This window comes from Paraburkholderia sp. J12, from assembly GCF_905220215.1.
Taxonomy (GTDB): Bacteria; Pseudomonadota; Gammaproteobacteria; order Burkholderiales; family Burkholderiaceae; genus Paraburkholderia.
In genome coordinates this window covers 1-81,030 of sequence record NZ_CAJMZC010000021.1, presented here as the reverse complement: position 1 = coordinate 81,030, position 81,030 = coordinate 1, and the positions used below count along the sequence as shown (strand labels likewise).

The window sequence follows — 81,030 nt, the reverse complement described above, 5'->3', positions numbered from 1 at the left end:
ACGACCATGGCGCCGACCATCAGCACGTCGCCGTGCGCGAAGTTGATGATGCCCAGAATCCCGTACACCATGGTGTAGCCCAGTGCGATGATGGCGTAGATGCTGCCCAGCACCAGCCCGTTGATCAACTGCTGAAGAAAGATGTCCATATCCGGTTCAGAACGTCCGGCCGTTGTGCGTTCACGGGGATTACGCTCTGGGCGACGGCATCGCGTCGGCAGTTAGCGCGTTTTCGCTACCAATGCGGCGGGAGTGAGAGAAAAGGGGAGGCGTACGGCCGGCACAACCGCATCGCTGCAGGTGTGCCGGTTCGATCAGCAGACGCTGGCGGGTTAATTCTTCACGTAGTCGAGGAGGGTTTGTTTTCCACCGACGTACTTGTAGAGAGAAATCGTTCCGTGGACCAGGTCGCCCTTCGAGTCGAACTGAGTCTGGCCCAGCACGCCCTCATAGTTCGTGGCCGGCATCGCGGCAAGAATCTTGTCGGGGTCAGTCGATCCGGCGCGCTTCATCGCTTCCGCGATGACGTACACCGCGTCGTAAGCGAAGGGTGAGTTCAGGACAGGGTGAGTACCGAAGCGCTTTTCATAGCGCTGTGTGAAGGCTGGGCCCTTCGGCATTTTTTCGAGCGGCGAGCCGGCGATAGAGCAGATCACGTCGTCGGCCGCGTCGCCGGCCAGTTTAGACAGGTCGTCGGCGCACAGACCGTCGCCTGCCAGAATCTTCTGTGCCATGCCGAGTTGTTTCGCCTGTTTTGCGAACGGGCCACCCGTTCCGTCCAGACCACCATACATAATCACGTCTGGATGCTCACCTTTTATCTTGGTAAGAATGGCGCGGAAATCGGTAGCCTTATCGTTGGTCGCGTCGTGCGATAGCACCGAAAGACCGTCTGCCTTCGCACGTTTCTCGAATTCATTGGCCAGACCTTGCCCGTATGCAGTGGCGTCGTCAACGATGGCGACCGTCCTGATTTTCAGCGTCCGCATCGCGTAGTCGGCGAGGGCGGGCCCTTGCTGGGCATCGGTTGCAACCACACGGTATGCGGTTTTGAACCCCTGTTGCGTGTATGCCGGATTCGTAGCCGATGGCGAGACCTGCACGATACCGGCGTCATTGTAGATTTTGGACGCCGGAATCGTCGTTCCCGAATTCATGTGACCGACTATCGCCGCCACTCTGTCATCGACAAGCTTTTGTGCGACCTGCGTGGCCTGTCGCGGATCGCCGGCATCGTCCTCGGCGTCGAGAATGAGGGTGACCTTCTTGCCGCCAACGACAAGCCCCTTTTCGTTGATTTCCTCGACTGCGAGCCTTGCACCGTTCTCAGTGTCCTTGCCCAGATACGAAGCGGGACCAGTCAACGGCGCGACTTCACCAATCTTCACGGTTTCGTCGGCACGCGCTACCCCGGCAGATACGACGGCCAGCGCCCCCAGGATGCCTAAGGTCATCACACGGCGACCCAATATCTTGCTCTTGGTCATTGCATTACCTCATCGATAGTTATCTTCATCAAGGGCGATCCGCTGGATTGTCCCCGTCGCCTCCGTACTTGTACTGCGCGGTGCTGCGGTCCGTGCAGGCGAGACAAATTTATGCGAACACAAACCAGCGGCATTGCACCGATTTGCCAGAAAATAGAAGAAATGCGACAGCAGAAACGTACGCTGTGCAGTCCTATAATGTTGTCACACCGATTATTTGCGCCGCCTATGCTTCCGTCCGACCATCCCCAGGCCCGTACGAGTTCTGCCCACGAACTGGTGGATCGGCTCGACTCGCTTTCCACTGCACCCGAGTCGCCCCCGGGACGCTCCGGCGTGGAGCTCAATGTCGGAATCCTGCTATGGCCGCGTTTTCCGCTCCTCTCGCTCGGCGGCCTCTGCGACGCGTTGCGCCACGCTGCCGATCGCGGCGATCAGAGTCGCCAGTTGCGCTGTCTCTGGACGACGATCGGTGCGCGCGACACCACCGTCGAATCGAGCTGCGGTATCGCCGTACCGGTTCAGGCGGCGTTCCCAGACGTGGGGCAGTTTGATTACGTCGTCGTCGTCGGTGGTCTGCTCTCGCATCTGGAGAAGGTGGACCGGCGCTACTGGGATTATCTGCGAGCAGCTGCGCAAGCCAGCGTTCCGCTGGTCGGCATCTGCACCGGTAGCTTCGTCCTTGCTCATGCCGGGTTGATGCAGGATCACGTCGCGTGTATACACAGCTTTCACTTCGACGACTATCGCAAGATGTTTCCCGAGCTGCGCGCCGTCACACACGCTGACTACCTGATCGATGGCGATCGCATCACGTGTGCTGGCGGCATTTCGGTCATCGAGCTCGCCGCGCGGCTCGTCAATCTGCATTGCGGACCTGACCGCGCATCGAAGGTAATTCACCAGATGACCGTCAGCCGGCAGGCCGGCGCATCGTTCATTGAGCGCCGCCGCGCACTGGGTTACCTGTCGGTGGACGATGCAAACGTACGCCATGCCGCCCTGCTCATGGAGGAAAACCTCGAAGCGCCGCTCAATATCTCGGTGATCGCGAAGATGATTGGCACGAGCGTGCGTCAGCTCGAGCGTGCGTTTATGGCCGAGATGAAGGTGTCGCCGAATGAGTTCTATCGCGGTATGCGGCTACGCTACGGGCGCTGGATGCTGCTGAATACCGGACGCAAGGTCACGGACATCGCATACGAGTGCGGTTTCGCGGATTCCGCGCATTTCATCAGGGTTTTCCGCGAAACCTACGGCGTGACGCCGGGCAAGCTGCGCGGCTCGCGCACAGGTCCAACAGAGGACTGAAGCTGTGCGAGGGGCGCAGCGCCATCTTGGCACGCCCTGCCTGGGCGGCGATTCGTTGTCGCGTTTCTTCTATATTTTTGCTCACTAGTGCAATCCTGCTGGTTTCGCGTGGCTCAACATCCTGTTTCGTGTAAGTGCACCGTGAAACAGGGGAAACAAGCGACATGCAGATTGCCGTATTGGGTGCGGGCGTCATCGGTCTGACTAGCGCCTACTATTTGAACCGGGCCGGACATCAGGTCATCGTCGTCGACCGACATGGTGAGGTGGCCGCCGAGACCAGCTTCGGCAACGGCGGGCAGTTGTCCTATAGCTACGTCGCGCCGCTTGCTGGACCGGGCGTGCTGTCCAAGTTGCCAGCGTGGCTCGCCCGTCGGGACTCACCGGTGCGCTTCCGGCCATCTGTGAGCGCGGAGCAGTGGCTCTGGTGCCTAAAATTCGCGCTCGCCTGCACGCGCCGGCGCAGCAATCTCACCACGCGTGACTTGCTCGCTCTCTCGTTCGTGAGCCGCACGCTCATGCACCAATTCCTGCGCGACGAACCCACGCTCGATTTCGACTTCCGGCACTCCGGCAAGCTTGTCCTGCACCGCGATCCGGTCGCCATGCAAGGCGCCATCGATCTACTCGATTTTCAGCGCTCGCTCGGCTGCGAGCAGGAGGCGCTGTCTGCCGACGAGTGTGTTGCGCTCGAACCCGCCCTGGCGAATGTACGTTCCCGTATTGCCGGCGGCATCTATACGCGCAGCGAAGATACGGCCGATTGCTATCGCTTCGGCAAGGGGCTTGAAGCTATTTTGAGGGCGCGGGGCGTGCAGTTCGCGATGAGTACGCACGTCGACGCGCTGGATGTCGCCCCAGGCGGACACATCGTGGCGCGTAGCGGCACGAGGGTGCTCGAAGCGGATCATGTCGTCGTTGCCGCCGGGGCTAGCGCACCACGTCTGCTTCGGCCTTTGGGTATTCGTGTGCCCGTTTATCCGCTCAAGGGCTACAGTCTGACCTACCCGCTGGGACCGCAGTCGCTTGCGCCGACGCTGAGTGTCACCGATTTCGCCCGCAAGGTCGTCTATGCGCGTCTTGGCGACCGGCTGCGCGTGGCGGGCATAGCCGATCTCGACGGCTACTCCCTGAAAACAGACCCCTCCCGCATTGCCGCGTTGCGTGCGGAGGCGGCCTGGCTCTTCCCGCAGGTCGCAGCCGGTCATGCTGAAACCGCTGAATGGGCCGGGCTGCGTCCCGCCACACCGCGCGGTACGCCGATCATCGGGCCCACGTGTTACAGAAATCTCTGGCTTAACGTAGGGCATGGTGCGCTCGGCTTCACGTTGGCTTCGGGATCGGCCGAGCTGCTTGCCGGCTGGATCGACGGACGACCCAATCCATCGCTGTCGGACCTCTTCCTGCTCGCGCAATGAGCGGTGCACCACATGGCGTACGGCTGTGCTCCATCCCAAATGCCTCGAATTGATATCGAATGAAAGACAAACCCAATATCGCGGTCATCGGCACGGGCGGCACCATTGCCGGCCGTGGCGCAAGCGCCGCAGACACTTCAGCCTACGCCTGCTCGGTGTTGGCTATCGACGAAATCCTGTCGGCTATTCCGGAAGCATCATCGCTCGCGAACCTGAGTGCCGAACAGCTGCTGCAAGCAGGCTCGGAGAACTTCAACGAGCAGCACCTGCTCATGATCGGCAAGCGGGTGTCCGAGGTGCTCAAGGACGACACCGTAGACGGCGTCGTCCTCACGCACGGCACCGACACCATCGAGGAAACTGCATACTTTCTGCATCTGACATTGAAGAGCGTGAAGCCCGTCGTCGTGGTCGGTTCCATGCGGCCACCGTCGGCTATGAGTTCCGACGCATCGTTGAATCTCTACGATGCGATTGCGGTAGCCATTCATCCGTCCTCGCGCGGAAAAGGCACGCTTGTCGTCGCCAACGAGGAAATCCACACCGCTCGAGACGTTACGAAGACAAACAGCTTCAAGCTCGAGGCATTTCGCTCGCCCTACGGTGCGCTCGGCTATGTGATCCAGGGAAAGCCTCGGTACTACCGTACGCCGTTGAGGGATCACACTGTTTTCACCCCGTGGTCCATCGACGACATCGAGTTGCTGCCGAAAGTCGATGTCGTTTATGCCTATGGAGCGCTCGAGAGCGAATTGATCCGCGCCATTGCGGCAGATGCGAACGGCCTTGTCTTCGCCGGCACCGGCAACGGCAACATCGCGGATCATCTGGTCGAGCCGCTACGGCAGGCGACGCAGCGGGGGCTGCATGTGGTGAGGGCTTCACGCACGGGCAGCGGTGTGGTCGTCCGCAACGGCGCGCAGCCCGATGACGACTATGACTGGATCGACGTCGACGATCAGTCGCCTCAAAAAGCCCGCATTCTTTTGATGCTGGCGATGCTGAGCAATCCGGATGAGCGCCGCGCGTTGCAGGCGGCCTTCTATCGCTTTTGAAAACTGCCAGGAAACACAATGTACATCATCACCGACGATCAGGTTCATAGACTCATCACGATGAGCGACGCCATCGAAGTGCTGCGCTCCGCGCTTGCTGAACAAGGCAGCGGACAAGCCAGGATGCAGCCACGTGTCAGGACGCTCGGCGAAAATGTGTCGTTGAGTACGATGGGGGCAATCCTGCCCGGTGCCGGTGTGTGCGGCGCGAAGGTCTATTCGACGTACAAGGGGGTCTTCGATTTCGTGATTCCTCTGTTCTCTACGCATAATGGAAGATTGCTGTCCATCATCCACGGTGGAGCATTGACGGAATACCGCACGGCGGCGGTGACCCGCATCGCGTTTGATGCATTCGGCTGCGCCGATGCGAAGGTGCTCGCAGTGTTTGGAACCGGCGTGCAGGCCAGGGCGCACATCCGGGCTTTCGTTGAGAAGTCGAACATCGAGCGCGTTCTGATAGTCGGCATCGAGGGCGTGCAGGAAACGGTTGCGCAAATGCAGGCACGTTACGCTGGCGTATGCTTCGAGGCGTCCGCGGCGGAAACGGCGGTGCAGGCAGCCGACATCGTCGTCACCGCTACGCGCAGCACCGTTCCGCTCTTTGATGGTGCCGGCCTCAAGCCTGGAACCTTCGTCGCAGCGATCGGCTCCAGCAAGCCGGACGCACGCGAAATCGACGATACGACACTTGCGCGCGCTGGCACGATCGTTGTCGAATCGCTGGAACAGGCGGCGAAGGAGGCGGGGGACCTGTTGATGGCGGCGCCGGAAGCGATTGACTGGCACGACGTTGTGGAGCTTGGCGACGTCATCGCCAGCGGCTATGTCCAGGAGCGCCGACGAGGCGATATAACCGTCTTCAAATCCCTTGGGATCGCGCTTGCCGATGTTGCGCTCGGTGAGCTAGTCATGCGTAGGGCTATGGCAGCGGTGGAATCTGGGGGTTAGTCAATGGCCGTTAGTGGAGTCGTGCGGTCTTCCAATGACAGTTCCGTCCGCTCGCTGAACGACAGGTTGTGGCCGGCTAGCGCCTGACTTACCGTCCGCGACCAGTGATTCACGCCAGCCTGTGGAAGGCGAGTCTGCCTCGAAGCGCAACGCCGCCGCTAACGGCGGTTACCAGAAATGCCGATTTCTCAAACGCACGGTCGCCGGCCACCCGCGTTGCTCTTCAGGGCCGCCCGCGCCGGTCCGGGGCGACTGCCAGACGAACTCCCGGCCCTGGCTGATACTCCGTGCGGTGATTGGGCCTGTTGCGCGGCCCCGTCGCAATCGTCGTGTCGGCGACCAGTCCCGGGTACCGTGGTACGTTCCCATGTTTGCTGCGAGTGCGTTCATACCGGAGCGCCGTCGTCGTCTTGATTCTCATCAAACTGACTGACCGTCGCAGCGAACGTCCGAAACTGGTCCCATATGCCTTCTGCGCCTTGCGTCGACAAGCCGGAGAGTGGCCGACTAACCGGCACGACCCGGCCCGACGCGCCGTCAAGCGGCCAATGTCGATTCAGAATTTCGTGCGAATGCCCGCGCCGAAGGTGTCGCCGCCCGATAGCTTGTCGAAGTGGTCGTACATATACGCCGCATATACATCGGTGCGTTTGGACAGAGCATAGTCGTAGCCCAGCGCCGCGGTTTGCCGTGTCTGGTCAAGGCCGCCGCTGTCGCGGGAATACGCATACGACGCCATCACAGTGCCTGCGCCCAGAGCGACCGATACGCCGGTCTGGTACGTGTTCACATGCCAGCTGCTCGCGAGCTCGTCGTTCTTCGTGTACATATACTGGCCGAAGAATTTCACCGCCTTCAGATCGTAGGACAGTCCGACTTGCGCGACGTTCTGGCTGCGCATGCCTTCGACGAGCATGGTCAGATCGCCGGGCGTGCTGTTGAAATTCGCGTATTGATAAACGCCGGTAGCCGCGAACGGTCCGTGGAAATAGAGAAATTGCGCACTCCATTTCTTCGCGCCATTTTCTCCGGCCTGATTGCCGAGGCCGTACATCAGGGAGCCGGAGAGGCCGTTAAAGCTCGGCGTCGAATACTGCACGGTATTGCTCCAGCCCGAGTCGCCGATTACGCCCATGTCCGTCGTATAGGTCGGGCCGCTGCCGAGACCCAGATACGTGTGCCAGATCATCGGCGAGAATTCGTATGAATCCACGAACGGGTTGAAGAGGATGGTCGAGACGAAGAGCGGTGTGGTCTGTCGGCCGAGTGTCAGCGTCCCGTAGACCGATTCGATGCCTGCATAGGCGTTGCGGGAGAAGAATGTGTCGCCGGTGAAGCGGCCTGCCTGGCCGTTTTGGGGCAGGAAAAAGTCTTCCAGTGCGAAGACAGCCTTGTAACCGCCGCCCAGGTCTTCCGAGCCTTTCAGGCCCCAGTATGAGGTGGACATGCCCCCGCCCGATACTTCCCATGCGCGTTGGCCGCCCGGCATTTTTTGTGCGCCGATCCACGTATCGACCTGGCCGTAGAGCTGGATGCTCGATTGCGCCGATGCCGATGAGGTCGTGAGTGCCAGTGCTCCCATTGCAAGGAGTGCCCATGCCGCTGATGCGATTGTCGGGTTTTTCATTTTGATTAGCATAACTAATTTTAAAAGTGAAAAAATTTATTGGGTGCGAAGGGTGTCCGCCGACGCTTTTTTAAGGTGTGGTCTTTCGTTTCTTTTGAGTGCTCGCTTTCTTTGCTGGCCTTTCCTTGATTGACTGTCGGAATGCCTGCTTTTCTCCGCTGCTGCAAAGAAAAGTTTGCAAAAAAGCTCACACGCTAGTGCGACGCTGTCCACCACGCGTATTCCTCCGTAGTGGTCCCGCACCGTCTGGGTTCCCGGTCATCGGGTGAATGGGCGCGTCAGTGACGGCGGGGCCGTTTGTCTGCCGATCAAACCTGCTACCGCTATCAGCGCCAGCAAATAAGGAAGCATGACCAGCAACGCCGTCGGGACGTGCAGGCCGAACATCTGCAACTGGAATTGCATCGCCGTCGCCGCGCCGAACAGCAGGCACGCCAGCGCGGTTCGGCCAATCTTCCAGTTGCCGAAGATGATCGCCGCGATCACCAGATAGCCGGTGCCGTTCGTCATGCCTTCCGTGAAGGTGTGGATGTCGCCTATTGAAATGAAGCAGCCAGCCGCCGCCGACATCACGCCCGAAAACAGTACCGCTCCGTAGCGCAGTTTTGTCACCGAGACGCCCGACTGATCAACCGCTCGGGGCGAGACGCCCACCGCGTGCAGCGCAATACCCAGTGCCGTGTGGCGCATCGTCCATGCCGTTGCGGCGAGGATTGCCAGGCCTGCGTAGAGCAGCCAGACCTGGTGGAATACGGCGTCGCCAATCAGCGGCAATTGTCCGAGACCTGGCGGTGACCAGCGGGCGAGGCCCGGAATCGCGGCCTCCGAGCGCGAACCGAATATCTCGCGATACGCGAGCGTCGTGCCGCCCAGCGCGAGGATATTGATGCCGATACCCGTCACCACCTGGTTCGCACGCAGCGTGACGCTCAGGAACGCCTGCAGCAGCGCGACCGGCAGCACGCCCAGCACACCGCAGAGCAGGCCGATGGCCGGATTGCCGGTCCACCACGAGGCCGTCGCGCCCACGAATGCGCCGGTCAGCATCATGCCTTCGACGCTCATGTTGAGCACGCCCGCGCGCTCGCTCACGAGTTCGCCGGTGGAGGCGAGCAGCATCGGGGCCGCGAGACGGATCGATGAGCCCGCGAATACCGCGAACAGTTCGGTGTTCATTGACGTTCCCCCTTGCGTTCGAGCCAGATTGCTCCGCCTGCAAGCGCGATCGTGACGATGCCCTGCACGATCAGCACGAGCGCGGACGGCACGGCCGCGACCATTTCCATGTTGATGCCGCCCGAGCGCAGGAAGCCGAACAGCAACGCACAGGCGAACACGCCCGTGATCGAGCCGCGCGAGAGCAGTCCGACCACGAGGCCGTCGAAGCCGTAGCCCGACGAAAACCCCGCCTTGAGCGAGCCCTGATCGCCTTGCAGCATCAGCGCGCCCGCGAGGCCGCCGAATGCGCCCGCGATCGCCAGCGCGGCGACGATCGTCGAGGTGATCGGCAAGCCCGCGCGCCGCGCCGCCACCGCGTTCAATCCGGTCGCGCGCAAGGCGAAGCCGAAGCGCGTGTAGCGCAGCATCAGTGTCGCGGAGACGGCGAGTACGAGTGTCACGGGCAGGCCGATATGCAGGCCGAGGCCGCTGTCGGCGAACAGGGCGGGCAGGTGGGTGGGGTCGGGAATCTCCAGCGACTCGGGCAGCGTGGCGCCGCTGGTCATCGGCTGGCGCAGTAGCGCTTCGCTTTGCACGCACCAGTAAAGCAGCCACACGGCCACGAACGACAGCAACAGCGTGCTGATGACTTCGCTCGTGCCGGCCTTCGCTTTCAGCACGCCGGACACGCCGCCCCAGAGCGCGCCGGCAGCGGCGGCGCAGAGCATTGGCACGATGAAGGCGAGCCCGAAGGGCAGGCCCGCGCAATGGCCATACAGGCTCATCGCCGTCGAGACGATGCCGCCCATGGCGATTTGTCCTTCCGCGCCGACGTTGGTCAGTTGCGCGCGATGTGCGATCACGAAGCCGATGCCGACGAGCGCGAACACGAGCGCACGATTTACCGACGCGCCGATGGCATACGGCGAGCCCCATGCGCCGTCGGCGAACGCGGCGAGCGCGTCGCGCACGTTCACGCCCATTAGCGCGATCAGGCCTAGCGCGATGCAGAACGCGAACACGATCGCGCCGCCGATCACGGCTGCGGCGCGCAACGGCGATGCGCCGTCGCGCGTGGCGGGCGCCGCCAACGGCCAGGCGCGCGCGGCCAGCGATTTACGAAGCGAATTCATTGCAATTCTCCTGCGCCGGCCATCCATGCGCCGATACGTGAGCGATTGGCCGCCTCGGGCGTGCAACTGCCCATGATGCGGCCGCGATACAGCACGACGATGCGGTCGGCAACGCTCATCAGTTCGTCGAGCTCGGATGAGATCAGCAGCACGCCTACGCCGCGCTCGCGCGCCGCGCGGATGTGCCGGTAGACGGCGGCCACAGCGCCGACGTCGAGCCCGCGTGTCGGTTGCGCGGCCAGCAGGAAATGCAGCGGATCGAGCGTGAGTTCGCGCGCGAGCACGGCCTTTTGCTGATTGCCGCCCGAGAGTCCGCCGAAGATCGCGTCGGGTCCGCTCGCGCGCACATCGAAACGTTCCATCAGTTCGACCGCGCGTTCGCGCATCGCGCGGCGTTGCAGCCAGCCCGCGCGCGAGTAGCGATCGAGGTGATTGAGCATGAGGTTGTCGACGAGGCTCATGCCGGTCACGCAGCCGACCGCGTGCCGGTCCTCGGGCACGATGCCCACGCCCACGCGCGTGAGTTCGCGCGGCGTCGCGTGCGTCATGTTCTGGCCCGCGACGAAAAAGCGTCCCGCCGCCGCCGGCATCATGCCCGCGAGCACGGCGCCCAGTTCGCTCTGGCCGTTGCCTTCCACGCCCGCGATGCCGACGATCTCGCCGCGATTCACGACGAGCGTGCAATCGGCGAGACGCAGCACGCCTTCGGCGTCGCGCGCGGCGAGGCCGTCGATCTGCAACACCTCGTCGCTCAGCGCGCGCGACCACGGCGAGCCTTCATGCGGCTGCGCGAGCGACAGTTGCGCGTGCAGATCGGCGGCTTGCGCGGTCGACGCGCGGCGGATCATCGCGTCGACGAGACGGTCGATGTCGTTCGCGGGCGCCTCGGAGCGCGCTACCACGCGGCCCGATTGCAGCACCGTCGCGTGCGTGGCGATGCTGCAGATCTCCTTGAGCTTGTGCGTGACGAGCACGACGGCGCAGCCGTTGGCGGCCACGCGCGCGCAGGTGTCGAGCAGCGCGTCGATTTCGGCGGGCAGCAGCACGGCGGTCGGTTCGTCGAGCAGCAGCAGACGCGGCTCGCGCATCAGACACTTCACGATTTCCACGCGCTGACGCTCGCCCACCGAAAGATCGGCGATTCGCGCGTCGAGCGGCAGCGTCAGGCCCACGCGCATGAGTGTTGCTTCGACGCGTCGGGCTTCGCGCGCGCGATCGATGCGCCCGCGCGCCTGGCCGAGCAGCAGGTTGTCGAGCACGCTCGCGTCGTCGACGAGACTGAAGTGCTGATGCACCATCGCGATGCCGTGCCCGATAGCTTCGCGGGGATTGCGCGGGCGGTACGCGACGCCGTTCATGCGCATCGCGCCCGCATCGGGCTGATGCACGCCGAAGATCACGTTGCAGAGCGTGGATTTGCCCGCGCCGTTTTCGCCAAGCAGGCAATGCACGTCGCCGGCCATGAGATCGAGCGACACATCGTCGAGAGCCTGAAACGCACCGAAGTGCTTGCCAATCCCTTCGAGCGACAGCACCGGCGCGGGCGTGGGAGACACGACGGCGTTCATGGTCAGCCTTCCAGTACCTTGATCTTGCCGCTCAGGATGTCGTCTTCGATCTGCTTGAGCTTCGTATCGATGGCGGGCGTGGAATGACACACGACCATGCCCGACGACTTCGGCCCCATCGCAAGACCGAAGGCCTTGTAGCCGGGCTGCCACGTGCCTTTCTCCAACTGCTCGATGGCGTATTGCGCCTGATAGCCGACGCCGGTGATGCTGTACGCGACATAGAGCGGATCGCTGCCGCATCGATCTGTGTAGCTGCCGATGATGTGCGTGTTCTTTTCCTTCGCTGCCTGCTCGATGCCGCGCAAGCCGAGATTGAGAATGTGATAGTGAATGTCGGCGCCCTGGGCGATGGCGGCGGCGGTGGCTTCGCGTGCCTTGGCGACGTCGTCGAAATCGCCGGTGTAGCTCTCGAAGTATTTGATCTTCGGATTGATATAGCGTGCGCCTTCTCCGAACTCCTTGCCCGCGTTCACGATCGACGGAATTTCCATGCCGCCGACGTAACTCACCGCGTTGGTCTTCGTGAGCATCGCGGCGGCCGCGCCCGCGACGAACGCAATTTCTGCCTGCTTCACGTCGTAGCCCGCAACGTTGGGCGGCATCGCTTGCCCCTTGCTACCGCCGACGATCGAGAACTTCACTTTCGGAAACCGCTTCGCGATCTTAATGACGGCTGCCTGCGTCTGGCCGCCCACGCCGATCACGAGTTCGTTTTTCGCGGCGAGATTCGTGAGCGCCTGCTCCATGTCCGCGTAATTGATGTTCTCGATGATCTGCGTCTTCAGCTTCGGGCCGAATTCCTTTTGCGCGGCCATCACGCCGTCATAACCGGATTCCATCCAGCCCTTGTCGGTCTTCGAGCCAGGAATCAGGACGCCGACATGCATGGCGTCGTCAGCGGCGTAGATGGCGGGCGGCATCACCGCGCCCAGTCCCAGCGCGAGGCCGACCGTGGCGAGCACGCGCGCGCGCAGGCGATCCGTTGCCGAACGTTGCGGGAATCGATTCAAAAGCAGCTTCGCGGAAGACATCATGACACTCCTTGTTTGCCGTAGCGTTTGAGTTTCGTTTTGCAGTTTCAGTAAGTGAACTATTCATGAACGAAATGGTTAAAAGCAAGTTGGGTGCCATGTATGTCGAACGCATGTTCGTGCCTTGCCGAAAGCGGCGAAATGCCCATTCGCATCGGGGTTTGCACGTGGGGTGAGGTAGCGCATGCGGCGGCGTATTCGCGCGTGCGAGCGCGCCGCGCGTGCACCAAAGCCGGTTTCGATGCCTGTGCGCGGGGCGTGAGCGCAAGCGATTGCGCGCACGCGCACCATGGCGGCGCGTGGTGCGGCTTCGCGTCATTCGGCGCGACGGCCCGCGAGTTCGCACAGTGCGCGCCGTGCTGCTATATTCGCGGCAGGCGGCGCATGCGCCGATGGGTTTTCTTCCGCACGAACGAACTTACTCTTGCCATGACGCGTGTCGCCGCTCGCTCCGCCAGTTCTTTGACGCCGAAAAAGAACGCCGCAAAAAATCCGGCGCGTGCCGCAGGGGAGGAGGCGCAAGAGTCCGCGCAGGAACCCGTGCGCGAAACCATGCGCCAGCGTCTGGCAGCAGCGACGCGCGGGCGCATCTTTCGCGTCGCGCTCGCGGAATTCGCGGAGAAGGGCTTGAGCGGCGCCCGCGTGGAAACCATCGCGAGCCGCGCGAAGGTCAATATCCGCATGATTTATCACTACTTCGGCGGCAAGGAAGCGCTCTATCTGGAAGTGCTTGAATTCGTGCTCGGCCGTTTGCGTGCCGAAGAACTCAAGCTTGAACTCGACGTTGATCGCGTCAAGCCCGTCGAAGGCATCGTGCTGCTTTACGAGTTCATCGAAGGGCATTTCGCGGCCCATCAGGAACTCGGCAAACTGCTCTCGTTCGAGAACCTGAATCGCGCGCGCGTGATGAAGCGTTCGAAGGCAATTCCCGAAATGGCTTCACCGGTGCTGGTGCTGTTGCGCACGCTGATCGAGCGCGGCGAGAAGGACAAGACGCTGCGCGCCGGGCTCGAACCGCTGCATCTCTACGTCGCGCTCGTTAGCTTGTGCTCGTTCCACAAGTCGAACGCGTATACGCTGTCGTGCATCTTTAACGCCGATCTGCTCGCGCCGAGCTGGCAGGACGAGCAGAAGCGGCAGGCGCAGGAGATGGTGCGCGCGTTCGTGCGCGCCTGAGGTTTCAGCCCACGGTTAGCGAATGGGCTTGCTGGCTCGCATCGGCGGCCATCGCGAGGCCGTCGCTGCGCGGATCGTGTGCGCCGAGTGCCCAGCCATCGGCGTCGATGCGGATCACGCCGGGATGCCCCGCGAGCGGACTTTGCGCAGCAATCGCGGATACTTCGTGGCCGCGCGCCGAGAGTTCCGCGAGCACGGCCGTGCCCGCATCGGCTTCCAGCTTGAGTGCGTCGCGTGTGTCGGAGAAGGTCCGGCCGAGCAGAAAACGCGGCTGCGCGAGGGCCGTTAGCGGGTCCATACGGTAATCGATCAAGCGAGTGAGAATGGCCGCGAGCGTTTGCGGCTGGCCGTCCGCGCCTTGTGTGCCGAACAAAAGGTGTGGGCGCCCGTCGCGCAGATACATGCCCGGCGTGAGCGTGTGGAACGGCCGCTTGCCTGGCGCGAGTGCATTGGGATGCCTTGCGTCGGTGGAGAATGCCGCGCCGCGGTTGTGCCAGAGAATGCCGGTGTCGCCGGCCACTACGCCGCTGCCCCAATCGAAATACACCGTTTGCAGCAGGCTCACCGCGCGTCCTTCGCGGTCGGTCGCGCCGATGAACACCGTGTCGCCGTGACGAAAACGATGCGGCCACGCACGCGCGCGGCGCATGTCGATGGAGCGTGCGTGCGCCGCGAGCGTCTCGGGCGCAAGCAGCATGTCGATGGGCACGTCGGCGAAATCGGTGTCTGCCACGTAGCGGTCGCGATCGACGAACGCACATTTTATGGCTTCCACGAGCAGGTGATAGTAGTCGGCGCTGCCTTCCTCGACATTGGTGAAATCAAAATGTGCGAGCGTGCCCATGATTTCCAGCATCGTCACGCCTTGCGTGGGCGGCTGCAAACCGACGAGTTCGCCGCCGCGATACGGCACGCGCAGGGGCGCTTGCTCGCGTGCCCGTGTGCTGGCGAGATCGTGCGCGTCGAGTGGCGAGCCCGCATCGCGCAGACCACGCTCGATACGCCCGGCGAGATCGCCTTCGTAGAATTCGCGCGCGCCAAATCGAGCGATGCGTTCCAGACTGCGCGCGAGTGCCGGTTGCGCAAAGCGCGAACCGGGCGCGGGCGCTGCGCCCGATGCGTCGTCGGGCGCGAAGGTCGCGGCGAAACCGGGTTGCGCGTTCAGTTCGTCGGCGCGAAGCGTTTGCCAGAAGTGCTGCGATTGCGTCACGGCAAAGCCGTCTCGCGCGTATTCGATTGCGCGTTCGAACAGCGTCGACCACGCGAGTGTGCCGCCCCACGCTTCGCGTGAGTGTGCGAAAGCGCGCGCCCACGTGTCGAGCGTGCCCGCGCTCGTGAGCGCAGCAGCGCCGCCACGCACAGGAATCGCTTCGCCGTGATGCGGCAGATGCATCGCAGCCTGGCCCGCGCCCGAAATCGTGCGCACGTCGCCGCTTCGATCCGCGACGACCCAGAAAGCGTCGCCGCCCAAGCCCGTGAAATGTGGATACGTCACGCACAACACTGCGCCGATGGCAATGGCGGCTTCGATGGCGTTGCCGCCCGCGCACAGAACATCGCGCCCAGCGGCGCTCGCGAGTGCATGCGGGCTCGTCACCATGCCCTCGCGCGAGCGGGCGTTTGAAGCATTCAAAATTTTGGTCTCCGTTATATTTTCGCGGTCTCGCCACGGTGTGTGGGCAGCGTTTGCGCGAGCCGCAGCAGCGCTCGGTCGGTGCCGCGCGCGCCGATCAGCGAGAGCGCGAGCGGGCGGTCGCATTCGTCAGTGAACGGCAGTGTGATTTGGGGCAGGCCGCCAAGCGAGGCGATGGCGTTGAGTGTGAGCGCGTCTTCGTAGAAGTGCGCGAGCGTATCGCCGTCGGCATCCTTCGCGAGCAGCGCGCACGGCGTGGTCGGCATGACGAGAACGCTGTCTCGCAGCCGCACGTCGAGTTGTGCAGCGAGCGTCTCACGCAGCGCGCGCCAATGCGGCGTGCGTGTGCGGTCGTATGAGTCGATGCGCGCGAAGCGCGGCGCGATTGCCGGCCCGAAGCGCGGTTCCGCCGCGCGTATCCACGTGCCGAGTGCGTAGTCGATATCGGCGTCCTGCACCGCTTGATAGCACGCGAGCCAATCGGCGGCCGGCGTGAGATCGAAGAGTGGCACCGAATCCTGCGCGCCGAGCGAACGCGCGAGGGCGTCGAGGCGCGCCGCGTCGTCGGGTTCGTGGCGGGCGCGGCGTGCGAACGCTTCGTCCACACGCCGCGGCGTGTGCGATGACGTTGCGCTGTCGGCGGGTAACAGCACGTCGCCGACGCTCGTCAACAGAGCGGCGGAGCGCGCGAACCAGCCGATGGTGTCGAGGCTCGGCGCGAACGGCGCCACGCCGTCGAGCGCGATGACGCCGTGCGTCGGGCGCATGCCGTAGAGCCCGCAGAACGCGGCGGGCACGCGCACCGAGCCGCCCGTATCGGTGCCGAGCGCGAAGTCCACCGTGCCCGCTGCGACCGCCGAAGCCGATCCGCTCGACGAACCGCCCGGCAGCGCATGCGGCCAGCGCGGATTTAGCGGCGTGCCGTAGTGATGATTCGCGCCTTCGAGGCTGTAGGCAAGTTCGTCTGTGATCGTTTTGCCTTCGAGCACCGCGCCCGCGCGCAACAGTGCCGAGACGCAGGACGCGTGCTCGCGCGCGGGCGGTTGCGCGGCGAGCCAGTCGGGATTGCCGCCGCCCGTGCGCACGGCCGCCACGTCGATCAGGTCCTTGACCGCGAAGCGCAGACCGTCGAGCGGGCCTTGAGAGAGCGGCGCGACGCGTGTGACGTTGCCGGGCACGAAGGCGCTCACGCGGGCTGCTCCACCGCTTCGACCGCATCGACGATGCGCTTCGAGTCGGTGACGAAGCCGAAGCACTTCTTCACGTTCCAGATCGTCGCTTCGGTGCAGAACGCGGGCGAGGACGTCGCGCAGCAATCCTCGACGAGCACGCAGCCGTAGCCGAGAAAGTTGGCGTCGGTGAGCGAGTGCAGCACGCATTGATCGGTGTTGACGCCCGCGAACAGCAGCGTGCGCACGCCGAGGTTGCGCAGGATGCTGTCGAGCGGCGTGTCCCAGAAGCCGCTGATGCGATATTTATCCACGCAGATGTCGTGTGGCAACGGCTTCAGTTCGTCCACCACGGCAGCGGCCCACGAGTCTTTTTCGAGCACGTGTGCGCCGTTGCTCGCGAGCGGTTCGCCGAGACCGGTGCCGTGTCCGGTCGGCTTGTAGAGGTGCAGTTGATTCGGCGGCATGTTGGCGAGGTCGGGGCGGTTGCCCCAGTTCACCCAGATCACCGGCACGCCTCGCGAGCGCAGCGCGGGCAGCAGCGTTTGCAGTGGCGCGATGGGCGCGCGGTCGGCGGTGTAGTCGCCGCCGATCTGCGAAACCCAGCCGCCTTCGGTGCAGAAGTCGTTCTGCATGTCGATCACCACGATGGCTGTGCGACTCAGGTCGAGACGCACGTGTTGCGGTTCGCAGGCGAGCGTCGCGAGACGCGGTTCGGGACCGCGAGCCGCCATGTCGACGAGCGCCGGGCTCGCGAGCCAGTGATAGGCGTCGGCGCGGCCGAGACGGTTTGTGGCGGGCGCGTCGTTAGGGAGGTTGGCTTCGGACATCGGCTGGGGCTCTCCGCGAGTAGCGTTCGTTCATGAATAAGATACTTACTGAAATATGCAAGATCGATGCCAGCGCGGAACGTAGGCGCAAGCGCTTGCCATAGCGGGGCGACAGGAAAATCAGGCGATAGAAGCTGGGCGCACCGCGATCCGGCGCGGCGCGCGCGTGCCCCGAAGCGGGGCACGCTGCACGGAGTTGCAGCGGCGGGATGCGTGCACAAGCAACGTGAATCGTTGCACCGGCACGCGACGCCAAATGGCCCAAGGCGGCGCACGCACCGCGCCGCACGCCGCCTGCGCGACATGTGAGCGATCACCGGACAGGCACGCCAGGCAAGCTTGCGCGGCGCGCGCAGGGTCATCTGGCATGGATGCTGCGTGTTGCGTGCCATCTTGTATTCAAGTTTGAACTCATGCGCCGCTCCCGCCCGTTGAAAGTTCGCGGACTGCTCGACGCCTATCGCCGTGGCGAGACCTCGCCGCGTGAGACGATCGGCACCGTGCTGCACCGCCTTGTGACCACGCATCGTCCCGAAGCGTGGATACTGCGTGTCGCCGACGCCGATCTCATCGCGCGCGCAGCGCAACTCGAACGACAGCTCGCCGACGAAGGTCCCGCGCTGTTCGAGCGCATGCCGCTGTTCGGCGTGCCGTTCGCGGTCAAGGACAACGTCGATGTCGCGGGCTTGCCGACCACGGCCGGCTGCGCGGCGTTCGCCTACACGCCCGGCGAAACGGCATTCGCGGTCGCGCGTCTACTCGACGCGGGCGCGATCCTGATCGGCAAGACGAATCTCGATCAGTTCGCGACCGGCCTCGTCGGTACGCGGTCGCCGTATGGCGCGGTGCGTCAGGTCGATCAGGACGACTACATTTCGGGCGGCTCAAGTTCCGGCTCGGCGGTCGCGGTGGCAGCGGGCATCGTCGCGTTCTCGCTGGGCACCGATACGGCGGGCTCGGGGCGCGTGCCCGCGGGCTGCAACGGCATCGTCGGCCTCAAACCATCGCTCGGGCTCGTCAGCAAACGCGGCGTCGTGCCGGCGTGCCGCACGCTCGATACGCTCTCGGTGTTTGCGCACGATGTCGCCGATGCGTGGACGGTACTTGACCGCCTCGCGGCCTTCGATACGCGCGACAGTTATTCGAAGCCGCTCGTCTCGCGCGGACTGACGCATGGTCCGCTGCGCCTCGGCGTGCCCGACACGCTCACGTTTTTCGGCGACGAGCGCGCGCAGCAGGCGTTCGCCGCGACGCTCGACAGCATCGCCACTCATCTGGCCCTCACGCCCGCGCGCTTCGCGTTCGCGCCGCTGCAGCAGGTTGCTGCGCTGCTCTACGACGGACCGTGGGTGGCGGAGCGGCGCGCTGCGCTTGGCGAGTTCTTCGACACGCATCGAGCGGAGATTGACTCGACCGTGGCGAAGGTGATCGGTCAGGCGCAGCGCTTCGATGCCGCCACGGTGTTCGACGGCCAGTACACGCTCGCGCGTCTGAAGCGCGAGGCGGATTCGCTGTTCGAACAGTTCGATATCCTGATCGTTCCGACAGCGCCGACACATCCGACTATCGCCGAGGTGCAGGCGAATCCGATCGAGGTGAACAGCCGTCTCGGCGTATATACGAACTTCGTCAATCTGCTGGATTGGTGCGCGCTCGCCGTGCCGGGCGTACCGCGCACCGATGGCTTGCCCGCGGGCGTCACGCTGATCGGACCGTCGGGCGCGGACCAGCAACTCGCGGTGCTCGGTGCGCGCATTCAGGCGCTGTTTTGCGAAGCGGCTGAAGCAACCGAAACCACGGCAGCACGCAATGCCGAGGCGATCGCCGCAAGTCCGATGCCGATTCAGGAACCGAGCGTCACGCTCGCCGTGGTTGGCGCGCATCTGCGCGGTGAGCCGCTGAACTGGCAACTGTTGCAGGCGGGCGCGCGCTTTATCGAAGCGACCACGACGGCGCCGCATTACCGCCTCTACGCGCTCGCGGGCACCTCGCCGCCCAAGCCGGGTCTTGTGCGGCAGAGCGCCGGCGCGGAAGGCGATGCGATCGCCATTGAACTGTGGGACGTGCCATTGCGCAGCTTCGGCGCATTCGTGGCCGCCGTGCCCGCGCCGCTCGCGATCGGCTCGCTCGATCTCGCCAATGGCCGCACCGTGAAAGGCTTCGTCTGCGAGCCGTCCGCATTGGCCACCGACGCTGGTGCGGCCGATATTACCGCTTACGGCGGCTGGCGCGCGTATCTGGCGCACAGCGCGCCGAAGCGCTGAAGTGAAGCGCCCAACAAATGCAAAAGCGAACGCAGCAGCGAACACCGAAACCAGTGACCGACAACCATCAGGAATCCCAATCATGACGCAACGTCGCGACTTCATCAAACAGGCCGGCGCGCTAGCGCTCGGCAGCCTGCTGCCTTTTAAAAGCGTGTTCGCTGCCGAGACGCTCACGGTCGGCGTGATCTACGTGGGCTCGAAAGGCGATTACGGCTACAACCAGGCGCAGGCACAAGCGGCGGCGGTCATCAAGAAGCTGCCGAACGTGAAGGTGGTCGAGGAAGAGAATGTGCCGGAAACCGTCGCGGTTCAGAAGTCGATGGAAGCCATGATCGAGCAGGACGGCGCGACGCTGATCTTCGCGACTTCGTTCGGTTACTTCGATCCGCATGTGCTGAAGATGGCGGCCAAATATCCGAAGATCCGTTTCGCGCATTGTGGCGGCCTGTGGAAACAGGGCAATCCGCCTAATATCGCAAGTTACTTCGGCTATATCGACGAATGCCAGTATTTGAACGGCGTGGTCGCGGGCCATATGAGCAAGACGAAGAAGCTTGGTTTCGTCGCCGCCAAGCCGATTCCGCAGGTGCTGCGTAACATCAACGCGTTCACGCTCGGCGCGCAGTCGGTCGATCCGTCGATCACGACGCATGTGATTTTCACGGGAGACTGGTCGATGCCGGTGAAGGAAGCCGAGGCGACCAATAGTCTTGTCGATCAGGGTTGCGATGTGCTGACCTGTCACGTCGACGGTCCGAAGGTCGTGATCGAGACGGCCGAAAAGCGCGGCGCGATGAGTTGCGGTTATCACGCGAGCCAGGCCGCACTGGCGCCGAAGGGCTATCTCACGGGCGCCGAGTGGGATTGGGCGACGCCGTACCAGACACTCGTCGCCGATGCGCGGGTGGGCAAGCCGCAGCCGAACATTCTGCGCGGCGGTCTCAAGGAAGGTTTCGTGAAGATGTCGCCGTATGGCGCGAAGGTCACGCCCGACGCGAAGAAGAACGCCGACGCGATCAAGACGCAAATGATGGCGGGCCAGTTCGTGATCTTCAAGGGTCCGCTCAAGGACAACAAGGGCGGCACGGCCATCGCAGCGGGCACGAACTACGCGCAAACCGACATCACGCTCGAAAGCATGAATTACCTCGTCGCGGGCGTGGTCGGGCAGATCTGAACGATGACCCAGTTCCACGCGATTCCGCCATGACGTTCGAAATCGCGCAACCCCGCAAGGAGAGATGATGCGCGCTCCCGCTCCCTCGGTGATGTCCGCCGGCGCCCGCGCGCTGATCGGATTGTTGCCCGCCCTGCCGACGCTCGCGGCGATCGTCGGCACACTGCTGCTGTTTTCGCTCTTTCTGCTGATCGAGGGCCAACCGGCGGGCGACGCGATCGCGCTGATCGCGCAAGGTGCGTTCGGTTCGTCGTTCGCGTGGCAGAGCACGCTGCTGCGCGCCGCGCCGCTGATGCTCACCGCACTGTGCGTGGCGCTGCCCGCGCAGGTTGGCCTGATCGTGATCGGCGGCGAGGGCGCGCTCGCGCTCGGTGGACTCGCGGCGGCGGTCGTGCCGTCACTGCTGCCGCACGCTACGCCGTGGTTCGTCGCGACGCCTGTTATGGCGCTGGCCGGCATGATCGTTGGCGGCGCGTGGATCGGCGCGGTCGGGGCGTTGCGTCAGTGGCGCGGCGTCAACGAGACGATCAGTTCGTTGCTGATGTCATATATCGCGATCGCGGTGTTCAAGTTTCTCGTCGAAGGGCCGCTACGCGATCCGGCGAGCCTGAACAAGCCGTCGACGCCGCCGCTGCCCGATGCGTTTTCGATCGGCTCGCTGCCGGGACTCGAAGTGCATTGGGGCCTGTTCTGGGGCGCGCTGGCGTGCGTGGCGGCGTGGGTGTTCGTGCGTCACAGCACGAAGGGCTTCGCGATGCGCGTGACCGGCGGCAATGCGCGCGCTGCGCGTCTCGTCGGCCTGCCGGTAAATTCGCTCGCGCTGACTGCGTGCGTGCTGGGCGGTGCGGCGTCGGGTCTCGCGGGTATGTTCGAAGTCGCGGCGGTGCAGGGCAGCGCGAACGCGTCGCTGCTCGCGGGCTACGGTTACGCCGGCATTCTCGTGGCGTTCGCCGCGCGCCAGAATCCGCTCGCGATCATCGTGTGCGCGCTGATGATCGGCGGTATCGAGGCGAGCGGCAGTCTGCTGCAACGCCGTCTCGATCTGCCCGACGCGACCACGCTCGTGCTTCAAGGCCTGCTGTTCGCCAACCTGCTCGCGTGGGAGGCGCTCGGCGGGCGGCTTGCCGCGTGGCGCTTGACATTGCAGAACGCCGCGCCATCCGAAGCGGTGTCTTCGCTGGAGCAAAGCCATGTCTGATCTGCATTCGCCGGTTGCCGTGCTGCTGCTTTCCCTGATCGCGGGCGCCTTGCGCGTGAGCACACCGTATCTGTTTGTGAGTCTCGGTGAATGCCTGACCGAGAAGGGCGGTCGCGTGAATCTCGGACTCGAAGGCATTCTGGTCACGGGCGCGATGAGCGGCTATGCGGGCGCGTATCTGAGCGGCTCGCCGTGGATCGGCGTGCTGGTTGCCGGTTGCGCGGGCCTGCTGCTCGGCTGCCTGCATGGCTTGATCTGCTCGCTGCCGCGCGTCTCAGATATCGCTTTCGGCATTGCGCTGATGCTGTTCGGCACCGGCCTCGCGTTCTATCTCGGCAAGCCCTTCATCGAACCGCAAGCGCCGATGCTGAGCTCGTTTGATTTCGGCGCGTGGAGCGCGTCGCCGCAATTGCATAACGCGCTGCACGTGAATCCGTTGTTTCTGATCGGCGTGGCGATGGCGTTCGCCCTGCAGTGGGGGCTGCGCTCGACGCGCTGGGGCATGACGCTGCGGCTCGTCGGCGACAACGCGGAGAGCGCGCGCGCCATGGGCTATCCGGTCACGCGCGTGCGCATTGCCGCGACGGCGGTCGGCGGGTTTTTCGCCGGCGTCGGCGGCGCGTATCTGTCGCTCGTCTATCCGGGCAGCTGGAACGAAGGCCTCTCCAGCGGTCAAGGGTTGATGGCCGTCGCGCTGGTGATCTTCGCGCGTTGGCAGCCGCTGCGTTGTTTGTGGGCCGCGCTGCTGTTCGGGGCCGCGGGCGCGCTCGGCCCCGCGCTGCAGGCAATCGGCGTGACGAGTGGCTATTACCTCTTCAACGCCGCGCCTTACGTGCTGACGCTCGCGATCATGATCGTCAACTGCCGTCCGGACCGCACGCTTGCGGGCGCACCCGGGGAATTGAGCCTCACGCGCTGATGCCTGATTGACGCCTGATTTCGCCATCGATTTATCTCGTCTCACCGGAGACCGACATGACCCGTTTCATCGAAGCCCGTCCGTATCCGTGGCCTTACGACGGCGCGTTGCGCGCCGATAATACCGCGCTCGTCATCATCGACATGCAGACCGACTTTTGCGGATTCGGCGGCTATGTCGACAAGATGGGCTACGACCTGTCGCTCACGCGCGCGCCGATCGAGCCAATCAAGCGTGTGCTTGCGGCGATGCGCGTGCAAGGCTTTACGATCATCCACACGCGCGAGGGCCATCGCCCCGATCTCTCGGATCTGCCAGCGAACAAGCGCTGGCGCAGCCGCCAGGCGGGCACGAACGGCATAGGTATCGGCGACGAGGGGCCGTGCGGCAAGATCCTCGTGCGCGGCGAACCGGGTTGGGAAATCATCGACGAACTCGCGCCGCTGCCGGGCGAGATCGTAATCGACAAGCCGGGCAAGGGCTCGTTCTGTGCGACCGATCTCGAATTCTTGCTGCGCACGCGCGGCATCGCCAACCTCGTGCTGACCGGCATCACCACCGATGTGTGCGTGCACACGACGATGCGCGAGGCGAACGATCGCGGCTTCGAATGCACGATCCTCGCCGACTGCTGCGGCGCGACCGATCGAGGCAATCACGACGCGGCGCTGAACATGGTGTTGATGCAAGGCGGCGTGTTCGGTACCGTTTCCGATTCGCGCGCGCTGCTCGCGACGCTCGGACGCTGATCATGTCGACGCTCGCCAGCATGAAATCGTTGCCGCCGAAAAGCGGCGCGCTCGGCGTCGAAGTGCTCGGCGCGAGCAAGCGCTTCGGCGCGTTTTGCGCGCTCGACGACGTCACGCTCAAGGTGCGCGCGGGCACGGTGCACGCGTTGCTCGGCGAAAATGGCGCGGGCAAGAGCACGCTCGTGAAAGGGCTCGTCGGTTATGGTCTGCTCGACAGCGGCCAGATCGTTGCCGACGGGCGCGAGGCGCGCATCGCTTCGCCGCGCGATGCGCAGGCGCTCGGCATCGGCATGGTCTATCAGCATTTCACGCTGGCGGCGGGCTTGTCGGTTGAAGAGAATCTGGTGCTCGCACGCGGCCGCATGCCATGGAAAATTAATTGGGATGCCGAACGAAAATCGCTCGACGAATTCATGCGCGCGATGCCGTTCCGGCTTGCGCTCGACGCCCCGGTGTCCGGCCTTGCGGCGGGCGAAAAGCAGAAGCTCGAAATTCTCAAGCAGTTGTATCTGCGTCAGCGCCTGCTGATTCTCGATGAGCCAACGTCCGTGCTTACGCCGCAGGAGGCCGACGAAGTGCTCGGTTTGATGCGCGATCTCGCGACGCGCAACGAGTTGACGGTGCTGATGATCACGCACAAGTTCCGTGAGGTGATGGCGTATGCGGACGATGTCACGGTGTTGCGCAAGGGGCGGCTCGTCGGCAGCTGTGCGGTGCGCGATACCGACCGCGACCGGCTGGCGGCGTGGATGATGGGCACCGACGCCGATGCGGCCGCCAACGCCGAAGCGCGCGCGACGACGGGCATCGATACCGTGCGGCCCGCGCGCAAGCCGTTAGCCGCCAACGCGCCTGTATCGCTCGAACTCTCGAAGCTGACCGTGCTCGATGACCGCGGCCACGCAGCAGTGCGCGAGGCGTCGCTAGCCGTCCGCGCGGGAGAAATCCTCGGGCTCGCGGGGGTCTCGGGCAATGGCCAGAAAGAGCTGGTGGAGGCGCTGGTCGGCCAGCGCCGCGCGCAGTCGGGCGCGATGCGCGTGAAAGGCGAGCCCTATCGCGCGACGCGCGAAGCGATGACGCGTTTGTCTGTGTTCGCGCTTCCGGAGGAACCGTTGCGCAATGCGTGCGTGGCGAACCTGAGCGTTGCCGAAAACCTCGCACTGCGCGATTTCGACCAGGCGCCGCTATGCGCGGGCGGCTGGCGTCTGAACCGGCGCGGGCTGCGCGAGCGCGCGAAGCAGCGCATTGCCGAATTCAATGTGCGGCCGCCGGTGCCGGAACGCGCCATCGGCACGCTCTCGGGCGGTAACGTGCAGCGCGCGGTGCTCGCGCGCGAACTGGGCCAGCTGGTCGAGGTGCTGATCGTCGCGAATCCGGTGTTCGGGCTCGACTTCGCGTCGGTGGCCGATATCCATGCGCGCATTCTCGCTGTGCGCGACGCGGGCGGAGCCGTGCTGCTGGTGAGCGAGGATCTTGACGAACTGCTGGAGCTGGCCGACCGCATCGCGGTGATCGCGCAAGGGCGGCTCGTGTTCGAAACCGCTGTGGAGAGCGCGGACCGCGTGGTGCTCGGCCGCCACATGGCCGGCCACGGCGACGATCTTCAAACCGGATCGGCGGCCCCGGCCGTCGCCTTTCATGGAGCTTGAGCAATGAGTTCGAGTGGACTCGGCGGATTGAACCGTTCGCCTGTGGGCGTGGTGATCGGCCTCGTGCAACTGCGCAATCCCGATGTCGAAACACCCGGGCAACTCACGGCGCAAACGCAGCGTATCGTCGATATGGTCGGCAAAGCGCGGCGCAACAATGCGGCGATGGATCTCGTGGTGTTTCCGGAATACGCGCTGCACGGTCTGTCGATGCGCACCGACGACGCGATCATGTGCACGCTCGACGGCCCGGAAGTGGCGGCGTTTAAGGCCGCGTGCGTCGAGCATCGGATCTGGGGCTGCTTTTCGATCATGGAGCGCAATCCGGGCGGTAATCCTTATAACAGCGGCCTGATCATCGACGATCGCGGCGAGATTCGGCTTTATTATCGCAAGCTGCATCCGTGGGTGCCGGTCGAGCCGTGGGAGCCGGGCAATCTCGGCGTGCCGGTGTGCGAAGGGCCGCGCGGCGTCAAGCTCGGGCTGATCATCTGTCACGATGGTATGTTCCCGGAGATGGCGCGCGAAGCCGCGTACAAGGGCGCAGAAGTGATCGTGCGCACGGCGGGTTACACGGCGCCGATCCGTCACGCGTGGCGCATTACCAATCAGTCGAATGCGTTTCAGAATCTCGCACAGACCGCGAGCGTCTGTCTATGCGGCAGTGATGGCACGTTCGATTCGATGGGCGAAGGCATGTTCTGCGATTTCGATGGCACCGTCATGGTGGACGGCAGTCATCGCCCCGATGAAATTATCACCTGCGAAATGCGGCCCGATCTAGTGCGCGAAGCGCGCGCGCATTGGGGTGTCGAGAACAACATCTATCAGCTCGGTCATCGCGGCTATGTGGCCGTCAAGGGCGGCGCACAGGATTGCCCGTACACTTTTATGCAGGACATGGTGCGCGGCGAATATCGTCTGCCGTGGGAAAGGGAGGTGCGCGTGACCGACGGCACGCCTTGCGGTTTCGAACCGCCCGAACGCACTTACGAGAGGTGATCAGCGATGCCGATACTCGTTTCCGCGCTGCCTTCGCCGTTTGCTTTCGAGGCCTCGAAGACGGCGCTCGTGGTGATCGATATGCAGCGCGATTTCGTCGAGCCGGGCGGCTTCGGCGCGGCGCTCGGCAATGACGTGTCACTACTCGGCGGCATCGTGCCGGACGTCGCGCGTCTGCTGGATCACGCGCGCGAGCACGGCTGGTTCGTCGTGCATACGCGCGAATCGCACGCGGCAGATCTCTCGGACTGTCCGCCCGCCAAGCGGCTGCGCGGGCAGCCGAGCGCACGGATCGGCGACGCGGGGCCGATGGGGCGCATTCTCGTGCGTGGCGAGCCGGGCAACGCGATTGTCGACGCGCTCGCGCCGCTCGGCGGCGAACTCGTGATCGACAAGCCGGGAAAAGGCGCGTTTTACGCGACCCGGCTCGGCGAGGAGCTGGCCCAGCGCGGCATCACGCATCTGGTATTCGCGGGCGTGACGACGGAGGTTTGCGTGCAGACGTCGATGCGCGAGGCGAACGATCGCGGTTACGAGTGTCTGCTGATCGAGGACGCAACCGCGAGCTACATTCCCGCGTTCAAGGAGGCGACGCTGGCCATGGTCCGCTCGCAAGGCGGTATCGTCGGGTGGACTGCGCGCCTCGCGCAATTGCTGGAGGCCGAAGCGTGATCGTGCCAATGAGTGAGAAAAAATGAACGGGAAAGCGGGCGAAAAAGCGATGATGAACGACCCGGCTATCGTGGCCGAAGTGACGGCCGCGTTCGAAGCCTACGAACGCGCGTTGATCGACAATGATGTCGCGGCCATGAACGTCCTTTTCTGGGACGCGCCCGAGACGGTGCGCTACGGCATCGCGGAAATCCAGCACGGCGGCGAAGCCATTCGCGCGTGGCGCGAAACGTGCTCGCCGGTGCCGAAGTCGCGCAGGCGGCATCGCACGGTGGTGACGGCGTTCGGCCGCGACTACGCGACGGTGAGCACCGAATTTACCAGTGATGCGACGCCGCTTCTCGGCCGCCAGATGCAGACCTGGGTGCGCCTCGGTTCGGCCGAGGCGCCGTTCGGAGGCTGGATCATCGTGGCCGCGCATGTGAGTCTGATCGAGGCGCCGGATGCACCGGCGGACGGCGAAGCGCGCGCGTAAGCCCCAAAACGACGAGGAACGGGCAGGAGAGTGGTCATCGAACCGAAACGGCAAACCGAAGCGAAGCCTGGGGATGCGACGGATGCGCCCGACGACACGAGCGCCGGCGAGGCGAAGGTGGTCTATGGCGCGAATCCGTTGGCTGAGCAGGTCTATCAGCGGCTCAAGCACGATATATTCGATTTCCGGCTGTTTCCGGGCGATCGCTTTTCGGAAACCGATATCGCGCAGCATTATGGCGTTTCGCGCACGCCGATGCGCGATGCGCTGTTTCGTTTGCTGCGCGAGGGCTATCTGGAGGTGGGTTTCCGGCGCGGCTGGAAAGTCTGCGATATCGACTTCGAGCGGCTCGATCAACTCTACGATCTGCGCATCGTGCTGGAACTCGCCGCGATCGAGCGCGTGGCCAGCGCACGGCCGCCGCATCCCGCCATCGACACGCTCAAGGCGGTCTGGTGCGTCGCGCCCGAGGCCCGCGAAAGCGACGCCGCGCGGATGTTCCGGCTCGACGAGGATTTCCATCGCGGCCTAGTGGAAGCCGCCGGCAACGCAGAGATGCTGCGTGTTCATAACGAAGTGACCGAGCGCATCCGCATCGTGCGTCGGCTCGATTTTCTGAAACCGCATCGCACCGATGCGACCTATGACGAGCACGCGACCATGCTCACGCTGATTGAGCGCGGCAAGGCGGCGGAGGCGGGGATTCTGCTGCGTGCGCATGTCACACAGAGTAAGCTGGAGGTGCGCAAGATTACCGTCTCGATGCTGGCGCAGGCCCGACACATAAAGTTGCCTTTCGTGAGTTGAGCCGCGTCTGGATAGGCAGTTGGCACTCCTGGCGGTGCTTTCTCTGTCTGACTTTTTTTCGCGCAGTGCAAGCATCAGCAACGGGGGATTTATTTTGCAGAACTAAAATCAACCGCGCGATGCCAGAGCGCGGACGCGCGGATGCCTTTAATTTTTGTGCCGTTTCCGGTTAGGCCGTGCTATGTCTATTGAGGCTCTATTTTTCGGCTGGCTAGATATTTTCTTTATGATCAGAGGCATTCTGACTCGCCTTGGACGGCGAGGAGTCAGAGCGGGGGAGTGCGCCGACGCTACACACTCATAGCGTGAGCGGGGAGGGGAAGCGTATTTTTCGTTTGCGGTTGTGCGATCGCGTTATCAGGCGCTCGATAGATATTTCATGAGCAGTAGCGGTGAAAGGCTCATATCGACCCGTTTGAGTCACTCAGTTAGCCTGGGCACCGGTCAGTTGACTCTCTGATATGAGACATGCGCATGCAGCGCTGCAGTCACTAGCATAAGTAGCTGTCGAGAAAACGACATCCATTAGTTCAGCCGCGCCACTGCAACGCAGCCTGACAATGGACCTTCGTGCCGACGACCTTGCTGATAAGTTCATTTGCAGTGTTGATCGCGCGAGCCGCGTCTTCCCACTTCACCGGACGGAGGCTGTGCGCAAAATTGTTACGCGTCCGTCTTGCATCGTCCAAGCGCGCGAGCATGTCGTCATCAATTTTCTTATGAAAGGAGAGCATCTGCGTCACGATCGAAGCAGTGTAATCGTGCCCCTCAAGCAGCATCCTTCGGCGATCGCGGTTCATCTCTGTGTGCCCACCATTTCTTGCATCCAGTTCATGTACGAGGCTGGCCCACACTTTATTGAGTGATTTTTCGATCACGGACCAAGCGATAAGATGGGCGGATTCGTATTGATGAAGCGTCAACTGATTGCCCGCAGTCAGGCAGAGTGCCAAGATTTTCAGGCCGTCGTCCTCAAACACTTCGCCGCAGCGTGCCATCACATGCAACGCATGATCTAGGGCGGCTAGCTTTATATCCTGCGCCAAAAAGTTTGATCCTTCCACTTGGCGGATCGAGGTGTCCGTGATAAGCCAGTGTCCTTGTTGCTCAAAAGCCTTGTAGTAGCTAGTTGGATTCAGCGGCGACTGTACGGGTGTTCCGGTTTGCATCGTCTCGGCGAGACCCGAATGTAGCGCCATCAAGAATGCGTTCATGTATTGAAAATGCTGATGGGCTAGTTCCTGCCGCTCTCGCATAATCTTCTCGTCAAACGTCGTACTTGGCACTTGTGCGAGATTTGGAGACTTGTCGAAATCAAAGATCAGGAAACCATCGCGGCGAGCCGATATGGGTACATTTGAGGGACCTGTTTCCTGCCATACGATTTGCGCCAGCTTGCGGTTGACTTCATCCATAGACGGCATATCCTTAGGCGCGCTTTCGAAGCAATACTGGATTCCGCCGTAGAAGTAGACCGCCAAGGCATAGGGTGAGACTGCGAGCGAGTTTTCCATGCGCTTGAATGAGCATTCGTTGTCGAAAGTGTTCGAGATAATCTCATAGGCGACATGAAATGGGCCGAATGACCGAAACGGGTTGAGTTTCAGCCATACGTCACCATCGAGCGAGCGTCGCTTCATGGCCGCACTCCGACCGACGCCGCAATCTGAAGTCTCGTCCGGATTGCCCAGATTTTCCCCAGCTTTAATGGCGGCTTTTGCCCGGTGAGTTTGCCCTTGTTCCACGGCACACGGCGGCTTACGACGGCATTCCCGGATTCCATGACAATCTCATCTCAAGCAAGGGGGGATTGAGTGTGCGCCGCGTCGGGCGGCCGCTGCCCGGCCTGAGGGCGACAACTGGCGTAACGCAACCAGTATCTGCTTTGGCTCACCTGGCTGACCGCGCTGGTATTACCTCAATCATTTGCAGACTGGAGCGCATAACGCTCGTGGAGCGTCGCTCAACATAAATCGTCAGCGCTTTTTCACGTTCCTTTCTTGCCGACGCGCTGCGCTCCGCCCGCGCAACGTACGCTGCGAAGCGAGCCGATGCCGGGTGCGCGTGATCGTATCGCGCAGTTCAGTCCGCATGTACCAAGGCCACCACGCGAGGTGATAAAAGAGCAGGCAGGCGCGCCAGCGTCCTCGCCGCCACATCGGGGAGACGCCATCCGTCGGAAAGTCGTTCAGGTTGCGGTAGCCCAGCGAACAGACGCCGATTGTCATCCAGACGACGGCCACGATACAGGTCGGGAGCGAAATCGCGCAGGCAGCCACGAAGATTCCGAGTGGTAGCAGGATTTCGAACGACGAGCGGGTTTTCATCTCATTTTCTCCCCGTCAGAATGTATTGCCTCGGCCGTGGGCGCTGGAGAACGCCCCACCAGCCTGAATGTCCGTTTCGAGCCCTGCTGAAAGCATAGTTTGAGCCAAAATATGAAAGAAAGAGCAACCGTCGTGTGCTGGCGAGACGACAGAATCCTTCTCGTCGAACGGGGGCGGTCCCGGTGGTCGTTGCCCGGCGGCACGATTCGGCGTGACGAGTCGCCGGAGGACGCCGCGAGGCGCGAACTCAGCGAAGAAACCACGCTCGCGGGGCACGAGCTAGGCTACCTGTTCCTGTTTGGCGGGCTAAACAAGCGCCATCACGTCTTCTATGCGGTCCTGTCTGACGATGCGAGGCCGGAGCCGAACAACGAAATTCTCCGATGCAGATGGTTTCAGCCCAGGAAAGTGGCCAGACTCGTCACCAGTGTGCCGACGCGCGAAATTGTTAGTCTCATTTTTAGTCACGAAAATGTCACAATCTAGCCCACATGCAGAGCCCGGCGCATACGCATTGGTTGCGACGCGCCTCGGGACTTTGCACCCCTTTGGCTATTGGGACCGATATTTTGATAGGTAACATTGAGATTCTGTCGCGGCTGCTTTTGGCGGCGCTGCTGGGCAGCGTGATTGGCTTTGAGCGTGAACGCCTGAACTGGGCCGCGGGCTTGCGCACGCATATGCTCGTGAGCACTGGCGCTTGCCTGATGATGCTCGTGTCGGCATTCGGCTTTGCCGACGTGCTGGGAGAGAAGAATGTTGTGCTCGATCCGTCGCGGGTTGCCGCACAGGTGGTATCGGGGATTGGTTTCCTCGGTGCCGGGTCGATTCTGCTCCGGGGCGAAGTTGTAAAGGGGTTGACCACGGCTGCCAGCTTGTGGTCCGTTGCGGGTGTCGGCCTCGCAGTCGGTGGGGGCATGTATACCGCCGCCATCGGCGCGACTGCCATCATCCTGCTCATCCTTGCCGGGGTGAAACCACTTGAGCGGCGGTTCATTGCGGTACGTCAGCAACGAAGCATTCAAGTGCTGGCCGAGCGTGGAAGCGTTACTCTGGATACCCTTCATCGCACCCTCGGTACGGGGAGCAGTCGGGTCAAGCAGCTCATTGTTCAACAGTCGGAAGACGATCCGGATCTGGACGACATACAGATCGCCCTGTCTCGGGTGACTGCAAACGACTTTGCAGCGATCTGCTCGCGGCTTGAGAAAATGTCCGGTGTGCGCGCGTGTCGGCGCGATGGATGAGCGGGACGAGACACGATGAGGAGTTACGAATACAACGGTTTCATGTTTGAGATTTCCGTTGAGACCGACACTAAAATCCAGGCGGACAGGCGCACGCCATTGCGGCATGGTTTTGTCGCCATTGTCCGGATATTCAAGGAAGGTAACGCCATCGCGATCTTTTCGCCTCTGCGATTCGGCGAAGCGGGTGGTCGGCCATTCGCGACGGAGGCGGATGCACTCATGGGTGGGCATAGCGCGGCCCGCAAGATCGTAGACGATCTCTTTTCTCGCGATCGACCCTAGCTTTGCGAGCAATCGTCGCCTGCGATTTGCGCGACTTCTCGCGTGGATAATCCAAACGCCCTGTACAGCAATGCGTCGATTTCGCGCGCGGCTGCCGCGGCTTCGGCCGCACACCCGGCGCGGCTATGCGTCAGCAGGTCATCCACCAGACCGACCACCGCACTTCTCACTTCAGGCGCTTGCGGCACCGGCACCGAATCGATCATCGCTTTGGTGAACGCAATGCCGCCGTTATAGCTGGCCGATGGATAACGCGCCCGCAGATAAAACGCCGACAGCGGGCAATTCAGCACCGCCGCTGCGAACTTCAGCAGGCTATCGTCGGCAGCGCGCAGGATCAGCGTCGTTTTGCCCGGGATCGTGTCGCCGGCGAGATCGAGTGCAGCGTCGAGCCGCGTCAGTCCCTTCACGATCACCTTCCTTGCCTGGGCCTTGCCGCCGTACGCATTCGCGAACTCCGCGGCGAAACGCACGCGATCTACGACGGGCGCCTGATACCGCTTGCCGAGATAGGTCATCGGCCTCTCGTTCCAGCGGGATATGAATCGCCCCAAGGTGCCCGTATTGACCACGCGGAACTGGCGCCGGGGATCGAAGCGCCCATTCGCTTCCTCGACGAGCGGCCCGAGCCGGTACGCGTCCGAGGTCGCGCACGCGTTTTCGCAGCACAGCAACGAACCGAGCGTCGCGTGCGAGCGCTCCATCTTTTGCACGAACGCATAGTGGGGAGAGAGCAGCGCGTCGAGCCTCCACGGCGCGGCCAGACCGGACTTGCGCGCCTGGGCGAGCGGGACCAGCATGTCTCCCTCGCAACGCGCCGTCGAAACGAACCCGATGCCTTCGTTCGCATAGAGCGTCACGATCGAGTCGACCCGCGCACGGTCGAACACACCACGGCCCAGCGCGGCGATGTGCTCGATCTTGTCGAGATAGCGCGCCCGGAATGCATCGCCGAAGGGCTTGGAGAGCCACTTGTCCGGCGTGAGGCACGCCATCGCGCCCGTGGGAGTGAGAAGCGCCAGGCCGAGCTCCATGAAGACGACGTACAGGTCCCAGTTGCCCTTCGCGGCCGGCCAGCGCCGCGCAAGATGCTCGCGCACGGGCAGCATGCCTTCGTTCGCCATGCGTTCGGAGTCGATGTAGGGCGGGTTCGCGACTATCGCGTCGAAACCGCGGAACGCGCCTGCGTCGTCGAGAACATCGGGAAAGGCGATGCGCCATTCGAAGGCGTTGGCGTCGGCGTAGACAGATGACGTGGCGCTCGATTCGTGCGGCGCGTCCGTTGGCAGGTTCGCTGCCAGCGCCGCGCGAGCGTGTGTCAGCCGGTCGGCGGCAGCAGCGCGTTGCGCGCGGTTCGTGCCCGCCGAGGCCCGATATTGCGAGACCGCCGCACGATAACGGGCGGTTAGCGCTACGCGTCCTCGCTCCGTGCCGTGCAAGGGTGACTGGAAGCCGAACCGCTGAATGGCAGCGTTGCCTTGCTGGATATTGATGTCGAGATTGGGCAGGATGGCGAACTGTCCGTTCGCGTCGTACCCGGCATGTTCGAGCAGTTCGATCCAGAGTTGCAGTCGCGTCATCCGCACCGCATCGGGATTGATGTCTACGCCGAACAAGCCGTTTTCGACGATGGCGCGCTTTTCCCTGAACAGCACTGCATCGAGGCTTTGCCGTTCCTCCTCTGCCAACGCGCTGTCGAGCGATGTGCCGTTTTCCCGTTTCACCACGAGCCGGTCCGACTCGATCTCGAAGTCATAGCCGGCAAGCGGGTTGCCTGCGGCGTCGGTCAGCAGGCCGAGCCGGGACTTGAGCGCCACGCGGGCGTTGAGCGCCGAAACGAGCAGATGCCCGGAGCCTGCCGCCGGGTCGCAGACGCGTAGTGTGTCCACGATCTCGCGGGCTTCGTCGCGATCCCTGATTGCCTGGCATAACTGATCGATGGATTTGCAGTGCCAGCCCTTGAGTCCATTGAACCGGCGGATCGCAGCCGACTCGATCGCAGTGCCGGCCAGGTACGTTGCGACGCCGTCTGGCGTGAACCATGCGCCCTCTCTATAGCCATTGAACTTCTCGAAGATCAAGCCGAGCGTTGCAGTATCGACCTTCGGTTTTCCCGCATGGCCGGGCCGTTTCACGTGCGGGGAAAAGTCATAGGCCTCGAGAAAATCGAGCAGATAACGCACGGGATTCAGCGCTTCCCTTGCTTCAATTAGCGCGGTTTGCGCGAATACCGGCAATGGCGGCGAATTCGCCAGCGCGCCGAGCGGGACGCCTGCGTTTTCCAGATCCTTCGCGATAAAAACCGAGCCGTCGAAGCGCGGAATCAGCGGGAACGACGCGCGCGATGCCGGGGCCTCATTCATGAGCACTTCGCGGCACAACGCATCGAGTTCGCCAAAGGAGCGAATGTGGCTGGAGCGCAGGAATGCGTAAGCCGGATCGTCATCGTGCAGCGCGAGCAGCCGCGTTTCGAGCAGCTTGAGAAACACGAGGCGGCTGAGCCACGCGATACACAGGCGCAGCACTGTCTCGAATCGTTCCCGCTGCTGATTTTCCTGGGCGGTTTTCCCGTCGCGCGCCTCGATGCAGGCCAGTGCGTTTTCGACCAGCGATCCGGGCGCCCTGGCGTGGGCAGCGCGCCGGGCGATGGCCGGCTTGCCGCCCGTCGCGGTTTCGCACAAACCCGCGATATGCAGCAGTTCCGCGTAGAAGCGTTGGTCGAGCGTTGCGTGGCGAGCGCGCATCCGTCTCGTCTTGTTGGTCTCGGGCATGATTTTGTTGGGGCGGCGTCTGCCTCGCGTTGCCTGCCGGTGCGCGTGGGGCGTCGATCGCCGCTCATTTTAAGCGTGTCGCGAGCGCTGCGCGCCCTATGACGTTCGGACGAGTCGACGGACGCCCGCGGGTGGGCGATCATCGTGACAAGCTTCGAGTCCCGCAACATGCCGCAGTGCTCTGCTATATGATGGCGCCGCCGCGGCCGAGCCGTTTTGCCTGTGAATCCTATGACCGACATTCCCACCCTCAGCTGGCCCGATACGGATGGCCCGCGCACCGTCCGCTGGCGTTCGGAAGCGGGCGTCGCGCCGCCGAAGCGCGTAGTGCTCGCCGACGACCGCACGACGGCCGACGCGGCTTACCGGCTCGCCTGCGAAGGCACCGCGCTGCTGTGGCGCGGCGACTACCAGAACGCCCGCCAGTTGCTGCAGGCGATGGCGCGCCGCGTCGACCGCAAGCCGCCCAAAGCCGCTGCTTCGCCGCTGGAGGCCTTCAACCTGCACCGCCAGGCGCAGTCGCAGCGCGCGCGAACGCTCGGCATGGTGCTGATCCCGCTCGAAGGCGACTACACGATTGCCCTGCGACGCGCACCCGACGCGCAGCTTGCCTGCGAAGAGGCGTGGGGGCCGGCCACGGGGGAGGCCTCGGCGGTTTCGCTGCGCGAGTTGCTTGGTCTGATCGGCGCGCACGAGTGGCGCAAGAAGGGCGTCGAGATACCGGCGCTCGGCGGCGAGCGCATTCATCCGTACTACGGCGTCTTTTCTCCGGTGCGCGGGGAGTATGTCGACCTCGTCGCGCGCACGCCGCTGCCTTCCGTGGACAAGGCGTTCGACATCGGCACGGGTACCGGTGTGCTGTCCGCCGTGCTGGCGGCGCGTGGCGTGGGGCGGATCGTGGCCACCGATCAGGATCCACGCGCACTCGCTTGCGCGCGCGAGAACCTCGCGCGGCTGGGTTATGCCGATCAAGTCGAAGTGATCGAAGCCGATCTCTTTCCGCCGGGGCGTGCGCCGCTCGTCGTCTGCAATCCCCCCTGGGTGCCGGCGCGGCCTGCTTCGCCCATCGAATATGCCGTATTCGATCCGGATAGCCGCATGCTGCGCGGTTTCCTCGACGGCTTGAAGGACCATCTGGAGCCGGGCGGCGAGGGCTGGCTGATTCTCTCCGACTTTGCGGAGCATCTCGGTCTGCGCACACGGGCCGCATTCATGGAGAGGGTTGCGAATGCGGGACTGGAGGTGGCGGGGCGCGAGGATATTCGCGCACGTCACCCGAAGGCGGCGGACCGCAGCGATCCGCTTCACGAGGCGCGCGCAAAGGAAGTCACGTCGCTCTGGCGACTGAAGGCGAAGGTTCAGGAGAAGTGAGATCGCCGAAGCGCGGGCACAGGGCCGGCGCTTCGGTGGGGTGGTGCGGTAGGGCCGGTCGACGCTCAGCCAGGGTAGGCTTCGTCGACTTTCAGTCCCGCGAGCTTGAAAATCACGCGTAATGTCTGCGGTTTGATGTCCCGGCGGGCGGCGAGGGACGACATCACGAAGTCGAGAACCTTTGCGTATTTCAGCAGGATCAGGCAGGTTTCGAGGTCGCTTGCGCCATCGCGCATTTCCTCGGCAATACGCAACATCTCAACCGATATGTCGCGCGCCATTTCGAGTTCCAGCTGCTGCTTCTCCGTCCACGAAGGAACATCGAGCAGCTTCGTGAGCAATTCCTGAAATTTCTGCTCAGCATTTCCGTCTGGTTTCGTATTCATTGCAAGCCTCGTGCAAGGACGTGCAGCATCGTGCGCTTCCTGGGCAACGATGGACTGCCACGTGCCTGTTCTGTCGCCGCCGGCCATGCCGGAGCGACCTCCCATACGTGCCCGCCGGTGCATTGCCGGTGGGTCACGCTCCCAGTGGTCCTTTGTGGACATCGGGGACGGATGTCCGCCGTGTCTCTTTTAATCAACCCCTCCCTGCCGTCCGGACGTGGGGTCAGCGTTCCGGACGCTGCGGGCCGCCTGCGACTTCTGTTTGCCGACGGCCACGTCATGCTTTTTCCGTAAAATGGCAGGTAAATCTTGTTCCTTCCGTCGCCTGTCGCACGTTTCGCGACAAAAGACGTCTCTCTTTCGCCCGCACGATGTCCAGCAAGACTTACGAAATCCGTCCGAACCAGTCCGTCGAGCTCCTCAAGGAGCTCCACATTCTGACGCGGGACGGCAAGATGAATCAGGATAGCCGCCGCAAGCTCAAGCAGGTCTATCACCTGTTCCAGTTCATCGAGCCCCTTCTCAAGGACCTCAAGCAGGATGGCCGCGACATCACGCTCGTCGATCATGGCGCCGGCAAGTCCTACCTTGGTTTTATCCTTTACGACCTGTTTTTCAAGGAGCTTCACGATCACTCGCGCATTTTCGGCATCGAGACGCGCGACGAACTCGTGCAGCGCTCGCGCGATCTGGCGAAACGGCTGGGTTTCGAAGGAATGTCGTTTCTGAATCTGTCCGTGGCGGACTCGATCGCCTCCGACGCGCTGCCGCCCACTGTCGATATGGTGACGGCGCTGCACGCCTGCGATACGGCCACCGACGACGCGCTACGGTTCGCGCTCAAGAAGCGCGCGCGCCATATCGTGGTGGTACCGTGCTGTCAGGCCGAGGTGGCGGGCGTACTGCGGCGCAACAAGGGCAAGTCGCTTGGCCAGGCGCTCACGGAGATCTGGCGCCATCCGCTGCACACGCGCGAGTTCGGCAGCCAGATCACGAACGTGCTGCGCTGCCTGCAACTGGAGGCGCACGGCTACCAGGTGAGCGTGACGGAGCTGGTGGGGTGGGAGCACTCGATGAAGAACGAACTCATCGTCGCCCAATACAAGGATCTGCCGCGGCGCCGACCCGCGGAGCGGCTCACGGAAATTCTCGAGACCCTCGGCCTCGCCGAGCTCAACGAGCGGTTCTTCATCGACGACGCCGGCAACGGCCCGGCGCCCGCACCGGTTGTCGAAGAGCCGGCGGCCTAATTGCCGCTGCGGTCGGTGGCGCTGCCGTCGCCGCCGGCCATCCAGTCCTGCCAGCCCTGCAGGCCGAGCCGGCGCAGCGTCGCCTGATTGCGTTCGTAGATATCGGCAGCGTCCGGGAATGCCTCGACGGCGCGCTCGATGCTCGCCTCGCGCAGCAAATGCAGGATCGGATAAGGGGCGTGGTTCGTGTAATTCTCGATGTCGTCGGGCTCGGTGCCTTCGAACTGGTACTGCGGATGAAAGCTCGCGATCTGCAGCGTGCCTTCTAGCCTTAGCTGCTGGAGGAGCCGGTCGGCGAAGTAGAGCGCGTCGTTGAAATCCAGGAAGTCGACGAGTGCGCGGGGCAGGATCAGCAGGGTCGTGTCGAGTTGCTCGGGATCGGCGGCGTCCAGCGCCTTCAGTTCCGTTTCGAGATCGACGAGAACGCCTTCCAGACCGGTCGCCTCGCTCACCACGTAGCGGATCTGCTGCTTCACGTGCACGCTCTTCGCGAACGGGCACAGGTTCAGGCCGATCACCGCACGGGTGAGCCAGTGGCGCGTGGCGGCGAGAATGTCGGCGTGGGCTGCGGCGGTATCGGTCATCGCGCTATTTTACCGGCGCGGGGCAGGCCGCCTGGATCAACGCTTTCGCTACGCGCGGACCGGCGAGGATCGGGCCGCAGCCCGGGCCGTAGGTCTGGCTCGCCGCATAGATGCCTTCGATCAGCAGGGCGAGTTCATCGGCGAGGGCCGCAGGATCGGCGGCCTGCGCTTCCTCGGCGAGCGAGGTGAGCCGCGCAATCAGCTTCGCCTTGTTCCCGGCAACCGAATGACGTGCCGGATGCGAGGCGTCCGGAAATTCCGCCGCTACGTTCACGAACGGGCAGCCCCGGTAATCGGGCGCCGAGGCACGCTGCGCGAGGTCTTCGAAATACTGGAGCAACTGCCTGACCGGCTGGCCCGGGTGTTTCGCGACGCTCGCTTCCAGGCGCTCGAAGAAACGCTCGTCGCAGCGCTTCAGATACGCGACGACCAGATCGTCCTTCGACGAAAATTGCCGATACAGGCTCATCTTGTTGACGCCCGCGCGCTCGACGACGGCCTCGACGCCCACGGCGCGCACGCCTTCCCGATAGAACAGTTCGTCTGCTGCGAGCAGCAGGTGCTCCTGTGCGCGCGGCTTGCTCGTGCGGCGGGCGCGCGGAGTGGGGGAATGATCGCTCATGGAATTCTCACCGGTGGATGCTGCTTGACATGTTACCGAGCGGTCACTATTATCGCAACACACTTGTGACCGATCGGTAACAATCTGTTGCCGCGGCGTACATGACGCGCGATCGACGATCGTACGATCGGGGCTGGGCACGGCACGACAGGAGCGAGGATGAACTGGGCAGCGAGGATGGTTGGCGGGCGTTTCCACTATGGATGGCTCGTCGTGGCGGTGGTGTTTCTGGTGCTGCTGGCGGCAGCGGGCACGCGCGCGACGCCGAGCGTGATGATGGTGCCGCTCGAACACCAGTTCGGCTGGAGCCGCGCGACGATTTCGCTCGCGATTTCGGTGAACATCGCGCTGTACGGCCTGATGGGGCCGTTCGCGGCGGCGGCGATGCAGCGTTTCGGCGTGCGCCCGACACTGCTCGCTGCGCTCGCCACCATGGGCGCCGGCGTGGCGCTTTCGTCGCTGATGACGCATCCGTGGCAGATGGTGCTGATCTGGGGCGTGATGGTGGGCGGCGCCACGGGCGTGGCCGCGCTCTCGCTCTCGGCCACCGTGGTGACGCGCTGGTTCACCTCGCACCGCGGCCTTGCGATGGGTATCCTCACCGCGAGCTCGGCCACGGGACAACTGGTGTTCCTGCCCTTTCTCGCCGCGATTGCGCAGAAGCACGGCTGGCAGTCCGTGGTGCTCGTGGTGGCAGCCGCCGCGGCGGTGGTGATTCCGCTCGTCGCCCTCCTGCTGCCCGAGCGCCCCGCCGACATGGCGCTGCGCCCCTTCGGCGAAAGCCACGATACGCCGGTTGCACCGCCGCAGCCGCAGAGCAATCCGCTCAAGATCGCATTCGGCGCGCTCACCTCGGCAAGCCGCACCCGCGACTTCTGGCTGCTCTTCTTCAGCTTCTTTATCTGTGGCGCTAGCACGAACGGCTACGTCGGCACGCACCTGATCGCCATGTGCGGCGACTACGGCATGACGGAAGTGCAGGGCGCCTCGCTGCTCGCCACGATGGGCATCTTCGACCTGTTCGGCACGACCCTTTCGGGCTGGCTGTCCGACCGCTTCAACAGCCGCCTGCTGTTGTTCTGGTACTACGGGTTGCGCGGGCTCTCGCTGATCTACCTGCCACATGCGTTCGGCATCGACTTTTTCGGCCTGCCGATCTTCGCCGTGTTCTATGGCCTCGACTGGATCGCGACCGTGCCGCCCACGGTGCGCCTCGCCACCGACGTCTACGGCAAGGAACGCGCACCCGTGGTGTTCGGCTGGGTGGTGGCGGGACATCAACTGGGGGCGGCGTTCGCGGCCTACGGCGCGGGTCTGCTGCGTTCGAGCCTCGGCACCTACACCGTGGCGTCGATGATTTCGGGCGGCTTGTGCCTCGTCGCGTCGGTGCTCGTGCTGCGGATCAATCGCGGCTCGCGCGCCGTGGGCGTGCAGGCGGCCTGAGCAGTGCCTCGACCGTTCGCGGTGCCGCGCCCTGGCCGAGGAGGTATCTGCACGATTCACATCGCGCGGTTATCCTAGTGTCCCCCGGGCGAGCGCCCGAACACACCAAGGACAGACAAGGCATGACGAAGCACAAACCCGCACCGACAGCCGTGCCCATCCACGAACTGATTGCCGGCCGCTGGAGCCCGCGCGCGTACTCGAACGAGCCGGTGAGCCGCGAGGCGCTGCATACGGTGATCGAGGCGGCGCGCTGGGCGCCCTCGGGCTACAACCTGCAACCGTGGCGTTTCATCGTGTTCGATCGCACCACGAACGAAGGTGCCTTCAAGCGCGCGTTCGCCACGCTCGTGCCGTTCAACCAGCAATGGAATGCACCGGCTCCGGTGCTGATCGCGGTCGCGGCGCAAACGCTCACCGCGAAGGGCGAGGTCAACCGCACGGCGCAATACGATGCAGGCGCGGCGGCCATGTCGCTGGTGCTGCAGGCTCATGCGCTGGGTCTTGCCGCGCACCAGATGAGCGGCTTCGACGTCAATGCGTTCCGCACCGAATTCGCGCTGCCGAACGACGTGGAACCGCTCGCAATCATCTCGATCGGCCATTACGGCGACAGCGAGAAGCTCGAGCCCGTGCTGCGCGACCGCGAGAAGGCGGAGCGCACGCGTTCGGCAGTCGGTGACATTGCCTACGAGGGTGCCTGGAAGCAGCCGTTCAAGGGCTGAATCCCGGAATCCTGGCGCGAGCGCCGCTGGCGGGCAGCGCCAAAAATCAGACAAAACGCGCGGCTTGCCGCGCGTTTTTCATCGCGGCAGCGCCCTGGCCAGGGCTGCGGTTGCCGGGCGCCGGAGTTTCGTGATACAAAGCCCGTCCTCCCAGCCCATCCCTCGTGCTGCGCAGATCCTGCGCGGTGCTTCCTGCCATGAACACGTTCTGCGCGATTGATTTCGGGACCTCCAATTCTGCGGTAGCGCTGCCCGCCGCCGCGTCCGGCGGCGCCATGCGGCTCGCGCCCGTGGAGGATGCGCACGCCACGTTGCCCACCGCCGTGTTCTTCAATACCGACGAGCACACCCGCGAATTCGGCCGGGCTGCGCTCGCGTCCTATATCGACGGCTTCGACGGGCGCCTGATGCGCTCGATGAAGAGCATCCTCGGCTCGCCGCTCGCGGAGAGCACGACGGACCTCGGCGACGGCAGCGCGATCCGCTACACGGACATCATCGCGATCTTCGTGGATCACCTCAAACGCAGCGCCGAAGCCTGCGCCGGCGTGCCGATCGCGCGTGCGGTGCTGGGCCGCCCGGTGTTCTTCGTCGACGAGGATCCGCGCGCCGACCAGCTCGCGCAGGACCAGCTCGAGGCGGCCGCGCGTTCGGTGGGGTTCCAGGAAATCCAGTTCCAGTACGAACCCATCGCCGCCGCGTTCGACTACGAGTCGCGCCTTACGGAAGAGGGGCTCGTTCTGGTGGCCGATATCGGCGGCGGTACTTCGGACTTCTCGCTCGTGCGCGTGGGGCCGCAGCGTATGCCGCGGCTCGAACGCAAGGACGACGTGCTTGCGCACCATGGCGTTCACGTCGCGGGTACCGATTTCGACCGCCGCGTCGAACTCGCGACGATCCTGCGCGAAATCGGCTATCAGTCGCTCGACCCCGAAGGGCGCGAAGTGCCCAATCGCGTGTACTTCGATCTCGCGACCTGGCACCTGATCAATACGGTCTATACGCCGCGGCGCGCGGCTGAACTCAAGCTCATGCGCCACCTGTATCGCGACGCGCGGCATCACGACCGCTTGATGCGCGTGGTGGAGCAGCGTCTGGGGCACGCGCTGGCGGCGCGCGGCGAGGAGGCGAAAATCGGCGTTTCGGCGGGTGGCCAGACCCTGATCGATCTGGATGCGGTGGAGGCGGATCTGCGCCTCGCCTTCGACGACGCCCAACTGGTCGAAGCGGGCCGCGAAGAAACGCGCCGTATCGTCGAGGCGGCGCGTGAGACGGTGCAGGCGGCCGGCGTCAAATCGGCCGACGTGAACGCGCTCTATTTCACCGGCGGCTCGACGGGCCTTCTGTTCCTCACCGAGGCGCTTGCCGGGGCGTTTCCGCTGGCACGGCCCGTGTTCGGCGACCGCCTCGCCAGCGTGGCGACGGGCCTCGGCATTCACGCGCAGCGCCTCTTCGGCTGAAGCGGCCAAGAAAAAACCCCACCTTCCAGAGGAAGCGTGGGGTTTTTCGGTAAGCTTGCCAGGCAGAATCCCAGGTCAGGGACTCTGGTGGGCAATGTACGCTTAGACCGGCTTGATGTTCGCGGCTTGCTTGCCCTTCGGGCCCGTACGAACTTCGAACTGCACCTTCTGGTTTTCTTGCAGCGTCTTGAAGCCGTCGACCTTGATTTCCGAGAAGTGCGCGAACAGGTCTTCGCCGCCGCCGTCCGGAGTGATGAAGCCAAAGCCCTTTGCGTCATTGAACCACTTGACGGTACCGGTTTCCATATTACTTTCCTAAAGATGAATTGAGGCCGAAGCCAAACTGAGGTGCATGAAAATCAAGGAAGGGGTATGGGACCAGCCGGAGTACCGTTGATGGGCGAACTACGAGAGACCTAATCACACTCGCCGCTTGAAATCCTGCCCGAACTTTATACGGCGAATTGATCAGAAGGTCAACTAGAAGACTCCCCTTCTCAATGTTTTTTTACGTTAGGGTCGCAACAAGAGCTTACAAACCTTGCGCCGGTGGCGATTTTTTTGTAGATAGCCGCAGATTTTTGGCGCCTTTTGGTAGTGCAACCGTTAAACTACGCGCCGCGCTAAGGTTGCGCCCACGGGTGCAATCGAAGGAGTGAGCGCAGGTGCGACTGCTGTGAAAACCCGCCCTCAAAACAGACGGGGCTCCCGGTGTCGAACTGCTCTTGAAACAGGAGAAGACGTGAAAAGTTCTATTCAACGGAACATCGGCCCGTTTGCGCTGATGTTTACGGGCCTCGGCTCGATCATCGGTTCGGGCTGGCTGTTCGGCGCATGGAAAGCGGCGAAGATTGCAGGTCCGGCCGCCATCTGCGCGTGGATCATCGGCGCCGTGGTCATTCTGGCCATCGCCCTGACTTACGCCGAACTCGGCGCGATGTTCCCGGAGTCGGGCGGCATGGTTCGCTACGCTCGCTACTCGCACGGCGCCCTGGTGGGTTTCATCAGCGCCTGGGCCAACTGGATCGCCATCGTTTCGGTGATTCCTATCGAGGCCGAAGCTTCCATCCAGTACATGAGCACCTGGCCCTACCAGTGGGCGCATGCGCTCTTTGTCGACGGGTCGCTAACGCATTCAGGGCTAGGGCTCTCGGCACTGCTCGTGATCGTGTACTTCCTGCTCAACTACTGGGGCGTGAAGCTTTTCGCGCGCGCCAATAGCGCCATCACGATCTTCAAGTTCATCATCCCGGGCCTGACCATCATCGGCCTGATGTCCACGGGCTTTCACCACGAGAACTTCGGCCAGTCGACCGACTTCGCGCCCTATGGCTGGTCGGCGGTGTTCACGGCGGTCGCGACGAGCGGCATCGTGTTCGCGTTCAACGGCTTCCAGAGCCCGATCAACCTCGCCGGTGAAGCGCGCAATCCGTCGAAGAGCATTCCGTTCGCGGTGATCGGCTCGATCGTCTGCGCGCTCGTGATCTACGTGCTGCTGCAGATCGCCTACATCGGCGCGGTCAATCCCGCCGACGTGCTCAAGGGCTGGAACACGTTCAACTTCAAGTCGCCGTTCGCGGAACTCGCGATCGCGCTGAACCTGAACTGGCTCGCGATCCTGCTCTACGTGGACGCGTTCGTGAGCCCGAGCGGCACCGGCACGACCTACATGGCGACGACCTCGCGCATGATCTACGCGATGGAGCGCAACAACACGATGCCGAAGATGTTCGGCAACGTGCACCCGTTCTACGGCGTGCCGCGCAACGCGATGTGGTTCAACCTGCTCGTGTCGTTCATCTTCATGTTCTTCTTCCGCGGCTGGAGCTCGCTTGCGGCAGTGATCTCGGTGGCGACGGTCATCTCGTACCTCACCGGCCCGATCAGCCTGATGGCGCTCAAGCGTGCGGCCACGGACCTCGAGCGTCCGCTCTCCGTGCCGTTCATGAAAGTGATCGCACCGTTCGCGTTCGTCTGTGCTTCGCTGATCCTCTACTGGGCGAAGTGGCCGCTGACGGGCGAGATCATCCTGCTGATGGTCGTCGCGCTCCCGGTGTACTTCTACTTCCAGGGCAAGGAAGGCTGGGCAGGCTGGGGCCAGGACCTGAAGGCGGCCTGGTGGCTGTGCGCCTACCTGCCGACGATGGCGGTTCTCTCGCTGATCGGCAGCAAGCAGTTCGGCGGTAGTAACGTGATCCCCTACGGCTGGGACATGCTGGTGGTCGCGCTGTTCTCGCTCGTGTTCTATTACTGGGGCGTCCACTCGGGCTACCGCACGCCGTACCTCAAGGAGCGTGAGGAGCACGACGAGGTGCTCGAAGGGATCGGCGCGCACTGATCGCCGTCACCTCTGTGCGGCGTTCGCGCCGCACCGGGACGTGAAAAAACCCGCCTGAATCGCTTCAGGCGGGTTTTTTTGTGCCTGCTTTACGTTGCTGGGCGCCGTTAATGCGCCGAACCGAACACGTAGTTCGTCATCGCGAGCGCGCGCTGGTAGGTGCCCAACGATTGCACGCCCAGCGTGTAGTCGTCGTCGGCTGCGCCGAGCGCCGCGAAAACGGGCAGCAGGTGCTCGTCGGTCGGGTGCATCAGCTGTGCGTGCGGGGCACGGCGCCGGTAGTCGAGCAGCGCGTCGATGTCGCGGGCGGCGAGATGCGTCTCGAACCAGTCGGTGAATTCCGCCACGCGCGGGTCGGCGTCTTCCGGGCGTGCCGAGAAGTCCGCCGCGCGCAGGTTGTGCGTGATCTGGCCCGAGCCGATCACCATCACGCCGTCGTCGCGCAGGGCGCGCAGCGCGCGACCGAGGGCGAAGTGGTGCGCGGCGTCGGCGCGCGGCTGGATCGAAAGCTGGGCGACGGGCACGTCGGCTTCAGGGAACATCAGCAGCATCGGTACCCAGGCGCCGTGGTCGAGACCATGCGGCTCTTCGCCGGCCGTCACGCCGTGCTCGCGCAGCAGCGCAGCGGCGCGCTGCGCCGTGTCGGGCGCGCCGGGCGCCGGGTACTGGATTTCGTAGAGCGCGCGCGGGAAGCCGTAGAAGTCGTGGATCGTCTCGGGCTGCGCCGCGGTGCTGACGACGGGCTGGAGCGTGCCCCAATGCGCCGAGAGCATCAGCACGGCTTCGGGCCGCGGCAGCTGCGAGGACAGCGCGGCGAAGCCGCCGGAGGGCAGCGACGGGTCGATGGGCAGCGTCGGCGCGCCATGCGACAGGAACAGGGTGGGCAATCGGGTTGCGGTAGTCATGATCGCGGGCCGCGGCAAGGCAGCCTGACAGGTTCGGTTGCGATCAATATAAGTGCCTACCGCAGAGAATTAAACGTGGCGAATGGGAATTGATTGTGTCGCCAGTGTTGGTAATCGAGCCGGGTTGCCGCGCAGCAATGTGCGGCCCGCGGGGCAGGCGAGGGGTACTTCAGTCGGCGCTGCCGCTACGCAGCCCTTGCCACGAGGGCGAGAGCGCGGGCCCGAGTGCGAACAGGTCGAGCACGCGCGCGACCGTCTGATCCACCATGTCCTCGATCGAGGCAGGCTGGTTGTAGAACGCGGGCAGCGGCGGGAAGATCACGCCGCCCATCTCCGTGACCGCCGTCATGTTGCGCAGGTGGGCAAGATTGAACGGCGTTTCGCGCACGAGCAGCACGAGGCGGCGGCGCTCCTTGAGCGTGACGTCGGCCGCGCGCGCGATCAGGTTGTCCGAGAGGCCGTGCGCGACGCTCGCGAGCGTCCTCATCGAGCAGGGCGCGACGATCATGCCGTCGGTGGCGAACGAGCCCGAGGCGATGCTTGCGCCCACGTCGCGTACCGAATGCACGACGTCGGCGCGCGCGTGGAGGTCGTCCTTGGCGAGTTGCAGTTCGTGCTGGATATTGAGCCAGCCCGCCGACGAGATCAGCAGATGGGTTTCGACGCCGCCGAGCTTGCGCAGCATGTCGAGAATGCGCACGCCGTAGATGGCGCCGGTCGCGCCGGTAATGGCGACGATCAGCCTGCGTGGGGAAGTGCCGGAAAGATTCACGGATGGGCGGCTTGCCAGGACGGCGGGCGCATGCCTGCCGTCCCGCGCGCTTCAGGTCCGCTTCAGGCTTGTGCGAACAGCTGCTGCAGTTCGCCGTTCTGGTACATCTCCATCATGATGTCCGAGCCGCCGACGAATTCGCCCTTCACATAAAGCTGGGGAATGGTCGGCCAGTTCGAGAATTCCTTGATGCCCTGGCGGATCGCTTCGTCTTCGAGCACGTTCACGGTCTTGAACTGATCGACGCCGCAAGCCTTGAGGATCTGCACCGCGCGGCCCGAGAAGCCGCACATCGGAAACTGCGCATTGCCCTTCATAAAGAGGACGACGGCGTTTTCATCGACGATCTGCTTGATGCGTTGTTGGGTATCCATGACTGACCTTGCAATGTATTGATGCGGAACAGGGTGAAATGATAGCGGATTTCGCCCGCGCGGGCCGGGCGTAGAAAGGGCGTTGCGGCTGCTGCGGGCGGCGCCGGGCGGCTGTGCTCCGGCGGCTCCGGCAGTTCAGGCCGCTCAGGCCGCTCCGGTCACGATCCGGCCGCCGCTGATCCGCTCGATGCCGGCGAGATCCTTTTCCGAGCGTACGTCGGCGAAACCTTGCGCCGCGAGCAGCGCGCGCACGGCTTCGGCCTGGTCGTAACCGTGCTCCATCCAGAGCACGCCGCCCGGTGCGAGATAGGCGCTCGCGCCGGCCGCGATCGCGCGCAGGGCCGTGAGGCCGTCGGCTTCGTCGGTGAGCGCGCCGCGGGGCTCGAAGCGCAGGTCGCCCTGATCGAGGTGCGGGTCGCCGTTCGCGATGTACGGCGGGTTGCTCACGATCGCTTCGAAGCGCAGTGACGGATCGAGCGCTTCGTACCAGCTTCCGGCGGCGAAGGTGAGCGGGCCGCCCGGCCGCTTCGCGTCGAGCAGATGCCCGGCGTTGCGGCTGGCCACGTCGAGTGCGGCTACCGATCGATCGACGGCCCAGACGCGTGCGTCGGGCCGCGCCGAGGCGATTGCCACGGCTATCGCGCCGCTGCCCGTGCCGAGATCGAGCACGCGCGGCTGCGCTCGGCCCTCGATGGCGGCCAGCGCCGTTTCGACCAGCAATTCGGTCTCGGGGCGCGGGATCAGCACGTCGGGCGTGACTGCGAAGGTGAGACCGTAGAACTCGCGCGCGCCCACTAGTTGCGCGACCGGCTCGCCGCCCGCGCGGCGCGCTTCGAGCGCGCGCCAGGCCTGCACGCGCGCCGCATCGAGCGCCTGGTCGCCGCGCGTGATGAGCTCGGTGCGGCGCCAGCCCAGCACGTGCATCAGCAGCACGCGCGCTTCGAGCGCGGGCAGCGGCGAGGCGCGCAGCAGGGCGTCGGCGGTGATGGCGGGGTCGTTCACGTCGGATGCGGCGTCAGTCCGCATCGCCGAGCGAGGCGAGCTGCTCGGCCTGATGCTCGGTGAGGAGCGCGCCGATCAGTTCGTCGATTTCGCCGTCCATGATCGATTCGAGCCGGTAAAGCGTGAGGTTGATGCGGTGATCGGTGAGGCGTCCCTGCGGGAAGTTGTAGGTGCGGATGCGCTCCGAGCGGTCGCCCGAGCCGACGAGGCTCTTGCGTGTCGCCGCTTCCTTCGCGTGCTGCTCCTGGTACTGCTTGTCCTTGATGCGGGCGGCCAGCACCTTGAGGGCGCGGTCCTTGTTCTTGTGCTGCGAGCGGTCGTCCTGGCACTCCACGACGATGCCGGTGGGAATGTGCGTCACGCGCACGGCCGAATCGGTCTTGTTGATGTGCTGACCGCCGGCGCCCGAAGCGCGGAACGTGTCGATGCGCAGGTCGGCGGGATTGATCTCCACCTCGCCGATTTCGTCGGCTTCCGGCATCACGGCCACGGTGCAGGCGGAGGTGTGGATGCGGCCCTGCGTTTCGGTGGCCGGCACGCGCTGCACGCGATGGCCGCCCGATTCGAACTTGAGCTTCGAGTACGCGGCTTCGCCCGCGATACGCACGATCACTTCCTTGTAGCCGCCGAGATCCGACTCGCTCGCCGACATCATTTCGATCTGCCAACGGTTGCGCTCCGCGTAGCGCAGGTACATGCGCAGCAGGTCGCCCGCGAACAGCGCCGATTCGTCGCCGCCCGTGCCCGCGCGGATTTCGAGGAACACGTTGCGTTCGTCGTTGGGATCCTTCGGCAGCAGCATCTTCTGCAGTTCGAGCTGCAGCTGCGTCTGGCGTTCGCGCGCGCTTTTCACCTCTTCTTCGGCGAACTCGCGCATCGAGGCGTCCGAAAGCAGATCCTTCGCCGCCGCTTCGTCGTCGCGCGCCTGGCGCCATTGCGCGTAATGCTCGACCACCGGCTCCAGCTCCGCGTGCTCGCGCGTGAGTTTGCGGTACTGATCGCGGTTGGATGTCACGTCGGGACGGCTCAACAGGTCGTTCAGCTCGGCCAGGCGTGTTGTCAGCTGGTCGAGCTTCGATTGCATGCTCGTTTTCATCGGGCGGTTCGGAGCGGGGTCCGGGTAGGGCTGCGAGAGAGAAAGGGAGTAGCGGGCGGCGTGCCCGGGCTGCGGCGTGGGCTGACGCCGCGAAAGCGGTCCGTGCCGCTAACGGTCCGAAGAACCGGACGATTCGGAAGGCGTATCGGCGGCCGACTGCGCGGACGGAGCGGCCTGCGCGTCGCGCGCGGCCGCCCGGTCCGGCTGGCCATGCCGGTAGAAACCGCCCATCAGCTGGATGAGCGAGTCGCGGTTCTCGCCGCTCACGCTGTTGAGCGCGTGCGTGGGACCGTGGATCAGCTTGTTGGTGAGCGATTGCGACAGCGCTTCGAGCACGGCGGACGGGTCGTCGCCGCGCGCGAGCGCCTTGCGTGCGCGTTCGAGCTCGGCGCGGCGCAGCGCGTCGGCCTGGGTGTGCATGTGGCGGATCACCGGCACGATGCTGCGCGAATCGAGCCACTGCATGAAATTCTGCACGCGCGTCTCGATGATCGTCTCGGCCTGGGCGACCGCCGCCTGGCGCGAGGCATTGCCTTCGCGCACGATGGTGCCGAGGTCGTCGACGGTGTAGAGGAACACGTCTTCGAGCTGGCCGACTTCGGGCTCGATGTCGCGCGGCACCGCGAGATCGACCATGAAGATCGGCCGGTGGCGGCGCGCCTTCACCGCGCGTTCGACGGCGCCGAGACCGATGATCGGCAGCGTGGAGGCCGTGCACGACACGATGATGTCGAATTCGTGCATGCGCGCGGGCAGGTCGGCGAGCGGAATGGCGCGGCCGCCGAAACGTTCGGCGACATAGCGGCCGCGCTCGGCGGTGCGGTTCGCGACGACGAGTTCGCGCGGCTGCTGCGCGGCGAAGTGCGCGGCGCAGAGTTCGATCATTTCGCCCGCGCCGATGAACAGCACGCGCTGATTGGCGATCTTGTCGAAGATGCGTTGCGCGAGGCGCACGGCGGCGGCAGCCATCGAAACGGATTGCGCTCCGATTTCCGTCGTGCCGCGCACTTCCTTGGCCACGGCAAAGGTGCGCTGGAACAGCTGGTTCAAATAGGTGCCGAGTGCGCCGGCCTCGGTGGCGGTGCGCACGGCCGTCTTCATCTGACCGAGGATCTGGGTTTCCCCAAGGACCATGGAATCGAGCCCCGATGCCACGCGGAACGCATGGCGCACGGCTTCGGATTGCGGCAGCGCATAAACGTGCGGCGCCAGTTCCTCTGTACGCAGACCGTGGTACTGCGAGAGCCACTGGACGGCGGCCTCGCGCGAGGCGTGGTCGTCGGTGGCGCAGTAGAGCTCGGTGCGGTTGCAGGTGGAGAGGATGGCGGCTTCGGGCGCGTTGAGCGCGCGGCGGCCCGACCAGGCTTCCTTGAACAGGGCGAGTGCAGGTTTGATCTGTTCGAGCGGAAACGCCACGCGTTCGCGCAAGGCGACTGGCGCGGTGTGGTGATTGATTCCGATCGTTAGAAGCTGCATACCATGGGGGAAAGATTTAGGCGGATATTATAACTTTTCCTCGCTTTCGGTATGGGCGACGACGGAGTCCGGGTATTCCGCCGTGGACATCGCCCGGGTGGATGCCGGCAACCTTTCCAGCTGGTATCCGAAGCCATACAGCGTGCCGAGGCGCCAGCCATGCTCGGGTCCCAGCTGCAATTTGCTGCGCAGGCGGGACGCGTGCGTATCGAGTGTCCGCGACCGTACGTCGCGGTTCAGATTCCAGACCGTTTCCAGAATGCGCGCCCGAGAAACGGGGCGCGATGCGTTCGTGAAGAGCAGCAGGGCGAAGCGGAACTCTTTCGGCGTGAGCGTGATGGTCTGGCCCCGAAACGAGACCTGATAGCGCCCGGAGTCGAACACGTAGTCGCCGAATACCTGGCGCGCGCGGTTGTGGGGCCGGCGTACGCCCGCTCGGCGCAGCAGGGCGTCGATGCGTGCCAGCATCTCCGGGCCGCGGACCGGCTTCGCGATGCAGTCGTCGGCGCCGCCGTGCAGTGCCGAGACAATCTCGCTTTCGTGCGGCGCCACCATAAGGACGATGGCGGGAAGCCCCGGCAGCGCGCGGCGTGCGTGGGGGATCAGGTCGTCGGCGCCGGCGTCGCCGCACCACCAGGCGGCCAGCAGGAGGTCGAAGGGGACTTCCGCCAGGGCTTCGAGGAAGGCCGCGCTGCTGGAAAACTGCTGGCAGGCATGGCCGCCACCGATCAGGAGGCGCAGGATGATTTCGGCCTGACTCGCGTCAGGCTCGACAAGAGCGATTCGCATGAGGATTCCATGCCGCTGCGGCCCGATGCGCTTGCCTTGCGTCATCCCGCCCCCTACACTCATTCGCTACGCGGGACGCGCCGAGCCGACCGTTTTCCAGTGAAAACCAGTTAATGAGAAATAGATGCTAGCCGGGGCGAAGCAACGGTCCTATCAGACATATCTGAAAGTGTGCGGGGCGGAATTCTGATGGGCGCAGCCGGTATTGTTTTGACCGGGGCCGTCGCCGGACTGGCGGGCTGGTGGCTTCATCCGCTGCGCCACGGCGCGCGCGGCGGCCTCATACTGGCGATCGTGGCAGGCGTGTTTGGCGCCGCACTCGCAAGCGTTGCCGGTCGTGTCACCGGCCTTTTCTACGATGGCGAACTGCTCGAGTGGCCTGTGTGCACGGCCTTCGCGCTCGCTTTTGTCGCACTGGCGCTCGCGCTGCGCTTGCGCCGCCAGGCGCCGCCCCGCTAGCCCGGCCGAACTCGCACTACGCTTCCAAGAAATCTTCTCGCAGGTGAAATCATGAACGCCCGACTTCCTGAAACCTCCACGATTCCCGAACGGATCGCCGCCCTGCGTGCCGCCATGGCGCGCACGGGTGTCGATGCCGTGCTCGTGCCGTCCGCCGACCCGCACCTCTCCGAATATCTGCCGCCGCGCTGGCAAGGCCGGCAGTGGCTCTCGGGTTTCACGGGGTCGGTGGGCACGCTCGTGGTGGCGAAGGATTTCGCCGGCGTCTGGGTGGACAGCCGCTACTGGGAACAGGCGGAGCACCAGCTCGCGGGCAGCGGCGTCCAGCTCATGAAGATGACGGGTGGCCAGCAGACCGCGCCGCACATCGACTGGCTGGCGCAGAACGTGGCGGCCGGCGGCACGGTGGCCGTGGACGGCGCGGTGCTGGGCGTCGCCTCGGCGCGCGTGCTCTCGGATGCGCTATCCGCGCGCGGCGTGACGCTGCGCACCGATCTGGATCTGCTCGACGACGTGTGGACCACGCGCCCCGCGCTGCCGCTGCAGCCCGTCTACGAACACGCTGCACCGCATGCCGATACGAACCGCGCCGGCAAGCTCGAAGCCGTGCGCCGCGCGATGCAGGAGAAGGGCGCGCAGTGGCATTTCGTGTCGACCCTCGACGATCTCGCCTGGCTCTTCAACCTGCGCGGCGCCGATGTGAGCTACAACCCCGTGTTCGTCGCGCATGCCTTGATCGGGCCGGATACGGCCACGCTCTTCGTCGCCGACGGCAAGGTGCCCGAGGCGCTCGCCCAGTCGCTTGCGGGCGACAACGTGCGCATCGAGCCCTACGGCAAGGCGTCGGCGGCGCTTGCCGCGCTGCCGGCGGGGGCCGCGCTCCTCGTCGATCCGCGTCGCGTGACGCACGGCCTGCTGCAGGCGCTCGCGCCGGCCGTGAAGCTCGTCGAATCGATCAACCCGAGCACCTTCTTCAAGTCGCGCAAGACCGCGGTCGAAGCCGAGCATGTGCGCAAGACCATGGAGCAGGACGGCGCCGCGCTCGCCGAATTCTTCGCGTGGTTCGAAGGGGCGCTGGGCCGCGAGACGATCACCGAACTCACCGTCGACGAAAAGCTGAGCGCGGCGCGCGCGCGGCGCCCCGGCTTCGTGTCGCTCTCGTTCGGCACGATCGCGGGCTTCAACGCGAACGGCGCGATGCCGCATTACCGCGCGACGCCCGAATCGCACAGCGTGATCGAAGGCAACGGCCTGCTCCTGATCGACTCGGGCGGCCAGTATCTGGACGGCACCACCGACATCACGCGCGTGGTGCCGGTCGGCACGCCGAGCGACGAGCAAAAGCGCGATTTCACGATCGTCCTGAAGGGCATGATGGCGCTCTCGCGTGCGCAGTTCCCGCGCGGCATCCGGTCGCCGATGCTCGACGCCATCGCCCGCGCGCCGATCTGGGCCGAGGGTGCCGACTACGGCCACGGCACGGGGCATGGCGTGGGCTACTTCCTGAACGTGCACGAAGGCCCGCAGGTGATTTCGCACTACGCGCCCGCCGAGCCGTGGACGGCGATGGAAGAGGGCATGATCACCTCGGTCGAGCCGGGCATCTACCGGCCGGGCAAGTGGGGGGTGCGCATCGAGAATCTGGTGCTGAACCAGAGCGCGCAGAAGACCGCGTTCGGCGACTTCCTGCAGTTCGAGACGCTCACGCTGTGCCCGATCGATACGCGCTGCATCGACCTTTCGCTGCTGCAGGACGACGAGCGCGCCTGGCTGAACGACTATCACCGCACGGTGCGCCTGCGGGTTTCGCCGCTGGTTTCCGGTGAAGCGCTCGCGTGGCTCGAAGCGCGCACGCAACCGGTTTGAGCGCAAAACCAGGCACGGAACCCGAGGAAAGGCGGCGATGGCGATCAAGGCAGTGGTGTTCGATTTCGGCGGCGTGCTCGTGGACTGGAGCCCGGAGTATCTGTATCGCCACTTGATCCCGGACGCCGACGAGCGCCGCTGGTTTTTCACCCACGTCTGCACGATGGACTGGGTGGTGCGCCAGGACGGCGGCCAGCCGATCGCCGAGGGCACCGAAGAACTCGTCGCGAAGTTTCCCGGGCACGAGGCGCTGATCCGTGCGTTTTACGCGCGCTGGCACGAGATGGTCGGCGGGCTGCTCGAAGGCGGCGTGGCGACTTTCGAGCGGCTCGAGGCGGCCGGCGTGCCGCTCTTCGGCTTGACGAACTGGTCTGCGGAAACCTTTCCCTGGGCGTGGGAGCGCTTCGGCGTGCTGCGGCGCTGCCGTGACATCGTGGTGTCGGGGCGCGTGAAGCTCGTGAAGCCCGACCCGGCCATCTTCCACGAGATGTTTCGCCGCATCGAGGCCCAGTTGCCGGGCGTGCGGCCCGAAGAACTCGTCTTCATCGACGACAACCGCCATAACGCCGAAGCCGCCACGGCGCTCGGCTGGCACGGCGTGCATCACACGAGCAACGATGCCACCGACGCCCGTCTGCGCGAGCTGGGCCTGCCGGTCTGACGCAACCGGCGCGCGGGTTGCGCCGGTCGCGCCGGCTACTTCGGCTGCGCTGTGCTTCCACCGCCGCCCAGCAGATTGCGCAGCGCGTCCGTGAGGCCCTTCGCGGTCTGGCCCGCGCCCTGCACCACGCCCTCCGCGCTCACGCCCAGCGCTTTCGCAAAGCCCGCCCGCAGATCCGTCGTCAGGTTTTCGTCGAGGTGAAACTTCGGGTCGCGCAAATTCCCGTCCAGCACGAAATGCAGCGTGATGTCGCCGTTGTGCGCCTTTAGCGCAGCCACGGCGATGCGCGTGGGAATGGCGAGAAAGGTGTCGAGCGGATCGCTGCTGGGCGCGAGCTGCAGCTGATGCAGTGTGATCGTGCCCGGTGCGTGCAGGCGGTAGGCGTTCACCGTCGAGGTGATGTCGAGATCGAGCGTGCCGCCGGTCACGCGCGCCTTCGTGCCTGTCTTCCTCAGCAACCAGGGATCGAGCGTCGAGATATCGACGCCGCGCAGCGTCGTGGTGGTCTGCGAATCCTTGCTCGCGATGCGCACCCAGCCGCGAAACGACACCTGCCCCGTATGCTGCGGTCCCTTGATCGCGCCCGTCACCGCGATCTGCGTCGGCTCGGCGAGCGCGGGCAGATGAATGTGATCGACCGTGGCGTTGGCGTCGCTCACCGTTACGCGATAGGGCGGGTTGCTCACGCTGCGGTCGTAGAACACGAATTCGCCCACTTCGAAGGCGACGTGGTCGATGAGTTTTTCGGCAGGCAACGATGTCGATGCCGAGGATGCCGAGGATGCCGAGGATGCCGAGGATGCCGGGGCGCCGGAAGCCGGCGGCGCTCCGGTGTTTCCTACGCTGCCGCGCAGATTCGGCATGATCTGGATCGAGCCGTCTGCGCGGCGCAGGACGTTCATCGTGAAGCCGTGCACCGTGACGTCGCGAATATGGATGCGGTGCGCGAGGAACGCGCGCAGGTCGGGCGTGATGGTGATGCGCGCCGCGTGCAGGGTGTCGGCGGTCGGCCAGCCTGGCGGCGCTTTGAGGTGCACGTCGGAAAGCTCGACCGAGCTGAGCGTGAACGCCACGTCGATCCTGCCCGCCGTGCCGATGGGGGCGAGCGCCTCGGCCACGCGCGCCTTCGCTTCGCGCTGCAGCAGGTACAGGCCGCCGAGCGCGCCCAGTATGAGCACCGCCACGACGATCGCCGCGACGAGGGCGAAGCGGGGGAGTGTGCGATGGGTGGGCGGCGACGTCATGCGAAACACCTCGTGCAGGAAGTGGACGAAGCGGGAGCGGGGGGCGCTTGCCGTGTGACCCCGCCTGGAGCAACGGGCACAGCGTAACGGGTTTCGAGCAACCGCCGTGCCGCGCATGCCAGAAAAAACGGCAGCCCGTGGGCTGCCGTTCGCCGCGAGGACCGGGGACGCAACGATGCGCCGTCGGCCGGTCGCCGTCCGCTTCGGTTCCGCCTCGATTTAGCGGCTGATCGGCTTGTAGCGCAGACGCTTCGGCCGTGCGGCTTCTTCGCCGAGACGCTTGATCTTGTCGGCTTCGTACTCCTGGTAGTTGCCGTCGAAGAACGTCACCTGCGAGTCGCCTTCGAACGCGAGGATGTGCGTGGCGATGCGGTCGAGGAACCAGCGATCGTGCGAGATCACCATCACCGAGCCCGCGAATTCGAGCAGCGCATCTTCGAGTGCGCGCAGCGTTTCGACGTCGAGGTCGTTCGACGGTTCGTCGAGCAGCAGGACGTTGCCGCCCGAAATCAGCGTCTTGGCCAGATGGAGACGGCCGCGCTCGCCGCCCGAGAGGTTGCCGACGATCTTCTGCTGGTCGCCGCCCTTGAAGTTGAAGCGGCCGATGTACGCGCGCGACGGCGTTTCGTACTTGCCCACCGTCAGCACGTCCGCGCCGCCCGAGATTTCCTCGAACACGGTCTTGCCGGCGGCCAGCGCGTCGCGGCTCTGGTCGACGTAGGCGAGCTTGACCGTCGGGCCCTGCACGATCTCGCCCGAATCCGGCTGCTCCTTGCCCGTGAGCATGCGGAACAGCGTGGACTTGCCGGCGCCGTTCGGCCCGATGATACCGACGATGGCGCCGGCCGGAATCTTGAAGCTCAGGTTGTCGATCAGCAGGCGGTCGCCGTACGACTTGCTGACGTTCTTGAATTCGATGACTTCGTTGCCGAGGCGCTCGCCCGCCGGAATGAAGATTTCCTGCGTTTCGTTGCGCTTCTGGTAATCCGTGCTCGACAGCTCCTCGAAGCGCGCGATACGCGCCTTCGACTTCGCCTGGCGACCCTTCGGGTTCTGGCGCACCCACTCCAGTTCCTTCTTGATGGCCTTCTGGCGCGCCGATTCCGTCGCTTCTTCCTGCTTCAGGCGCTCGTCCTTCTGGTCGAGCCAGCTGGAGTAGTTGCCCTTCCAGGGAATGCCGTGGCCGCGGTCGAGTTCGAGAATCCACTCGGCGGCGTTGTCGAGGAAGTAGCGATCGTGGGTCACGGCGACCACGGTGCCCGGGAAGCGCGTGAGGAACTGCTCGAGCCACTCGACCGATTCGGCGTCGAGGTGGTTGGTCGGCTCGTCCAGCAGCAGCATGTCGGGTTTTTCGAGCAGCAGCTTGCACAGCGCGACGCGGCGCTTTTCGCCCCCCGACAGATTGCCGATCTTGGCGTCCCAGGCCGGCAGGCGCAGCGCGTCGGCGGCAATTTCGATCTGCTGCTCGGCGCTGCCATCGGTCGTCGCGAGAATCGCCTCGTACTTCGCCTGCTCGGCGGCGAGTGCGTCGAAGTCGGCGTCCGGCTCCGCGTAGGCGGCGTAGATCTCGTCGAGCTTCTTCTGGGCGTTGAACACGTCGCCGAGACCCTCTTCGACCGCTTCGCGCACGGTCTTTTCCGGGTCGAGCTGCGGCTCCTGCGGCAGATAGCCGATGTTGAGATTGGGCATCGGCGTGGCTTCGCCTTCGATGTCCTTGTCGACGCCGGCCATGATCTTGATGAGCGTGGACTTGCCCGAGCCGTTCAGACCGAGCAGGCCGATCTTCGCGCCCGGGAAAAACGACAGCGAGATGTCTTTCAGGATCTGGCGCTTGGGCGGCACGATCTTGCCGACCCGGTTCATGGTGAAGACGTATTGGGCCATGAGAGTGTCTTTGGAAACGGGAAGAAAAAGGGGGCGGGACGCGGGCTTTGCGCTTGCAGGCGCCGCGCCGGACCGCGAATTGGGGTGAAGCGCAAACCGCTATTGTACGGGGCGCGGGCGACCGGGGAGTGAATCCGGACGGCGGTCCGGCCCGCGGCGGCGGGGACTACAACCATTGGGCGACGCCGCCGTGGTGGGAGCAGGTGCCGCTGTGATGGCGGCTGAAGCTGTAGGTGCCGTCGCGGCAGCGTGCGCTCGCGCCTTCGGGCGCTTTGCCCGAGCGCGTATGGGCCGGAGAATGGACCGTTTCGCCGTCGCGGTTCTGATAGGTGCCGTGATTGTCGAGATCGCTTTCGTTGGGTGTGGCGTTGGGCGGCTGGTAGGCGTAGGCGGGAGCGATGACGGAAAGCGACAGTAGCAGGGCGGCGGCGATGCGCGCTGCGGGCAGCGGGGTATGAAGTCTCATGTTTCTTATCGTTGGTGGATTTGCCTTTGTTCGGCAACGCTTGGGGCGGACACAAAAAAGCCCGCTCGAAAGCGGGCTTTCACGAGAACGGACCGAACTAGACGTTGAACAGGAAGTTCATCACGTCGCCGTCGTGCACGACATATTCCTTGCCTTCGGCGCGCATCTTGCCGGCTTCCTTCGCGCCGGTTTCGCCCTTGTACTGGATGTAGTCGGCGTAGGCGATGGTCTGCGCGCGGATGAAGCCGCGCTCGAAGTCGGTGTGGATCACGCCGGCCGCCTGGGGCGCGGTGTCGCCGATGTGGATGGTCCACGCGCGCACTTCCTTCACGCCCGCCGTGAAGTACGTTTGCAGGCCGAGCAGCGTGAAGCCCGCGCGAATCACGCGGTCGAGGCCCGGCTCTTCCATGCCCATGTCGGCGAGGAACGCGGCTTTGTCTTCGTCGTCGAGGTCGGCGATTTCGGCTTCGATCGCGGCACACACGGCCACGACCGGTGAGCCTTCCGCTTCGGCGTACTTGCGCACCGCTTCCAGGTGCGGGTTGTTCTCGAAGCCGTCTTCCTTCACGTTCGCGACGTACATCGTCTTTTTCGCCGTGATCAGGCAGAACGGCTTGAGGAGCGCCTGTTCGTCTTCGTTCAGGCTGAGCGCGCGCACGGGCTTTGCCTGATCCAGTTGCGCACGCACCTTTTCCAGCACGGCGACGAGCTTCGCCGCTTCCTTGTCGTTGCCCGATTTGGCGGCCTTCGCGTAGCGCGTGAGCGACTTTTCGATGGTGCCGAGGTCGGCGAGCGCGAGTTCGGTATTGATGACTTCGATGTCGGCGAGCGGATCGACCTTGCCCGCCACGTGGATCACGTTCTCGTCTTCGAAGCAGCGCACGACGTGCGTGATCGCGTCGGTTTCGCGGATGTTCGCGAGGAACTGGTTGCCGAGCCCTTCACCCTTGCTCGCGCCCGCGACGAGGCCCGCAATATCGACGAACTCGACCACGGCCGGCACGACGCGCTCGGGTTTGACGATGTCCGAAAGCGCTGCGAGGCGCGGATCCGGCACTTCGACCACGCCGACGTTCGGCTCGATCGTGCAGAACGGATAGTTTTCGGCGGCGATGCCCGCCTTGGTCAGCGCGTTGAACAGGGTGGACTTGCCGACGTTGGGCAAGCCGACGATGCCGCATTTGAGGCTCATGAAATTCTCTGCTTGTCAGGGTGGGGACGTGCGGCTCGCCGGATGGGGTGTCTGCCAGTGCCGGCCAGCGCCTGCGGGGCGCTCGGGCCCTGCGCGCGGGGAGCGCACGGGCGGCACGTCGGGAGAGCGGCTCGGGCCGCTCGAAACCGTAATTGTAACCTTGTCCGGGCGCGGGTTCGCCTTGCGCGGGAGCCTTCGCCGCGCGCGCGGCGTGGGGGGGATGCCGCAGTGCGTGCCGGGGCGGCGCCTGCGGCAATGAACCGCGCGTTCGGGCGCGTGTCCCTTCGGCGGCTGCGGCGCCCGCTCAAGGCCGCCGGGCGGTCTTGTGCCGCCGCGCAGCACAAGGGCGGCCCGCCCGTGCCGCCCGGTTCACCCGGCCCTTTCAGGCGGTGCCCCGCAGCTATAATGCGCGCATGACTGCATCCAACCAGACCTTCGACGTCGCCGTGATCGGCGGCGGGCTCGTCGGCAAGTCGGCGGCGCTCGCGCTGACCCAGAGCGGCCTGCGCGTCGCGCTGCTCGCGCAGCCCTGCGCGCCGCTGGCCGCCGGCGCCGTCTTCGACGCGCGCGTCTACGCGTTTTCGCGCAGCTCCCAGGCGCTGTTCGAGCGGCTGCGGGTCTGGCAGGCCATCGACCCGGCGCGCCTTACCCCGGTTTATGACATGCGCGTTTTCGGCGACGCCGCCGCCGAGCTGCACTTTTCGGCCTACCAGGCGTCGGTGGCGCAGCTCGCGTGGATCGCCGAATCGTCGGTGGTCGAGCGCGCGCTCGACTCGGCGCTGCATTTCCAGCCCAACCTCACGTGGATCGACGCGCGCGCCCAGACGCTCGACGTCAAGCCGCACGCCGCCGTGATCGGGCTCGCCAACGGCCGCACGCTCGAAGCCGATCTCGCGCTCGGCGCCGATGGCGCGCACTCGTGGGTGCGCGCGCAGATCGGCTCGAAAGTGGAGCGGCGCGAGTATCACCAGTCAGGCGTGGTCGCGAATTTCCGCGCCGCGCGCCCGCACGGCGAAACCGCTTACCAGTGGTTCAGGGACGGCGAGATCGTCGCGCTCCTGCCGCTCCCGGATCAGCATGTGTCGCTCGTCTGGTCGGCGCAGACGCAGCATGCGGAAGCGCTGCTGCGGCTCGATCCGGAGCAGCTCGCCGCCGAAGTCGAACGCGTGACCCAGGAACAGGTGGGTACGCTCGAATGCGTGACCCCCGCGCGCGGTTTCCCGCTCGCGCTGCAGACCGTGGATCGCCTGATCGCTCCGCGCGTGGCGCTGGTGGGCGATGCCGCCCATCTCATCCACCCGCTCGCGGGCCAGGGCGTGAATCTGGGCCTGCGCGACGTGGCGGCGCTCGCCGACGTCATCGCGCAGAAAGAGCCGTTCCGCGACCTCGGCGACACCGTGCTCCTGCGTCGCTACGAGCGCGGCCGCCGCGAGGACATCCGCAAGCTCGTCGTCGCTACCGACGGCCTGCAACGCCTGTTCGCGATTCCCGGTACGATTGCGCAGGCCGTGCGCAACACCGGCATGGCCTTCGTGGGCGCCCAGCCTCTCCTCAAGCGCTGGCTGGTTGCGTCGGCACTGGGTTAGGCCGCGGTCAAGGCCACGGCTGTTGCGGTGCAATGGGAACAGCGGTTGCGCCGGCGGTTGCTGAGGCCGCCGTGCGGCGTCAGAATGGCCGAATCCACGGGATGGCACCCAGGGCAACCGTTACACGAACGGAACACCGGCGCGCGCAAACCGCACGCGCCAGAATCAGGAAGCAAGTCATGCAAAAACGAATCCGGATTGCCGCGTTTGTTCTCGCGGCGGCGGCCACGCTGCTCGGCTGCTCGGCCGAGGCCGACCAGGTCACCGACAAGCTCAAGGCTACGCTGCAGGCGCGCCTCGGCTCGGACACCGACATCAAGGGCATCACGAAGTCGCCCGTGGCCGGCCTCTACGAGGTGAACCTCGGCTCGCAGATCATCTATAGCGACGCGAACGGCGACTACGTGCTGATCGGCGACCTCGTCGACACCAAGACGCGCCGCAATCTCACCGACGCGCGCCTCTCCGACCTGAACCGCATCGATTTCGCGAGCCTGCCGTTCGCGAACGCGGTGAAGGTGGTGAAAGGCAACGGCAGCCGCAAGATCGCGGTGTTCTCGGATCCGAACTGCCCGTACTGCCACCAGCTCGAAAACACCCTCAAGTCGATCGACAACGTGACGGTCTACACCTTCCTCTATCCGGTCCTCTCGGCAGATTCGACGGTGAAGGCCAAGTCGATCTGGTGTTCGTCGGATCGCGCGAAGGCATGGGAATCGTGGATGCTGAACCGCCAGGCGCCTTCGGCCGCCGGCACCTGCAACACTGCCGCGATCGACAGCAATCTCGCGCTCGGCGCGAAAATTAACGTGACCGGCACGCCCACCGTGATCCTCGCCGACGGGCGCCGCCTGCCCGGCGCGGTCTCCGCCGACCGGCTCGAACGCGAGCTGGGCGAGGCGCACTAAGCCCACGCATCACCCCACCGGCCGCTCGATGCGGCCGGTCTTTTTTTGCCTATCCCGCCGATGAAGCCGATCCGATACACCATCGTTCCGAAGAATCCCGCCGCGCACCTGTTCGAGGTGACGCTCACCATCGAGGACCCCGCACCGGAAGGGCAGCGCGTCATGCTGCCCGTGTGGATTCCGGGCAGCTACATGGTGCGCGAGTTCGCCCGCAACATCGTCACGCTTCGCGCGTTCAACGACGCGGGCCGCAAGGTGCGCGTGACCAAGACCGACAAGCATACGTGGCAGGCGGCGCCGGTGAAGGGCGCGCTCACGCTGCGCTACGAGGTGTACGCGTGGGACCTCTCGGTGCGGGCGGCGCATCTGGACGACACCGTTGGTTTCTTCAACGGTACGAGCGTGTTTCTCGCGGCGCTCGGCCATGAAGAGGCGCAGTGCATCGTCGATATCCAGCGCCCGGACGGCCACGCGTATCGCCACTGGCGCGTCGCGACCGCCATGGCGGAGGCGCGCGGCACCAAGCGCTATGGCTTCGGCGAATACGTGGCCTCGGGCTACGACGAACTGATCGACCATCCGGTGACGCTCGGCGACTTCACGCTCGCGAGCTTCAAGGCGCACGGCGTGCCGCACGATATCGTGATCGCGGGCCGCGTGGTCGGCCTCGACACCGAGCGTCTCGCGAACGATCTGCAGAAGGTCTGCGAAGCGCAGATCGCGCTCTTCGAGCCGCGCACGAAGCGCGCGCCGATGGAACGCTACGTGTTCATGACGCAGGCCGTGAGCGACGGTTACGGCGGCCTCGAGCACCGCGCCTCCACCGCGCTGATCTGCAATCGCACGGATCTGCCGGTGAAGGGCAAGCCCGAGATGAGCGAGGGCTATCGCACGTATCTGGGCCTGTGCAGCCACGAGTACTTCCACACCTGGAACGTGAAGCGCATCAAGCCGGCCGCGTTCGTGCCGTATGACCTCACGCGCGAGGACTACACCTCGCTCCTGTGGCTTTTCGAAGGCTTCACGTCGTACTACGACGACCTGATGCTCGTGAGGAGCGGCCTCATTTCCGTCGACGACTACTTCGGCCTCGTCGGCAAGACGATCGGCGGCGTGCTGCGCGGCGCGGGGCGCCTGAAGCAGAGCGTCGCGGAAAGCTCGTTCGACGCGTGGGTCAAGTACTATCGCCAGGACGAGAACGCGTCGAATGCCATCGTGAGCTACTACACGAAGGGCTCGCTCGTGGCGCTCGCGTTCGACCTCACGATCCGTGCCGAAACGGGCGGCCGCAAGTCGCTCGACGACGTGATGCGCCTCCTGTGGCAGCGCTACGGGCGCGACTTCTACCGCGGCAAGCCGGTGGGCGTGGGCGAGGACGACGTGGAGTCGCTGATCGCCGAGGCGACCGGCGTGTGGCTGGGCGGCCTCTTTGCCGACGCGGTGCGCGGCACGCGCGACCTGCCGCTGGCTGCGCTGCTGGAGCCGTTCGGCGTGACGCTCGAAGGCGAGCCCGAGCGCGGTGCGAAGCCCTCGCTCGGCGCGCGCCTGCGCGGCGGCGCCGATGCGACGCTAGCGGTGGTGTACGAGGGCGGCGCGGCGCAGAAAGCCGGCCTCTCCGCCGGCGACGCGCTGGTGGCGCTCGACGGACTGCGCGTGACGGGCGCGAACCTCGACAGCCTGCTTTCGCGCTATCAACCGGGGGCGAAGGTGGAAATCCACGCGTTCCGCCGCGACGAACTGCGGGTCGCGCGCCTCACGCTCGATGCGCCGGACGTTGTCCGCTACAAGCTGAGCGCGGCGGACAAGCGCCCCGGGCCGCGCGGGCTGCGCGAGCGCTGGCTGGCGGTCTGAGTGGGACCGGACCCACGCTTTAGCGTGTAAAGGTCAGACGAAAAACGGTGCGGGTGTCACAACCCGCACCGTTTTTTTTCATGCCGACGATTGTTCTATCGTTGCAACAATCCGTCATCGGCGGACTACTTTTTCGGGGCGCCGTAAAAAAACACAATGCCTTCACTCGCGCAACGCCGCGCACCCCAACCCCGAAGGAGTCACCATGACCACGATCCTGCAAGTCAACTCGGCCGCCCGCTCGCAAGGCGCGCAATCGACGCTGCTCGTCAACGAATTGACGAACAAGCTGCAACAATCGAACGCTGGCGCCAAGGTCGTCACGCGCAACCTGCAAGCCGAGCCGCTGCCGCACCTCGACGACGCCGTGCTGGGCGCGTTCTTCACGCCGGCCGAGCAGCGCACGCCGGAGCAGCAAGCCATCGCCGCGCGCAGCGAAGCGCTGATCGCCGAACTGCAGGCCGCGGACATCATCGTGATCGGCGCGCCGCTGTACAACTTCGGGATTTCGTCGCAGCTCAAGACCTACTTCGACTGGATCGCGCGCGCAGGCATCACCTTCCGCTACACCGCAACCGGCCCCGAAGGCCTCGTGAAGGGCAAGAAGGTGTTCGTGGTGTCGGCGCGCGGCGGCAAGTACCAGGGCACTCCGCACGACAGCCAGACGCCGTACCTGAAGTCGTTCCTCGGCTTCCTCGGCATGACGGACGTGAACTTCATCTACGCCGAAGGCCTGAACATGGGTCCGGAAGTGGCGGGCGCCGCACTGGCGAGCGCGCGTGAGGCGATCGCCGCGGCGTAAATGCCGGGTGAGGCGGCGCCCCAGGGCGCTGCGATTGCCAAAAAAAACGCCACGAAAGTGATTTCGTGGCGTTTTTTATTGCCCGGCACAACCGCCTGGCGCCGGCTTCAGGCGAGCACTTCGGCCTCGTCGGGCAGACGCCAGTCGATGGGTTTGCGGCCCTGCGATTCGAGGTAGGCGTTGGCCTGCGCAAAATGCCCGCAGCCCAGAAAGCCGCGATGCGCCGAGAGCGGCGAAGGATGCGGCGCTTCCAGCACGCAGTGCGGCTGCCCTTCGACGAGCGCGCGCTTGGCCTGCGCATGGGCGCCCCACAGCATGAACACGAGATGGTCGTGGCGGGCGGCGAGTTCGCGGATCAGCGTGTCGGTGCAGCGTTCCCAGCCGCGCTTCGCGTGGCTTGCCGCGTTGGCGCGCTCGACCGTCAGCACGGTGTTGAGCAGCAGCACGCCCTGGCGCGCCCACGCGTCGAGGCAACCGTGCGGCGGCGCTTCGATGCCGAGGCTCGCCGCGATCTCCTTGAAGATATTGCGCAGCGACGGCGGCGGTCGCACGGCAGGCGGGACTGAAAACGCGAGTCCGTGGGCCTGCGGTGTGCCGCGATCTTCGCCGTGGTACGGATCCTGGCCGAGGATCACGACCTTCACGTCGTCGGGCGAGGTGAGGCGCAGCGCGCGGAACACGTCGGCCGGATAGACGGTCTTGCCCGCGGCGCGCTCTTCATCGACGAAACGGCACAGCGGCCCGTAGGCGTCGCTCGCCGTGAACGGCGCGAGCAGATCGCGCCACGCGGCGGGTAGCGCGGCGAACTGGTCTTCGAGGCGCGGGATGGACGCTTGGGTAGCGGCAACAGCGGGAGAGGCGGGAGCGGTGCGGGGCATGGCGGCCTGGGGGAGCGTGGCGGGCGCCGGCTCGTCGTCGAGCAGCGAGAAGATCGTGATCTGGCGCGGATCGACTTCGGGCGCGAGCGGGTCGTCGAGCGAGTCCTCGGCCGTGTCCGGCAGGTCGTCTTCGAAGAGCGAGGCTTGTGCCGGAACCGCCGCGCGCGTGCGTTTCGTGGAAGTCATGGGCGGGAAGTGTCGCAGCAAACGGGCGGCGTTTCAATGCGCCAGCCCGTATTGCGCGGTATTGCACCCGGCTTGCGGGTTGTTCGCGGGCTGCGCTCAGCCTTCGCGCAGCCGGTAGCCGCGTTGCGCCTTGCTGATATCGTCGGGGGCGAGGCCCGGCAGTTCGGCCGAAAGCTGCGCCGCGAGCGTGTGCAGCGCCGCTTCGTCGCCCGCTTTCAGTTCCAGTTCGATTTCGCAGATCGGCGCGCTTCGCGGCTGACCGTTCACGTTCGCCGTGATCTCGCCCTGATCGATCGCCGCCTCGATTTCCGCGCCGTCGACCGAAAGCATCCACAGCGTGCGGGTGAAGTCGGTGCGAAAGAGGGCGATCAGCGCGGGTGCGGCCTCGGAGAGCGCCGTGGCCACGCCGGCCTCATCGCATTCGTGCAGGAGCCGCCCGGTTTCCAGCGCTTCACCCGCGACCGGCATTTCCCATTCGTGCCGTGCGTGCAGGCCGTTTTGCGCCTGGCCCACGGTCTTGAACGTCTGCAGCCAGCCGTCGGGCGTGCGGCGCAGCCGCAGCGCGCTTTTCGCGCGCGCGAGCGTGAGCGACGGCGTGTCGAAGTAGATGTTTTCGAGGCGCACGGCATGCCCCGCCTTGCCCGAGCGCGCTTCGAAGAGACGCAGCGCGGCCTCGACCTGTTCGCGCGGCAGCGCGAGCTTGATTTCCCGCTCGATGCCCATGGCTCGCGCTCCGCTATCAGAAGAACATGCGGGCGAGTTCCGCGCCCGGATGCTCCGCGCGCATGAACGCCTCGCCCACGAGGAACGTATGCACGGAAAGCGCGCGCATCTTTTCGACGTCTGCGCGCGAGAGAATGCCCGACTCGGTCACGACGATGCGCTCTTCCGGCACGTCGTCGAGCATGTCGATGGTCGTCTGCAGCGTCGTTTCGAAGGTGCGCAGATTGCGGTTGTTGATGCCGATGAGCGGCGTTTTCAGCGTGAGCGCTTGGGTGAGTTCGTCGCGGTCGTGCACTTCCACGAGCACCGCGAGGCCGAGCGAATGCGCATACGCTTCGAGCTCGCGCATCTGGCCCGGATCGAGCGCGGCGGCGATCAGCAGGATCGCGTCGGCGCCCATCGCGCGGGCTTCGAGGATCTGGTACGGATCGACGATGAAGTCCTTGCGCAGCACCGGCAGCGTGCACGCGGCGCGCGCGGCTTCGAGATACGCCGTGCTGCCCTGGAAGAACTGCACGTCGGTCAGCACCGAAAGGCACGCCGCGCCGTGTCTGGCGTAGGAGCGCGCGATATCGGCCGGGACGAAGTGCTCGCGCAGCACGCCTTTCGAGGGGCTCGCCTTCTTCACCTCGGCGATCACGGCCGCCTCGCCGTTCGCGTGTTTCGCGCGCAACGCGCCGACGAAATCGCGCAGATCGCGCGAGGCCGCCGCGAGGCGCAGCTCTTCGAGCGGCGCGCTCTGTTGCGCGGCGCGCACTTCTTCACGCTTGACCGCGATGATCTTTTCGAGGATGTCGCTCATGATGGCTTGCCAAAACAGTGTGGGATCAGTAATGCGTCAGCGTTTGAACTGTTGGGTGAAGCGTACCAGTTCATCGACTTTGGCGCGTGCGCGGCCGCTCGCGATGGTTTCGCGCGCGAGCACGATGCCGTCGGCGATCGAGTCCACCACGTTCGCCGAATAGAGAGCCGTGCCCGCATTCAGCGCGACGATTTCGCGCGCGACGCCCGACGTAGCGACGCCCGACTCGTTCGAGATCGCGCCGAGCAGCATCACCTTCGATTCCTCGGCGTTCTCGACCTTCAGCGTGCGGTTCGACACCATCTGCATGCCGAAGTCTTCGGGATGGATCTCGTACTCGCGAATCTCGCCGTCCTTGAGTTCGCCGACGAGCGTGGCCGCGCCGAGCGACACCTCGTCCATGCCGTCCTTGCCGTACACGACGAGCACGTGTCTCGCGCCCAGGCGCTGCATCACGCGGACCTGGATGCCCACGAGATCGGCGTGGAACACGCCCATCAACTGGTTCGGCGCACCGGCCGGATTGGTGAGCGGGCCGAGGATGTTGAAGATGGTGCGCACGCCCAGTTCGCGGCGCACGGCCGCGATGTTCTTCATGGCCGGGTGATGGTTGGGCGCGAACATGAAGCCCATGCCCGTTTCCGCGATGGAGGCCGCCACCTGGTCGGGCTGCAGGTCGATGTTCACGCCGAGCGCTTCGAGCACGTCCGCGCTGCCCGACTTGCTCGATACGCCGCGATTGCCGTGCTTGGCTACCTTCGCGCCGGCCCCCGCGACGACGAACATCGACGCGGTGGAGATGTTGAACGTATGCGAACCGTCGCCGCCCGTGCCCACGATGTCGATGAAGTTCGAGTTGTCCTTCACGTCCACGTGATTCGCAAATTCGCGCATGACGGTCGCGGCGGCGGCAATCTCGCCGATGGTTTCCTTCTTCACGCGCAAGCCCGTGATGATCGCCGCCGAGAGCACCGGCGAAAGCTCGCCGCGCATGATCATGCGCATGAGGTGCAGCATCTCGTCGTGGAAGATCTCGCGGTGCTCGATCGTGCGTTGCAGCGCTTCCTGCGGGGTAATCATGATGTCCGCCTCCGTATCAAGCGCGCTTCGTCTGCTTGAGGAAATTCTCGAAGAGCGCGTGGCCGTGCTCGGAGAGGATCGACTCGGGGTGGAACTGCACGCCCTCGACGGCCAGCTCGCGATGGCGCACGCCCATGATCTCGCCGTCCTCGGTCCAGGCTGAAACTTCGAGGCAGTCGGGCAGCGATTCGCGCTCGATGGCGAGCGAGTGGTAGCGCGTCACGTCGAAGTGCTTCGGCAGGTCGGCGAACACGCCTTTGCAGTCGGTTTCGATCTGGCTCACCTTGCCGTGCATGATGGTTTTCGCGCGCACGACGCGGCCGCCGAAGGCCTCGCCGATCGCCTGATGGCCGAGGCACACGCCGAGTATGGGCGTCTTGCCGGCGAATTCGCGCAGCACGTCGAGCGTGATGCCCGCATGCTGCGGGTTGCTCGGGCCCGGCGAGAGGCAGATGCGCTCGGGGTTCAGCTTCGCGATGTCGTCGATCGTGATTTCGTCGTTGCGGTACGTGTGGACGTCTTCGCCGAGCTCGCCGAAGTACTGGACGATGTTGTAGGTAAACGAATCGTAGTTGTCGATCATGAGCAACATGTCTTTTCTCCCGCTCAGAAGTCGCTGTCGAGGCCGTCCTGCACCTGCTCGGCGGCGCGCAGCACGGCGCGCGCCTTGTTTTCGGTCTCCTGCCATTCGGACTCGGGCACCGAATCCGCCACCACGCCCGCGGCGGCCTGCACATACAGATTGCCGTTGTGGATGAGGCCGGTGCGGATCGCGATCGCGAGGTCCATCTCGCCGTTGAACGAGAGATAGCCGACCGCACCGCCGTAGAGGCCGCGCTTCACGGGCTCCAGTTCGTCGATGAGCTCCATTGCGCGCACCTTCGGCGCACCGGAGAGCGTGCCGGCGGGGAAGGTCGCGCGCAGCACGTCGAAGTTGTTCATGCCGGGCTTGAGCTTGCCCTCGACCGAACTCACGATGTGCTGCACGTGCGAGTACTTTTCGATGATCATCTTGTCGGTCACGGCCACCGAGCCGATTTCGGCGATGCGGCCCACGTCGTTGCGCGCGAGATCGATCAGCATCACGTGCTCGGCGATTTCCTTCGGATCGTTGAGCAGTTCGGTGGCGAGTTCCGCGTCGCGCTCGGGCGTGTTGCCGCGCGCTCGCGTGCCCGCAAGCGGGCGGATCGTCACGATACGGTCCTCGCCGCGCTTTTCCTGGCGCACCAGGATCTCCGGCGAAGCGCCCACCACGTGGAATTCGCCGAAGTTGTAGTAGTACATGTACGGCGACGGATTGAGCGAGCGCAGCGCGCGGTAGAGCGACAGCGGATTGTCGCGATAGGGCTTGGTGAGGCGCTGGCCCACCTGCACCTGCATCAGCTCGCCCGCGGCGATGTATTCCTTGGCCTTGCGCACGGCGGCGAGGTAGTCGTCCTTCTTGAACTCGCGGAAGGTTTCGGTGCGCACGCTCGCCGAGGTCACGGGCGGCTGCACGGTCGTGCGCAGGCGCTGCTTCAGTTCGCGCAGACGTTGCTTCGCCTTCGTGTAGGCCTCGGGCGTTTGCGGATCGGCGTAGAGAATGAGGTAGAGCTTGCCCGCGAGGTTGTCGATGACGGCGACTTCTTCCGTCAGCAGCAACTGGATGTCGGGCAGGCCGAGATCGTCGGGCGGGGCGGTATCGGCGAGTTTCTTCTCGATGTAGCGCACCGCGTCGTAGCCGAAGTAGCCCGCGAGGCCGCCGCAGAAGCGCGGCAGGCCGGGGCGCTGTGCGACCTTGAAGCGCGCCTGGAACTGAGCGATGAATTCGAGCGGATCGCCTTCGTGCGTTTCGATCACCTGAGCATCGCGCACGACTTCGTTGACCCCGTTGCGCGTGCGGATCAGCGTACGTGCGGGCAGGCCGATGAACGAGTAGCGCCCGAAGCGCTCGCCGCCCACCACGGACTCCAGCAGGAACGAGTTCGCGCCGCCGCGCTCGTGTGCCAGCTTCAGATACAGCGAGAGCGGCGTTTCGAGATCGGCGAGAGCTTCGGCGATCAGCGGGATGCGGTTGTAGCCCTCGTTGGCGAGGGACTGGAATTCGAGTTCGGTCATGTTCCGATCCTGTTCGTGCGGGCCGGTCGCGGCTCTGAAAGGGCGCGGCGGTGAGCGCGATGGCGGCTTGTGGATGCCTTGTTGGGGCCTTGCTGGGCCGGCGCTCGCTCGTGTTCCCGGCGCCCTGGGTCTTGAAGCAGGGCGCCGATGTGCGGATGTTACTCGACCGCCCGGGTGGCACGGCAATCCGCTCTGCGCTGCGCGCTTCGCCGGGTAAGACGAAGCGACATGCAGGACAACGAACGCCAACGGCCAGCCAGCCGACGGGGGAGTTACCGCAACAGTTTAGAAACGAGACACGCGCGAGTGCGCAGCGACATAAAAAACGGGGCTGAAAACGAGTTTCTGGCTCGAACTCAGCAAACCTCGGGAGAGGTTAGCGCGACCAGCGACGCCAGGGCCAAGCTCCCCGGTCGATGCTGCTCAGACTCCGTTTTTTATTCAGAAACATGAGGAAAAGAGACGTTAAGTGGATAACTTAGGTCAGGTCATTGTGTGCCGCGATCGCCTTGGCGGCGTCGAGCAGCGTGGCCACTATACCATCCGAATCGATATTTTGCACAGGCTGGCCATGGTTGTAGCCGTAGGGCACCGTGAGGGTCGCCATGCCGGCCGCGCGGCCCGCGAGTGCGTCGTTATCCGAATCGCCGATTGCCACCGCCGCCTGCGGCTTCACGCCGAGGCGTTCGCACGCAGTCAGCATGGGCAGCGGATCGGGCTTCTTCGCAGGCGTGCTGTCGCCGCCCAACACGACCTCGAAGTAGCGCGAGAGGCCGTACTGCTGCAGCAACTCGACGGCAAAGCTGTGCGGCTTGTTGGTCACGCAGGCAAGCCGCACGCCGGCCTCGCGCAGCGCCGCGAGGCCGGCTTCGACACCCGGATACAGGTGCGTGTGCCGACCGTTGATCTTCGCGTACTCGTCCTGGTAGAGCGCGAGCGCTTCTTCGAAGCGCAACTGGGCGTCGTCGGCGGTAAAGCGCGGCGCGAGCACGCTTTTGATCAGATGCTCCGAGCCCTTGCCCACATAGCCCATCACCTCTTCGCGCGTGGTTTCCTCGGCGTCGAACTGGGCGAGCATGCCGTTCAGGCCCGCGGCGAAGTCGTCGGCGGTGTCGACCATGGTGCCGTCGAGGTCGATCAGCGCCGCCTCGATGCGCGGCGCCGCAAAGGTGATCGCCGCGCCCATCACGCTTGCCCGACCGTGGCGAGCTGCGCGCGCATCTGGTCGATCACGGCCTTGTAGTCGGGCTTGCCGAAGATCGCCGAACCGGCGACGAAAGTATCGGCGCCGGCCGCCGCGATTTCGGCGATGTTGTCGATCTTCACGCCGCCGTCGATCTCCAGATGGATCTCGCGGCCGGTGCGCTCGCGGTAGGCGTCGATCTTCGCGCGCGCCTCGCGCAGCTTGACGAGCGCCTCGGGAATGAACGACTGGCCGCCGAAGCCCGGATTTACCGACATGATCAGCACGAGATCGAGCTTGTCCATGACGTAGTCGAGGTAATTGAGCGGCGTGGCCGGATTGAAGACGAGGCCGGCCTTGCAGCCGTGGTCGCGGATCAGCGAGAGCGTGCGGTCGATGTGGTCCGAGCCTTCCGGGTGAAAGCTGATCACGTTCGCGCCCGCCTTGGCGAAGTCGGGCACGATGCGGTCCACGGGGCGCACCATCAGGTGAACGTCGATCGGCACGTCGACGTGCGGGCGGATCGCCTCGCACACGAGCGGGCCGATGGTGAGGTTCGGCACGTAATGGTTGTCCATCACGTCGAAGTGAATCCAGTCGGCGCCCGCCGCGACGACGTTACGGACTTCTTCGCCAAGGCGCGAGAAGTCGGCGGACAGGATGCTGGGGGCGATGTGGAATGGCTTCATGGCGAGATGGCGTGCGGATAGACGGAAAAACGCCATTTTACCGCCGACTGCCCGGGCGAGCCCCTATGCGCGCCGGGTTGCGGGCACCCGCCGCATGAAGCAGAATGCCAAACCATATGCCCGGCAGGGCAGGATGCCTGCGCCGCCTTGGTGCGCGGAGCGTGCGCGACGTTGCCGCGCCCGCCTTATCGACCGGAATCAGGATGAGCCAGTACGAATTCAGCGTGACGTCGCAGGTGCGCTACCTGCCCGAAGAATCGGACCCCGAGCGCCGGCAATATGCGTTCGCCTACACGCTGACCATTCGCAACACGGGGCAGGTGAGCGCGCAACTGATCGCGCGCCATTGGGTGATCACCGACAGCGAAAACCACGTGCAGGAAGTGAAGGGGCTGGGCGTGGTGGGTCATCAGCCGCTCCTCAAGCCCGGCGAACAGTTCGAGTACACGAGCTGGGCCGTGATCGCGACGCCCGTGGGCACCATGCGCGGCGAGTACTTCTGCGTGGCCGAGGACGCCGAGCGCTTCGAGGCGCCCGTTCCCGAGTTCGTTCTGCGCATGCCGCGCACACTTCATTGAACCGTAGTGCCCGTTTGCAGTCTGCTAGTCCTGACGCCGGTCGTGCGGGGCGCGTTTCTTCCTGCCCGATGCGGTCCACACCACGATGAAAACCAGCAGGAATAGCGCGATCAGCGCTTCCAGCCCAAACATGAGCATCGGGTATTCGTCGAGCAGATCGGACATAGCGGTATCCATCGAGAACAAGCATTGTATGCGCGATTTGGGGCAGTTTTCCGGGTTGATGCCCGGCTTCAGCAGCAAGCATGACGATGCGCCTGCGGGCGCGACGCGGCGGACCATCGGCCGCGTGGCCGGCTGGCTGGGGGCGGCCACGCTGGCGGCGCTGCTGGCCGCGTGCGGCGGCCCGAGCTACGTGCGGACCTCGCCGCCGGCGGGAACGCCCTATGTGCCTGGACAGATCGCGGCGGCCCGCCTCACGCCGGTCGCCTGGCAACAGGTGCCGGGCTGGCAGGACGATTCGCTGATCGGCGCGACCGCGGCGCTGCGCGCGAACTGCACGCGCCTCGCGCGCGATCCGCGCTGGCAGCGCGCCTGCGCAGCCGCCTCGCAGCTCGACGACCTCGATCTGGCAAGCGCCCGGACCTTCTTCGAAACCTACTTTACGCCTTACCAGTTCGCCAACAACGACGGAACGCTCGACGGCCTCGTGACCGGCTACTACGAGCCGCTGCTGCATGGCTCGCGCACGCGCCACGGCGTCTATCAGACGGCGCTCTACCGCTGGCCGTCCGGCTATCGCGCGGGCACGCCGCTGCCGCCTCGCGCGCAGCTCGAGCGCTCGGGCGTGCTCGACGGCAACGAACTCGTCTGGGTAGACGATCCGATCGAAGCTTTCTTCCTGCAGGTGCAGGGGTCGGGGCGTGTCGTGATGGAAGACGGCAGCGTCATGCGCGTGGGCTTTGGCGGGACCAACAATCAGCCGTACCGCTCGATCGGCAAGTGGCTGCTCGACCGTGGCGAACTCACGCCGGCGCAGGCTACGATGCAGGGCATCAAGGCCTGGGCGCGGGCGAATCCCTCGCGCGTGGACGCGCTGCTCGACACGAATCCGCGCTTCGTCTTTTTCCGCGAAATGCCGGGTTCCGAGGGCTCGTCGCAGGGCGGTGCCGACGGCCCGGTCGGCGCGCTCGGCGTGCCGCTCACGCCGGAGCGATCGATTGCCGTGGATCCCTCGTCGATTCCGCTCGGCACGCCGGTCTTCCTGCAGACCACGCGGCCGCTGACGAATACGCCGCTTAACCGCCTCGTGTTCGCGCAGGATACCGGGACGGCGATCAAGGGCGGCGTGCGTGCCGACTACTTCTGGGGCCTCGGCGACGATGCGGGCGATCTGGCCGGCAAGATGAAGCAGGGCGGCCGGATGTGGCTGCTGTTTCCGAACTCGTGAGCCCAGGTTCGAGCTGAACGAAAAAGCCGGCATGTGCCGGCTTTTGCTTTGGTGCGTGTGATGTCCGGCTATTCGCCGCAAACGCCGGGGGCTTACTTCGGGCGTTTGTCGATGACGCGACGCGCCTTGCCCACCGAGCGCTCGATGCCGTTCACCTCCAGCACGTTCACAAGGGCGGTCACGCCGATCAGCGCCTTGATGTCGTAGGCGAGTGCGTTGCGCGCCTTATCGAGCGCCGCGCCGTCGGGTGCGCTTTCCGGGCACGGTTCGACGTTGAGCGCCATCACATCGAGCGGACCTTCCTTGGTCAGCACGATCTGGTAGTGCGGCGCCAGTGCAGGCTGCTTGAGCAACAGCTCTTCGATCTGCGTCGGGAACACGTTCACGCCACGGATGATGAGCATGTCGTCCGAGCGGCCTGTGATCTTTTCCATGCGACGCATCGTGCGCGCGGTGCCAGGCAAAAGACGCGTGAGGTCGCGCGTGCGGTAGCGGACGATCGGCAGCGCCTCCTTGGTGAGCGAGGTGAACACCAGTTCGCCGAACTCGCCGTCGGGCAGCACTTCGCCCGTCTCCGGATCGATGATTTCCGGGTAGAAGTGGTCTTCCCAGATGGTGGGGCCATCCTTGGTTTCGGCGCACTCCGAAGCCACGCCCGGGCCCATCACTTCCGAAAGCCCGTAGATGTCGACCGCAGTGATGCCCATGCGCTGCTCGATGGCCGCGCGCATGTCGTTGGTCCACGGCTCGGCGCCGAAGATGCCGATGCGCAGCGAGCAACTGGCCGGATCGATGCCCTGGCGCTCCATTTCATCGGCGATTGCCAGCATGTAGCTCGGCGTGACCATGATGATGTCGGGGCGGAAGTCCTGGATCAGCTGAACCTGCTTCTCGGTCTGGCCGCCGCCGAACGGGATCACCGTGAGGCCAGCGCGTTCGGCGCCATAGTGCGCGCCGAGGCCGCCCGTGAAGAGCCCGTAGCCGTAGCTGATGTGGACCTTGTCGCCGCGCCGTGCGCCCGATGCACGCACCGAACGTGCAACCAGATTGGCCCAGGTGTCGATGTCGCGCGCGGTGTAGCCGACCACGGTCGGCTTGCCGGTGGTGCCGGACGAAGCGTGAATGCGCGAGATCTGCTCCTGCGGCACGGCGAACATCCCGAACGGGTAGTTGTCGCGCAGGTCTTTCTTGGTCGTAAACGGAAAGCGGCCGAGGTCGGAGAGCGACTGGAGCTGCGACGGATGAACGCCTGCCTCGTCGAACTTGCGGCGATAGACCGGCGAGTTCTCGTAAGCGTGGTTGAGCGACCATTTCAGCCGTTCGAGCTGAAGTGCCGCAAGTTCGTCTCGGCTCGCCTTTTCGATGGGTTCGAGCGGCAGCGTGGTAGTCATCGATGTCTCCTGTGTCGGCCAGAGTGGGCTTGGGCGTTGACTCTGGCCCCATGCAAGGCTGGGCCTTGGGTTCTATACGTGGATGGCGTGGATACGTTGAAAAGCCGTGGGGATTCCCGCTTACTCCGCAACCGGAATGACGTTGCCGCGAATTTGCGCGGACTTGCCCCGGAAGAGCGCGACGGTTTCGCCCGCGCGGTTCGTGACGCAGATGTCGTAGACGCCGTTGCGTCCCGAGAGAATCTGTTCGACGGCTTCGGCGGTGAGCACGTCGTCCGGCTGGACGGGGCGCAGAAACTCGATCGAGCAGCCGGCCGCGACGGTGTTCACGTTGTACGAATTGCAGGCGAACGCGAACGTGGAATCGGCGAGCGTGAAGATCAGGCCGCCGTGGCAGATCTGATGGCCGTTCAAGAATTCGGGTCGCACGGCCATGGAAAGGCGCGCGTAACCTGCGCGCACTTCGAGGAGTTCGATGCCCAGTGCACGGCTGCAGGCGTCGGCGTCGTACATGGCCTGGGCGGTGGCGCGGGCGAGCTCATCGGGAGACATACCGGCGATTTCGAGGCGCGGTGTGGGCGTTTGCGCGGACATTTCAGCGGCCCTCGAAGCGCGGTGCGCGCTTTTCCAGGAACGCTTGAACGCCCTCGGCGTAGTCGTATGACGCGCCGAGTTCGCGCTGCAGGTCGCGTTCGAGATCGAGCTGCTGGTCGAGCGTTTGGGTGGCCGAGGCGCGCATCGCTTCGCGTGTCGCGACGATGGCGCGGGTGGGCTGCTTTGCGAGTTGCGCGGCGAGCGCGGTGGCGGTGGCCGCGAGGTCGGCGTCTTCGGTGACTTGCCAGACGAGTCCCCAGCTCTCGGCCTTTTCGGCTGAGAGGCGGTCACCGGTCATGGCGAGACCCAGTGCGCGTGCCATGCCGACGCGTTTCGGCAGGAACCACGTTCCGCCGGAGTCGGGCACGAGGCCGATCTTGACGAAGGCCTGAATGAAGCTCGCGGAGCGTGCGGCGAGCACGATGTCGCAGGCGAGCGCGAGATTGGCTCCGGCGCCCGCCGCAGTGCCGTTGACAGCGGCGATCACGGGCATGGGCAACGCCTGCAGGCGTTTGATGAGCGGATTGAAATGCTCGTCGATCAGCGTGCCGAGGTCCGTCATCGCGCCGGGTGTGAAGTCGAGATCCGCGAGGTCCTGACCTGCGCAGAAGCCGCGGCCCGCGCCGGTCAGCACCAGCGCGCGGGCGCCGGCGGCGACCACTTCGTCGAGCGCGACCGCAAGCTCGCGGTGCATCGCGCGCGTGAAGCTATTGAGCTTGTCGGGGCGGTTGAGCGTGATTGTCGCCACGCGTGTGGATGCGTCGGTTTCGACGCGGATCGAATCGTAGGGCACCGGTTGTCTCCTGCAGCTCCAAGGCCGCCGTGTTACGCCCGGCGGCCGGCCGATAGTTGCGTTCGGATCAGAGGCGTTCAATGGCGAGGGCGATGCCCTGGCCAACGCCGATACACATCGTGCAGAGCGCATAACGTCCGTTGGTGCGCTCCAGCTGGTACAGGGCCGTGGTCACGAGCCGCGCACCGGAGGCGCCGAGCGGATGGCCCAGCGCGATCGCGCCACCGTTAGGATTGACGCGCGCGTCGTCGTCTTTCAGGCCGAGCTGGCGCAGCACGGCGAGCCCTTGCGACGCGAAAGCCTCGTTGAGCTCGATTACATCGAACTGATCGAGCGTCATGCCGAGCTGCTTCAGCAGCTTCTGCGTGGCGGGGGCCGGCCCAATGCCCATGATGCGGGGCGCGACGCCGGCCGTTGCCATGCCGAGCACGCGGGCGCGGCGGCGCAGGCCGTACTGGCTGGCGGCGGCCTCGTTGGCGATGAGCAATGCGCACGCGCCGTCGTTCACGCCCGACGCATTGCCTGCCGTGACCGTGCCGTCGGGGCGCACGACGCCCTTGAGCTTGCCCAGTGCTTCGAGCGACGTCTCGCGCGGGTGTTCGTCGAGCGCGACGCGGACCGGATCGCCTTTCTTCTGCGCGATTTCCACGGCCACGATTTCCGCGGTGAGCGTGCCGTCTTTTTGTGCGCGGGCAGCCTTTTGCTGGCTGCGCAGCGCGAATGCGTCCTGGTCGGCCCGGCCGATGCCGAACTCGACGGCGACGTTCTCCGCCGTCTCGGGCATCGAATCGATGCCGTAATCGCGTTTCATCAGCGGATTGACGAAACGCCAGCCGATGGTGGTGTCATAGATGCTGGCGTCTCGCGCGAATGCCGATGCCGCTTTGCCCATGACGAAGGGCGCGCGCGTCATGCTTTCCACGCCGCCCGCGATCATGAGGCTGGCCTCGCCCGCCTTGATCGCGCGCGCGGCGCTGCCGACGGCGTCGAGCCCCGAGCCGCACAGGCGATTGATCGTGGCGCCGGGGGCGTCGGTCGGCAGGCCCGCGAGCAGGGCGGACATGCGCGCGACGTTGCGGTTGTCCTCGCCGGCCTGGTTGGCGCAGCCGTACAGCACGTCGTCGAGCACGCGCCAGTCCACGCCCGGGTTGCGCTCGATGAGTGCGCGGATCGGCACGGCGCCCAGGTCGTCCGCCCGGACGTCTTTCAGTGCACCGCCGTAGCGGCCGAACGGGGTGCGGATCGCGTCGCAGATATAGGCTTCGGTCATCTCGGTTTCCTGAGGCACGAGCGCGGGAGTGCGCTCATGCCATACATGCTAGAGGGATGGCGAGTCAGGTTCTATTCGGCCAAACGGCATAGGCCGTTCAGCCGGCTACCACCGGAGCGGCTTTCGGTTCAACATGGACCCGGCTTTGAACCACGCGGAAGCGGTTTGCCACGAAGGCGGCATCGGCCAGTGCTGCGTTCGCTGCGGGGTTGGCGCCCGTGCCGTGGAAGTCCGAGAAGGCTGCCGACTGGTTGACGAACACGCCGCCCGTCAGGTTGATCGAAAGCGCCACGCCGCCGGTGATCGCGGCTTCATAGGCGGCTTCGACGACCGCGTCGTCAGTGCTATAGACGGAGAGCGTGAGCGCGCCGTGGTCGCGGGCGATCGAGCCGGCCAGTTCGAGCGACTGCGCGGTCGAATCGGTGGCGATCACGAACGAAATCGGGCCGAACCATTCGCGCGTGAACGAGGCTGCGTCGCGGGCGGCGTCGAGCGAGAGCACGAGCGGTGTGCGCACGCGCGCGCCGGAAAACTGCGGATGTTCGAGTGTCTGGCTTTCGGCCAGCACCGTGCCCAGCGTGCGCGCTTCGTCGATACGCGCCGTGACGCCTTCGTTCTGGATCGCGCCGAGCACTTCGACGGCGCGGGCCGGATCGGCCACGAATTTCGTGACGGCGCCCGCGATCGCCTGAGCAACGGCTTCGAAGCTCAGGTGGCCTTCGGCCGTGCGGATGCCGTCGCGCGGCACATAGATGTTTTGCGGCGCCGTGCACATCTGGCCCGAGTAAAGCGACAGCGAGAAGGCGATATTGCGCGCAGCTGCTTTCAGGTCGTCCACCGAGTCGATCACGATTTGGTTGACGCCGGCCTTCTCGGTGTACACCTGCGCTTGATGAGCGTGCTGTTCGAGCCAGTCGCCGTTCTGCGTGCTGCCGGTGAAGTCGATCAGCTTGATTTCGGGGCGCACTGCGAGCGATTGAACGAGCGCGCCGTCGTTGGGGTTGGTGGCGAGCAGCGTAACTACGTTCGGGTCGAAACCGGCCTCGCGCAGGACCTCGCGCGCGATCCGCACGGTGATTGCGAGCGGCAGGATCGCGCCCGGGTGCGGTTTGACGATGACGGTATTGCCGGTCGCGAGATCGGCGAACAGGCCAGGGTAGCCGTTCCAGGTCGGGAACGTGCAGCAGCCGAGCACGAGGCCGGTGCCGCGCGGCACGACCGTGTAGCGCTTGTGCATGGCGAGCGGCGGGTTCTTGCCTTGCGGTTTTTCCCAATGCGTATCGGCGGGAATGCGGCGCAACTGGTCCCAGGCATAGGCCACGGCTTCGAGCGCGCGGTCCTGGGCGTGGGGGCCACCGGCCTGGAAGGCCATCATGAACGCCTGACCCGTGGTGTGCATGACGCTGTAGGCGATCTCGAAGCTTGCGCGGTTCAGACGTTCGAGGATTTCGAGACTGACACCCACCCACGCTTGCGGACCGGCGGCGCGCCAGTCGCGCTGCGCTGTCTGAGCGGCTGCGATCAACTGCTCGGGTGAGGCCTCGGGATAGCGTGCGCCCAGCGAGAAGCCGAACGGCGAGGCTTCGCTGCCGACGGTTGCACCGGTGGTCGGCTGGTCGAGTTCGAACGTATGGTTCAGGTGCGCCTTGAATGCGGCTTCACCTTCGGCACTGGCGGTTTCCCCGTACACTTTTGGACTGGGCATTTCAGCGAACGGGCTCCAGTAGCCACGGGTCTCGATGGCGGCGACCGCCTTTTGCAGCACGCTCTCGTGCCTGGCGAACAAGGGATGTGTCATGGCGCAACGTAGATTGAGAGGTTGAACCAGGCCCGCGCCGATTAATTAACCGACCGGTTGGTTGGCAAATGTTAGCATTAGTCAAAGTTCGGCGTGAAAATTTTTTTGGGGGACTTTTCATAGATGGAAGGAGGACGTATGGCGTACGAGAACATCCTGGTCGAGACGCGCGGCAAAGTCGGCTTGATCACCCTTAATCGCCCGAAGGCGCTCAATGCGCTGAACGATGCGCTGATGGATGAACTGGGCGCGGCACTGAAGGCGTTCGACGCGGACGAAGGTATCGGGACGATCGTCATCACTGGTAGCGAGAAAGCGTTCGCGGCCGGTGCCGACATCGGCATGATGGCGAGCTACAGCTTCATGGATGTCTATAAGGGCGACTACATTACGCGCAACTGGGAGACGATCCGCTCGATCCGCAAGCCGATCATCGCTGCAGTAGCCGGCTTCGCCCTGGGTGGTGGCTGCGAGCTGGCCATGATGTGCGACATCATCTTTGCGGCGGATACGGCGAAGTTCGGCCAGCCTGAGATCAAGCTGGGCGTGATTCCGGGGGCGGGCGGCACGCAGCGTCTGCCGCGCGCAGTTTCGAAGGCCAAGGCAATGGACCTGTGTCTGACGGCGCGAATGATGGATGCGGCCGAAGCGGAGCGCGCAGGGCTCGTCTCACGCGTGATTCCGGCGGCCGACCTGTTGAACGAGGCGATTGCGGCGGCGGCCACGATCAGCGAGTACTCGCTGCCGGCGGTGATGATGGCTAAGGAGTCGGTGAACCGCGCGTACGAAACCACGCTGGCCGAAGGGGTGCACTTCGAGCGCCGCCTGTTCCATTCGCTCTTCGCGACGGAGGATCAGAAAGAGGGGATGGCGGCGTTCGTGGAGAAGCGCAAGCCGGCCTTCAAGAACAAGTAGTGCGCAAGAGCCTGCTGCCGTTCGCCAACGGCGGCAGGTGAATTTTTTTCGCTTTC

General features: G+C 64.9%; 74 protein-coding genes and 2 pseudogenes. 34 read left to right on the top strand and 42 right to left on the bottom strand.

The features are described from left to right. Window positions 1–149: ABC transporter permease subunit (locus U5760_RS29305; RefSeq protein WP_415914199.1), on the bottom strand; the 149-nt coding region annotated here is incomplete at its 3' end. Window positions 150–332: 183 nt separating this feature from the next. Beyond that, window positions 333–1,454: a branched-chain amino acid ABC transporter substrate-binding protein gene (locus tag U5760_RS29300; protein WP_322015814.1), complete on the bottom strand. Its 1,122-nt coding sequence runs from the start codon at window positions 1,452–1,454 to the stop codon at window positions 333–335. A gap of 261 nt (window positions 1,455–1,715) precedes the next feature. Here U5760_RS29300 and U5760_RS29295 point away from each other — a divergent pair, with 261 nt between their 5' ends. From U5760_RS29295 to U5760_RS29280, 4 genes are all read left to right on the top strand, one after another. Then, window positions 1,716–2,798 (top strand): GlxA family transcriptional regulator, encoded by a 1,083-nt coding sequence (locus U5760_RS29295; protein ID WP_322015809.1) that lies wholly within the window; start codon window positions 1,716–1,718, stop codon window positions 2,796–2,798. Window positions 2,799–2,962: 164 nt separating this feature from the next. Next, window positions 2,963–4,216 (top strand): D-amino acid dehydrogenase, encoded by a 1,254-nt coding sequence (locus tag U5760_RS29290; RefSeq protein WP_322015808.1) that lies wholly within the window; start codon window positions 2,963–2,965, stop codon window positions 4,214–4,216. Between the two features lie 59 nt (window positions 4,217–4,275). Next, on the top strand, window positions 4,276–5,271 hold the full coding sequence (locus U5760_RS29285; RefSeq protein ID WP_322015807.1) for an asparaginase: 996 nt from the start codon (window positions 4,276–4,278) through the stop codon (window positions 5,269–5,271). A gap of 18 nt (window positions 5,272–5,289) precedes the next feature. Continuing rightward, complete coding sequence (locus U5760_RS29280) at window positions 5,290–6,222, top strand: ornithine cyclodeaminase family protein (protein ID WP_322015806.1); 933 nt, start codon at window positions 5,290–5,292, stop codon at window positions 6,220–6,222. Window positions 6,223–6,778: 556 nt separating this feature from the next. Here the strand turns inward: U5760_RS29280 and U5760_RS29275 are convergent. The 5 genes from U5760_RS29275 to U5760_RS29255 form a co-directional block, all read right to left on the bottom strand. Beyond that, a complete protein-coding gene (locus U5760_RS29275; protein WP_322015805.1) occupies window positions 6,779–7,804 on the bottom strand; it encodes a porin in 1,026 nt (341 codons plus the stop codon). 303 nt (window positions 7,805–8,107) lie between these two features. Next, window positions 8,108–9,025 carry an ABC transporter permease gene (locus tag U5760_RS29270; RefSeq protein ID WP_322015804.1) on the bottom strand — a complete coding sequence of 306 codons (918 nt, stop codon included), beginning with the start codon at window positions 9,023–9,025 and terminating at the stop codon, window positions 8,108–8,110. Continuing rightward, the gene (locus U5760_RS29265; RefSeq protein WP_322015803.1) at window positions 9,022–10,140 is read right to left on the bottom strand and encodes an ABC transporter permease; all 1,119 of its coding nucleotides are present in this window, start codon (window positions 10,138–10,140) and stop codon (window positions 9,022–9,024) included. Before U5760_RS29265 ends, U5760_RS29270 begins: the two co-directional genes overlap by 4 nt. Beyond that, on the bottom strand, window positions 10,137–11,708 hold the full coding sequence (locus U5760_RS29260) for an ABC transporter ATP-binding protein (protein ID WP_322015802.1): 1,572 nt from the start codon (window positions 11,706–11,708) through the stop codon (window positions 10,137–10,139). The genes U5760_RS29265 and U5760_RS29260 overlap by 4 nt, the downstream gene beginning before the upstream one ends. Window positions 11,709–11,710: 2 nt before the next feature. Beyond that, window positions 11,711–12,742, bottom strand: a complete 1,032-nt coding sequence (locus U5760_RS29255; protein ID WP_415914198.1) for a BMP family protein — start codon at window positions 12,740–12,742, stop codon at window positions 11,711–11,713. Window positions 12,743–13,282: 540 nt separating this feature from the next. On the opposite strand from U5760_RS29255, the gene U5760_RS29250 reads away from it, so the two are divergent. Next, on the top strand, window positions 13,283–13,918 hold the full coding sequence (locus tag U5760_RS29250; RefSeq protein ID WP_224011742.1) for a TetR/AcrR family transcriptional regulator: 636 nt from the start codon (window positions 13,283–13,285) through the stop codon (window positions 13,916–13,918). Window positions 13,919–13,922: 4 nt separating this feature from the next. On the opposite strand, the gene U5760_RS29245 is transcribed toward U5760_RS29250, so the two are convergent. From U5760_RS29245 to U5760_RS29235, 3 genes are read right to left on the bottom strand one after another with little or no spacing between them, the layout of a single operon-like run. Next, window positions 13,923–15,518 (bottom strand): gamma-glutamyltransferase family protein, encoded by a 1,596-nt coding sequence (locus U5760_RS29245; protein ID WP_322015812.1) that lies wholly within the window; start codon window positions 15,516–15,518, stop codon window positions 13,923–13,925. A 47-nt stretch (window positions 15,519–15,565) separates the two neighbouring features. Further along, window positions 15,566–16,741, bottom strand: a complete 1,176-nt coding sequence (locus tag U5760_RS29240) for an amidase (protein WP_322015801.1) — start codon at window positions 16,739–16,741, stop codon at window positions 15,566–15,568. Then, window positions 16,738–17,550, bottom strand: coding sequence for a cysteine hydrolase (locus tag U5760_RS29235; protein ID WP_322015800.1), 813 nt, complete (start codon window positions 17,548–17,550; stop codon window positions 16,738–16,740). The genes U5760_RS29240 and U5760_RS29235 overlap by 4 nt, the downstream gene beginning before the upstream one ends. 413 nt (window positions 17,551–17,963) lie before the next feature. Between U5760_RS29235 and atzF the strand changes: the two genes are divergently transcribed. The 10 genes from atzF (at window position 17,964) to U5760_RS29185 (ending at window position 28,465) form a co-directional block, all read left to right on the top strand. Continuing rightward, window positions 17,964–19,814, top strand: a complete 1,851-nt coding sequence (gene atzF / locus U5760_RS29230) for an allophanate hydrolase (protein WP_322015799.1) — start codon at window positions 17,964–17,966, stop codon at window positions 19,812–19,814. An 82-nt stretch (window positions 19,815–19,896) separates the two neighbouring features. Continuing rightward, a complete protein-coding gene (locus U5760_RS29225) occupies window positions 19,897–20,994 on the top strand; it encodes a BMP family ABC transporter substrate-binding protein (protein ID WP_322015798.1) in 1,098 nt (365 codons plus the stop codon). A 67-nt stretch (window positions 20,995–21,061) separates the two neighbouring features. Then, the gene (locus U5760_RS29220) at window positions 21,062–22,192 is read left to right on the top strand and encodes an ABC transporter permease (RefSeq protein WP_322015797.1); all 1,131 of its coding nucleotides are present in this window, start codon (window positions 21,062–21,064) and stop codon (window positions 22,190–22,192) included. Further along, window positions 22,185–23,111, top strand: a complete 927-nt coding sequence (locus U5760_RS29215) for an ABC transporter permease (protein ID WP_322015796.1) — start codon at window positions 22,185–22,187, stop codon at window positions 23,109–23,111. The genes U5760_RS29220 and U5760_RS29215 overlap by 8 nt, the downstream gene beginning before the upstream one ends. A 56-nt stretch (window positions 23,112–23,167) precedes the next feature. Further along, window positions 23,168–23,860, top strand: coding sequence for an isochorismatase family cysteine hydrolase (locus U5760_RS29210; RefSeq protein ID WP_322015795.1), 693 nt, complete (start codon window positions 23,168–23,170; stop codon window positions 23,858–23,860). A gap of 2 nt (window positions 23,861–23,862) precedes the next feature. Continuing rightward, entirely contained in the window at window positions 23,863–25,509 is a 1,647-nt protein-coding gene (locus tag U5760_RS29205) for an ABC transporter ATP-binding protein (RefSeq protein WP_322015794.1), read from the top strand. A 3-nt stretch (window positions 25,510–25,512) separates the two neighbouring features. Continuing rightward, window positions 25,513–26,511 (top strand): formamidase, encoded by a 999-nt coding sequence (locus tag U5760_RS29200; RefSeq protein ID WP_322015793.1) that lies wholly within the window; start codon window positions 25,513–25,515, stop codon window positions 26,509–26,511. 6 nt (window positions 26,512–26,517) lie between these two features. Further along, on the top strand, window positions 26,518–27,183 hold the full coding sequence (locus U5760_RS29195; protein WP_322015792.1) for a cysteine hydrolase: 666 nt from the start codon (window positions 26,518–26,520) through the stop codon (window positions 27,181–27,183). A gap of 22 nt (window positions 27,184–27,205) precedes the next feature. Next, window positions 27,206–27,658: an oxalurate catabolism protein HpxZ gene (gene hpxZ, locus U5760_RS29190; RefSeq protein ID WP_322015791.1), complete on the top strand. Its 453-nt coding sequence runs from the start codon at window positions 27,206–27,208 to the stop codon at window positions 27,656–27,658. Between the two features lie 117 nt (window positions 27,659–27,775). Next, entirely contained in the window at window positions 27,776–28,465 is a 690-nt protein-coding gene (locus U5760_RS29185) for a GntR family transcriptional regulator (protein ID WP_322015790.1), read from the top strand. Between the two features lie 530 nt (window positions 28,466–28,995). On the opposite strand, the gene U5760_RS29180 is transcribed toward U5760_RS29185, so the two are convergent. The 3 genes and pseudogenes from U5760_RS29180 to U5760_RS29170 form a co-directional block, all read right to left on the bottom strand. Next, a complete protein-coding gene (locus U5760_RS29180; protein ID WP_322015789.1) occupies window positions 28,996–30,105 on the bottom strand; it encodes a hypothetical protein in 1,110 nt (369 codons plus the stop codon). 11 nt (window positions 30,106–30,116) lie between these two features. Next, window positions 30,117–30,248: pseudogene (locus U5760_RS29175) on the bottom strand (integrase); the annotation flags it as partial. Between the two features lie 193 nt (window positions 30,249–30,441). Further along, window positions 30,442–30,792: a hypothetical protein gene (locus U5760_RS29170; protein WP_322015788.1), complete on the bottom strand. Its 351-nt coding sequence runs from the start codon at window positions 30,790–30,792 to the stop codon at window positions 30,442–30,444. Between the two features lie 111 nt (window positions 30,793–30,903). Between U5760_RS29170 and U5760_RS29165 the strand changes: the two genes are divergently transcribed. The 3 genes from U5760_RS29165 (at window position 30,904) to U5760_RS29155 (ending at window position 32,324) form a co-directional block, all read left to right on the top strand. After that, a complete protein-coding gene (locus U5760_RS29165) occupies window positions 30,904–31,278 on the top strand; it encodes an NUDIX hydrolase (protein WP_322015787.1) in 375 nt (124 codons plus the stop codon). A gap of 83 nt (window positions 31,279–31,361) precedes the next feature. Further along, a complete protein-coding gene (locus U5760_RS29160) occupies window positions 31,362–32,039 on the top strand; it encodes an MgtC/SapB family protein (protein WP_322015811.1) in 678 nt (225 codons plus the stop codon). A 15-nt stretch (window positions 32,040–32,054) separates the two neighbouring features. Next, the gene (locus U5760_RS29155) at window positions 32,055–32,324 is read left to right on the top strand and encodes a hypothetical protein (protein ID WP_322015786.1); all 270 of its coding nucleotides are present in this window, start codon (window positions 32,055–32,057) and stop codon (window positions 32,322–32,324) included. On the opposite strand, the gene U5760_RS29150 is transcribed toward U5760_RS29155, so the two are convergent. Beyond that, window positions 32,321–35,068, bottom strand: coding sequence for an Eco57I restriction-modification methylase domain-containing protein (locus U5760_RS29150; RefSeq protein ID WP_322015785.1), 2,748 nt, complete (start codon window positions 35,066–35,068; stop codon window positions 32,321–32,323). The genes U5760_RS29155 and U5760_RS29150 overlap by 4 nt on opposite strands. 258 nt (window positions 35,069–35,326) lie before the next feature. Here U5760_RS29150 and U5760_RS29145 point away from each other — a divergent pair, with 258 nt between their 5' ends. Then, window positions 35,327–36,466: a class I SAM-dependent methyltransferase gene (locus U5760_RS29145; RefSeq protein ID WP_322015784.1), complete on the top strand. Its 1,140-nt coding sequence runs from the start codon at window positions 35,327–35,329 to the stop codon at window positions 36,464–36,466. A 65-nt stretch (window positions 36,467–36,531) separates the two neighbouring features. Here the strand turns inward: U5760_RS29145 and U5760_RS29140 are convergent, their stop codons facing one another. Continuing rightward, the gene (locus tag U5760_RS29140; RefSeq protein WP_028228068.1) at window positions 36,532–36,852 is read right to left on the bottom strand and encodes a hypothetical protein; all 321 of its coding nucleotides are present in this window, start codon (window positions 36,850–36,852) and stop codon (window positions 36,532–36,534) included. A gap of 371 nt (window positions 36,853–37,223) precedes the next feature. Here U5760_RS29140 and U5760_RS29135 point away from each other — a divergent pair, with 371 nt between their 5' ends. Next, a complete protein-coding gene (locus U5760_RS29135; RefSeq protein WP_322015783.1) occupies window positions 37,224–38,102 on the top strand; it encodes an SAM-dependent methyltransferase in 879 nt (292 codons plus the stop codon). Here U5760_RS29135 and U5760_RS29130 read toward each other — a convergent pair. After that, on the bottom strand, window positions 38,099–38,686 hold the full coding sequence (locus U5760_RS29130; RefSeq protein WP_322015782.1) for a DUF1415 domain-containing protein: 588 nt from the start codon (window positions 38,684–38,686) through the stop codon (window positions 38,099–38,101). The two genes, U5760_RS29135 and U5760_RS29130, sit on opposite strands and share 4 nt — an antisense overlap. A gap of 4 nt (window positions 38,687–38,690) precedes the next feature. Continuing rightward, window positions 38,691–39,308, bottom strand: a complete 618-nt coding sequence (locus U5760_RS29125) for a TetR/AcrR family transcriptional regulator (protein ID WP_322015781.1) — start codon at window positions 39,306–39,308, stop codon at window positions 38,691–38,693. A 159-nt stretch (window positions 39,309–39,467) separates the two neighbouring features. On the opposite strand from U5760_RS29125, the gene U5760_RS29120 reads away from it, so the two are divergent. From U5760_RS29120 to U5760_RS29110, 3 genes are all read left to right on the top strand, one after another. After that, window positions 39,468–40,751, top strand: a complete 1,284-nt coding sequence (locus U5760_RS29120) for an MFS transporter (protein WP_322015780.1) — start codon at window positions 39,468–39,470, stop codon at window positions 40,749–40,751. A 122-nt stretch (window positions 40,752–40,873) separates the two neighbouring features. Beyond that, the gene (locus U5760_RS29115; protein ID WP_322015779.1) at window positions 40,874–41,476 is read left to right on the top strand and encodes a nitroreductase family protein; all 603 of its coding nucleotides are present in this window, start codon (window positions 40,874–40,876) and stop codon (window positions 41,474–41,476) included. Between the two features lie 197 nt (window positions 41,477–41,673). Continuing rightward, window positions 41,674–42,936 (top strand): Hsp70 family protein, encoded by a 1,263-nt coding sequence (locus tag U5760_RS29110; RefSeq protein WP_322015778.1) that lies wholly within the window; start codon window positions 41,674–41,676, stop codon window positions 42,934–42,936. A 102-nt stretch (window positions 42,937–43,038) separates the two neighbouring features. Here U5760_RS29110 and U5760_RS29105 read toward each other — a convergent pair whose 3' ends face one another. Further along, complete coding sequence (locus U5760_RS29105) at window positions 43,039–43,242, bottom strand: cold-shock protein (RefSeq protein ID WP_027797379.1); 204 nt, start codon at window positions 43,240–43,242, stop codon at window positions 43,039–43,041. Between the two features lie 436 nt (window positions 43,243–43,678). Here U5760_RS29105 and U5760_RS29100 point away from each other — a divergent pair, with 436 nt between their 5' ends. Then, the gene (locus U5760_RS29100) at window positions 43,679–45,274 is read left to right on the top strand and encodes an APC family permease (RefSeq protein WP_322015777.1); all 1,596 of its coding nucleotides are present in this window, start codon (window positions 43,679–43,681) and stop codon (window positions 45,272–45,274) included. 107 nt (window positions 45,275–45,381) lie between these two features. Here U5760_RS29100 and U5760_RS29095 read toward each other — a convergent pair whose 3' ends face one another. The 7 genes and pseudogenes from U5760_RS29095 to U5760_RS29065 form a co-directional block, all read right to left on the bottom strand. Continuing rightward, window positions 45,382–46,179: a class III extradiol ring-cleavage dioxygenase gene (locus tag U5760_RS29095; RefSeq protein ID WP_322015776.1), complete on the bottom strand. Its 798-nt coding sequence runs from the start codon at window positions 46,177–46,179 to the stop codon at window positions 45,382–45,384. Between the two features lie 169 nt (window positions 46,180–46,348). Beyond that, on the bottom strand, window positions 46,349–46,951 hold the full coding sequence (locus U5760_RS29090) for a UbiX family flavin prenyltransferase (protein ID WP_322015775.1): 603 nt from the start codon (window positions 46,949–46,951) through the stop codon (window positions 46,349–46,351). 62 nt (window positions 46,952–47,013) lie between these two features. Then, window positions 47,014–47,325: a Grx4 family monothiol glutaredoxin gene (gene grxD, locus U5760_RS29085; RefSeq protein ID WP_027797885.1), complete on the bottom strand. Its 312-nt coding sequence runs from the start codon at window positions 47,323–47,325 to the stop codon at window positions 47,014–47,016. Window positions 47,326–47,469: 144 nt separating this feature from the next. Beyond that, a complete protein-coding gene (gene prmC, locus U5760_RS29080; protein ID WP_322015774.1) occupies window positions 47,470–48,351 on the bottom strand; it encodes a peptide chain release factor N(5)-glutamine methyltransferase in 882 nt (293 codons plus the stop codon). After that, the gene (gene prfA, locus U5760_RS29075; protein ID WP_322015773.1) at window positions 48,341–49,423 is read right to left on the bottom strand and encodes a peptide chain release factor 1; all 1,083 of its coding nucleotides are present in this window, start codon (window positions 49,421–49,423) and stop codon (window positions 48,341–48,343) included. The genes prmC and prfA overlap by 11 nt, the downstream gene beginning before the upstream one ends. Window positions 49,424–49,633: 210 nt before the next feature. Then, window positions 49,634–50,899: pseudogene (gene hemA / locus U5760_RS29070) on the bottom strand (glutamyl-tRNA reductase); the annotation flags it as partial. Window positions 50,900–50,926: 27 nt separating this feature from the next. Beyond that, entirely contained in the window at window positions 50,927–51,688 is a 762-nt protein-coding gene (locus tag U5760_RS29065; protein WP_322015772.1) for a response regulator transcription factor, read from the bottom strand. A 189-nt stretch (window positions 51,689–51,877) separates the two neighbouring features. Here U5760_RS29065 and U5760_RS29060 point away from each other — a divergent pair, with 189 nt between their 5' ends. The 3 genes from U5760_RS29060 to U5760_RS29050 are packed head-to-tail and all read left to right on the top strand — an operon-like array spanning window position 51,878 to window position 54,674. Beyond that, a complete protein-coding gene (locus tag U5760_RS29060; protein WP_322015771.1) occupies window positions 51,878–52,147 on the top strand; it encodes a hypothetical protein in 270 nt (89 codons plus the stop codon). Between the two features lie 51 nt (window positions 52,148–52,198). Further along, window positions 52,199–54,013, top strand: a complete 1,815-nt coding sequence (locus U5760_RS29055; RefSeq protein ID WP_322015770.1) for an aminopeptidase P family protein — start codon at window positions 52,199–52,201, stop codon at window positions 54,011–54,013. A 37-nt stretch (window positions 54,014–54,050) separates the two neighbouring features. Beyond that, window positions 54,051–54,674, top strand: a complete 624-nt coding sequence (locus tag U5760_RS29050; RefSeq protein WP_322015769.1) for an HAD family phosphatase — start codon at window positions 54,051–54,053, stop codon at window positions 54,672–54,674. A 35-nt stretch (window positions 54,675–54,709) separates the two neighbouring features. Here the strand turns inward: U5760_RS29050 and U5760_RS29045 are convergent, their stop codons facing one another. The 4 genes from U5760_RS29045 to ychF form a co-directional block, all read right to left on the bottom strand. Beyond that, the gene (locus U5760_RS29045; protein ID WP_322015768.1) at window positions 54,710–55,918 is read right to left on the bottom strand and encodes a DUF748 domain-containing protein; all 1,209 of its coding nucleotides are present in this window, start codon (window positions 55,916–55,918) and stop codon (window positions 54,710–54,712) included. Window positions 55,919–56,137: 219 nt separating this feature from the next. After that, window positions 56,138–57,802 (bottom strand): energy-dependent translational throttle protein EttA, encoded by a 1,665-nt coding sequence (gene ettA, locus U5760_RS29040; RefSeq protein ID WP_322015767.1) that lies wholly within the window; start codon window positions 57,800–57,802, stop codon window positions 56,138–56,140. Window positions 57,803–57,968: 166 nt separating this feature from the next. Further along, a complete protein-coding gene (locus U5760_RS29035) occupies window positions 57,969–58,268 on the bottom strand; it encodes a DUF3761 domain-containing protein (RefSeq protein ID WP_322015766.1) in 300 nt (99 codons plus the stop codon). Between the two features lie 97 nt (window positions 58,269–58,365). Continuing rightward, window positions 58,366–59,460, bottom strand: coding sequence for a redox-regulated ATPase YchF (gene ychF, locus U5760_RS29030; RefSeq protein WP_322015765.1), 1,095 nt, complete (start codon window positions 59,458–59,460; stop codon window positions 58,366–58,368). A 413-nt stretch (window positions 59,461–59,873) separates the two neighbouring features. Here ychF and U5760_RS29025 point away from each other — a divergent pair, with 413 nt between their 5' ends. The 4 genes from U5760_RS29025 to U5760_RS29010 all read left to right on the top strand — a co-directional run bounded on the left by U5760_RS29025 (window position 59,874) and on the right by U5760_RS29010 (window position 64,607). Continuing rightward, a complete protein-coding gene (locus tag U5760_RS29025) occupies window positions 59,874–61,046 on the top strand; it encodes a UbiH/UbiF family hydroxylase (protein ID WP_322015764.1) in 1,173 nt (390 codons plus the stop codon). A 179-nt stretch (window positions 61,047–61,225) separates the two neighbouring features. Further along, window positions 61,226–61,954: a DsbC family protein gene (locus U5760_RS29020; protein WP_322015763.1), complete on the top strand. Its 729-nt coding sequence runs from the start codon at window positions 61,226–61,228 to the stop codon at window positions 61,952–61,954. Window positions 61,955–62,014: 60 nt separating this feature from the next. Beyond that, window positions 62,015–63,805, top strand: coding sequence for a PDZ domain-containing protein (locus U5760_RS29015; RefSeq protein WP_322015762.1), 1,791 nt, complete (start codon window positions 62,015–62,017; stop codon window positions 63,803–63,805). A gap of 205 nt (window positions 63,806–64,010) precedes the next feature. Beyond that, complete coding sequence (locus tag U5760_RS29010; protein WP_322015761.1) at window positions 64,011–64,607, top strand: FMN-dependent NADH-azoreductase; 597 nt, start codon at window positions 64,011–64,013, stop codon at window positions 64,605–64,607. Window positions 64,608–64,714: 107 nt separating this feature from the next. Here U5760_RS29010 and U5760_RS29005 read toward each other — a convergent pair whose 3' ends face one another. The 8 genes from U5760_RS29005 to rpe form a co-directional block, all read right to left on the bottom strand. Further along, complete coding sequence (locus tag U5760_RS29005; RefSeq protein WP_322015760.1) at window positions 64,715–65,671, bottom strand: uracil-DNA glycosylase; 957 nt, start codon at window positions 65,669–65,671, stop codon at window positions 64,715–64,717. A 96-nt stretch (window positions 65,672–65,767) separates the two neighbouring features. Further along, complete coding sequence (locus tag U5760_RS29000) at window positions 65,768–66,394, bottom strand: CYTH domain-containing protein (RefSeq protein WP_322015759.1); 627 nt, start codon at window positions 66,392–66,394, stop codon at window positions 65,768–65,770. A 16-nt stretch (window positions 66,395–66,410) separates the two neighbouring features. Beyond that, entirely contained in the window at window positions 66,411–67,196 is a 786-nt protein-coding gene (gene trpC, locus U5760_RS28995; RefSeq protein WP_322015758.1) for an indole-3-glycerol phosphate synthase TrpC, read from the bottom strand. Window positions 67,197–67,232: 36 nt separating this feature from the next. Then, window positions 67,233–68,279 (bottom strand): anthranilate phosphoribosyltransferase, encoded by a 1,047-nt coding sequence (gene trpD / locus U5760_RS28990; protein ID WP_322015810.1) that lies wholly within the window; start codon window positions 68,277–68,279, stop codon window positions 67,233–67,235. Between the two features lie 13 nt (window positions 68,280–68,292). Further along, window positions 68,293–68,868 (bottom strand): aminodeoxychorismate/anthranilate synthase component II, encoded by a 576-nt coding sequence (locus U5760_RS28985; protein ID WP_322015757.1) that lies wholly within the window; start codon window positions 68,866–68,868, stop codon window positions 68,293–68,295. A gap of 14 nt (window positions 68,869–68,882) precedes the next feature. Next, entirely contained in the window at window positions 68,883–70,373 is a 1,491-nt protein-coding gene (gene trpE, locus U5760_RS28980; protein ID WP_322015756.1) for an anthranilate synthase component I, read from the bottom strand. Between the two features lie 478 nt (window positions 70,374–70,851). Further along, window positions 70,852–71,559: a phosphoglycolate phosphatase gene (locus U5760_RS28975; protein ID WP_322015755.1), complete on the bottom strand. Its 708-nt coding sequence runs from the start codon at window positions 71,557–71,559 to the stop codon at window positions 70,852–70,854. Beyond that, on the bottom strand, window positions 71,559–72,245 hold the full coding sequence (gene rpe / locus U5760_RS28970) for a ribulose-phosphate 3-epimerase (RefSeq protein ID WP_322015754.1): 687 nt from the start codon (window positions 72,243–72,245) through the stop codon (window positions 71,559–71,561). The genes U5760_RS28975 and rpe overlap by 1 nt, the downstream gene beginning before the upstream one ends. Before the next feature lie 203 nt (window positions 72,246–72,448). Here rpe and apaG point away from each other — a divergent pair, with 203 nt between their 5' ends. Beyond that, window positions 72,449–72,823 carry a Co2+/Mg2+ efflux protein ApaG gene (gene apaG / locus U5760_RS28965; protein WP_028208771.1) on the top strand — a complete coding sequence of 125 codons (375 nt, stop codon included), beginning with the start codon at window positions 72,449–72,451 and terminating at the stop codon, window positions 72,821–72,823. 85 nt (window positions 72,824–72,908) lie between these two features. Beyond that, window positions 72,909–74,213, top strand: coding sequence for a murein transglycosylase A (locus U5760_RS28960; RefSeq protein WP_322015753.1), 1,305 nt, complete (start codon window positions 72,909–72,911; stop codon window positions 74,211–74,213). A gap of 92 nt (window positions 74,214–74,305) precedes the next feature. Here the strand turns inward: U5760_RS28960 and paaK are convergent, their stop codons facing one another. From paaK to paaN, 5 genes are all read right to left on the bottom strand, one after another. Beyond that, window positions 74,306–75,604, bottom strand: a complete 1,299-nt coding sequence (paaK, locus tag U5760_RS28955; RefSeq protein ID WP_322015752.1) for a phenylacetate--CoA ligase PaaK — start codon at window positions 75,602–75,604, stop codon at window positions 74,306–74,308. A 120-nt stretch (window positions 75,605–75,724) separates the two neighbouring features. Beyond that, the gene (gene paaI / locus U5760_RS28950) at window positions 75,725–76,198 is read right to left on the bottom strand and encodes a hydroxyphenylacetyl-CoA thioesterase PaaI (protein WP_415914197.1); all 474 of its coding nucleotides are present in this window, start codon (window positions 76,196–76,198) and stop codon (window positions 75,725–75,727) included. Window position 76,199: 1 nt separating this feature from the next. Next, window positions 76,200–76,991 carry a 2-(1,2-epoxy-1,2-dihydrophenyl)acetyl-CoA isomerase PaaG gene (gene paaG, locus U5760_RS28945; protein ID WP_322015750.1) on the bottom strand — a complete coding sequence of 264 codons (792 nt, stop codon included), beginning with the start codon at window positions 76,989–76,991 and terminating at the stop codon, window positions 76,200–76,202. Window positions 76,992–77,058: 67 nt separating this feature from the next. Then, window positions 77,059–78,261 carry a 3-oxoadipyl-CoA thiolase gene (pcaF, locus tag U5760_RS28940; RefSeq protein ID WP_322015749.1) on the bottom strand — a complete coding sequence of 401 codons (1,203 nt, stop codon included), beginning with the start codon at window positions 78,259–78,261 and terminating at the stop codon, window positions 77,059–77,061. Window positions 78,262–78,358: 97 nt separating this feature from the next. Next, window positions 78,359–80,059: a phenylacetic acid degradation protein PaaN gene (gene paaN, locus U5760_RS28935; RefSeq protein ID WP_322015748.1), complete on the bottom strand. Its 1,701-nt coding sequence runs from the start codon at window positions 80,057–80,059 to the stop codon at window positions 78,359–78,361. Window positions 80,060–80,197: 138 nt separating this feature from the next. On the opposite strand from paaN, the gene U5760_RS28930 reads away from it, so the two are divergent. Continuing rightward, window positions 80,198–80,974 carry an enoyl-CoA hydratase gene (locus U5760_RS28930; protein WP_322015747.1) on the top strand — a complete coding sequence of 259 codons (777 nt, stop codon included), beginning with the start codon at window positions 80,198–80,200 and terminating at the stop codon, window positions 80,972–80,974. The last annotated feature ends 56 nt before the right edge of the window (window positions 80,975–81,030 follow it).

Coding starts and splice junctions, on each gene's coding strand:
- rpe (WP_322015754.1), bottom strand. CDS start 72,245: ATGAAGCCATTCCACATCGCCCCCAGCATCCTGTCCGCCGACTTCTCG.
- trpE (WP_322015756.1), bottom strand. CDS start 70,373: ATGACCGAACTCGAATTCCAGTCCCTCGCCAACGAGGGCTACAACCGC.
- U5760_RS29025 (WP_322015764.1), top strand. CDS start 59,874: ATGACTGCATCCAACCAGACCTTCGACGTCGCCGTGATCGGCGGCGGG.
- U5760_RS29200 (WP_322015793.1), top strand. CDS start 25,513: ATGAGTTCGAGTGGACTCGGCGGATTGAACCGTTCGCCTGTGGGCGTG.
- paaK (WP_322015752.1), bottom strand. CDS start 75,604: ATGACTACCACGCTGCCGCTCGAACCCATCGAAAAGGCGAGCCGAGAC.
- U5760_RS28975 (WP_322015755.1), bottom strand. CDS start 71,559: ATGGGCGCGGCGATCACCTTTGCGGCGCCGCGCATCGAGGCGGCGCTG.
- U5760_RS29220 (WP_322015797.1), top strand. CDS start 21,062: ATGCGCGCTCCCGCTCCCTCGGTGATGTCCGCCGGCGCCCGCGCGCTG.
- U5760_RS29105 (WP_027797379.1), bottom strand. CDS start 43,242: ATGGAAACCGGTACCGTCAAGTGGTTCAATGACGCAAAGGGCTTTGGC.
- U5760_RS29045 (WP_322015768.1), bottom strand. CDS start 55,918: ATGACGTCGCCGCCCACCCATCGCACACTCCCCCGCTTCGCCCTCGTC.
- U5760_RS29130 (WP_322015782.1), bottom strand. CDS start 38,686: ATGACCGATACCGCCGCAGCCCACGCCGACATTCTCGCCGCCACGCGC.
- U5760_RS29155 (WP_322015786.1), top strand. CDS start 32,055: ATGAGGAGTTACGAATACAACGGTTTCATGTTTGAGATTTCCGTTGAG.
- paaN (WP_322015748.1), bottom strand. CDS start 80,059: ATGACACATCCCTTGTTCGCCAGGCACGAGAGCGTGCTGCAAAAGGCG.
- U5760_RS29255 (WP_415914198.1), bottom strand. CDS start 12,742: ATGTCTTCCGCGAAGCTGCTTTTGAATCGATTCCCGCAACGTTCGGCA.
- U5760_RS29265 (WP_322015803.1), bottom strand. CDS start 10,140: ATGAATTCGCTTCGTAAATCGCTGGCCGCGCGCGCCTGGCCGTTGGCG.
- U5760_RS29285 (WP_322015807.1), top strand. CDS start 4,276: ATGAAAGACAAACCCAATATCGCGGTCATCGGCACGGGCGGCACCATT.
- U5760_RS29290 (WP_322015808.1), top strand. CDS start 2,963: ATGCAGATTGCCGTATTGGGTGCGGGCGTCATCGGTCTGACTAGCGCC.
- U5760_RS29180 (WP_322015789.1), bottom strand. CDS start 30,105: ATGAAGCGACGCTCGCTCGATGGTGACGTATGGCTGAAACTCAACCCG.
- ettA (WP_322015767.1), bottom strand. CDS start 57,802: ATGGCCCAATACGTCTTCACCATGAACCGGGTCGGCAAGATCGTGCCG.
- U5760_RS29245 (WP_322015812.1), bottom strand. CDS start 15,518: ATGGTGACGAGCCCGCATGCACTCGCGAGCGCCGCTGGGCGCGATGTT.
- U5760_RS29050 (WP_322015769.1), top strand. CDS start 54,051: ATGGCGATCAAGGCAGTGGTGTTCGATTTCGGCGGCGTGCTCGTGGAC.
- paaI (WP_415914197.1), bottom strand. CDS start 76,198: ATGTCCGCGCAAACGCCCACACCGCGCCTCGAAATCGCCGGTATGTCT.
- U5760_RS29300 (WP_322015814.1), bottom strand. CDS start 1,454: ATGACCTTAGGCATCCTGGGGGCGCTGGCCGTCGTATCTGCCGGGGTA.
- U5760_RS29225 (WP_322015798.1), top strand. CDS start 19,897: ATGACGCAACGTCGCGACTTCATCAAACAGGCCGGCGCGCTAGCGCTC.
- U5760_RS29210 (WP_322015795.1), top strand. CDS start 23,168: ATGACCCGTTTCATCGAAGCCCGTCCGTATCCGTGGCCTTACGACGGC.
- U5760_RS29035 (WP_322015766.1), bottom strand. CDS start 58,268: ATGAGACTTCATACCCCGCTGCCCGCAGCGCGCATCGCCGCCGCCCTG.
- U5760_RS29000 (WP_322015759.1), bottom strand. CDS start 66,394: ATGGGCATCGAGCGGGAAATCAAGCTCGCGCTGCCGCGCGAACAGGTC.
- U5760_RS29195 (WP_322015792.1), top strand. CDS start 26,518: ATGCCGATACTCGTTTCCGCGCTGCCTTCGCCGTTTGCTTTCGAGGCC.
- U5760_RS29205 (WP_322015794.1), top strand. CDS start 23,863: ATGTCGACGCTCGCCAGCATGAAATCGTTGCCGCCGAAAAGCGGCGCG.
- U5760_RS29005 (WP_322015760.1), bottom strand. CDS start 65,671: ATGACTTCCACGAAACGCACGCGCGCGGCGGTTCCGGCACAAGCCTCG.
- U5760_RS29065 (WP_322015772.1), bottom strand. CDS start 51,688: ATGCGAATCGCTCTTGTCGAGCCTGACGCGAGTCAGGCCGAAATCATC.
- ychF (WP_322015765.1), bottom strand. CDS start 59,460: ATGAGCCTCAAATGCGGCATCGTCGGCTTGCCCAACGTCGGCAAGTCC.
- U5760_RS28985 (WP_322015757.1), bottom strand. CDS start 68,868: ATGTTGCTCATGATCGACAACTACGATTCGTTTACCTACAACATCGTC.
- hpxZ (WP_322015791.1), top strand. CDS start 27,206: ATGAACGGGAAAGCGGGCGAAAAAGCGATGATGAACGACCCGGCTATC.
- pcaF (WP_322015749.1), bottom strand. CDS start 78,261: ATGACCGAAGCCTATATCTGCGACGCGATCCGCACCCCGTTCGGCCGC.
- U5760_RS29020 (WP_322015763.1), top strand. CDS start 61,226: ATGCAAAAACGAATCCGGATTGCCGCGTTTGTTCTCGCGGCGGCGGCC.
- U5760_RS29270 (WP_322015804.1), bottom strand. CDS start 9,025: ATGAACACCGAACTGTTCGCGGTATTCGCGGGCTCATCGATCCGTCTC.
- U5760_RS28960 (WP_322015753.1), top strand. CDS start 72,909: ATGAAAACCAGCAGGAATAGCGCGATCAGCGCTTCCAGCCCAAACATG.
- U5760_RS29110 (WP_322015778.1), top strand. CDS start 41,674: ATGAACACGTTCTGCGCGATTGATTTCGGGACCTCCAATTCTGCGGTA.
- U5760_RS29010 (WP_322015761.1), top strand. CDS start 64,011: ATGACCACGATCCTGCAAGTCAACTCGGCCGCCCGCTCGCAAGGCGCG.
- U5760_RS29165 (WP_322015787.1), top strand. CDS start 30,904: ATGAAAGAAAGAGCAACCGTCGTGTGCTGGCGAGACGACAGAATCCTT.
- U5760_RS29170 (WP_322015788.1), bottom strand. CDS start 30,792: ATGAAAACCCGCTCGTCGTTCGAAATCCTGCTACCACTCGGAATCTTC.
- U5760_RS29260 (WP_322015802.1), bottom strand. CDS start 11,708: ATGAACGCCGTCGTGTCTCCCACGCCCGCGCCGGTGCTGTCGCTCGAA.
- U5760_RS29115 (WP_322015779.1), top strand. CDS start 40,874: ATGACGAAGCACAAACCCGCACCGACAGCCGTGCCCATCCACGAACTG.
- U5760_RS29015 (WP_322015762.1), top strand. CDS start 62,015: ATGAAGCCGATCCGATACACCATCGTTCCGAAGAATCCCGCCGCGCAC.
- U5760_RS29295 (WP_322015809.1), top strand. CDS start 1,716: ATGCTTCCGTCCGACCATCCCCAGGCCCGTACGAGTTCTGCCCACGAA.
- U5760_RS29135 (WP_322015783.1), top strand. CDS start 37,224: ATGTCCAGCAAGACTTACGAAATCCGTCCGAACCAGTCCGTCGAGCTC.
- U5760_RS29120 (WP_322015780.1), top strand. CDS start 39,468: ATGAACTGGGCAGCGAGGATGGTTGGCGGGCGTTTCCACTATGGATGG.
- U5760_RS29095 (WP_322015776.1), bottom strand. CDS start 46,179: ATGACTACCGCAACCCGATTGCCCACCCTGTTCCTGTCGCATGGCGCG.
- U5760_RS29275 (WP_322015805.1), bottom strand. CDS start 7,804: ATGGGAGCACTGGCACTCACGACCTCATCGGCATCGGCGCAATCGAGC.
- U5760_RS29125 (WP_322015781.1), bottom strand. CDS start 39,308: ATGAGCGATCATTCCCCCACTCCGCGCGCCCGCCGCACGAGCAAGCCG.
- U5760_RS29150 (WP_322015785.1), bottom strand. CDS start 35,068: ATGCGCGCTCGCCACGCAACGCTCGACCAACGCTTCTACGCGGAACTG.
- U5760_RS29145 (WP_322015784.1), top strand. CDS start 35,327: ATGACCGACATTCCCACCCTCAGCTGGCCCGATACGGATGGCCCGCGC.
- U5760_RS29235 (WP_322015800.1), bottom strand. CDS start 17,550: ATGTCCGAAGCCAACCTCCCTAACGACGCGCCCGCCACAAACCGTCTC.
- U5760_RS28930 (WP_322015747.1), top strand. CDS start 80,198: ATGGCGTACGAGAACATCCTGGTCGAGACGCGCGGCAAAGTCGGCTTG.
- atzF (WP_322015799.1), top strand. CDS start 17,964: ATGCGCCGCTCCCGCCCGTTGAAAGTTCGCGGACTGCTCGACGCCTAT.
- grxD (WP_027797885.1), bottom strand. CDS start 47,325: ATGGATACCCAACAACGCATCAAGCAGATCGTCGATGAAAACGCCGTC.
- trpC (WP_322015758.1), bottom strand. CDS start 67,196: ATGAGCGACATCCTCGAAAAGATCATCGCGGTCAAGCGTGAAGAAGTG.
- U5760_RS29060 (WP_322015771.1), top strand. CDS start 51,878: ATGGGCGCAGCCGGTATTGTTTTGACCGGGGCCGTCGCCGGACTGGCG.
- U5760_RS29280 (WP_322015806.1), top strand. CDS start 5,290: ATGTACATCATCACCGACGATCAGGTTCATAGACTCATCACGATGAGC.
- U5760_RS29055 (WP_322015770.1), top strand. CDS start 52,199: ATGAACGCCCGACTTCCTGAAACCTCCACGATTCCCGAACGGATCGCC.
- apaG (WP_028208771.1), top strand. CDS start 72,449: ATGAGCCAGTACGAATTCAGCGTGACGTCGCAGGTGCGCTACCTGCCC.
- U5760_RS29140 (WP_028228068.1), bottom strand. CDS start 36,852: ATGAATACGAAACCAGACGGAAATGCTGAGCAGAAATTTCAGGAATTG.
- prmC (WP_322015774.1), bottom strand. CDS start 48,351: ATGCGGACTGACGCCGCATCCGACGTGAACGACCCCGCCATCACCGCC.
- prfA (WP_322015773.1), bottom strand. CDS start 49,423: ATGAAAACGAGCATGCAATCGAAGCTCGACCAGCTGACAACACGCCTG.
- U5760_RS29215 (WP_322015796.1), top strand. CDS start 22,185: ATGTCTGATCTGCATTCGCCGGTTGCCGTGCTGCTGCTTTCCCTGATC.